The 115,343-nt window shown below is 65.5% G+C and carries 103 protein-coding genes and 1 pseudogene (2 of these 104 cut by a window edge); 30 read left to right on the top strand and 74 right to left on the bottom strand.

From position 1 onward, the window contains the following. The 4 genes in view from era to ACIP90_RS01690 are tightly spaced (each overlapping or abutting the next) and all read right to left on the bottom strand, a layout consistent with a single transcriptional unit that may run on beyond the window. Window positions 1-58 carry the start of a GTPase Era gene (gene era / locus ACIP90_RS01705; protein ID WP_400576194.1) on the bottom strand. It extends 902 nt beyond the left edge of the window, so 58 of the gene's 960 nt are visible here — the first part of the coding sequence; the start codon lies at window positions 56-58; the stop codon falls past the left edge of the window. After that, on the bottom strand, window positions 42-1,385 hold the full coding sequence (locus ACIP90_RS01700; protein WP_400576192.1) for a hemolysin family protein: 1,344 nt from the start codon (window positions 1,383-1,385) through the stop codon (window positions 42-44). Before ACIP90_RS01700 ends, era begins: the two co-directional genes overlap by 17 nt. After that, the gene (ybeY, locus tag ACIP90_RS01695; protein WP_400576190.1) at window positions 1,382-1,855 is read right to left on the bottom strand and encodes an rRNA maturation RNase YbeY; all 474 of its coding nucleotides are present in this window, start codon (window positions 1,853-1,855) and stop codon (window positions 1,382-1,384) included. The genes ACIP90_RS01700 and ybeY overlap by 4 nt, the downstream gene beginning before the upstream one ends. Further along, a complete protein-coding gene (locus ACIP90_RS01690; protein ID WP_400576188.1) occupies window positions 1,852-2,940 on the bottom strand; it encodes a PhoH family protein in 1,089 nt (362 codons plus the stop codon). Before ACIP90_RS01690 ends, ybeY begins: the two co-directional genes overlap by 4 nt. Before the next feature lie 359 nt (window positions 2,941-3,299). Here ACIP90_RS01690 and ACIP90_RS01685 point away from each other — a divergent pair, with 359 nt between their 5' ends. Next, window positions 3,300-4,241 (top strand): GerMN domain-containing protein, encoded by a 942-nt coding sequence (locus tag ACIP90_RS01685; protein WP_400576186.1) that lies wholly within the window; start codon window positions 3,300-3,302, stop codon window positions 4,239-4,241. A gap of 6 nt (window positions 4,242-4,247) precedes the next feature. On the opposite strand, the gene ACIP90_RS01680 is transcribed toward ACIP90_RS01685, so the two are convergent. From ACIP90_RS01680 to hrcA, 3 genes are read right to left on the bottom strand one after another with little or no spacing between them, the layout of a single operon-like run. Further along, window positions 4,248-5,018 carry a 16S rRNA (uracil(1498)-N(3))-methyltransferase gene (locus ACIP90_RS01680; RefSeq protein ID WP_400576184.1) on the bottom strand — a complete coding sequence of 257 codons (771 nt, stop codon included), beginning with the start codon at window positions 5,016-5,018 and terminating at the stop codon, window positions 4,248-4,250. 2 nt (window positions 5,019-5,020) lie between these two features. Then, complete coding sequence (gene dnaJ / locus ACIP90_RS01675) at window positions 5,021-6,148, bottom strand: molecular chaperone DnaJ (protein ID WP_400576182.1); 1,128 nt, start codon at window positions 6,146-6,148, stop codon at window positions 5,021-5,023. Between the two features lie 57 nt (window positions 6,149-6,205). Then, window positions 6,206-7,219 (bottom strand): heat-inducible transcriptional repressor HrcA, encoded by a 1,014-nt coding sequence (gene hrcA / locus ACIP90_RS01670; RefSeq protein WP_400576180.1) that lies wholly within the window; start codon window positions 7,217-7,219, stop codon window positions 6,206-6,208. 213 nt (window positions 7,220-7,432) lie between these two features. Here hrcA and ACIP90_RS01665 point away from each other — a divergent pair, with 213 nt between their 5' ends. From ACIP90_RS01665 to ACIP90_RS01655, 3 genes are all read left to right on the top strand, one after another. After that, a complete protein-coding gene (locus tag ACIP90_RS01665; RefSeq protein ID WP_400576178.1) occupies window positions 7,433-8,296 on the top strand; it encodes a DUF3097 domain-containing protein in 864 nt (287 codons plus the stop codon). A gap of 49 nt (window positions 8,297-8,345) precedes the next feature. Further along, window positions 8,346-8,855, top strand: coding sequence for a DinB family protein (locus ACIP90_RS01660; RefSeq protein ID WP_400576176.1), 510 nt, complete (start codon window positions 8,346-8,348; stop codon window positions 8,853-8,855). Window positions 8,856-9,021: 166 nt separating this feature from the next. Then, a complete protein-coding gene (locus ACIP90_RS01655; protein ID WP_400576174.1) occupies window positions 9,022-9,441 on the top strand; it encodes a DUF4870 domain-containing protein in 420 nt (139 codons plus the stop codon). A 73-nt stretch (window positions 9,442-9,514) separates the two neighbouring features. Here the strand turns inward: ACIP90_RS01655 and hemW are convergent, their stop codons facing one another. Both hemW and lepA read right to left on the bottom strand, forming a co-directional pair. Beyond that, window positions 9,515-10,744, bottom strand: a complete 1,230-nt coding sequence (gene hemW / locus ACIP90_RS01650) for a radical SAM family heme chaperone HemW (protein WP_400576172.1) — start codon at window positions 10,742-10,744, stop codon at window positions 9,515-9,517. A 36-nt stretch (window positions 10,745-10,780) separates the two neighbouring features. Then, on the bottom strand, window positions 10,781-12,634 hold the full coding sequence (gene lepA, locus ACIP90_RS01645) for a translation elongation factor 4 (RefSeq protein WP_400576170.1): 1,854 nt from the start codon (window positions 12,632-12,634) through the stop codon (window positions 10,781-10,783). Window positions 12,635-12,830: 196 nt separating this feature from the next. Between lepA and ACIP90_RS01640 the strand changes: the two genes are divergently transcribed. Both ACIP90_RS01640 and rpsT read left to right on the top strand, forming a co-directional pair. Next, window positions 12,831-13,421, top strand: a complete 591-nt coding sequence (locus ACIP90_RS01640; RefSeq protein ID WP_400576168.1) for a type II toxin-antitoxin system PemK/MazF family toxin — start codon at window positions 12,831-12,833, stop codon at window positions 13,419-13,421. A 188-nt stretch (window positions 13,422-13,609) separates the two neighbouring features. Next, window positions 13,610-13,870: a 30S ribosomal protein S20 gene (gene rpsT / locus ACIP90_RS01635; protein ID WP_215050069.1), complete on the top strand. Its 261-nt coding sequence runs from the start codon at window positions 13,610-13,612 to the stop codon at window positions 13,868-13,870. 146 nt (window positions 13,871-14,016) lie between these two features. On the opposite strand, the gene holA is transcribed toward rpsT, so the two are convergent. Next, the gene (gene holA, locus ACIP90_RS01630; RefSeq protein ID WP_400576166.1) at window positions 14,017-15,033 is read right to left on the bottom strand and encodes a DNA polymerase III subunit delta; all 1,017 of its coding nucleotides are present in this window, start codon (window positions 15,031-15,033) and stop codon (window positions 14,017-14,019) included. A 196-nt stretch (window positions 15,034-15,229) separates the two neighbouring features. On the opposite strand from holA, the gene ACIP90_RS01625 reads away from it, so the two are divergent. Continuing rightward, window positions 15,230-15,427, top strand: coding sequence for a YegP family protein (locus ACIP90_RS01625; protein ID WP_400576164.1), 198 nt, complete (start codon window positions 15,230-15,232; stop codon window positions 15,425-15,427). A gap of 101 nt (window positions 15,428-15,528) precedes the next feature. Then, a complete protein-coding gene (locus ACIP90_RS01620) occupies window positions 15,529-16,095 on the top strand; it encodes a hypothetical protein (protein ID WP_400576162.1) in 567 nt (188 codons plus the stop codon). Between the two features lie 364 nt (window positions 16,096-16,459). Here ACIP90_RS01620 and ACIP90_RS01615 read toward each other — a convergent pair whose 3' ends face one another. Further along, window positions 16,460-17,053, bottom strand: a complete 594-nt coding sequence (locus tag ACIP90_RS01615) for an RNA polymerase sigma factor (RefSeq protein ID WP_400576160.1) — start codon at window positions 17,051-17,053, stop codon at window positions 16,460-16,462. Between the two features lie 562 nt (window positions 17,054-17,615). Between ACIP90_RS01615 and ACIP90_RS01610 the strand changes: the two genes are divergently transcribed. Further along, window positions 17,616-17,849 (top strand): hypothetical protein, encoded by a 234-nt coding sequence (locus ACIP90_RS01610; protein WP_400576158.1) that lies wholly within the window; start codon window positions 17,616-17,618, stop codon window positions 17,847-17,849. Window positions 17,850-18,097: 248 nt separating this feature from the next. Further along, window positions 18,098-19,186 carry an RNA polymerase sigma factor gene (locus ACIP90_RS01605; RefSeq protein ID WP_400576156.1) on the top strand — a complete coding sequence of 363 codons (1,089 nt, stop codon included), beginning with the start codon at window positions 18,098-18,100 and terminating at the stop codon, window positions 19,184-19,186. Window positions 19,187-19,703: 517 nt separating this feature from the next. Here the strand turns inward: ACIP90_RS01605 and ACIP90_RS01600 are convergent. Continuing rightward, window positions 19,704-20,315, bottom strand: coding sequence for a lytic transglycosylase domain-containing protein (locus ACIP90_RS01600; RefSeq protein WP_400576154.1), 612 nt, complete (start codon window positions 20,313-20,315; stop codon window positions 19,704-19,706). Window positions 20,316-20,733: 418 nt separating this feature from the next. Between ACIP90_RS01600 and ACIP90_RS01595 the strand changes: the two genes are divergently transcribed. Then, window positions 20,734-21,216 carry a DapH/DapD/GlmU-related protein gene (locus tag ACIP90_RS01595; RefSeq protein WP_400576152.1) on the top strand — a complete coding sequence of 161 codons (483 nt, stop codon included), beginning with the start codon at window positions 20,734-20,736 and terminating at the stop codon, window positions 21,214-21,216. A gap of 78 nt (window positions 21,217-21,294) precedes the next feature. Here ACIP90_RS01595 and ACIP90_RS01590 read toward each other — a convergent pair whose 3' ends face one another. The 5 genes from ACIP90_RS01590 to leuS form a co-directional block, all read right to left on the bottom strand. Then, entirely contained in the window at window positions 21,295-23,445 is a 2,151-nt protein-coding gene (locus tag ACIP90_RS01590) for a transglycosylase domain-containing protein (protein ID WP_400576151.1), read from the bottom strand. Between the two features lie 231 nt (window positions 23,446-23,676). Beyond that, window positions 23,677-25,500, bottom strand: a complete 1,824-nt coding sequence (locus tag ACIP90_RS01585; RefSeq protein ID WP_400576149.1) for a ComEC/Rec2 family competence protein — start codon at window positions 25,498-25,500, stop codon at window positions 23,677-23,679. Window positions 25,501-25,654: 154 nt separating this feature from the next. Further along, entirely contained in the window at window positions 25,655-26,575 is a 921-nt protein-coding gene (locus ACIP90_RS01580) for a ComEA family DNA-binding protein (protein ID WP_400576147.1), read from the bottom strand. Window positions 26,576-26,866: 291 nt separating this feature from the next. Beyond that, window positions 26,867-27,994 (bottom strand): DegV family protein, encoded by a 1,128-nt coding sequence (locus ACIP90_RS01575; RefSeq protein WP_400576145.1) that lies wholly within the window; start codon window positions 27,992-27,994, stop codon window positions 26,867-26,869. Between the two features lie 72 nt (window positions 27,995-28,066). After that, on the bottom strand, window positions 28,067-30,592 hold the full coding sequence (gene leuS / locus ACIP90_RS01570) for a leucine--tRNA ligase (RefSeq protein WP_400576771.1): 2,526 nt from the start codon (window positions 30,590-30,592) through the stop codon (window positions 28,067-28,069). A gap of 530 nt (window positions 30,593-31,122) precedes the next feature. Between leuS and ACIP90_RS01565 the strand changes: the two genes are divergently transcribed. Continuing rightward, the gene (locus ACIP90_RS01565) at window positions 31,123-32,043 is read left to right on the top strand and encodes a hypothetical protein (protein WP_400576144.1); all 921 of its coding nucleotides are present in this window, start codon (window positions 31,123-31,125) and stop codon (window positions 32,041-32,043) included. 89 nt (window positions 32,044-32,132) lie between these two features. Here ACIP90_RS01565 and glpK read toward each other — a convergent pair whose 3' ends face one another. From glpK to ACIP90_RS01550, 3 genes are all read right to left on the bottom strand, one after another. Beyond that, the gene (gene glpK, locus ACIP90_RS01560) at window positions 32,133-33,647 is read right to left on the bottom strand and encodes a glycerol kinase GlpK (protein WP_400576142.1); all 1,515 of its coding nucleotides are present in this window, start codon (window positions 33,645-33,647) and stop codon (window positions 32,133-32,135) included. Window positions 33,648-33,720: 73 nt separating this feature from the next. Next, a complete protein-coding gene (locus ACIP90_RS01555) occupies window positions 33,721-34,467 on the bottom strand; it encodes an MIP/aquaporin family protein (protein ID WP_400576140.1) in 747 nt (248 codons plus the stop codon). Between the two features lie 60 nt (window positions 34,468-34,527). Then, on the bottom strand, window positions 34,528-36,330 hold the full coding sequence (locus tag ACIP90_RS01550) for a glycerol-3-phosphate dehydrogenase/oxidase (protein ID WP_400576138.1): 1,803 nt from the start codon (window positions 36,328-36,330) through the stop codon (window positions 34,528-34,530). Window positions 36,331-36,458: 128 nt separating this feature from the next. Between ACIP90_RS01550 and ACIP90_RS01545 the strand changes: the two genes are divergently transcribed. Beyond that, the gene (locus ACIP90_RS01545) at window positions 36,459-37,418 is read left to right on the top strand and encodes a sugar-binding transcriptional regulator (protein WP_400576136.1); all 960 of its coding nucleotides are present in this window, start codon (window positions 36,459-36,461) and stop codon (window positions 37,416-37,418) included. A 25-nt stretch (window positions 37,419-37,443) separates the two neighbouring features. On the opposite strand, the gene ACIP90_RS01540 is transcribed toward ACIP90_RS01545, so the two are convergent. Next, window positions 37,444-38,598 carry a M23 family metallopeptidase gene (locus ACIP90_RS01540; protein WP_400576134.1) on the bottom strand — a complete coding sequence of 385 codons (1,155 nt, stop codon included), beginning with the start codon at window positions 38,596-38,598 and terminating at the stop codon, window positions 37,444-37,446. 378 nt (window positions 38,599-38,976) lie between these two features. After that, on the bottom strand, window positions 38,977-40,440 hold the full coding sequence (locus ACIP90_RS01535; protein ID WP_400576132.1) for a YdiU family protein: 1,464 nt from the start codon (window positions 40,438-40,440) through the stop codon (window positions 38,977-38,979). Between the two features lie 87 nt (window positions 40,441-40,527). Between ACIP90_RS01535 and ACIP90_RS01530 the strand changes: the two genes are divergently transcribed. The 3 genes from ACIP90_RS01530 to ACIP90_RS01520 are packed head-to-tail and all read left to right on the top strand — an operon-like array spanning window position 40,528 to window position 43,423. After that, window positions 40,528-41,397 (top strand): aldo/keto reductase, encoded by an 870-nt coding sequence (locus ACIP90_RS01530; RefSeq protein ID WP_400576131.1) that lies wholly within the window; start codon window positions 40,528-40,530, stop codon window positions 41,395-41,397. Between the two features lie 11 nt (window positions 41,398-41,408). Next, a complete protein-coding gene (locus ACIP90_RS01525; protein ID WP_400576129.1) occupies window positions 41,409-42,338 on the top strand; it encodes an alpha/beta fold hydrolase in 930 nt (309 codons plus the stop codon). Beyond that, the gene (locus ACIP90_RS01520; RefSeq protein ID WP_400576127.1) at window positions 42,335-43,423 is read left to right on the top strand and encodes a glycosyltransferase family 4 protein; all 1,089 of its coding nucleotides are present in this window, start codon (window positions 42,335-42,337) and stop codon (window positions 43,421-43,423) included. Before ACIP90_RS01525 ends, ACIP90_RS01520 begins: the two co-directional genes overlap by 4 nt. On the opposite strand, the gene ACIP90_RS01515 is transcribed toward ACIP90_RS01520, so the two are convergent. The 13 genes from ACIP90_RS01515 to pyrR all read right to left on the bottom strand — a co-directional run bounded on the left by ACIP90_RS01515 (window position 43,420) and on the right by pyrR (window position 58,565). Continuing rightward, a complete protein-coding gene (locus ACIP90_RS01515; protein WP_400576126.1) occupies window positions 43,420-45,576 on the bottom strand; it encodes a primosomal protein N' in 2,157 nt (718 codons plus the stop codon). The two genes, ACIP90_RS01520 and ACIP90_RS01515, sit on opposite strands and share 4 nt — an antisense overlap. A gap of 138 nt (window positions 45,577-45,714) precedes the next feature. Next, window positions 45,715-46,950: a methionine adenosyltransferase gene (gene metK, locus ACIP90_RS01510; protein ID WP_400576124.1), complete on the bottom strand. Its 1,236-nt coding sequence runs from the start codon at window positions 46,948-46,950 to the stop codon at window positions 45,715-45,717. A 76-nt stretch (window positions 46,951-47,026) separates the two neighbouring features. Continuing rightward, on the bottom strand, window positions 47,027-48,283 hold the full coding sequence (gene coaBC, locus ACIP90_RS01505; RefSeq protein WP_400576122.1) for a bifunctional phosphopantothenoylcysteine decarboxylase/phosphopantothenate--cysteine ligase CoaBC: 1,257 nt from the start codon (window positions 48,281-48,283) through the stop codon (window positions 47,027-47,029). A gap of 39 nt (window positions 48,284-48,322) precedes the next feature. Beyond that, the gene (rpoZ, locus tag ACIP90_RS01500; protein ID WP_205653913.1) at window positions 48,323-48,583 is read right to left on the bottom strand and encodes a DNA-directed RNA polymerase subunit omega; all 261 of its coding nucleotides are present in this window, start codon (window positions 48,581-48,583) and stop codon (window positions 48,323-48,325) included. Between the two features lie 39 nt (window positions 48,584-48,622). Continuing rightward, entirely contained in the window at window positions 48,623-49,195 is a 573-nt protein-coding gene (gmk, locus tag ACIP90_RS01495; RefSeq protein WP_205653914.1) for a guanylate kinase, read from the bottom strand. 44 nt (window positions 49,196-49,239) lie between these two features. Beyond that, window positions 49,240-49,563, bottom strand: coding sequence for an integration host factor, actinobacterial type (mihF, locus tag ACIP90_RS01490; protein WP_400576119.1), 324 nt, complete (start codon window positions 49,561-49,563; stop codon window positions 49,240-49,242). An 85-nt stretch (window positions 49,564-49,648) separates the two neighbouring features. Then, window positions 49,649-50,533 (bottom strand): orotidine-5'-phosphate decarboxylase, encoded by an 885-nt coding sequence (pyrF, locus tag ACIP90_RS01485; RefSeq protein ID WP_400576118.1) that lies wholly within the window; start codon window positions 50,531-50,533, stop codon window positions 49,649-49,651. Beyond that, on the bottom strand, window positions 50,526-53,825 hold the full coding sequence (gene carB / locus ACIP90_RS01480) for a carbamoyl-phosphate synthase large subunit (protein WP_400576116.1): 3,300 nt from the start codon (window positions 53,823-53,825) through the stop codon (window positions 50,526-50,528). The genes pyrF and carB overlap by 8 nt, the downstream gene beginning before the upstream one ends. After that, entirely contained in the window at window positions 53,825-55,087 is a 1,263-nt protein-coding gene (carA, locus tag ACIP90_RS01475) for a glutamine-hydrolyzing carbamoyl-phosphate synthase small subunit (protein WP_400576114.1), read from the bottom strand. Before carA ends, carB begins: the two co-directional genes overlap by 1 nt. After that, on the bottom strand, window positions 55,068-55,589 hold the full coding sequence (locus ACIP90_RS01470) for a hypothetical protein (protein WP_400576113.1): 522 nt from the start codon (window positions 55,587-55,589) through the stop codon (window positions 55,068-55,070). Before ACIP90_RS01470 ends, carA begins: the two co-directional genes overlap by 20 nt. Then, window positions 55,589-56,989, bottom strand: coding sequence for a dihydroorotase (locus ACIP90_RS01465; RefSeq protein ID WP_400576111.1), 1,401 nt, complete (start codon window positions 56,987-56,989; stop codon window positions 55,589-55,591). The genes ACIP90_RS01470 and ACIP90_RS01465 overlap by 1 nt, the downstream gene beginning before the upstream one ends. Beyond that, a complete protein-coding gene (locus tag ACIP90_RS01460) occupies window positions 56,989-57,984 on the bottom strand; it encodes an aspartate carbamoyltransferase catalytic subunit (RefSeq protein WP_400576109.1) in 996 nt (331 codons plus the stop codon). Before ACIP90_RS01460 ends, ACIP90_RS01465 begins: the two co-directional genes overlap by 1 nt. Continuing rightward, window positions 57,981-58,565: a bifunctional pyr operon transcriptional regulator/uracil phosphoribosyltransferase PyrR gene (pyrR, locus tag ACIP90_RS01455; RefSeq protein WP_400576107.1), complete on the bottom strand. Its 585-nt coding sequence runs from the start codon at window positions 58,563-58,565 to the stop codon at window positions 57,981-57,983. Before pyrR ends, ACIP90_RS01460 begins: the two co-directional genes overlap by 4 nt. 149 nt (window positions 58,566-58,714) lie before the next feature. Between pyrR and ACIP90_RS01450 the strand changes: the two genes are divergently transcribed. Continuing rightward, window positions 58,715-59,983: a PrsW family intramembrane metalloprotease gene (locus ACIP90_RS01450; RefSeq protein ID WP_400576106.1), complete on the top strand. Its 1,269-nt coding sequence runs from the start codon at window positions 58,715-58,717 to the stop codon at window positions 59,981-59,983. Between the two features lie 120 nt (window positions 59,984-60,103). Here ACIP90_RS01450 and nusB read toward each other — a convergent pair whose 3' ends face one another. The 14 genes and pseudogenes from nusB to ACIP90_RS01380 form a co-directional block, all read right to left on the bottom strand. Beyond that, window positions 60,104-60,514 carry a transcription antitermination factor NusB gene (gene nusB / locus ACIP90_RS01445; protein ID WP_400576104.1) on the bottom strand — a complete coding sequence of 137 codons (411 nt, stop codon included), beginning with the start codon at window positions 60,512-60,514 and terminating at the stop codon, window positions 60,104-60,106. Then, window positions 60,514-61,077 carry an elongation factor P gene (gene efp / locus ACIP90_RS01440; protein ID WP_400576102.1) on the bottom strand — a complete coding sequence of 188 codons (564 nt, stop codon included), beginning with the start codon at window positions 61,075-61,077 and terminating at the stop codon, window positions 60,514-60,516. The genes nusB and efp overlap by 1 nt, the downstream gene beginning before the upstream one ends. 158 nt (window positions 61,078-61,235) lie before the next feature. Next, window positions 61,236-61,754, bottom strand: coding sequence for a tetratricopeptide repeat protein (locus ACIP90_RS01435; RefSeq protein ID WP_400576100.1), 519 nt, complete (start codon window positions 61,752-61,754; stop codon window positions 61,236-61,238). Beyond that, entirely contained in the window at window positions 61,754-62,842 is a 1,089-nt protein-coding gene (aroB, locus tag ACIP90_RS01430) for a 3-dehydroquinate synthase (protein WP_400576099.1), read from the bottom strand. Before aroB ends, ACIP90_RS01435 begins: the two co-directional genes overlap by 1 nt. A 179-nt stretch (window positions 62,843-63,021) precedes the next feature. Further along, a pseudogene (locus ACIP90_RS01425) lies at window positions 63,022-63,510 on the bottom strand (shikimate kinase); the annotation flags it as partial. Window positions 63,511-63,566: 56 nt separating this feature from the next. Further along, a complete protein-coding gene (aroC, locus tag ACIP90_RS01420; RefSeq protein WP_400576097.1) occupies window positions 63,567-64,766 on the bottom strand; it encodes a chorismate synthase in 1,200 nt (399 codons plus the stop codon). A 26-nt stretch (window positions 64,767-64,792) separates the two neighbouring features. Continuing rightward, window positions 64,793-65,653 carry a shikimate dehydrogenase gene (locus tag ACIP90_RS01415; protein WP_400576095.1) on the bottom strand — a complete coding sequence of 287 codons (861 nt, stop codon included), beginning with the start codon at window positions 65,651-65,653 and terminating at the stop codon, window positions 64,793-64,795. Next, on the bottom strand, window positions 65,650-67,491 hold the full coding sequence (mltG, locus tag ACIP90_RS01410; RefSeq protein ID WP_400576093.1) for an endolytic transglycosylase MltG: 1,842 nt from the start codon (window positions 67,489-67,491) through the stop codon (window positions 65,650-65,652). Before mltG ends, ACIP90_RS01415 begins: the two co-directional genes overlap by 4 nt. Continuing rightward, complete coding sequence (gene ruvX, locus ACIP90_RS01405) at window positions 67,488-68,087, bottom strand: Holliday junction resolvase RuvX (RefSeq protein ID WP_400576091.1); 600 nt, start codon at window positions 68,085-68,087, stop codon at window positions 67,488-67,490. The genes mltG and ruvX overlap by 4 nt, the downstream gene beginning before the upstream one ends. A gap of 7 nt (window positions 68,088-68,094) precedes the next feature. Continuing rightward, entirely contained in the window at window positions 68,095-70,773 is a 2,679-nt protein-coding gene (alaS, locus tag ACIP90_RS01400) for an alanine--tRNA ligase (protein WP_400576089.1), read from the bottom strand. A gap of 119 nt (window positions 70,774-70,892) precedes the next feature. Beyond that, window positions 70,893-71,123 (bottom strand): DUF6167 family protein, encoded by a 231-nt coding sequence (locus ACIP90_RS01395; protein ID WP_400576087.1) that lies wholly within the window; start codon window positions 71,121-71,123, stop codon window positions 70,893-70,895. A 17-nt stretch (window positions 71,124-71,140) separates the two neighbouring features. Further along, entirely contained in the window at window positions 71,141-71,515 is a 375-nt protein-coding gene (locus ACIP90_RS01390; protein WP_400576085.1) for a DUF948 domain-containing protein, read from the bottom strand. A 144-nt stretch (window positions 71,516-71,659) separates the two neighbouring features. Further along, a complete protein-coding gene (gene rpsD, locus ACIP90_RS01385; RefSeq protein WP_400576083.1) occupies window positions 71,660-72,286 on the bottom strand; it encodes a 30S ribosomal protein S4 in 627 nt (208 codons plus the stop codon). 181 nt (window positions 72,287-72,467) lie between these two features. Continuing rightward, the gene (locus ACIP90_RS01380; protein WP_400576081.1) at window positions 72,468-74,015 is read right to left on the bottom strand and encodes a replication-associated recombination protein A; all 1,548 of its coding nucleotides are present in this window, start codon (window positions 74,013-74,015) and stop codon (window positions 72,468-72,470) included. 90 nt (window positions 74,016-74,105) lie between these two features. Here ACIP90_RS01380 and ACIP90_RS01375 point away from each other — a divergent pair, with 90 nt between their 5' ends. Beyond that, the gene (locus tag ACIP90_RS01375; RefSeq protein WP_400576080.1) at window positions 74,106-74,780 is read left to right on the top strand and encodes an acVLRF1 family peptidyl-tRNA hydrolase; all 675 of its coding nucleotides are present in this window, start codon (window positions 74,106-74,108) and stop codon (window positions 74,778-74,780) included. Window positions 74,781-74,919: 139 nt separating this feature from the next. Here ACIP90_RS01375 and ACIP90_RS01370 read toward each other — a convergent pair whose 3' ends face one another. Both ACIP90_RS01370 and aspS read right to left on the bottom strand, forming a co-directional pair. Then, window positions 74,920-75,720 (bottom strand): GNAT family N-acetyltransferase, encoded by an 801-nt coding sequence (locus ACIP90_RS01370; protein ID WP_400576079.1) that lies wholly within the window; start codon window positions 75,718-75,720, stop codon window positions 74,920-74,922. A 106-nt stretch (window positions 75,721-75,826) separates the two neighbouring features. Further along, entirely contained in the window at window positions 75,827-77,614 is a 1,788-nt protein-coding gene (aspS, locus tag ACIP90_RS01365; protein ID WP_400576078.1) for an aspartate--tRNA ligase, read from the bottom strand. A 95-nt stretch (window positions 77,615-77,709) separates the two neighbouring features. Between aspS and ACIP90_RS01360 the strand changes: the two genes are divergently transcribed. Next, a complete protein-coding gene (locus ACIP90_RS01360) occupies window positions 77,710-78,984 on the top strand; it encodes an APC family permease (RefSeq protein ID WP_400576077.1) in 1,275 nt (424 codons plus the stop codon). Between the two features lie 49 nt (window positions 78,985-79,033). Here the strand turns inward: ACIP90_RS01360 and hisS are convergent, their stop codons facing one another. Beyond that, window positions 79,034-80,398 (bottom strand): histidine--tRNA ligase, encoded by a 1,365-nt coding sequence (hisS, locus tag ACIP90_RS01355; RefSeq protein ID WP_400576075.1) that lies wholly within the window; start codon window positions 80,396-80,398, stop codon window positions 79,034-79,036. Window positions 80,399-80,649: 251 nt separating this feature from the next. Here hisS and ACIP90_RS01350 point away from each other — a divergent pair, with 251 nt between their 5' ends. Further along, entirely contained in the window at window positions 80,650-81,450 is an 801-nt protein-coding gene (locus ACIP90_RS01350; protein ID WP_400576073.1) for a peptidylprolyl isomerase, read from the top strand. Between the two features lie 71 nt (window positions 81,451-81,521). After that, complete coding sequence (locus tag ACIP90_RS01345) at window positions 81,522-83,168, top strand: DUF349 domain-containing protein (RefSeq protein ID WP_400576071.1); 1,647 nt, start codon at window positions 81,522-81,524, stop codon at window positions 83,166-83,168. 710 nt (window positions 83,169-83,878) lie between these two features. On the opposite strand, the gene ACIP90_RS01340 is transcribed toward ACIP90_RS01345, so the two are convergent. From ACIP90_RS01340 to pdxT, 9 genes are all read right to left on the bottom strand, one after another. Next, a complete protein-coding gene (locus ACIP90_RS01340; RefSeq protein ID WP_400576069.1) occupies window positions 83,879-86,272 on the bottom strand; it encodes a RelA/SpoT family protein in 2,394 nt (797 codons plus the stop codon). A gap of 149 nt (window positions 86,273-86,421) precedes the next feature. After that, complete coding sequence (secF, locus tag ACIP90_RS01335) at window positions 86,422-87,438, bottom strand: protein translocase subunit SecF (protein ID WP_400576067.1); 1,017 nt, start codon at window positions 87,436-87,438, stop codon at window positions 86,422-86,424. Then, window positions 87,438-89,195 carry a protein translocase subunit SecD gene (gene secD, locus ACIP90_RS01330; RefSeq protein WP_400576065.1) on the bottom strand — a complete coding sequence of 586 codons (1,758 nt, stop codon included), beginning with the start codon at window positions 89,193-89,195 and terminating at the stop codon, window positions 87,438-87,440. The genes secF and secD overlap by 1 nt, the downstream gene beginning before the upstream one ends. A 110-nt stretch (window positions 89,196-89,305) precedes the next feature. Beyond that, window positions 89,306-89,692, bottom strand: a complete 387-nt coding sequence (gene yajC / locus ACIP90_RS01325) for a preprotein translocase subunit YajC (RefSeq protein ID WP_400576768.1) — start codon at window positions 89,690-89,692, stop codon at window positions 89,306-89,308. 234 nt (window positions 89,693-89,926) lie between these two features. Then, a complete protein-coding gene (gene ruvB, locus ACIP90_RS01320) occupies window positions 89,927-91,015 on the bottom strand; it encodes a Holliday junction branch migration DNA helicase RuvB (protein ID WP_400576063.1) in 1,089 nt (362 codons plus the stop codon). Then, window positions 91,008-91,652, bottom strand: coding sequence for a Holliday junction branch migration protein RuvA (ruvA, locus tag ACIP90_RS01315; protein ID WP_400576062.1), 645 nt, complete (start codon window positions 91,650-91,652; stop codon window positions 91,008-91,010). Before ruvA ends, ruvB begins: the two co-directional genes overlap by 8 nt. A gap of 109 nt (window positions 91,653-91,761) precedes the next feature. Then, on the bottom strand, window positions 91,762-92,340 hold the full coding sequence (gene ruvC, locus ACIP90_RS01310) for a crossover junction endodeoxyribonuclease RuvC (RefSeq protein ID WP_400576061.1): 579 nt from the start codon (window positions 92,338-92,340) through the stop codon (window positions 91,762-91,764). A 34-nt stretch (window positions 92,341-92,374) separates the two neighbouring features. Next, window positions 92,375-93,130 carry a YebC/PmpR family DNA-binding transcriptional regulator gene (locus tag ACIP90_RS01305; protein ID WP_400576059.1) on the bottom strand — a complete coding sequence of 252 codons (756 nt, stop codon included), beginning with the start codon at window positions 93,128-93,130 and terminating at the stop codon, window positions 92,375-92,377. Window positions 93,131-93,133: 3 nt separating this feature from the next. Continuing rightward, on the bottom strand, window positions 93,134-93,856 hold the full coding sequence (gene pdxT / locus ACIP90_RS01300; protein ID WP_400576057.1) for a pyridoxal 5'-phosphate synthase glutaminase subunit PdxT: 723 nt from the start codon (window positions 93,854-93,856) through the stop codon (window positions 93,134-93,136). A gap of 91 nt (window positions 93,857-93,947) precedes the next feature. Here pdxT and ACIP90_RS01295 point away from each other — a divergent pair, with 91 nt between their 5' ends. Together ACIP90_RS01295 and ACIP90_RS01290 are read left to right on the top strand one after the other, a co-directional pair. Then, the gene (locus tag ACIP90_RS01295) at window positions 93,948-95,240 is read left to right on the top strand and encodes a MurT ligase domain-containing protein (protein ID WP_400576056.1); all 1,293 of its coding nucleotides are present in this window, start codon (window positions 93,948-93,950) and stop codon (window positions 95,238-95,240) included. Further along, window positions 95,237-95,977 carry a type 1 glutamine amidotransferase gene (locus ACIP90_RS01290; RefSeq protein ID WP_400576054.1) on the top strand — a complete coding sequence of 247 codons (741 nt, stop codon included), beginning with the start codon at window positions 95,237-95,239 and terminating at the stop codon, window positions 95,975-95,977. Before ACIP90_RS01295 ends, ACIP90_RS01290 begins: the two co-directional genes overlap by 4 nt. An 8-nt stretch (window positions 95,978-95,985) precedes the next feature. Here the strand turns inward: ACIP90_RS01290 and ACIP90_RS01285 are convergent, their stop codons facing one another. Then, entirely contained in the window at window positions 95,986-97,320 is a 1,335-nt protein-coding gene (locus tag ACIP90_RS01285) for a CapA family protein (RefSeq protein ID WP_400576053.1), read from the bottom strand. Window positions 97,321-97,403: 83 nt separating this feature from the next. Between ACIP90_RS01285 and ACIP90_RS01280 the strand changes: the two genes are divergently transcribed. Continuing rightward, on the top strand, window positions 97,404-99,416 hold the full coding sequence (locus ACIP90_RS01280) for a M3 family metallopeptidase (protein WP_400576052.1): 2,013 nt from the start codon (window positions 97,404-97,406) through the stop codon (window positions 99,414-99,416). A gap of 216 nt (window positions 99,417-99,632) precedes the next feature. Here ACIP90_RS01280 and pdxS read toward each other — a convergent pair whose 3' ends face one another. From pdxS to ACIP90_RS01250, 6 genes are all read right to left on the bottom strand, one after another. Continuing rightward, window positions 99,633-100,559, bottom strand: a complete 927-nt coding sequence (gene pdxS, locus ACIP90_RS01275) for a pyridoxal 5'-phosphate synthase lyase subunit PdxS (RefSeq protein ID WP_400576050.1) — start codon at window positions 100,557-100,559, stop codon at window positions 99,633-99,635. A 150-nt stretch (window positions 100,560-100,709) separates the two neighbouring features. Then, a complete protein-coding gene (gene pgsA, locus ACIP90_RS01270; RefSeq protein ID WP_400576048.1) occupies window positions 100,710-101,330 on the bottom strand; it encodes a phosphatidylinositol phosphate synthase in 621 nt (206 codons plus the stop codon). Then, the gene (locus ACIP90_RS01265; RefSeq protein WP_400576046.1) at window positions 101,320-101,907 is read right to left on the bottom strand and encodes an HIT family protein; all 588 of its coding nucleotides are present in this window, start codon (window positions 101,905-101,907) and stop codon (window positions 101,320-101,322) included. Before ACIP90_RS01265 ends, pgsA begins: the two co-directional genes overlap by 11 nt. Window positions 101,908-101,926: 19 nt before the next feature. Continuing rightward, window positions 101,927-103,891 (bottom strand): threonine--tRNA ligase, encoded by a 1,965-nt coding sequence (gene thrS / locus ACIP90_RS01260; protein ID WP_400576766.1) that lies wholly within the window; start codon window positions 103,889-103,891, stop codon window positions 101,927-101,929. Window positions 103,892-104,059: 168 nt separating this feature from the next. Continuing rightward, window positions 104,060-107,599 (bottom strand): DNA polymerase III subunit alpha, encoded by a 3,540-nt coding sequence (locus ACIP90_RS01255; RefSeq protein ID WP_400576044.1) that lies wholly within the window; start codon window positions 107,597-107,599, stop codon window positions 104,060-104,062. Beyond that, the gene (locus tag ACIP90_RS01250) at window positions 107,596-107,937 is read right to left on the bottom strand and encodes a DUF6504 family protein (protein ID WP_400576042.1); all 342 of its coding nucleotides are present in this window, start codon (window positions 107,935-107,937) and stop codon (window positions 107,596-107,598) included. The genes ACIP90_RS01255 and ACIP90_RS01250 overlap by 4 nt, the downstream gene beginning before the upstream one ends. A gap of 143 nt (window positions 107,938-108,080) precedes the next feature. Here ACIP90_RS01250 and ACIP90_RS01245 point away from each other — a divergent pair, with 143 nt between their 5' ends. Further along, window positions 108,081-108,467 (top strand): hypothetical protein, encoded by a 387-nt coding sequence (locus ACIP90_RS01245; RefSeq protein WP_400576040.1) that lies wholly within the window; start codon window positions 108,081-108,083, stop codon window positions 108,465-108,467. Between the two features lie 75 nt (window positions 108,468-108,542). On the opposite strand, the gene ACIP90_RS01240 is transcribed toward ACIP90_RS01245, so the two are convergent. Next, window positions 108,543-108,869 carry a chorismate mutase gene (locus ACIP90_RS01240; RefSeq protein ID WP_400576038.1) on the bottom strand — a complete coding sequence of 109 codons (327 nt, stop codon included), beginning with the start codon at window positions 108,867-108,869 and terminating at the stop codon, window positions 108,543-108,545. A 14-nt stretch (window positions 108,870-108,883) separates the two neighbouring features. On the opposite strand from ACIP90_RS01240, the gene ACIP90_RS01235 reads away from it, so the two are divergent. Then, window positions 108,884-109,303 carry a VOC family protein gene (locus ACIP90_RS01235; RefSeq protein WP_400576036.1) on the top strand — a complete coding sequence of 140 codons (420 nt, stop codon included), beginning with the start codon at window positions 108,884-108,886 and terminating at the stop codon, window positions 109,301-109,303. 9 nt (window positions 109,304-109,312) lie between these two features. On the opposite strand, the gene ACIP90_RS01230 is transcribed toward ACIP90_RS01235, so the two are convergent. Beyond that, window positions 109,313-110,062 (bottom strand): SOS response-associated peptidase, encoded by a 750-nt coding sequence (locus ACIP90_RS01230; protein WP_400576035.1) that lies wholly within the window; start codon window positions 110,060-110,062, stop codon window positions 109,313-109,315. Window positions 110,063-110,166: 104 nt separating this feature from the next. Here ACIP90_RS01230 and ACIP90_RS01225 point away from each other — a divergent pair, with 104 nt between their 5' ends. Continuing rightward, window positions 110,167-110,424: a mycoredoxin gene (locus ACIP90_RS01225; RefSeq protein ID WP_400576033.1), complete on the top strand. Its 258-nt coding sequence runs from the start codon at window positions 110,167-110,169 to the stop codon at window positions 110,422-110,424. Between the two features lie 6 nt (window positions 110,425-110,430). Here the strand turns inward: ACIP90_RS01225 and ACIP90_RS01220 are convergent, their stop codons facing one another. Next, window positions 110,431-111,312, bottom strand: coding sequence for a LysR family transcriptional regulator ArgP (locus tag ACIP90_RS01220; RefSeq protein WP_400576031.1), 882 nt, complete (start codon window positions 111,310-111,312; stop codon window positions 110,431-110,433). A 78-nt stretch (window positions 111,313-111,390) separates the two neighbouring features. Here ACIP90_RS01220 and ACIP90_RS01215 point away from each other — a divergent pair, with 78 nt between their 5' ends. Next, a complete protein-coding gene (locus tag ACIP90_RS01215) occupies window positions 111,391-112,005 on the top strand; it encodes a LysE/ArgO family amino acid transporter (RefSeq protein WP_400576764.1) in 615 nt (204 codons plus the stop codon). A 289-nt stretch (window positions 112,006-112,294) separates the two neighbouring features. Here the strand turns inward: ACIP90_RS01215 and ACIP90_RS01210 are convergent, their stop codons facing one another. After that, complete coding sequence (locus tag ACIP90_RS01210; RefSeq protein ID WP_400576761.1) at window positions 112,295-113,041, bottom strand: biotin/lipoate A/B protein ligase family protein; 747 nt, start codon at window positions 113,039-113,041, stop codon at window positions 112,295-112,297. On the opposite strand from ACIP90_RS01210, the gene ACIP90_RS01205 reads away from it, so the two are divergent. After that, entirely contained in the window at window positions 113,040-113,387 is a 348-nt protein-coding gene (locus ACIP90_RS01205; RefSeq protein WP_400576029.1) for a DUF2177 family protein, read from the top strand. The two genes, ACIP90_RS01210 and ACIP90_RS01205, sit on opposite strands and share 2 nt — an antisense overlap. On the opposite strand, the gene ACIP90_RS01200 is transcribed toward ACIP90_RS01205, so the two are convergent. Next, window positions 113,316-114,119 carry a thioesterase family protein gene (locus ACIP90_RS01200; protein WP_400576027.1) on the bottom strand — a complete coding sequence of 268 codons (804 nt, stop codon included), beginning with the start codon at window positions 114,117-114,119 and terminating at the stop codon, window positions 113,316-113,318. The two genes, ACIP90_RS01205 and ACIP90_RS01200, sit on opposite strands and share 72 nt — an antisense overlap. Window positions 114,120-114,368: 249 nt before the next feature. Here ACIP90_RS01200 and ACIP90_RS01195 point away from each other — a divergent pair, with 249 nt between their 5' ends. Beyond that, complete coding sequence (locus tag ACIP90_RS01195) at window positions 114,369-115,073, top strand: endonuclease/exonuclease/phosphatase family protein (RefSeq protein ID WP_400576026.1); 705 nt, start codon at window positions 114,369-114,371, stop codon at window positions 115,071-115,073. Here the strand turns inward: ACIP90_RS01195 and ACIP90_RS01190 are convergent. Next, on the bottom strand, window positions 115,044-115,343 hold the final stretch of the coding sequence (locus tag ACIP90_RS01190) for a DUF5671 domain-containing protein (RefSeq protein WP_400576024.1). 1,440 nt of this gene lie beyond the right edge of the window; only the last 300 of its 1,740 coding nucleotides appear in the window; its start codon lies beyond the right edge, outside the window; it ends in the stop codon at window positions 115,044-115,046. The two genes, ACIP90_RS01195 and ACIP90_RS01190, sit on opposite strands and share 30 nt — an antisense overlap.

Raw genomic sequence — 115,343 nt, 5'->3', positions numbered from 1 at the left:
ACCCGGCGTGGTAACCGCCAAACGGCTCGCCGCCGTCGGCCTTATTCTGCTTGCTCACGTGGAACTCCCTGTCGCATTTGTTCGGCCTCGTCGAGAAAGTCTTCAAGGTCAGTATCGGCTGGAACGGCGCCTTTTGGAACGGCGGCCGCAATGATGTGGCTGACGCGGTTTCGGCGGCCTTCCAGCCGCTCCGCCCGGAGCGAAACACCCTCGACTTCCACGGTGCTGCCCACGATCGGCACGCGGCCCAGCGCCTTGGCCAGCAGGCCGCCCACGGTGTCCACTTCGTCATCGTCGAGTTCGAGGTCGAAGAGTTCACCGAGGTCATCGATGCTCATGCGCGCGCTGACGCGGTACGTCCCGTCCCCAAGGTCCACCACTTCGGCGCTTTCGGTGTCGTATTCATCCACGATCTCACCGACGAGCTCTTCGATCAGGTCTTCAAGGGTGACGAGCCCGGCCGTTCCGCCGTACTCGTCGATGACTATCGCGACGTGCGTTGACTCTTTTTGCAGCTCCCGCAGCAGGTCGCTGACAGACTTGGAATCGGGGACATACCGCACATCCCGCGCCAACTCTTCCACGAGCGGGGGTTCTTCATCCGGCGCCAGGCCATGGAGGACGGCGGCCACATCCTTGAGGTAGACGATCCCCAGGATCTGGTCCGTGTTTTCCCCGATGACCGGAATCCTTGAGTACCCGGACCGGAGGAAGAGCGACATGGCCCGGTGCAGGCTGGAGCCGGCATCGATGCTCAGGATGTCCGTGCGGGGAACCATGACGGAACGGACCAGTGTATCGCCGAAGTCGAAGACGGACTGGATGAGTTCGGCTTCGTTGTCCTCGATCATGTCCGATTCGGTGGCCCTGTCCACGAGCTCCCGAAATTCTTCCTCGCTGAAGAATGCGTCATCTCCCCCGGGCGAGCCGGGCGTCACGGCGCTGCCGAGCCTGACCAGCCAGCCCGGAATGGGTCCGAGGACCCAGGCAAGGAACCTGATCAGGGACGCCGAGAACAGCACCACGCCGGGCGCATGCGAGCGGCCCAGCTGTCGCGGGGAAACGCCTACGATGACAAAGCCCAGGAAGGCCATGATGCCTGTTGCCGCGAGGCCGGCAAGCCACACATTGTCCAGCAGGCTGTAGAAGAGCACCGCCACGGCAACCGCGGACGCGGTCTCGAACCAGATGCGCCAGAACCTCAGCGCACGCATGTGCGTCATGGGCTGGTCCAGGATCCGGCGGAGCGCAGTCCCGCGGCTCTTCAGGAGCGCCTGCTCGGCATCATGCCGCGGGAGGAAGCTGAATGCCGCCTCGGCGGCCGTCAGCAGCGCTGCGGCACCAAGGAATACCAGCGCCATGCAGACGAGGAGCAGTGATGTCACTGGATGGTCTCGGAGGGGGCTTCTTTGCCGGTGAACTCTGCCAGCAGCTCACGCTGCAGGCCGAACATTTCTGCTTTTTCTTCCGGCTCCGCATGGTCGTAGCCCAGCAGATGCAGAATGCCGTGCGTTGTCAGCAGCAGCATCTCGTCCTGCGTGGAGTGGCCTGCGTTGCGTGCCTGGACCTCCGCCACCTGGGGACAGATGGCGATATCGCCCAGCATCCCCTGCGGCGTCGGCTTGTCCGGAGTGCCCGGCGTGAGCTCGTCCATGGGGACGGAGAGCACGTCAGTGGAGCCGGGTTCATCCATCAGCTCGATGTGGAGTTTTTCCATGGCGGGCTCATCCACGAGCAGGATTGACAGCTCGGCCTGGGGGTGGATGTACAGCTGCTCGAAGATGAACCGGGAAAGCGCCACCAGCTGGGCCTCGTCCACCTGGACGCCCGATTCGTTGTTCACTTCGATGCTCATGCGTGCTCTCCCCGTTTCTCCCGGGGAACGGAATGCCTAACCCGGTTTCGCTGTGCTTCGTCCCAGATGCCGTAGGCGTTGACGATGTCGCCGACCAGCCGGTGGCGCACCACGTCCGCAGCGTCCAGAACGGAGAAATTGACGTCGTCGATGCCCTGGAGGATTTCTTCGACGATCCGCAGGCCCGAGCGTGTTCCGAACGGCAGGTCCACCTGGGTGACGTCGCCGGTGACCACCATCTTCGAGCCAAAGCCCAAACGGGTCAGGAACATCTTCATCTGCTCGGGCGTGGTGTTCTGTGCCTCGTCCAGGATGATGAAGGCGTCATTGAGTGTGCGGCCCCTCATGTAGGCCAGCGGCGCCACCTCGATGGTGCCGGCAGCCATGAGCCGTGGAATGGATTCGGGGTCGATCATGTCATGCAAGGCGTCGTAGAGCGGCCTGAGATAGGGATCGATCTTGTCGCTAAGCGTGCCGGGGAGGAACCCGAGCCGCTCCCCTGCTTCCACGGCGGGACGCGTAAGGATAATCCGGCTGACTTCCTTTTGCTGCAGTGCCTGCACGGCCTTGGCCATCGCGAGGTACGTCTTGCCGGTTCCGGCCGGGCCGATCCCAAAGATCACCGTGTTCGCGTCGATCGCGTCCACGTAATTCTTCTGGTTCAGCGTCTTCGGGCGGATTGTCTTGCCGCGGCTGGAAAGGATGTCGTGGGTCAGGACGTCCACCGGGTTCTGCAGCGACTGGCTGCGCAGCAACAGCACCAGTTGCTGAAGGACGGCGGGGGTAATGACGGTGCCGCGCGCCACCAGGCCCCTCACTTCGTGGAGGAGCCGCATGATTCGGGGGACGTCGGCAGATGGCCCGCTGATGGAGAGCTCATTGCCTCTGACGTGGAAGCTGACGGACGGAAACTGGTCCTCGATGAAGCGGAGGGCTTCGTCATGGCTGCCGAGGGACTGCACCATCTGATCAGAGTTGTCGAAGATGACCACCTCCGTTCGGATACCGGGCAAGGTATGCGGGAATTCTCCCGCGGTGCGGTCCCCGGTGTTGAGGCGGCGCTTTCCGTTTGCTGATTCAGTCATGGTGCCGGCCCGCAGGCCTCTGGTTCCCTCCAGTGTGAAACTACCCTTCAAAGTCCTTCTATCTTACGCCAGCATGCTGCCGCGCTCACCGTGAGGCCGGGCCTTCACGGCCGGCTTTTGATGACGGGTTCCCGCCATTAGATATCAACTTTGTATCGGCCTCATATCGTTCCCGTTGCAGTTCAGGCGCCGGCGCGCGTTGGCGCCCGGCGCCCCGGAGCCTTGTGTAATGCTGGAAATACAGAGAGCGGGCACCGGTTACGCATGCCCGGCGCCGTAGGGAAGACCCGCTGCCTGCCGCTTCGCGGCGGGCGGTCCACCACATTTCCGAAGGGAGCATTGACATCAGGCAGCCAGGATTGTCCGGCCGGAAAGCAGCTGCGCGGATCCGTTCCGCGCTGGCGCTTGGGCTGCTGCCTGCCGCTTTGCTCCTGACCGGTTGCATCGCGGATCCCGATCCCGCGGCCACCACGTCGGATGTTCCGACCCAGGCGCGGCGTTCAGCCGGAGTCGACAGCGCTCCGACCACCAGCGCTCCGCTGGAAACAATGCAGTCCTCCAACAAGGCCCCCGTGTACTGGATCGGGCGGAGCAACACGGACGTCTACCTCTACCGCGAGTTCCGGGACGTGCCGGGCGAGGACAATCCGATCACGAAGGCGCTTCGCGCCATGATGTCCGAGACTCCCCTCGATCCGGACTTCTTCACGCCCTGGCAGAACCCCAAGAACCTTGCCACGTCCATCTCCGGCACGAACGTGATTACCGTGGATGTCTCGGCCGACGCGTTCAACAGCAACCTTGATGCGGAGATGGCGCAGCGCGCCATTCAGCAGCTCGTGTACACGGCGACGGCCGCCGGAGCGAGTTCGGGCCTGATCGACGCCGCCCAGCCGATTGAGGTGACGATCCTGGTGGACGGGCACACCGACTACCAGGCGTTCAAGCACGTCAGGCTGGGCGCACCCATGGCGCGCAGTGCGGGCATGGTCGCCCCGGTATGGATCATTGACCCCCAGGAAGGCATTGAAGTTGCCGACGGACGGGTGAAGATCAACGGCCGCAGCACGGATCCCGGCGGCAAACTGCACTGGCGGATCCTGAAAGTCCAGGAGAACGGCGACAAGGAGAAGTACCTGGACGGCGAGGCCACCGCCTCAGCAGAGGCAGACGCCTCCGGTATCTTCAGCCTGGCCGTGAAGCTGGGCCCGGGAAACTACGAGATCCGCGTCTGGCAGATCGAGCCCGGCAGCACCGAGGACGAACCGAACGTGGACACCCGGGGCTTCTCAGTCCGCTAGCAGCGGCTACCACCGCCCCAGCACATCACTGGCCACGACAACGGCAGCGGGCCCGGCGGTGGAGGACCGCAGCACGTGCGGGCCCAAGAGCGCCGTCACGGCGCCGGCGCTGCACAGTTTGGTGACCTCCCGCGGGCTGATGCCCCCTTCCGGCCCCACAACCAGAAGGATCTCCCGGGGTGCCTCCGCGGACGGGTTTGCCTCGTGCCACGCCTCCAGGACTCCGCGGAGGGGTTTGACGGCGTCTTCGTGGAGGATCACCGCCAGGGCGGCGCCCGCCACCTGTGCCGCGAGTCCCTGCGTATCGACGGCGGGACGCACCTCGGGGATCCACGCCCGCCGGGCCTGCTTCGCCGCTGCGGAGACTGCAGACTGCCATTTGGCATGGGCTTTGGCGGCGCGCTCGCCTTTCCAGCGCACAATTGACCGTTCCGACTGCCAGGGGATGACTGCATCGATGCCGAGCTCGGTGGCCGTCTCAATAGCCAGTTCGTCCCGGTCGCCCTTGGCAAGAGCCTGGACGAGGACCAGGCGCACGCCTGGCCGTTCCTCTACAGTGACGGATGAGCATCTCACGGTCAGTTCGGCGGGAGCTGTCTGCTCCACAGTTCCGGTGATGCGCCGGCCCGCGCCGTCGGCAATATCGACCCGCTCCCCCACAGCCAGCCGCTTGACCGTCACCGCATGGCGCGCCTCGGGCCCGTCCAGCAAAAAAACCGAACCGGGTTGGGTGTTGTCCAGGGATCCGGCGGCGGTGAAAAATACGGCGTTGCTCACCGCTACAGGTTACCGAGGCGGTCCCGGAGCTTCGCAAAGACGCCGCCGCTCGCCGCGAGCTTGCCCTCGGAGAACTGTTCACCGCGGAGCTTCGCGAGCTGGCGCAGCAGGTCTTCCTGCGCCGGATCGAGCTTGGCGGGCGTCTCGACCTGCAGGTGGACCTTGAGGTCGCCGCGGCCATAGCCACGCAGGTGGGTGACGCCGAGCCCGCGGAGGGTGATAACTTCGCCCGACTGCGTGCCCGCCTTGACGTCGATCTCCTGCTTGCCGTCGAAAGTGTCCAGGCTCAGCTCGGTACCCAGGGCCGCGGCGGTCATGGGGATGTTCAGCGTTGCGTGGAGGTCGTCACCGTCGCGGACGTACGTGGGGTCGTTGTTGACGCGGATTTCGACGTAGAGGTCCCCGGACGGGCCGCCGGCCGGGCCGGCCTCGCCCTGCCCGGACAGCTGGATCCGGGTGCCCGTCGCCACACCGGCGGGAACCTTGATGGTCAATGACCGACGGCTGCGGATGCGGCCCTGGCCGCTGCACTCGTTGCAGGGGTCCTTGATGACCGTCCCGAAGCCTTCACAGGATCCGCACGGCGCTGAAGTCATGACCTGGCCAAGGATGGAGCGCACGGCGCGCTGGACTTGGCCGCTGCCGCCGCAGATGTCACAGCGTTCCGGATGCGTGCCTTCGCGGCAGCAGGAACCGTCGCAGGTGGGGCAGACGACGGCGGTATCGACCTCGAGCTTCTTGTTGGCGCCAAAGACGGCGTCGCGCAGGTCGATCCGGACGCTGATGAGGGCGTCCTGTCCGCGACGGACCCGCGAAGCCGGACCTGCGGTTCCGCCGGCCCCGAAGAAGGTGTCGAAAATGTCCTGGAAGGCGAAGCCCTGCCCGGCGTAGCTGCCGCCGCCGAAGCCGTTGTCCGTGCCGTTCTCGTTGCCCGTGGTGTCGTACACCCTGCGCTTCTGCGGATCGGACAGCACCTCGTAGGCATGGGTGACGGCCTTGAACCGATCCGACGCTTCAGGTCCCGGGTTCACGTCCGGGTGCAGGGTGCGGGCCAGCTTGCGGTAGGCCTTTTTGATCTCTTCTCCGGTGGCTTCCGGGGAGACTCCAAGAACGTCGTAGTGGCTGCTCAAAGTTCGTATCTCTTCCTGGTTATGGTGCCTGGGTATCGGATTCGTTGGGCCGTGCGATTACGGGCCGAGAATCCTCGAAAGGTAGCGGGCCACCGCGCGGACGGCGGCCATGGTGGTGGGATAGTCCATGCGGGTGGGCCCAAGAATGCCGATCTTGGCGGTGGCGTCCGGTCCATAGCCGGTGGCCACCACCGACGCCTCGGCTAGTCCGTCGTAAGGGTTCTCCCGGCCTATGCTCACGGCCACGCCGCGGGGATCCTGCGCCATCTCACTGAGGAGCCGCAGCATGACCACCTGCTCCTCCAGGGCCTCGAGGACGGGTCCGATGCTGAGGGGAAAGTCCACGTTGGACCGTGCCAGGTTCGCGGTGCCGGCCATGACCATCCGGTCTTCCCTGCTGCTGTGCGAGAGTGCCTCAAGGGCCTTGCTCAGGGCGGCGGCAGCGGGACGTTCGGCCGGAGCGCAGCCGGCCACCACGGCAGCCAGGTACTGGGGCAGCATGGTCAGCGCGGTGCCTGCGACTCCCGAGAGGAACCTGGTCCGCAAAGCCGTCAGCGTGTCGTCGCTGAGTTCCTGCCCGACGTCGACGACGCGCTGCTCGACCTTGCCCGAGTCAGCGATCAGCACAATAAGGACCTTGCGCGGCGCCAGCTGAACGAATTCAATGTGGCGCACCACGGCGCGGCTGAGGTGCGGGTACTGCACGACGGCCACCTGGTTGGTCAGCTGTGCCAGGAGCCTTACCGTGCGGTCCAGGACGTCGTCGAGATCGTCGGCCCCCTCCAGCAGCGACTGGATGGCGCGGCGCTCAGCCGGGGACAGGGGCTTGACCGCCGAAATCTGGTCCACGAACAGCCGGTACCCCTTGTCGGTGGGTATCCTCCCGGCGCTCGTGTGCGGTGCGGTGATGAGCCCCTCGTCCTCGAGCGCGGCCATGTCGTTGCGGATGGTGGCGCTGGAAACGCCCAAATGGTGGCGCTCGACGAGCGCTTTGGAGCCCACAGGCTCGCGGGAATGGACGTAGTCCTCCACAATGGCGCGCAGCACCTCGAGCTTGCGTGGTTCGCTCACTATCCACCTCCGATCAACCGTTTTCCGGGCAAGGCCATGCAGCGCCCGGCGACGCATGGTTAGCACTCGACATCCCTAAGTGCTAACAAGTCTAATATGAGACGGCCGGTTGTTAGCATTGGTACCGCTCCGGGCGAAATTCCGGACCGTGTCCGCCCGGAGGCTGATTCCCGGCCGGGGCGGCAGCCTCCTAGCGCAAAGCGGTGTTTAACGATGCAGTATCAGACCTGGGGTCCGCAGGAGATCGCAGCGCCCTCCAAGAAAGATTTGCCGGAAGTGCCGGTGGAGCGCGGCATGGTCCTGGAGGACGTGCAGTCCGGCTGGGTCGGCGCCGTGACGCGGGTGGAGAAGTCCGGCGGGATGCATGTGGTCACCCTGGAGGACCGCCGAGGCAAGTCACGTTCCTTCCGGCTCGGTTTCGGGTTCCTGCTGGAAGGCCAGCCCATTCGGCTGATGCCGCCGGCGGCCAAGCGGCCAGCCTCCGCCCCGGCCGGTCGCACGGCGTCGGGTTCCGTCCGGGTTGAGGGCCAGCGCGCCCAGGTGGCCAAGGCCAGCCGGATCTGGGTCGAAGGCAAGCACGACGCTGAACTCGTGGAGAAGGTTTGGGGCGACGACCTCCGGGTGGAGGGAATCGTCGTCGAGCCCCTTCACGGCATTGACGACCTGGCCGGGGCGGTCGCCGCCTTCCGCCCAGGGCCGGGCAGGAGGCTCGGCGTCCTCGTGGACCACCTTGTCCCGGATTCCAAGGAGTCCCGTATTGCCGAGGCGGTCATGGCGTCGCCCGGCGCCGCCGGCAACGTGCTCATCGTCGGCCACCCGTACGTGGATGTCTGGCAGGCCATCCGGCCCTCTGTCCTGGGGATCGCGCAGTGGCCCGTGGTGCCGAGAGGCACTGACTGGAAGACCGGGATCCTCGCCGCCTTCGGCTGGCCGCATGCCACGAAGGAGGACATCGGCCTGGGCTGGCAGAAACTCCTGGGGGCGGTGCGGACCTATGCCGATCTCGAACCTTCCCTGCTGGGACGGGTGGAGGAGGTCATCGACTTCCTCACCGCGCCTGAGAGTACCGTGCCCTAGATATGCCTGTGCCTTAGAAATACCTGGCCCTTAGCGATACAGTGCCGAGATGAAATCCAACGACTTGCTGCTGGATGCCTTCGGCCGAATCCATGAGGCTGTGGCCGCCGTTTTGGAAGGATCCGACGGCGGATCCCTGCTCCACCGGCCGGCAGGCAGCGGAAACTCGATTGCGTGGTTGATCTGGCATCTCAGCCGGATAGAGGACTCGCAGGTCGCCTCCGCCGCGGGACTGGATCAGGTGTGGACCTCGCAGGGGTTTGCCGGCCGCTTCAATCTGAAGCTGCCCGACCGCGACACTGGCTACGGTCATTCGACCGACCAGGTCGACGCGGTGCACGGCACGCCGGAGCTGTTGCTCGCATACTACGATGCCGTTCACCAGCAGACCGTGGAGTTCCTGAAAACCCTCGGCGACGATGACTTCGACCGCATCGTCGACTATCACTGGGACCCGCCCGTCACTCTCGGGGTGCGGCTGGTCAGCACCATTGCTGACTGCCTCCAGCACGTGGGACAGGCCGCGTACGCCAAAGGCTTGAACCCCGGGTCCGCTTAAAGGACGAGCACGGTTAGGGAAGCAGGTGTCTGCGGCGCGTCGTTCATTCTGCGCCTGACCCAGTATTCTTGGAGGGGCGCCTTTCGCGCCGCCGCCATCCGGCGCAACCGGCCGGCGGCGAACCACCTGCGCCAACGCATCAACGCAAGTTTAAGGAAGACAAACCGTGGCAGAAGACGCTCGTGACCGCAGGGACCACCAGTCCGGCCCTGACGTGCCCCAGTACCATGGCGTGCCGGCCAATGCACTTCCGCTGACGGCCAGCGAGGACCGGCAGTGGGCAACGCTGGCACACTTCGGCGGTATCCTCGGCTGCGTGCCGGCACTGCTGATCTACCTCATTTTCCGGGAGCGTGGACCGTTCACAGCCCAGGAATCCAAGGAAGCCCTCAACTTCACCCTGCCGCCCACCATCGCGGCGGTGCTCGCGAACCTTCTGGTGCTCCTCCCGGTGGTGGGAAATATTTTCGCTGTCATCGCCACCCTGATCTGGATTGCGCTGACGTGCTTCGCGGTGTCCGCCGGCATCCACGTCAACCGGGGCCAGCCGCACCGGTACCAGTACAACCTTCGCTGGATCAAGTAACCGCAAAGCGGCCCCAGACCTGTTTTCGGGTCTGGGGCTGCTGTTGTTTAAGCCTCTGCTGTTGCCTGCGGATTCAGTCTGGCAGGATTCTGCGGACAACGGCGTCGGCCAGCAGGCGGCCCTTAAGGGTGAGAACCAACAACCCGCGGAAAGCCTCCGCCGGCGACACGAGGCCGTCGGCAATGAGCCCGGCCACAGCGTGCTTGCCCGCGTCGGACAGCGAGCTGACCTCCACTCCTGATGCCAGGCGGGTCTCAAGCATTATCCGCTCCACGCCGCGGGTCTCGGCGTCGAGTGTTTCGCGGCCGGCAGCGGGCGACACCCCGGAGCCGAGCCTGCCGGCGTAGGCCGTGGGGTGCTTCACGTTCCACCAGCGGACTCCACCGACATGCGAGTGCGCGCCAGGTCCGATGCCCCACCAGTCGTCCCCGCGCCAGTAGGCCAGGTTGTGGCGGCACGCCTGTTCGGCAGTGGCTGACCAGTTGCTGACCTCATACCAGCGGAGTCCGGCGTCGGAAATCATCTGGTCGGCGAGCTCGTATTTGTCGGCATGGTCGTCGTCGTCGATTCCGGGAACTTCGCCACGGCGGATCTGGGCGGCGAGCTTGGTGCCGTCCTCAACGATCAGCGCGTAGGCGCTGATATGGTCCGGCTGGTACGACAGTGCGGTCTCCAGGGAGAAGCGCCAGTCTTCGAGGGACTCCCCCGGCGTTCCGTAGATCAGGTCCAGGCTGACGGCGAGCCCGGCGTCGCGCGCCCACTGCACCACAAGCGGGACACGGCTTGGGGTGTGGGTGCGGTCCAGGACCTTCAGCACGTGGGGCACCGCGGACTGCATACCGAAGGAGACCCGCGTGAAGCCCGCATCTGCGAGCAGTTGCAGGGACTCCGGCGTGACTGAATCGGGGTTAGCCTCCGTGGTCACTTCGGCGTCCGGTTCGATCCCCCATGTGGCGATGGCGCCGCCGAGGATTTTGGCCAGGTCCTCCGCCGGCAGGAGCGTCGGCGTGCCGCCGCCGAAGAACACGGTGCTCAGCTTCCGGGCAGGCAGGCCCGACTGCTCCAGGACCCGGGCGGCAAGGTCCACTTCCGAAATGGCGGTGGAAGCGTATGCGTCCTGGGAGGCGCCGCCCCCGAGTTCCGTGGCCGTGTAGGTGTTGAAGTCGCAATAGCCACAACGCACCGCGCAGAACGGGATGTGCACGTACAGCCCAAAGGCCCGCGCTGCCGCACCGTCCGCCGCCTGTTGGGGCAGCAGACCGTCCGACGGCGCGGGATCGCCCAGGGGAAGAACGCTAGGCATGTGTGCGGCCTCCGGTGGTTCCGGCCACGGTCATCACTACTTCTTGGCCTTGTCCTTGGATTCGTCGGTGGTCAGGGCGGCGATGAAGGCCTCCTGGGGTACTTCCACGCGGCCCACCATCTTCATGCGCTTCTTGCCTTCCTTCTGCTTTTCCAGCAGTTTGCGCTTACGGGAGATGTCACCGCCGTAGCACTTGGCGAGAACGTCCTTGCGGATGGCGCGGATGGATTCACGGGCGATGATCCGGGATCCGATAGCCGCCTGAATCGGCACCTCGAACTGCTGGCGCGGGATCAGCTCGCGCAGCTTGCCGGTCATCATCACGCCGTAGGCGTAGGCCTTGTCCTTGTGGGTGATCGCGCTGAAGGCGTCCACCTGTTCGCCCTGCAGCAGGATGTCCACCTTGACCAGGTCGGCGACCTGTTCGCCGTCGGCCTTCCAGTCCAGCGAGGCGTAGCCGCGCGTCTTGGACTTGAGCAGGTCGAAGAAGTCGAAGACAATTTCCGCCAGCGGCATCCAGTAACGCAGCTCAACACGGTCTTCGGACAGGTAGTCCATACCGCGCATAACGCCGCGGCGGCCTTGGCACAGCTCCATGATGGCGCCGACGAACTCGTTCGGTGCCAGGATAGTGGCAGCCACCATGGGCTCACGGACTTCGTTGATCTTTCCGGAAGGGAACTCGCTGGGGTTGGTGACCGTAACCACGCTCTTGTCCTCGAGCGTTACCTCGTAGACCACGTTCGGGGCGGTGGAGATCAGGTCCAGGTTGAATTCGCGTTCGAGGCGCTCACGGACGATTTCAAGGTGCAGCAGGCCCAGGAATCCGACACGGAAGCCGAAGCCCAGGGCTGCGGAGGTTTCCGGTTCGTAGATCAGGGCTGCATCATTCAGCTTGAGCTTGTCCAACGCGTCGCGCAGCACAGGGTAGTCGGTGCCATCCAGGGGGTAGAGGCCGGAGAACACCATGGGCTTGGGGTCCGCGTAGCCGCTCAGGGATTCCGAGGCCGGCTTGGCCAGGTTGGTGACGGTGTCGCCCACCTTGGACTGGCGGACGTCCTTCACGCCGGTGATCAGGTAGCCCACTTCGCCGACGCCCAGGCCCTTGGACGGGGTGGGCTCGGGTGAGCTGACGCCGATCTCGAGGAGCTCATGGCTGGCCCGGGTGGACATCATCTGGATGCGTTCGCGGGGGTGGAGCATGCCGTCCACGACGCGCACGTAGGTGACCACACCGCGGTAGGTGTCATAGACGGAGTCGAAGATCATGGCACGGGCGGGGGCATTCGGGTCCCCCACGGGAGCAGGAAGGTCCCGGACAATCTTGTCCAGCAGCGCCTCGACGCCGACGCCGGTCTTGCCGGAGACAAGAAGTACGTCTTCAGGATCACCGCCGATCAGGCTGGCAAGTTCCGCGGCGTACTTCTCCGGCTGTGCCGCCGGGAGGTCGATCTTGTTCAGGACCGGGATGATGGTGAGGTCGTTCTCCATCGCCAGGTACAGGTTGGCCAGCGTCTGGGCTTCGATGCCCTGCGCTGCGTCCACCAGGAGCACTGCTCCTTCACAGGCGGCAAGGGAGCGGGACACCTCATACGTGAAGTCCACGTGTCCCGGGGTGTCGATCATGTTCAACGCGTAGTTAACGCCGTCCAGTTCCCAGGGCATGCGCACTGCCTGGGACTTGATGGTGATGCCGCGCTCTCGTTCGATATCCATGCGGTCCAGATACTGGGCCTTCATGTCGCGCGACTGCACGACGCCGGTGAACTGCAGCATGCGGTCGGCCAGGGTGGATTTACCGTGGTCAATGTGCGCGATGATGCAGAAATTCCGAATGATGGCCGGATCTGTCGCGGCGGGCACCGGGGCGGTGCGGGCCATGGGAGACACGCAGGGTCCTTACTGTTGGCATTTCCGCGGCGTCATTCCGGGCCGAACTCGGGCCATCCTGCTCCTGCCGCATATCTGAACCTCTAGTCTCCCACGTTCGGGCGCGCCGCAGTACATTCGGAGCCACTGTGCATTCGAAGCGCAGTACATGTCAGGAGTCCGGCATGCCGGAACGGCCCGGCGGTATGGTTGCCGCATGGACATGAACTTCCGCCGCAGCATCGGCAACGCCGTCCGCGCATCGCTCCGCTTCCTCGCAGGCTCCCCGCACCCCACACGGTCCGGCAGGGGCGGCGCAAAGAACGGTTCGGCCTACGCGTCGCCGGCATCGTCCGGAAAGTCGCCGCGGATTGCCGCGTCCCGCACGGGCACGGCGGTTCTGTCGGGTCCCTATCCCGGCGACTTCCAGGGCACGACGACCCTGCGGTACTCCCCTTCCCCGGACGGCCGGCCCGATCCCGGCGAGGTGGTGTGGACCTGGGTCCCTTATGAAGAGGACCATTCCCGCGGCAAGGACCGCCCAGTGCTGCTTGTCGGGAGTCAAGGGCAGTACCTGTTGGGCCTGATGCTGACCAGCAAGGACCACGATGGACATCCCCGCGGGCAGCGCGACTACGTTGACATCGGCACGGGCCCGTGGGACCGGGAAGGGCGTCCCAGCGAAGCCAAGCTGGACCGGGTCCTCCAGATCCGCCCCGCCGACATCAGGAGGGAAGGGGCCATCCTGGATCGCAGCCAGTTCTCGCTGGTGGCAGATGCGCTGAGGCGGCTGCGAGGGTGGAAATGAGGCGCCGGACGCGCCACACCCACGCACATCGTGTCTACCGGGCGAATTCTGCTATTATTTATAGCTGTGTGTCCGTGCAGGTCGACGGCCACTGATGGTTGGCCGCCATAGGTATCCCCACGCCGCTCAGTCAATGGCCAGCCTGAAAGCCCTCTAGACCATTTCCGCATTAAAAAGAGAGTTCACACGTGGCAAATATCAAGTCCCAGAAGAAGCGCATCCTGACCAACGAAAAGGCTCGCCTGCGCAACAACGCAGTCAAGTCCGAGCTGAAGACTGCCATCCGCGCCGTCAACACCGCCGTTGAGTCCACTGACAAGGAAGCCGCTACTACTGCGCTCGTTACTGCCAGCCGTAAGCTGGACAAGGCTGTCAGCAAGGGTGTTCTTCACAAGAACAACGCTGCAAACCGCAAGTCGGCGATCTCCAAGAAGGTCAACGCACTCTAAGGTTTTCCAGTTCAACTGAACTGATGCTTGTGGCCGGCACCATTGGTGCCGGCCACATCTCTTTAAGCCGGCCCCTCTCCTTCAACCGGCCAGGGCTCCGGGGCATTGTACGAACCCGCAGGGTGATGCGCGCCCGCCAGGCGTCCCTAGCGGCCGCGCGCTGCCGTGGCGATGACCGTGACCGCGTGCTCCACGGCATAGACAGGATCCCGGGACAGTCCTTTCACCTGCGCGTCGGCCTCGGCCGTGACCTGAATGGATCTTGCCAGGCCCTCCGGAGTCCACCGCCGGACATCTCGTTGCGCCTGTTCCACGAGCCACGGCTGCATGCCAAGCTGCCTGGCGATCTGCGCCGATGATCCTTGGGCGCCCGCGACCTTCGCGACTGTCCGCAGCTTCGCGGCCAATGCCGCCACCAGCGGCACGGGGTCGGCTCCTGTGGCGAGGGCGTGACGGAGCGTGGATAGTGCCACGGGAGCGTTGCCGGCCATGGCGGCGTCGGCCACTTTGAATGCCGTGGCCTCGACCCTCCCCCCGTAGTAGCGGTCGACCATGTCTGCGTCCACTGCCGTGGACGCATCGGCGATCAGCTGGCTGCAGGCCGCCGCAAGTTCCGACAGGCTGGCGCCGACGGCGTTCACGAGCGACTGCACGGCATCCGGCTCTATGCGCCGCGACGCTGCCTTGAATTCAGAGACCACGAAGGCGGTCTTTTCGGCGTCCTTCTTCAGCGGCTGGCAATCAACAACCGGCCATCCCCCGGCCTTGACGGCATCCAGGAGCTTCTTGCCCCGGGCGCCGCCTCCATGCCGAAGAACCAAAACCGCATCCTGCTCCGGCTGCTGCAAATAGCCAAGCGCGTCGGCCAGGAAAGCATCGTTCATGGATTCGAGGCCTTCGACCTCGATGAGCTTGCTCTCACCAAACAGGGAGGGACTGACGTTCATCGCCAGCGACCCCGCCTCATAGATCCCGGCGTTGAGCCGGGTGACCTCAACGTCCGGAGCAGCCGCCCGGACCTGCGAGCGTACACGGTCCATTGCCCGGATGCCGAGGTATTCTTCCGGCCCCGTGACGAGCACGACGGCGGCCGGCGTCACGTCCCGCCAGGTGGCAGTGTTCGTCGCCGTCGTCCTGGATCGTTGGGTCTGGGCAGCGGCCACTCTAGGTTCCTCCCGGGATACACATTGCTGCCTCTAAGCCTGCCATGGCGCACCCGCTGCACCAAGCCGCGCACGGCAGTGCGCAGCGGGTCGACCCTGTCCGCTGCGGACGTTTGCGGGAAGGGTGCGTGAGTCGTCACCATCACCTGCTTAAGCAGTTAAGCCCCTTGAACCCCACCACGCGAGGAGAACGACCATGGCCGCAAAGTTCGAACTGTATCTGGACGCGGATGACTGCTTCAGGTTCCGACTCGTCGGATTGGACGGTACCGTCATGCTTACGTCGGAGGCATTCGCACATGAAGATGTCGCAATCGCTGGCATCTGGACCGTGCGAGAAGCCGCCGCCGCTGGGAGAGTCGTGGACCTCACGGGTTCGGACACCACAGTCTGACGCCGCGACGCGGCCCCGCGCCTGTCCGTCACGATCCGGCCGTTTGCTGGTTAGCCCTGCGCGACCATTGTCGGGTTGACGGGCTAAGGAAAGGACAAGAAATGGGTGGGTCGGGACAGGTTCGGGCGACAGCGGAAAATGAACAAACCCTGATTCGGGCACTGCCGTCACGATTGACCCGGACGCCTGCCCGGGATACTGCCGCCCAGGGCCAGGCCAAGGGCAAGGCGCAGGTTGTTGGCGCTGGGATCCTCCATGATCCGGTCGAATTGTCCAGACGTGTCAACAGGGTCTTCTCGGCCGTTGAACCGGAAATGAGCAGGGAAGCGGGGCTGGCAGTCATCACAGGGCTCCTGGCCGGATCGGGGCACGTACCGACCGCTCAGTGGTGGGACAATCTCCTCGACGGCGTCCCCAACTCCGTCAGAAGGCCTGAAGTGCTGGACACACTTGCCAGATGGCTCGACGTCGACGCCAGGTACTTCACGCACACGGACCGTGAACGTGACGACCGCATCGAAGCCGAGCTGGATCTCTACCGTGCCCTCAGAGAAATCCACGCCCGGCTGATGGATGACGGGATCCAGGGCGGCAGGGAAGTCACCGCCCGCCGGATTCAGGAACTTACGGCAATTCTCCACAAGCATTATCCGACCCCACGCAGATAGACGCCATGACAGGGATCAATCGCGGCGGGGGTTTGCCTCCCGCCGTGCAGCCCTGTGAGCAGTGTGGCCGTGCGACGTGGGGCTAGGGGGAGTGCGGCCGTGTTGGACGCGCGGCCATGTGGGACATTCGGGTTGTGGGACGGGGGCCTCCGGCAAGAACTCGAGCCTTCCGGATGCCGCCCGTCCCGTCCGCTCGCGGGTGTCTCATGTCCGCGTCGCGAATGTGCAGTCAGACGTCTTTTGGCTGGGGGGTGGCCGCCGGACGCAGCATGGACAACTGATCGCCTGCACACTCCCCTAACTTCCCAGGCTGTGATTCGTGACGCGGGGACCACCGCGTCCAGACCTTGGCCGAAGTGACAGGTTACGATCCGCCCTGCTGCTCGTACGCGCTGCGCAGCCCGGCCTTGGCACGGACCAGCAACGCCGAGACCGCGTTGGGTTCAATGCCCAAAACCGGTGCTATGTCTCTTGGCTTCTGTCCCATGACCTCGGCGTACCACAGCACTTTCCGCCACCGCTCCGGCAAGGAACGCATCGCACAAGCGACGTGCTCATGCTCGAACACAGACAGAACAGTCTCAAGCCCGTGGTCGTCAACAGGACCCCGATCCAGGGCCTCGTCCGGTGCTGGCTGCTCACGGCCGCGCCTTGTCCAGAACGTCATCGCGACTGAACGGATTGCAGTGTTCAAGTAAGGGCCAAACACGTCTGTCGGTCCGTACCCGTTTCTGATGGCGCCGACAGCCTTCGCGAAGCTGTCATGAAGCACGTCCTCGGACTCCTGGGCGCCGGACATCAGACCCCGGATGAACCGCAGCCCCGGCTCGCGATACCTTTCATATAGCACCGCCATGGATTCCGCATCCCCGGACCGGACGCCGTCAATCAAATCCGATTCAGGGCCGAAAGCCGCCGGCACCGAAGAGGACTCCGTCGCGGCGCTAGCCTCCGACACGTTCTGCTTGGCCCCGGAGGGCTCGCTTGATGCTGCAGGGCATAGTTGCCCATCCCCCGGTGAAGCGTGCTCAAGTGTTTCCATGTGGTTGCCTGCCGTCGACGCTGAAAGGTGAGGCCATGCCCCCTGTGCCTCACTCCATTCACCTCGGATAAGCCCGTTTCATGACGCCGTGGCCGGCGATTCTTTGCGAAAACGTTGGCACGTGCTGACGGATCGGACGTGATCTGGCCGTGCCAGTGATTCTCTTGCCGCCGCCAGGCGTCACCTTTTCGCCTCCGGGCCGTTAATGGGCTAGTAAATCCGTATCGCCGGGCAGTTGCCCGTTCAGCGATGTCACTTGGGGGGGTCCATCATCAGCATTTCCAGCGGAAATTCGACCGGTCAAGATCCCACAAGCACCGCCCAAAGCGTACTTGCCCCCAAACCGCCAGGTGTCCCTTTCTCGGATCCAGCGCCGGCCATGCCCGGGCCGGATCTCGTGTCCTGCAGAAAGACCGGATCAGCCCGGACCGGTAGGATGAAGATCATCAGCATAGGCAGCAATCCGGGGGTGATCGGCATGCCTAAAGAACATGACCCGAGGATGACCGTATCGGTCGGCCAGCGGGAGTTCGAGGAACTGAACCGCGAATGGGCTGACTACGTTGCCGCGACCGGTGGGGGCGCAGGCCCGGTTGACCCGGTTCTCACACTACGACGGACTGGCCGGATCCTGCGGTCCCTGGACCGACTGCTGGCGTCAATGGACCGCGAGGATGGCACGACTGATCATCCCTCGGCGCCACAAGCATGAATGACCAGCGTGAATAGAGGCGGCTTCCGTAACACAGCAACTTGTTCATGTTTTTTATGACCAAAACTTATTGAAAGCTGCACAAGGTGATTTTGTGAAGGCTAACATCTTTCGTATCCGCCAGGAATTCATCGTCCGCCCGGAGTCACCATGTTCACAGTTTCCCCTCTGCCACCTGCCGCATCCACGTGCCAGGGGTGGTTGTGAAGGCCTCCTCCCGGACCATGCTCCCCGGCGGATCTGCGGGAATGAAAGCAGATATGGCCGAGGCGGAGGCAACGGCCGAAGCCGAAGCCGAAGCCAGCCTTGTCAAGGATTGCCGGGAAGGCAGGGCAGGGGCAGTTCTTGAGCTGTACCGGATCCATTGGGAACCTGCCCTGGCGTATGCCCGGAGGCTGAGCAGGTCTATACATGACGCAGAGGACATCGCCGCGACGGCCTTCCTCAAATCACTCTCGGCGATGCGACGCGGGAAAGGGCCAGTTGGGCCGATCCGGCCCTATCTTCTCAGGGCCGTCCGCTCAGCGGCACTGGACCGTCATTCGTCCGCTGAGCATCCATCAGAACGAATAGCCGAGCTGGCTGACGATCGGAACCCCGGTCGCGACCATACTGGCCAGCAGGAGCATGATTTCGTGGCGGAGGCCTTCGCGACACTGCCCATCCGTTGGCAGCGTGCTCTTTGGTATGTGGAAATTGAAGGACTGAAGCCGCGCGAAGCCGCCCCTCTTCTCGACATCACGCCCAACGCGCTCTCGGCCCTCCTCAGGCGTGCGCGGAACGGCCTTCGTGAAGCCTATCTGGTGGTGTATCTGCGCAACGCAGAAGACAGCGGCTGCGAGTCCATGCTTCCGTTTCTGGCCAGCGCTGCACTGGAGCGCGCTACCGCGGCGAACCAGGCCCAGGTGGACAGTCACATCCGCACCTGCCGGAGCTGCCGCCGGGCACTTCACGGATTGGGCGACGTCAGTTCTAAAATGTACGGCGTCCACCCCGGACTTCTTCCAGCGGTGCTCTCGCCTGTAATGGCCGTCCGGATCCTCGAGCTCTTGTCTTCCCCCGCCCATTGCCCCTTGGCCCACATCGCGGAAACCTTCCATGAATCCGCTGACATTGTCCCTACTGTCCTCCAAGGGCTGAAAGCCCTCGGAGCAGCGGCGGCCGTTGTGATGCTCATGCTGCTGCCTGCAGGGCCGAACGCTGCAACGACGGAGCTGGAGTCCGATGGCCGGTTCGGTGATTGCTCCGCTTACGCAACATCCGTCGGTTGTAGGCCACATTCAGCCTTCGGCCCGGTTTACCTCCAGTCACGGGCCGAAACGCGCGGATCCCAGTAGGCAGGACCTACCGGGACGGTTATCCAGGAGATGGTTGCCGAGGGGACAGTTGCCACAGCACAGGTGCGTCAGCCAGGGTAATCCAATGGAGACGGCTCACGCCGCCGGACGTCCGCTTTGCCTCGGCCAGCCCCGCACCCTTCACAGGGAGCTACGGCCAGTTGTTCCAACTGCCTCGCATAGGCCGTGACGTCCTGCAGGGTTTCAACGAGCCAAGGCACGTCAACATGGGCCAGCTGCGACTGTGCCCAAACCCCCGCCACCGGGCCCAGGGGGTCGATGGCCTGACGCCGGAGTCTGCGAATCAGCTCCAGCCGGTCCTCAACGGAATCGAGCGCCTCCTTCTCCCCGTATGACGAACATCTGATATCCGGTGTGGCCTGCCCGTTCATTGATTGTTCCTTCCAAGGAGTTGCCGTGACGCTTGAAGTCACACAGTGCTCTCAGTTCGCTATAGAACAAACGCCGAACCCAGCTCTTCGTGACGCGTGCCATAGCTGAAGGCCAATGAAATGAGTCAGCCGGCAGGGTCTGACCGTGCGGCGTAAGCGTTGGCCTGGTCGCGCACCTGGACCACGTAGGAATCCGACTGGTTATAGGAGAACACGGCGTCGTTCCACCCTCGGGCGGTCGTGAGGTCACGGCCGCCCGAGCACAGATACGAGGCGGCACTGAAGGCGGCGTCGTCGATACTAAGGGGGTCGGCTTCTCCGTCTCCGTTCCCATCCCGCCCGGACAGCTGCCAGGTGGAGGGAATGAACTGCATTGGCCCGACGGCATGATCCCAAAGGGCGTCACCGTCCAGAGCGCCTGCGTCCGTGTCAGGAATGGCGGCGAATCCTTCCCCGTTGAGGCTGGGACCGATAATCGGCCTGCTCGCCTGACCGGCACTCGTCAAAGTTCCGCCGCCGTGACTTCCGTGGGCGGACTCGATGAAGCCGATGGCTGCCACCGTATTCCAGCCGATCCGGCAGGTCGGGGACTCGGCGTTGGCCATACCGGCTGCGGCCGCGTAAGCCAGGATGGCCCGGGCCGGGATGCCGGTCCGGGCCGCAGTCCGGTTGAGCCACTGGGCATCAACTGTGCTCCTGGTGATGTTCACCGCAGGGGTGCTGTCGGTTGAAAGCACCCCGAGTTTCGCCTCCGATTTCGGCGGCGGAGGCTGGACGCCGTGCCTCCCCCCGCCGGACACGTGAAGTGTCCAGAACGAGAACCCCGTAATGACGCAGACTGTGAAAAGGCAGAGGACTGCGAGCCGCTTCAGACGGAGCATGAACTACCACGCATCATCTGCGCCTTTGCGCCTCATCACAGTCGGTTGCCACATGGCTGATTCTCTTTTCATGGTTTTGTTGTCTGACCGGAAAGCAACCTACACCACTGCACGGCATTCCTGTCGAGTTCAGTTCGGCACGCCGCAAACGCGCAATCGGGTGTGCTACCGGCTGGTCCACGCGCACCAGCACGGGAATGCCTGAAGTCCAATGCGCGTTAATTCAGATGTCCGGCCGATCTGGAGTCGCTCGCCGGACGCGGACAGGAAGGGAATGAGCAACACCATCGAATCAGTAGAAGACGAAGCCGGAAACGTCATCACGTACCGCAGGCACGCCAACGGCGGCGGGCTCATCGGACGAGGCGCGAAGGTGGACGACACTTCATTCATTAGGCCGACCACATATGTTGAGGCTCGCGCGTCCGTGGGCTCCGGTTGCCGCATCGGTGCGGGCTGCTGGATCGACCGCAAGGCACGCATCGGTAATGGTGTCTTCATTGGAGACGCTGTCTACGTGGGTGAAGGGGCAGCCGTCGGCAACAATGTTCACATCGGCAGCCACTCACGCATTGGAGCGCGCGCCCAGATTGACGACGGGGTCCGTCTCCATGGCGACAGCACCGTCAGGGAAGGCGGCCACATCTCAGCCGGCAGCACGCCGACGGCCGGATCTTCCGTAACCGCTCTGCCGCACCATAAGCTGCCGCACCACAAGCGGCCGCGCCGTAAGGAGCAGAGCCGGAACGCGGCGTGACGCAGGCGCCCCCGGGACGTGGTCGACCCCAAGGGCACCCCATGCCATGGCTTTCTGCAACTACCCGGCCTCGCGTGCTCAGTTGCCGATCATCGAAGCCGGAGGCTTGGGGAACGCCTTTGTCGGGTAGAGTCCGGCAACCTTGTTCATATATGTCGACCACTGCGGTCCGGCGAGCATGTAGCCGTCGATGCGGTCGTAGCGCTTGCCGTTGATGGTGAGGTTCCTGCCGGGCCGCTTCTGGCCCTCCATCGTGTCGCCAAAGAAGGACGCCGTGGCCAGCCCGGTGGTGTAGCCCACCACCCAGGTGGCGCCGTTGGTGTTGTTCGTGCCCGTCTTGGCCGCAATGGGCATCCCGGTCTTGATCTTGGGCCTGATGTGGACGCCGGACCCCTTCTTCATCACGTCCTGAAGCACCGCATTGACGCCACGGGCCACTTCCCGGTCCACGGTGACCTTGCAGCTTGGCTTCTGAGCGGGAAGGGTCCGCTTTGCGATATCGTTCACCCGCAGAATGGCAAACGGCTCACAGTAGCGGCCGTCAGCGGCGAAGGTGGCGAAGGCATTGGCCATCTGTAGCGGAGCCACTGCCGTCCCTCCGAGGATATTGCCCAGCTGGTGCATGTTGACCTGGGAGCCGTCCAGCCCGCTGTGAACACCCACTGCATCGACCATTTTCTGGATTCCGCAGAAGTCCAGCTGGGCAGCTTCGGCAAAGGTCGCGGTGTTGATGGAGTTGTACAGCCCATAGTCGGCGGGCATCCTCCGGTAGAACTCTCCCGAGTTGTTCTGCAGATCGTCGGAGGCATCGAGTCCCGCCCTGCGCTGCTGGCTACTGTAGGCGCCGAGGACCTTCCCGCAGGAGGAGCGCCACTTAAATCCGAGCGGGTACTCCCGCTGGGACGCGTCCACGACCTGCGTGATCTTCTTGCCCTCATTAAGCCATTGCGCGAAGATGAACGGTTTCATGGTGGAACCCGGCTGGAAGCCGCCGGCGCCATTGAGGTCATTGCCATTGGCGTCCTTGGAATCCACGTTGAAGTTCAGCTGCGTGTCGAACTTCCCCTTCCCCGGCAGGAACACCGTATTCTGCGCCATCGAGAGGATCTTGCCGGTACCGGGTTGGACAGTGACCAGTGATGCGCCCCATTTGGTTGGATTCGCCCCGGCCGTTGCATCGACCTGGGCCTGGGCCGCGGCCTGCAGACGGCTGTCGAGGGTGGTGGTGATGGTCAGCCCCCCGCGGCGCAGCCTCTGCTCGCGCGCTTCAATGTCTGCCCCGTAGGCGGGGTTGTTCAGGATCAACTGAGCGACATAGTCGCAGAAGTAGGGAGCCATCACAGCCCCGGCGCACCCTTGTTTGGAGGGCCGAATTTTCAATCCCACGTCGGCGGCCACGGCGTCGTCGTGCTGTTTTTGCGTGATCTTGCCCTGCTCGAGCATGGCGCCCAGGACCTGATTGCGGCGCTGGAGAGAGTTCTCTGGATTGGCCACCGGGTCATAGACGCTGGGGCTGTTGACGAGCCCGGCCAGGAGTGCGGCCTGTGGCAGATTGAGCTTGCTCGCAGGAATGCTGTAGTAGTACTGGGCGGCCGCTTCAATGCCATAAGCGTTGCGATTGAAGAAGACGATGTTGAGATAGCCTTCCAGGATCCTTTCCTTGGTGAATTTCTTTTCAAGCTCGATCGCCAGCCGCATTTCACGCAGCTTGTCCCCGATGTTCTTTTGCCCGCTGAGGATCACCTGCTCTTCATGTCCGGCGGAGATCCTTGCCTCGTTGGCCACATTGGTTACGTACTGCTGGGTGATGGTGGATGCCCCCTGCCGCTCCCCTTCAGTGAGGTTGGTGGTCAGTGCCCGGAGGACGCCCAGGGGATCGATCCCGCCGTGGTCGTAGAATCGGCTGTCCTCGATCGCCACGACCGCATCCTTGATGAACGGGGACATCTGTCGGAGCGGGATCCGCACACGGTTTTCCGCGTAGAAGGTGGCGATCGTCTTTCCGTCCGCCGTCAGCATCTTCGTGGTCTGCGCCGGCGGCTCGACCGCCAGTTCGCTCGGAAGGCTGTTGAAATAAGTGAGCGACCTGCTGGCCGCGGTGCCGGCGAGGGTGAATTGCGGAACAAGGTAGGCTGCCACGAGGACGCCGCAGATGCTGCTGAGGATGACGAATCCGAACATCCTCACCAGGAGCCTGCGGATTGGCGATGACAGGCGCGTTCTTGCCATGATTCCAGCTCACATCCCGTCCAATGTGACAACAGAATACGCGCCCGGCCAGCTCGGATCCAGACATCTGCAGGGTAAGCGGAACACTCTTTCTCTCCGCTCCCCAAAAGGTGCAAGCCTTGACCGTCCTGTGGCTGTTGTCGCTGCCTTCGCCCACCTTGGTCCCGACAGAAAACCCTCTGATGGCGCGATATGCGGGCCACCGGCTTCCGGGACTATTACTGGCCGGCGTCACGTCCCGCCAGGTGGAATTGTTCGTCGCCGTCGTCCTGGATCGCTGGGCCCAGGCAGCGGCCAGTCCAGGTTCCTCCCGGGATACATATTGCTGCCTCTGAGCCTGCCATGGTGCACCTGCTGCACCAAGCCGCGCATGGCGGTGCGGGCGGTCCGGGTCGACCCGGTCCGCTGGCACATCCGCACGATCCGCTCCAGTGTTTCGGCGATGGCGCCATGCGCGACGAAGACAAACCCCACCGTCCGGGCCGGACCCGCCGCCAACCAGACGAGCAGCACGTTCAGAACAGAGAACAGCACCATGGTGAACAGTCCGAAGGGGCCCTCTGGCCACGGCGGGGCCGCACCCGGCAGCCCAGCCATGAACCTGGCCACGCCGGCCACTCCAGCCGCGAAAAGCCCGGCGGCCCCGATCAATGGCGCTGCAAGCCACGGAAGCAGCGGAACAAGCGGCACCGCAGCGGTGCCCAAGATCGTGACCGGGGCAATCAGCGGTGCTGCCAGTACGTTGGCAAGCAGGGAATACGTGGCGAACTGGGGCTGCAGCATCACGATCACGGGACCACACAACAGCTGGGCGGACAACGGCACGGCTGCCCCGGCTGCCATCCAGCGCGGGATGACAGCTGGGATCCAGGACACTATCTGCCGGCCCAACACGATGATGCCAAGGGTGGCCAGGACCGACAGCAGGAATCCGAAGCTTGTGCCGAGTCCGGGGTCGATGAGCAGAAGCCCGATGACCGCCAAGCACAGGAAACTCAGTCCGCGCCCTCCTCGTCCGCCGGCAAGGGACGCCACGGCGATCGCACCCATCAGCGAGGCCCGCAGGACGCTGGCATCCGGCCCAACCATCAGCACAAAGAGCCCCAGGCCTGCCAGGGCCAAGGCAGCCGCGGGAAGCCGTCGGAGCCGCAGGCTGCGCGCCGCCAGCAACAGGGCTCCAAGGATGAGGCTGCAGTTGGCCCCGCTGACGGCAGTCAGGTGGGTGAGCCCCACCGTCTGCATTGAGAGCTCCAGTTGTTCGTCCAGACCGCTCGTGTCACCCATGACCATGCCGGGCAGGAGCCCTCTGGCATCAGTGTCCAGCCAGCCCGCGGCGGCCGAGAACTGCCTTCCCAGCGACGCCGGCCCTGATGTCCACGCATCGGCGGGTTCAAGCGCATTGGGAGCCGCGGATGCAGCCAGGATGCCAGCCTCCGCCTGGCCGGAGTCCGGAGGGCGGAGCTTCCCGGCAGCGCGAACCCGCTGGCCAGGAGCCACATGTTGCCAGTCAGCACCGCCTAGAATCACCACCCGGGCCTCAGCCCGGAGCAGCTGGCCCCCTGTGCTCAGCGACGTGACGGTTGCGTCCACCGACCAGCGTGATGACAGGTCGGATCCGCCTTGCGATTTCAAGGCGCGTGGAGCGCCCGCGATTTCAACCTCGGCCAGGCATGATGCACGGGCCGCAACGGCCTCTGCCACAGGCCCATCATGCTTCTGTGCCGAAGATACCGCCGAGTGCGCCGCGGCGGCGACGGACAGCAGCATCGCGGCTGCCATTGTCAGCAGGAAGCTCCGGCCGGGATACCCTCCAGTCCTGTGCCGCCGCATGACCGTTACCGCCAGCAGGACCGAGACCGCGGCCACGGCGCAGGACAGCCCGAGGAGCCATGTGGCGTGCAACCAGGGCCCGGCGCCGGCGGCAGCCCACACGAAAAGGGCAGGCGGGATCAAACGAAGGTCCACACGGCGCCGCCTCTCCCCGGCCGGACTGGCGGCCCGCTCCTCGGGAACCAGCCTGGACAAGATCCGCTCGCGGAGGATTTGCAGGGGCACCGATGGAGGCTGTCTTACAGCTGCGGTTCCGGCCGGAGCCGGAGCCGCCGCCGGAGGAGCCCCTCCGGGCCCGCCCTGCTCAGCCGTGCCGCGCACAGCAGCCTGCACATAGCGGTGCCATCTGCTGGTTCGCGCTGACTGGCCGCTGTCCATCTCAGACAGTCACCAGCGGAAGCAGCGTTTCCAACATTTTGGGTCCCACGCCGTCCACGGCGTCGAGCTCCTCGGCCGTTTTGAACGGGCCCTGCTCTGTGCGCCAGTCAATGATGCGCTGGGCCAGCACGGGCCCGACCCGCGGCAGGCTGCCAAGCTCTTCAAGGGAAGCCGTATTCAGATTTATCTTGTCCGTCGCCGGGGATTCGCCGCCGCCCCCTGCGCCTGGGGTCCCGGATTTGGCCGCAGCGTCCGGAGCATCTGCCGGCGCTTCACCGGGTGCCCCCTGCTGCAGGGCGTCCGGCTGCCCCGGTTCACCGTGGCGCGGGATGTATATTTTCTGGCCGTCCTCCAGCACAGTGGCGAGATTGAGCCGGTTCAGATCCGCTGACGCCGTTCCCCCGCCGGCTGCTGCAATGGCGTCATGGACGCGGCTTCCCTTGGGGACTCTTACCACCCCTGCCTTCTTCACCGCTCCGGCGACGTGTACGACAAAGGGTCCCGTGGACGCGTTGTGGCCGGAGCCTGGGCCGGCAGTAGCCGCACTACCGGCGGTTTCTTCCGTTCCATCAGCGCCGCCGTCATCCTCCCGTCTCCCGCTTTCGGCGGGGAACGCGCCTGGCTCGGAAGCCCTGGCCGTTTGACTGACCGCGGTCAAAGGCACGACTTCCTGGGCTGTGGCCGCTACCCGCCACCAAAGCCACCCGCCTGCTGCCAGCGAGATGACGCCGAGCAGCACGGTAGCCCGAAGCCCCAGACGCCACCTGACGCGGGAAACCGCCGGGCCCGGGGAAGCTACGTGACCGGCACCGGCCCCGTTGGCGTTGCCGTAGGCGAATCCCCTGCCGCTGCCCAGTTCCAGCAGACCCGCAGGCTCTTCACCACCGCCCTTCGTGTCGGCCGCCGCCGCACGATCTGGCACAGTATCGGCCGCCGTCGTGTCACCGGCCGTCGTATCAGCGGCCCGGGCACCGGAACTGCTCCCCTGCGGCGGGCCCAGACGAGCGGCCAGGCGGGCGGCAGGTTCGCCAGCGCCAGGATCCGCAGGCTGAAGGCCGGGAGCCGTAACCCTGCTTGCGCGTGAACGCCTGCCTGTGTCCGGGCGCGGCGCAGCGCTGGCTGCAGGTCCAGCGGTCCGGCGTGACATACGCACCACCGTAGGAGACGACGGTTCCTTCCCGACAGGTGTGGACCGCTGTATGTGGATAGACCGTCAGCGGGCCTTCCCAGGATCCGCCTGAACCGACTGACCTGGCTGGATTGGTTGCCCTGACAGCCCTGACTGAACGGGATGCCCCGACTGTCCGGCATGCGGAGCCGGCGCTTCCGCTGTGCCCTGTGCCTGGCTGAGGACGGCGGCACCACAGACGGTGCTCTCGCTGACAATGACGGCGAGGACACCGAGCCCGGCGTGCGCCGCGAGCACCGCCGGCAGGGAGCTGATCTGTGCCGGCGGGCTGTCCGGCAGAGCGACGGCGAGCCGGGAGGCGAGGAGTTCGGCTTCCGGCTGGTTCCCGAAGTGGTGGATGGCCAGCCTGGCCTCCTTTGGCGGTCTGGCCGCGGCATCCGCCACCACGAGTTCCTCCAGGCGGGCGATGGCTTTGGCGGCGGAACGGATCTTTTCGAGCGGAACGATCTTGCCGCCGTCGACCGCGAGGATCGGCTTGATGGCGAGCATGGTTCCCAACAGGGAGGCGGCGGCCCCGATCCGTCCGCCCCTCCGCAGCTGTTCCAGACTCGGGACGTAGAAGTAGACCTTGGTCTTGGAGAGACGTTCCTCGGCGAACCGCCGCACTTCCGCGGCGGTTCGCCCATCAGCCGCGGCCACTACAGCGCTTTGCACCGCCAGTCCCTGGGCCATGCCGACGGTCCGGGTGTCCAGCACCTCGACGGGAATGCCGACGCGTGCGGATGCGATCCGGGCGGAATCGGCGGTGCCGGAGAGATCGCCGGAGATATGGATGGACACGACCGCCTCGTAGCCGTGGCGGGCGGCCGCCAGATATGCCTGCTCAAACTGGCCGGGGGATGGCCTGGAGGTCTTGACGGGCGTGGCCGCGGCAAGGGCAACCGCGATGGTCTCGGTGATGTCGTCCTCGCCCTCACCGTAGATTTCATCGCCCACCATGACCGGCATGGGCACCACCGCAAGGCGCCTGTCGCGGGAGAAGCCCCTCACCCACTCAGCGGGCAGCGCGGCAGCGGAGTCCGTCACCACGGCGGTCCGCACGACGACGGCGGGCTCCGCCGCGGACGGTACCCGCCCGGGTACGGTTGCCTGGCGGAGGCGGGCCAGGTGGTCCTTCAACCACAGCCAGGCGCCCGGCTCACGATCGATCACGGCACCTCCTGCGGTTCGGGCCGGCCGCCGGTGAAAACCGGCGGCCGGTGCCCGGCTGGCGAGTTGGCCCGGCTAGGCCGGGACGATGTTGACCAGTTTAGGGGCCCGCACGATGATCGTACGGATCCCGCGGCCATCAAGTGCCCGCTGGACATTTTCCGAGGCCAGCGCCAGTTCGCGCAGTTCATCCTCGGTGATGCCGGGCGAAACCTCGAGCCGGTCCCTGACCTTGCCCTGGACCTGCACGACGGCGGTGATCGTTTCCTGCACCAGCAGGGCGTCGTCGTGGGCCGGCCATCCGGCGTTCGCCACGGAGGCAGGGTGCCCCAGGACGTTCCACAGGTCTTCCGCAGTGTACGGAGCGAACAGGCTAAGGATGATAGCCACCGCTTCGGCTGCTTCGCGGACCGCGGGGTCCCCGCTGCCGGCGCCGGTGTCGATCGTCTTGCGCGTGGCATTGACCAGCTCCATCAGCTTGGCCACCACAACGTTGAACTTGTTGTTGTCCAGCAGTTCCGCGGCGTCGGCGATGGTGCGGTGCGTTACTGACCGCAGGGCACGGTCGCCGGTGGTGACGTCCACGCCGGGCTTGCTGGTCACGTCCTGTCCCAACCGCCAGGCGCGGGCCAGGAACTTCGCGGATCCCGACGGCGAGACGTCCGCCCAGTCGACGTCGTCCTCCGGCGGGGAAGCGAAGATCATGGTGAGGCGGACGGCGTCCACGCCGAATTTGTCCAGCTGCTCGCCCAGGTCCACGCCGTTCCCCAGCGACTTGCTCATGGCCTTGCCGCCGTTCAGGACCTGCCCTTGGTTCAGGAGGGCGCTGAAGGGCTCATCAGCTTCGAGGAGGCCCATGTCATGAATGACCTTGGTAAAGAAGCGTGCATAGAGCAGGTGCAGGATGGCGTGCTCGACGCCGCCGACGTACTGTCCGACCGGCATCCAGTCGTTGATCTTCGCGGGATCGAACGGACCGTCGGTGAAGTGCGGCGAGACGAAGCGCAGGAAGTACCACGACGAGTCAACGAACGTGTCCATGGTGTCCGTGTCCCGCTGGGCTGCGCGCCCGCAGTTCGGGCACTCGACGTTGACCCATTCGGCGGCCGCGGCCAGCGGCGAGGTACCCCGCGGGGACAGCGCCTCCCCCCGCAGGTCCTCGGGAAGCGTCACCGGCAGTTGTTCGTCGGGTACCGGCACCTCGCCGCACTCGGCACAGTGGATGATGGGAATCGGTGTGCCCCAGAAGCGCTGGCGGCTCAAGAGCCAGTCACGCAGTCGGAAATTCACAAACTTCTCTCCGGTGCCCTGCTGTTCAAGGATTTCGATGGCCGCCGGGATGGCCTCTGCCTTGGGCATGCCGTCCAGCGGCCCGGAGTTGATGAGCGTGCCCTCCCCGGCCGTCGCCTTGCCGGAAGTGGCGGGGTCCTCCTCGCCCGTGTCCAGCACAGCGCGTACCGGCAGGCCGAACTCCTTGGCGAAGTCGAGGTCGCGCTGATCGTGCGCGGGGACGGCCATGATGGCGCCCGTGCCATAGTCGGCCAGGACGTAGTCAGCGGCCCAGACGGGCAGCTTTTCACCGTTAAGCGGGTTGATGGCGTAGCGGCCCGTGAACACGCCCGTCTTTTCGCGCTCCGTGGACTGGCGTTCGATGTCCGAGAGGGCCTTGACCTTTTCACGGTAAGCCATGAGTGCGTCGTGCTGTTCGGGGGTGACCAGATCCAGGGCCAGGTGCGCGTCCGCGGCCACGACGAAGAAGGTGGCACCGTACAGGGTGTCCGGACGCGTGGTGAAGACTGTGACTTCCCGCTCGGCACGTCCGTCCGCGGCCTCGATCACGAAGCGGACATGGGCGCCTTCAGAACGGCCGATCCAGTTCCGCTGCATCGCCAGTACCCGCTCGGGCCAGTGCCCCTGAAGCTCGGACATGTCATCCAGCAGCCGGTCGGCGTAGTCGGTGATCTTGAAGTACCACTGGTTCAGCGACTTCTTGGTCACGGCCGTGCCGCAGCGCTCGCAGGCCCCATTGACCACCTGCTCGTTGGCCAGCACGGTCAGGTCCTTCGGGCACCAGTTCACGGGCGAGTCCTTGCGGTACGCGAGGCCGCGCTCGTAGAAACGCTTGAACAGCCACTGGGTCCAGCGGTAGTACTCCGGGTCGGACGTATGCAGGCGGCGTGACCAGTCAGCAGAGATGGCGTAGCGCTTGAACGACGCTGCCTGGGTCTCAATGTTGGCGTAGGTCCACTCGCTGGGGTGGGCGTTGCGCTTGATGGCGGCGTTCTCCGCGGGAAGGCCAAAGGAGTCCCAGCCGATCGGGTGCAGCACGTCGTAGCCCTGCTGGCGGAGGTAGCGCGCCACGACGTCGCCCATGGCGAAAGCCTCGGCGTGCCCCATGTGGAGGTCGCCCGATGGATAAGGGAACATGTCCAGGACATAGCGGCGCTCGCGCGAACCGTCATCGACGGGCGTGAAGACCTTCAGGTCCTCCCACACTTGCGGCCACCGGGCCTCCATGGCCGCGAAGCTGTAAGCACCCTCCTCGGGGGCTTCGGCTCCACCTGCTGTTGTTCCGGTCTCGGTCTCCGGCTGAACGCTCACTGCTGCCCTCTTCTGTTCTGTCATGACGTCTGTCTGTCACAACGGTCTGATCCACTGCCGCCTGCCGGGAACGAGTCCCGGACACACAAAAGCCCCTCGACATGGAGGGGCGGCCGCTCGGTAGTCCGTAGTTCGGGGATACCGGGCGGCTAGCTAAGCAGGAGGATCGCACGCATAAACCTACTCTAGCCTCTCCGCGGGATTCATGCTGAAAAGAGTCACTCCAGAACGCATGGCCCGGGGCGGCATGGTGGGAACCGAAAAGCCATTGCCAAACCGCCGTAGCAGGTCCACGATTTCAACAAAGTGTATGGGGGTATGGCAAAGGTCTCGGCTTGAGGAGCCTGCAGTGGACCCGTTTGCCTGTTTCCGGACGAATAGTCCCGCACATCCGCCGCATAATGATGCCGCGTTCCCCGGGCCCGCCCCGAATCTTCGATTACGTCGTCTTTGACGCTTCCTGGTCTCCACTCAGCCGGACTTCCCTACCGTCAACCGGACCATAAATCCCCTGGAGAAAGGCAATCGAGATGTTCCAGCACAAGAGACGCCTGACCGCACTGGGTTCAGTGCTCATGCTGTTTCTGGCCACGTTCACGTCAGCGTCCGGGGCCGCCGCGGGCGGCAAGGCCGCGTCCCCCGAGCTCTGCGGACCCGGATCCGCCATCAAGTTCGACCGCTCGGCTTTCCCCAAGAAACCGAAAATCGACAACGAATGGTTCCCGCTCAAGCCGGGCATGCAGTACACGACCACGGGCACCGTTAAGACCGCCACCGAGACTACGGTGCGGACGGTCGTCCACACCGTTACAGGCCTCACCAAAGTGGTGGGCGGCGTAAAGACACTCGTGATGTGGGACAGGGACTACAGCGACGGCGAGCTTGTGGAGTCCGAACTTGCCTTCTTCGCCCAGACCAGGAGGGGCGACGTGTGGCTGTTCGGGGAGTATCCGGAGGAGTTCGAAAACGGCAAATTCGTCGGCGCTCCCAGCACGTTCATCCACGGGATCGACAAGGCACAGGCGGGCATTGCGATGAAGGCCAAGCCCCGGATCAACGACCCCCACTATGTCCAGGCCTACGCCCCGGAAGTGGATTTCCTGGATTGCGGTGACGTCCTGAAGAAGCATCAGCAGGTCCGGGTCCCCACCGGCCACTACAAGGATGTCCTCGTGATCGACGAATACAACCCACTCGAGCCGGCCAGCGCTGGCCATCAGCGGAAGTTCTACTCGGAAGGCACGGGCCTGGTTAAGGTGACGGCCGTGGGCGGCGTGGAACGGGAAACCATGGACCTCGTGAAGATCAAGAAGCTGAGCGACGACAAGTTGCGGGAGATCAACCGCCAGGCGCTCAAGCTCGACAGGCGTGGATACACGGTCAGCAAGGATGTGTACGCCAAAACACCGCGTGCGCAGGTCGCCACCCCCGGTGACGATGACGACGACTGAGTGATTCCTAAGAAAGGCAGCGGCCCCGGATCCGTGGCTTCCACGGATCCGGGGCCGCTAGTGGGCCACTGCTGGACCCGTCCCGGCGATTACCTCACGTCGTCGTCGACCCAGTCCATGGACTTGGTTACAGCCTTCCTCCACAACCGCATCTGGCGGTCCTGCTCGGCCTTGTCCAGCGTGGGCTCCCAGCGCTTGTCCTCGGACCAGTTGGCGGACAGCTCACCGAGGTCCTTCCAGAACCCGACGGCGAGACCGGCGGCGTACGCTGCGCCGAGCGCCGTGGTCTCCACCACCTTCGGACGGATGACGGGGACGCCCAGGATGTCTGCCTGGAACTGCATGAGGGCATCGTTGGCGACCATGCCGCCGTCGACCTTCAATTCGGTGAGCGGAACGCCAGAGTCCGCATTGACCGCATCCAGCACCTCGCGGGTCTGGAAGGCGGTGGCCTCCAAGGCAGCCCTGGCGATGTGGTTCTTGTTGACGAACCGAGTGAGGCCCACGATGGCGCCCCGTGCATCCGAGCGCCAGTACGGAGCGAACAGGCCCGAGAAGGCCGGAACGATGTAGACGCCACCGTTGTCCTTCACGGATGCCGCCAAGGTCTCCACTTCCGGCGCGCTGCTGATCATGCCGAGGTTGTCGCGCAGCCACTGAATGAGTGACCCGGTGACGGCGATCGAGCCTTCCAGGGCGTAGTGCGGCGCGGCGTCCCCCAGCTTGTACCCCACCGTCGTCAGGAGGCCGTTCTTGGAGTGGACGATCTCCTCGCCGGTGTTGAAGATGAGGAAGCAGCCGGTGCCGTACGTGTTCTTGGCCTCGCCTGTCTGGAACGCCGCCTGGCCGAAGGTGGCCGCCTGCTGGTCCCCGAGGATGCCCGCGACCGGAACCTCGCGCAGCAGCTGGGATGTATGGACGGTGCCGTAGACCTCCGAGGAGGACTTGATGGCCGGCATCATGGTGGCGGGGACACCGAAGATGCCCAGGATCTCCTCGTCCCACTGCAGTGTGTCCAGGTCCATGAACAGAGTCCGGGACGCGTTGGTGACGTCGGTGACGTGTACCCCGCCATCTACACCGCCGGTCAGATTCCAGAGCACCCAGGCGTCCGTGTTGCCGAAGATCAGGTCGCCGGCCTCAGCCTTCGCCCGGGCACCGTCTACGTTGTCCAGAATCCATTTGATCTTCGTGCCGGAGAAATAGGTTGCCAGCGGCAGGCCGACCTTCTGCTTGAAGCGGTCCGCCCCGCCGTCCTTGGCCAGTTCATTCACGATCGGCTGGGTGCGCGTGTCCTGCCAGACGATCGCGTTGTAGACAGCCTGGCCTGTGGTCTTGTCCCACACCACTGCGGTCTCCCGCTGGTTGGTGATGCCGACACCGGCGATGTCGTGCCTGGTCAGGTTCGCCTTGGACAATGCGGAGGCGATGACCTCACGGGTGTTGTTCCAGATCTCTGCGGGGTTGTGTTCCACCCAGCCGGCCTGCGGGAAGATCTGCTCGTGCTCCATTTGCCCGGAGGAGACGATGTTGCCGGTCTGGTCGAAGACGATGGCCCGGGTGCTGGTGGTGCCCTGGTCGATGGCGATTACGTACTGGCTCATGATGACGTCCTTGTCCTAATGGTGTAGCTGAAGGAATGTGTGCTGCGGATCAGGGAAATGCTGTGCTTCAGGGTTAAGTAGCAGCGGTGAACACGATGGGAAGCCACCCGACCACGCCTGCCAGTGCGCCGCCGATCAGGGGGCCGACCACGGGGATCCACGAGTAGCTCCAGTCGCTGGAGCCCTTCCCCTTGATGGGCAGGACAGCATGGGCGATGCGCGGTCCGAGGTCCCGGGCGGGGTTGATGGCGTAACCGGTGGGTCCGCCGAGGGATACGCCGATGCCAACCACCAGGAGCGCCACCGCCAGCGGGCCAAGCCCCGAGGGGGTGCCGCCGAAGGTGAGGATCACGAAGACCAGCACGAACGTGCCGATGATTTCGGTGACCAGGTTCCACGGCGCGGAGCGGATGGCCGGGGCGGTGGAGAATACACCCAGCTTGCTGGCCGGTTCGGGTTCAGCGTCGAAATGCTGCTTGTGTGCCAGCCATGCCAGAACGGCGCCGAGGAAGGCACCCAGCAGCTCCGCCCCGAAGTAGGTCAGCGTGGACAGGGCGTCCACAGGAACCCCGGGGGCGTACTCGGGCTTGCGGTTGACGAGAAGGCCCAGGGTCACGGCGGGGTTCAGGTGTGCACCGGACTGCGCGGCAACATAAACGCCCGCAAACACGGCGATGCCCCACCCCCAGGTGACCATCAGGAACCCGCCGTTGTTGCCCTTTGTGCCCCTGAGCGCCACGTTGGCTACGACGCCGCAACCCAGCAGGGTCAGCATCGCGGTTCCGAAGACTTCGGAAAGAAAAACCAGTCCAAGAGACATCGTTGACTCCTTGTTTAGTGTTGTCAGCCCTTCGCGGGTTTGAAGGACTGTGGTGCCGCCCTAGGCGACGAGGCTATGGATCTCGATGCCGTGGTACCGCCTAAGCACCTCCTCTGCATGGTGGATCTCGGCGGCGCGCTCTGACGCGTCCCAGCCCAGCGGCCCCGCCAGGATCTCCGCGACCTCGTTCAGCAACTCGCCGGTGACCAGCCCGCGGAACGCCAGAGAGGTCCGTCGAACCAGGACATCGACGAGATGGCCGACCTGCTCATGTGCCGCCATGAATTCCAACTCCCGGACACTCAGTTCCCGGGTCGAACGGAGCAGGCTGTCCGGGCCGCCGTCTAGATACTCGATGACGGCCGCCGCCCGGGTGCCGTATCTCGTCAGCAGGCCGGCGGCCCTGTCGGCGTCGCGGGCTCCGTTCATATTCGCCTTGATCCATTGCTGGATCCCGGCGTCAGAGTCCGGGAAGCCGGCTCCGCCCCCGATGGCGAGTTTCGCCGTCGAGACCTTCCGTTCCATCCCCAATTCGGCGAGGACATCATTGCTCAGGTGTTCCGCGAGTGCCCGGAACGTCGTCCACTTGCCTCCCACCAGGCTGAGTACGACGGCGCCGCTGCCGCCGGCTTCCGGGGCGCGCCGCTCGATGCGGTAGTCACGGGAGACGAACCCCGGCTGGGTGGCGTCGTGCCGGGGCAGGGGGCGGACGCCGGAGAACGTGTAGACGATCTGTTCCCGGTTTACGGAGATCGCGGGGAAGACGTGGCTGATGAGGTCGAAGAAATAGTCAATCTCACCTTCCGTGCACACGGCATCTTCAGACATGTCGGCTTCGACGTCTGTGGTGCCCACCAGGACGCGGTCGCCCATGGGGTAGATCAGGACGATCCGGCCGTCGGTGTGCTCGAAGAAAATTTCGCGGCCGTTGCAGGCGGCCAACAGGCCGGGATGGTCGAGGACGATGTGGGAGCCCTTGGTGCCGCCCATGAACGAAGACGCGGCGCCCATCGCCTGGTTGGTGAGATCGACCCAGGCGCCGGTCGTGTTGATAATGACGTCGGCGGTGAAGTCGAAGACCTCGCCTGTCAGTTCATCACGCAGTTCCACGGTGCTGGAGCCGTCTGACTGTTCCTTGGCCGAGGTTAGGGACAGGTAGTTGCTGGCACGGGCGCTGCCTGTCGCATTCGCGGCGCCGGCCTTCTCGCCGTCTTGGAGGACGTCAAGCGTGAGGCGCTCCGGGTTGTGGACGGAGGCGTCGAAGTACGTGGCGGTGTATTTGACCCCGGGGTGCAAGAGCGGCAATTCCGCCAGTGCTTTCTTGCGGCCGCGGAACTGGTGGCGGGGGACGCTGCCGCCGTCGCGGGAGAAGGAGTCGTACAGGCTGAGCCCGAGCTTGATAAGGAAGGCGCCGCGTTCCTTGGGCTTGCCCTGTTGCTTATGCGTCAGGAAACGCAGGGGTGCCGAGAGGACACCCGAGAAGGTGCTGAATATCGGAATGGTGGTTTGCAGCGGCTTAACGTAGTGGGGCGCGATCCGTAGGAGGCGGTTGCGTTCCACCACGGATTCGCGGACGAGGCGGAACTCGCCGTTTTCGAGGTAGCGGATGCCGCCGTGGATCATGTGCGAGGAGGCGCCGCTGGCGCCCTGGCAGTAGTCACCGCGCTCCACGAGCGCCACGTCGACGCCCTGCAGGGCCAGATCACGGAAGGTGCCGACCCCGTTGATGCCGCCTCCGACGACCAGCACGCGGGCATGGGGCCGCTGCCGAAGGCTGGCCACGGATGCACGCGCTGAGGTGTGCGCTGCGGTGTGCGCTGCGCCGGAGGTGAACGGATGGCCGGATAAATCCTTGAATCCCAAAACTGCTCCTTTGGGTTGGGTTGTTGTCGGCGGCACGCTGTGGAACGGACTGCCTTGCATCCCCTATTCTTCGAAGTATTGGAAAATATCGTCAAGCACTATGCACAAACGTGCAGAACGGAGCCGAGGTGCCCCGCCCACGCCATTCCGAAGCCCTTCGGGCTGCCCAGCTCTACTACCTGCAGGACCTCACCATGGACGCAATAGCCCGGGAGCTGCGCACCTCCCGCTCCACGGTTTCCCGGCTCCTTTCGACGGCCCGCGAAACGGGCCTGGTGCAGATCCAGATCCGCAGTCCGTTGGACACGGGCCCCGAATTGGAGCGGCTGATCCGGTCGGAATACGGCGTGGACGTGCACGTGGTACCGGTCCTGGACACGCTCAATGAGGCGGAAACCCTCGACCGCGTGGCCATGCAGGCCGCCCGGACCATTGGCCCTCTCGTGGATTCCAACGCCATCATCGGCGTGGCCTGGGGGGCCACACTCAGCGCCGTCAGCCGGCATCTCACGCGGAAAATCATCCACGACACCATCGTGGTGCAACTGAACGGGGCGGGCAATATGCAGACCACAGGCATCACGTACGCGAGCGACATCATGCGCCGCTTCGGCAGCGCATACGGGGCGCGGGTAGAGCAGTTTCCCGTACCGGCCTTCTTCGACCACGCGGCAACAAAAACGGCCATGTGGAATGAGCGGAGCGTTCAGCGCATCCTGGATCTGCAGGCCCGGATGAGCATTGCGATCTTCGGTGTCGGCTCCGTGGACGCGGACTATCCCAGCCACGTGTATGCCGGCGGCTACCTCGACGAGGACGACCTGAACGTCCTGGCCAGCTCCGACGTGGTGGGGGACGTGGCCACAGTGTTCTTCCGGGCCGATGGCTCCTCCGACGGCATCACGCTCAACGAACGCTCCACCGGACCTTCCCTTGACCAATTACGCCAGGTCCGCCGGCGGATCTGCGTGGTGTCCGGTGCATCCAAGATCAACGGGCTGCGTGGAGCATTGGCGGCCGGCCTCGCCACCGACCTGATCCTGGACGAGGCGTCGGCCCGCCGGCTGGTCAGTCTCGACGGGAAGTGAACAGGGCCGCCTGCGCTCCCGGCTTTCACGGCCGAGTGGACGTGGCGCCGCCCTCCGTCGCCGGCGCCGTGGCCGGCAGCTCCGCCACGGCCAGTGATCCGGCAGCAGACGGCACGGCTGTTGGTTCAGAGTCCGGCAGCGGCTGGTTTGCAGGTTCCTTCGTGACGTCTTGGGCAGGAACGGGCTTTGGAGCCGGTGCGGAGCTTGGTGCCGCACTTGGCGAAGGGGCCGGCGAAGGAGCAGCGGGGGCAGGTGCGACTTTAGGAGCCGCCTTAGTCGGCGCAGGGACCGGAGTCCTGGCCGGCGCAGGGGCAGGCGTCCTGGCCGGCGCAGGGGCGGGCGTCCTGGCCGGCGCTGGGGCGGGCGTCCTGGCCGGCGCAGGGGCGGGAACAGCTTTGGCTGGAGTAGAGGACTTCTTCGCCTTTGAAGCAGTGCGCTTCGGCGCTTCATGCTCGTGGTCCGCCGCGTCATGGTGGTGGCCTTTAGTGACCGGGACCGCCCACGCGGGCTCGTCCGGCGTACGGCCGGCCTTCCGGTAGTCCGTCATAGCGACGTCGGCAAAGGGAGGCGATGGGCGCAGCGGCAGCAGCGTCCATTTCGCAGGATCCGTGTGGCTGCCGTTCAGAACCGTTTCGAAATGGAGGTGGCATCCTGTTGATGCACCGGTGGTCCCGACCTTGGCAATTACTTCCCCGGCCTCTACCGACTGGCCCTTCTTGACGCCAATGCCTTCAAGGTGGTTGTAAGTGGTGATGAGGCCGTTGCCGTGATCGACTTCCACTCTGTTGCCGCCACCCCACCGATGCCATCCCACTGCCCGCACTACGCCGGCATCCGCGGAGTACACGCGCGTTCCGCAGGCGGCGGCAAAGTCCAGACCCCAGTGGAACTCCCCCGCCGAGCCGGTGATCGGACTTTTTCGCAACCCGAAGTGTGAGCTGCGGTTAAGGACCTCCAGTGGCGCCATCAGGGTTCCGGTTGAGGGACGCCGCTGTTGGGCTTGCGCCGCATCGAGTTTCCGGACCACTTCCTTCGGCCTGGTTAGGACTTCGGTTCGGCTGTAGGAAAGAACTGCCCCGGCCGGTGCCGAAATGGCGCCGTCGCCCCGAGCGGAATCCCGCGCAGCCAGCGCAACGGCGGCGGAGCCGAGCGGCCTTTTCACTGAGACGTTACCAGTCATCTGGGCTGCCACCTCCCCGGACGAAAGGACTGCGCCGCTGCCCTGGAAACCAACGGCATTTGCCGCAAGGAAAGCGGTGCCCGCTACGGCCAGCCGAACGGCGTGACGACGATGCTGGGCCGCGCGCCGGACAGCGGCCTGTGCCAGATGTTTTGCCAACGGATTCTCCCCCATGAAGGCCGCCTGGATGCTTCTGCGTGGCGGTCGTTTCTACCATGGGAACATGACGGGCAGGCCGGAGGAATCGAGATAGCCGCTTATGTGGATAAGCTAGGAAAATCCTTGCCCCCGCTTGATCCAACTGCGCAAATCTTCACAGGAAGCTGAGCAACCCCTGCGGGGACTGGAAGCCGAGCAACAGGAAGCCGCGCTGGGGCCTCAGGTGCCGCAGAAGGTCCGGTAGGTGCCGAAATCTTCCGGGGCGGCAGCCGCGTAGCGCTCCAGGCCGGGCCGCTCCGCAAAGGGCGTGGTTACCGCGTCCAGGAGCCGCTCGAATGGAGCCAGGTCATCTGCGGTGGCGGCGTCGAGGGCTTCCTCCACCAGATGGTTGCGGGGAATGTACGCAGGATTGACCCGGTCCATCGCGTCGGCGTCCGGGTCCAGGGCGCGCCAGCGCTGAACCCAGCCGTCGAACCCGGAGGGTTCCGGGAACATGCTCCGCGCAGGCTCGATCTGGCCCCGGGCGGCCCTCCCGAGGCGCCGGAAGAACGATGTGTAGTCGACGTGCCCCGCCTGAAGGAGGGCCAGGATCTCGTCGACGAGACCCGACGCCACGTCGTCGTCGGAACCATCCTGCAGTCCCAGCTTCGCCGACATGCCCGCCGACCAGGCGGCACTGTACTGCCGGCGGAACCCGCCGAGTGATTCCACCGCGAATTCCACAGCCTTCTCCTCGTCGTCGTGGAGAAGGGGCAGGAGCGACTCGGCCAGCCGGGCAAGGTTCCACTCCGCCACCAGAGGCTGGTTGCGGTAGGCGTACCGTCCGCCCTCGTCGATGGAACTGTAGACCGCGGCCGGGTCGAATGCCTCCATGAAGGCACACGGGCCGTAGTCAATGGTCTCCCCCGAGATGGCCATGTTGTCTGTATTCATGACCCCGTGCACGAACCCGACCAGCATCCACCGGGCCACCAGGGACGCCTGGGCGGCCACCACCGCCTGAAACAGGACAGCATAGGGGTTCTCGCCCTCCGCCGCGGCCGGGTAGTGACGCGTGATTGCGTGGTCGGCCAGGCGGCGCAGCAGAGCCACGTTGCCGGTGGCCCGTGCGTACTGGAAGCTGCCGATGCGCAGGTGGCTGCTCGCGACCCGGGTGAGCACGGCCCCTGGGAGCAGGGTCTCTCGCTGCACCTGGCGCCCCGTCGCCACCACGGCTAGGGAGCGTGTGGTGGGGATGCCCAACGCATGCATCGCTTCGCTCACGAGGTATTCGCGCAGCATCGGCCCGACCACGGCCCAGCCGTCCCCGCCCCGGGCGAAGGGAGTGCGCCCCGAGCCTTTGAGGTGGATGTCGCGAAGCTGGCCGTCCGCGTGCGCAATCTCTCCGAGCAGAAGGGCACGCCCGTCGCCGAGGCGGGGGGCGTACCAGCCGAACTGGTGGCCGGCGTAGGCCTGAGCCACCGGAGTGGCCTCCGCGGGGACCGCGTTGCCGATCAGCAGAAGCAACCCTTCATGACTCCGCAGGAAGGCGGGGTCGAGACCAAGATCGGCGGCGAGTGGTTCGTTGAGCACCAGCAGTTGCGGGTCGGGGGCATCTTCCGCCCGCCACGGAATCGCCAGCTCCGCAAACTCCCTGGCGAAGCGGCCATCAAAGGTGACTGCGGACTTGGCTGTGTCACTCATCTATCAAGGATATCGCCGGTGCCACGGTCACCGGCACCGTTGACCGACTTCGCGCGGCAGGCCAGCCATATCGGTAGAGTCATAGCCATGACTACCTCACCCCGGCTCAGCCTGAACAACGGCGTGCTGATCGACCAGTTGGGATTCGGGCTCTACAAGGTCCCCCGGGACGAGACAGCAAAGCTGGTAACCATGGCCCTCGAAGCCGGATACCGCCACTTCGACACCGCGGCGATGTACGGCAACGAATCCGGCGTGGCCCGCGGCATCGTTTCACTGTACGGCGTGGAGGCGACACGCGGGGGCTCGGGCGAATCCGCACCACCCACCTCCCGGGAAGACCTGTTCATCACCACCAAGGTCTGGAACGACGACCACGGCTATGACGCCACGCTGCGGGCCTTCGACCGATCAATGATCAATTTGGGCCTGGAATACGTGGACATGTACCTGATCCACTGGCCGTGCCCCAAGCGCGGACTGTTCCAGGAAACCTACCGTGCGCTCGAGACGCTCTACCGGGAGGGCAAGGTGCGGGCCATCGGCGTATCCAACTTCCAGGCCCAGCACCTGGACCGGCTCCTGGAGACCGCCGAAGTTGTGCCTGCCGTCAACCAGATCGAGCTCCATCCCTGGCTGCAGCAGACGGAACTGAGGGAAAAGCACCGGGAGCTGGGCATCGTCACCGCAGCGTGGAGCCCGCTGGGCCGCGGACAGGTCCTGGGGGATCCGGACATCCTGGCGCTCGCCGCCGAGCACAAGATCACGGCGGCCCAGGTCATTCTGCGGTGGCACCTGCAGCTGGGACACGTCGCCATCCCCAAGGCAAGCTCCTGGGACCGGATCCGCCAGAACCTCGACATTTTCGGCTTTGAACTGTCCGCCTTGGACATGGCTGACGTCGCAGGCCTGGACCGCGGCCACCGCACCGGCTCCCACCCTGACAACGTCAACTAGGACCACACCGCATGAAAACAGCAGACTCCGAGCCGTCCACCGGCGCGTCCCTCTTCAGCGGAAACCTTGCCGCCCGGACCCGGGCGTCCGAGGTCAACCTCCGGGGCAGCACTGTGGCGTACTGGACATACGAGCCCGTCCGGACAACCCCGGAAACGCGGACCATCCTGGTCATCCACGGCTTCCGCGGCGACCACCACGGCCTGCTTCGGGTGGCGGACCAACTGCCCGAAATGCGCCTCATCATGCCCGACCTTCCCGGTTTCGGCAGCTCTGAAGCGGTTGTCGACGGAGAACACAGCGTCCGCCGGTACGGGGAGTTCATCAGTGACTTCATGGAGGCACTGGGCCTCGGGACGGACACAGTCCTTCTGGGGCACTCGTTCGGTTCCATTATCGCCGCCCACTTCGTGGCCGATAATCCGCACGCTGTGCGGCCGCTGATCCTCATCAACCCCATAGCCGCGCCCGCCCTGGAGGGCCCCAAAGGACTCATGACCCGGCTCGCGGTTCTGTACTACCGGCTCTCCGCACGGCTCCCCCGCCCCATGGGCCTGCTTCTGCTCCGCAGCCGGCTCATTGTGCGCGTGATGAGCGTTGCCATGGCGAAAACCAAAGACAAAGAGCTCCTGCGGTTCATCCACGGGCAGCACGAAGCCTACTTCAGCGCCTTCGCCAACCGCGAGAGCCTGCTGGAATCATTCACGGCATCCGTCAGCAGCAACGTCACCGAGGTGGCCGAAAAGCTCACACTGCCTGTCCTGTTGGTGGCCGGTGAAAAGGACGAAATCGCGCTTCTCAGCGACCAGCACAAACTCGCAGGCACCCTTCCGGACGCCACACTGGAGGTGATTCCCGGCGTAGGGCATCTGATCCACTACGAAACTCCGGAACCTGCCGCGGGTTTCATCCGCCGCTTCCTGAAGGACCACGCTGCGTGAAAATTGTCATCGACGCCCGCTTCACCCGGACGGACCACCACGACGGCATCAGCCGCTACGGGGCAAGCCTCATCGCCGCAACCTCGAAAATCGCGGACGTGTCCATGCTGATCAGCGACCTCCGGCAGCTCGCCCTGCTGCCCGACGTGCCGTACACGCTGATCAACAGCCCGCTGTCCCCCACGGAACTGTTCGTCGCAAGGACAGTGAACCAGCTGGGCGCCGACGTCGTGGTCTGCCCCATGCAGACCATGGGCACGTGGGGCCGCAGGTACGGGCTCGTGCTGACGCTGCATGACCTGATTTACTACGAGCACCCGGCGCCGCCGGGTTTCCTGCCGGCCCCGGTGCGCGTCCTGTGGCGGCTGTACCACAAAGCGTTTTGGCCCCAGCGGCTGCTGCTCAACCGGGCAGACATTGTGGCTACCATCAGCCGCACCACCGAGGCACTGATGGCCAAGTACCGGCTGACGAACCGTCCGGTCCGGATCGTCAGCAACGCCCCGCAGCCCGCCCAGCTCCCCCGCGACCCGGAGACGGGCGCCGAGAAGACCCTCCTCTACATGGGTTCGTTCATGCCGTACAAGAACGTCGAGACCATGCTTGCCGGGATGGCGGACCTGCCCGGACACACCCTCCACTTGCTGAGCCGGATCACTCCGCAGCGGCAGGCCGAACTGGAATCCCGGATGCCGGCCGGCGCGAAGGTGGTCTTCCACAACGGCGTGACCGACGAGGAGTACACCGCCCTGCTCAAGCGCACCACCGCCCTTGTCAGCCTGTCGAAGGCCGAGGGCTACGGCCTGCCTCTCGTTGAGGCAATGGCGCTCGGCACCCCCGTCATCGCCAGCGATATTCCGATTTTCCGCGAAGTGGGCGCCGACGCTGCCACCTACGTGGATCCGGATTCTCCGGCGGCCTTCAGCGCGGCGGTGCACAGCCTGGACGACGTCCGGCATTGGCAGGACGTGTCGCGGCGCTCGGCGCAACGGGCGCGCGACTTCAGCTGGGACGCCTCCGCGCAGCAGCTGGTGGACGTGGCTGCGGAAGTCGTGGCCCTCCGCAGCAAAAAGCAACTCCGCTAGAGAATGTCCACCCCGTCCAGCCTCAGCTGGACGGGGTCGTCGGTGCGCTTCGCCGCGCTGGCGGATTTCACCGCCCGCAGAATCCGGGTCACCGTGGCCGCCTGGCCATAGGGAATGAAGAGCAGCGTCCGGACATCCTCGCTTGCGGCGTTCGCCGTATTCGCTCCCGCTTTACCTGCGGAAGCTGAGTGTCCCGTCAGCAGCGGCGCGGGGCCGGCAACGCGCAGCTCCACTCCTTCCGCCTTCAGCCGCCCCGTCACGGATCCCGTGAAATGCCCGACGGCGGTGCGGCCGCCGGTCACGGAGGCCACCCGCACAGCGGGCGGAAGCTGCAGTTCCGTGCGGAGGCCCAGTTCCCGCTGCGCATAGCCCGCCGGGTCCCACCGCAGCAACGCGCCCACAGCGGCGGTATCGTCGGCCGTGATCACCACGATTCCGCCCTCCGTTGCGGGCCTCACCAGAGCAGCAGCGTTGAACCAGCGCCGTACGGCGTCCTCCCCCGCCCGCAGGTTCTCGCGCCGCAGCAGGGAGTCACCGTCAAGGAGCAGGGCCGCTGCGTAACCGCCGTCAGCCACGGGCTCGGCGCCCACGGTGGCCACCACGAGCGATGCGACACCTGGCACGGCCGCTTTGACGTGGTCTCCTGAGGACGTCACCACGGCTTTTCCGGGGAAGGCCCTGCCGAGTTCTTCCGCGGTGCGCAATGCCCCTGTGGCACCGCGGCGCAGATGGGTGTTGTTGCAGTGGCTGCACCGCCACGCAGGCGCCGGGACCGAACACCACCGGCACTGCGGCACGGCGGAACTGCCGGAGGCTCCGGCAATTGCCAAGGGGCCCTGACACGACTGGCAGCGGGCCGGTTCACGGCACGCATCGCAGACAAGGGAGGGCGCGTAGCCCGCGCGGGCCACCTGGACCAGGACGGGGCCGCGTTCCAGACCCTCCTTGGCGGTCCGCCAGGCCGCGCCTGGCAGCCGGGCGATTCGGGCAAGGGGATCACGCTCCTGTTCAAAGCTATCGGCGGTGTTGAGGAGGCGGGGTACGCTCCTGCGGACAACAGCGCGTTCGGCATCCACGGGCATGGCCCAGCCCGCGTCCACGAGGCGCTGCGCCTCGGTGCTGCGCGTATGCCCGGCAAGCAGGCAGGCCGCGCTGTCCTGCTCTGCCCGGAGAAGCAGCACTTCCCGTGTGTGAGCGTAGGGAGAGCGCTGCTCGATGTGGAGGTCGTCGCCGTCATCCCAGCACACCACGAGACCGAGATTCCGAACGGGGGCATAGGCCGCCGAGCGCGTCCCCACGGCCACGCCGGCGGTGCCGTTGAGGACCTGGAGGTAACTGCGGTAGCGCGGCGTCTGGCCGTCGTCCGACGTTAGCCTGGCGACGTCGGAGGCCGGGAGCAGCTCCTCCAACACTGCCTGGATGCGGTCCAGGTCGCGATAATCGGGTACCACCACAACAGCGCCGCGTCCGGATTGCCGAACCGCGGCCACGGCCTCGGCGATCAGCCGAGGCCAGCTGCGGGGACCGAAACCCTGCAGTGCGCTGAGCACGGCCCGCGGCGATCCGCCGGCGCTGAGGTGGCGCAGGAAGGCAGTTCCGTTCCGGTAATCCGTCCAGGCCGGGCCGGCGCCGGATGGTTCTGAGGGCAGTGGGGCCATCCCCGCCTCGATGGGAGGGTGCCCGCCCGTATCGCCCGCCACAAGCTCCTTCTCCACTTTGGCAACCCGCGGGGGGATGGCGACGCGCAGGACATCGCTGACAGTGCCGGCGTAGCGGGCCGCAACACGGTTGGCGAGCTCCCTGAGCCCGGGTGTCAGGACGGCGACAGGGGAAATGACCTTGTGGAGCGGCACCAGCGCCTGGCCGGCGTCGGACTCGGCGATCCGTTCAAGAACGTAGCCGCTGAGTTCCTGTCCACTGAACTTGACCCTGACACGTACGCCCGGCTGAGCGGCGTCGGCCATCTCCGCTGGGACGCTGTAGTCGAACGGCCGGTCCAGGTGCGGCAGCGGTGACTCGATGAGCACACGGGCCACCGGAAGGCGGGCCGCCAGGGGCGGCCCCGGCGCAGTTTTGGGATTGGCGGGAAAGCCCTGGAGCAGGGATAGCTGCTGCGGCTCGTTCGTCATTGCCTGCCCTGCATTCGGTGCCATGTCGCCTGCCTCTGTCCCGGATCAACCACCAGCCAATCACCTGGGGAGGACATTTTTGGCGGACGGTCCCCGGGCATCGGCTTCCGGTCCCGGCGTCTTCCGTGCACGGATTCCGGTCCCGGCGTCTTCCGCCGCAGCTCAGGCGTTAAAGTACGCCTTCAGGTCGTCCACGCGGTCCAGGCGCTCCCAGGTGAAGTCCGGGTCGTCGCGGCCGAAGTGGCCGTGAGCGGCGGTCTTGGCGTAGATGGGACGCTTCAGGTCGAGGGCGTCGATGATGGCACGGGGCCGGAGATCGAAAATCTCGGCGATCGCCGCGCTGATCTTTGCGGGGTCGACCGTTTCTGTGCCGAAGGTCTCCACGTAGGTGCCCACCGGGCGGGCCTGGCCGATCGCATAGGCGATCTGGATCTCGGCACGCTTGGCGAGTCCCGCCGCCACAACGTTCTTGGCCACCCAGCGCATCGCGTAGGCAGCTGAACGGTCCACCTTTGACGGGTCCTTGCCCGAGAACGCTCCGCCGCCGTGGCGGGCCATGCCACCGTACGTGTCAACGATGATCTTGCGACCGGTGAGGCCGGCATCTCCCACCGGGCCGCCGATGACGAACGCGCCGGCGGGATTCAGGATGTTGGCGGTGCGTGAGATGTCCAGGTCCGCGAGGGCCAGTACGGGGTCGATCACGTGCGCGGCCAAGTCTGCGCGGAGCTGGTCGAGGCTGAAACCCTCGGCGTGCTGGCTGGAAATCACGATGGTCTCGACCGACACCGGACGGTCGCCTTCGTAGCCGATGGTTGCCTGGGTCTTGCCATCGGGGCGCAGGTAGGAGAGTTCGCCGCTCTTGCGTACTTCGGTGAGCCGCTCAGAGAGGCGGTGGGCGACCCAGATCGGGGTCGGCATGTAGGACGGCGTCTCGTCGCTGGCGTAGCCGAACATGAGGCCCTGATCCCCGGCGCCCTGAAGGTCGTAGTCATCCTCCTGGCGGCCTTCCCGGGCTTCCAGGGAGTTGAAGACCCCACCCGCGATGTCGTTGGACTGCTGGCCGATAGACACTGACACACCGCAGCGGGCACCGTCGAAACCGTTGGCCGACGAGTCGTAGCCAATGCCCAGGATGGTCTCGCGGACAATCTGCGGAATCTCAACGTAGGCATCCGTGGTCACCTCACCGGCAACATGGACCAGGCCTGTGGTGGCCATGGTTTCCACGGCGACCCGCGATTCCGGATCCTTGGCCAGCAGGGCGTCGAGAATGGCGTCGCTGATCTGGTCACAGATCTTGTCCGGGTGGCCTTCAGTCACCGACTCGGAGGTGAAGAGCCGGAGCGCGGAGGGTACGGACCCGTGGGATTCAGGAATGTGCAGCGGTAAAGTCACTCAACTACCTTACTGGTTGGCAATCGGCCGGGCCGCAGCGTGTGTCCCCATGCTAAGGAGACGTTGCTTACGCCCCTCAGGTTCGGGGGAAGACCCTGCTCAGCTCGGCGCTGATGCGGTCAATGACGACGGCGGCGACGTCGTGCTTGGAGCCCGACGCCGACTGGGGTTCGGCACCGGCGCGGGAAAGAATGATCACGGAATTGTGGTCCTGGCCAAAGACCCTGTCCGAGCCCACATGGTTGACCACCAGGAGATCGCAGCCCTTGCGCTTAAGCTTCGCTTCGGCGTATTCAAGGACGTCACCCTGGGCATCACCGGTTTCGGCAGCAAAGCCCACCACAAGCTGGCTGTTTCCGCCGGCGTCGCGTACCGCTACGAGTTCATGCAGGATGTCCGGGTTGCGGACGAGCGAGATGACGGGGTCGGCGTGGTCATCCCGTTTTTTGATTTTGGTGCCGGAAACGTCCGCCGGGCGGAAATCCGCCACGGCCGCGGCCATAATGACGACGTCGGAACCGGCTGCCGCCGTCAGCATGGCTTCCCGGAGTTGCAGGGCAGTTTCGACCTCCACCAACTCGACACCCGCCGGAACGGGGACCTCCATGTGGGCGGCCACGAGGCGCACATTGGCTCCGGCATCCCTGGCTGCCTCGGCGAGGGCAACGCCCTGCTTTCCGGAGGAACGGTTGCCTAGGAACCGCACCGGGTCCAGCGGCTCGCGTGTTCCTCCCGCGCTGATGGTCACGGTCCGTCCGGCGAGGGGGAAGAGCGGAGCCTCCGGAGAGCCGGGGACGGCGTCACGGAGTCCGTGGACCAGGGCCATGGCCGCTTCGTAGATTGCCTCGGGTTCGGGAAGCCTTCCGGGCCCGGAATCAGAACCGGTCAATCTGCCGCTGGCAGGTTCGAGGACAGTGACGCCCCGGCTGCGCAGCGCTTCGACGTTGGCCTGGGTGGCGGCGTGCAGCCACATCTCGGTGTGCATGGCGGGGGCAAAAAGAACGGGGCCGCCGGCCATCAGCAGGGTATTTGTCAGGAGATCGTTAGCCTGCCCTGTGGCCGCGCGGGCCAGCAGGTCGGCCGTGGCAGGGGCCACGACGATCAGGTCTGCCTCGTGGCCCAGGCGCACGTGGTTCACGAGGTGGACGTCGTCGAAGACGCTGTTGCTGACCGTATTTCCGGAGAGCGCCTCCCAGGTTGCCACGCCGACGAAGCGGGTTGCCGCTTCGGTGGGGATGACGGTTACGTCGTGGCCGGCTTCAGTAAAAAGCCGGAGGAGCGATGCCACCTTGTAGGCGGCAATCCCTCCCCCGACTCCGAGGACTATGCGCACGTGATCTCCGTCAACAGGCGGTCTTTTACTCTGCGGATGTTACTCGGACGCCTCGATGGGCGTAGAGACGAGCTTGCCTTCGTTGATCTCGCGCAGGGCGATGGACAGCGACTTCTCGTTCAGCTTCGTGTCGACCAGCGGGCCGACGTACTCGAACAGGCCCTCGTGGAGCTGGGCGTAGTAAGCGTTGATCTGACGTGCTCGCTTGGCACCGAAGATCACCAGGCCGTACTTGGAATCGGCTGCCTTGAGCAGCGAGTCGATCGGCGGGTTGATGATGCCTTCAAGGTTCGTGGACACGAATTCTCCAAATTTCTAACGGGCTGATCGCTTCTGCGGTTAGCGCGGGTGCGGGGTCAGCCCCATGAGTGAAACAAGCTCGTCCGCTGCCCGGCGAACGTCGTCATTGATGACGGTGTGATCGAACTCCGGTTCAGCAGCAAGCTCTACTTTACCGGTTTCCAGCCGTCGCTGCTGTTCCTCGGCCGATTCCGTGCCGCGGCCCACCAGACGGCGCACTAATTCTTCCCAGCTGGGCGGTGCCAGGAACACGAACTGCGCGTCCGGAAGGGCCTGCTTGACCTGGCGCGCCCCCTGCAGGTCGATCTCCAGCAGCACAGAGCGGCCCTCGGCGATGGCCTGCTTTACCGTGCTCTTCAGCGTGCCGTAGGTGTTCTGCCCATGCACCACGGCCCATTCCAGGAATTCTCCCGCGGCCACGAGGGACTCGAACTCCTCCTTGGACTTGAAGTAGTAGTGCACGCCATCGATCTCACCGGGCCGCGGAGCACGGGTGGTGGCTGAAACGGACAGCCAGACCTCCGGGTAGTTGTCCCTGATATAGGTGGACACGGTGCCTTTGCCAACAGCCGTAGGACCAGCGAGGACTGTCAGTCCGGGTTTCTTGCTCACGTATTCCTTTGGGCAGTCTTCAGATGAATCTGTTTCGGATGAATCTATTTCTCGTTCATAAAATCTACCAGCGCCCGGCGCTGGTGCACTCCCAGCCCCCGCACCCGCCTCGACGCTGCGATGCCCACGGTCTCCATGATGGCGGCCGCCCGCACCTTCCCGATGCCGGGCAGGGCCTCCAGCAGCTCGGACACCCGCATCCGGGCGATGGCGTCCTCGCTGCCTCCCGAGTCCAGCACCTCCGCGATGGACAGGTCTCCGGTTTTGAGCCTCTCCTTGGCGGCGGCCCTGGCGGCCCTGGCAGCGGCGGCTTTCTTGAGCGCATCAGCACGTTCCTGGGCTGACAAGGGTCGCAATGTCACGGTCATCCCCCGGGGGTCGCCTATGGATCCACGGCCTGGGCCGTTGGACTTGTCCTGAACCTACTCCTCGGCGGCGGCAGAAATCAATGGACTATTCGGCGCGGAGCCCGTCCAGTGTGCTTGTGGCGGCGTCCTGCAGGTTGCGGACGCCAGGCCCGGCCTTGAGGATGTCCCTGCTGGACGTCCCCAGCACTTGCGGGTACGCGGCTCCGAAGGTCTGTCGCAGGTCTGCAGGCGTGGCGCCCTGGGCACCCAGCCCGGGGGCCAGGATGGGTCCGCGGACGGCGCCGAGGTCCAGGCCCAGGTCCGACAGTGCCGTGCCCACGGTGGCCCCCACCACGAGTCCAACGGAGCCGAGCGTCCCGCCGTACCGTTTGTTTTCTCCGGCCGCAGCCTCGACAATCCGCCGCGCAACAGAATCGCTGCCGCCGACGTGCTGTACCGAGGCACCCTCCGGGTTTGACGTCAGGGCCAGGACAAAGACGCCGCGGCCGTAGTCGGCCGCCAGGTCCAGCGCCGGGCGCAGTGACTCGAAGCCGAGGTACGGGCTCAGGGTCACCGCGTCGGCCGCCAGGGCTGAGCCGTCGCGCAGCCAGGCGTCGGCGTACGCCGCCATCGTGGATCCGATGTCCCCGCGCTTCGCGTCGGCGATGCTCAGCACGCCGGCGTCAGCCGCGGCGGCCAGCGTCCGCTCCAGGGCGGCCATGCCCTTGGAGCCGTGGCGCTCGTAGAGCGCCACCTGCGGCTTGACGGCGGCAGCGAGGGAACCCACGGCCTCCAGGACCGTCAGGGAAAAGCGCTCCAGGCCGGCGGCGTCGTCGTTCAGTCCCCACGCGCTGAGCAGCGCCGGGTGCGGATCGGTGCCGACACACAGCGGGCCGCGCTCAGCCATGGCCCGGTCGAGCCGGGAGCCGAAGGACTCCCGGCCGGCCGTTTCTGCAGCTTCCGGACTGCGGGTTCCTGCACCCTCAGGCATGCCAGGACGCCTTGAGATTGGCGGCGTGCTCCTGCAGGCTCGTGACGGACCACTCGTACGTACGCAGTGCCTCGATGGCCTGGACGGCAGCGTTGAACTCGGCCACCGTGGTGATGCAGGGGATGCCAATGGAGGTGGCTGCTGCCCGGAGCTCGTAGCCGTCGCTGCGGGCTTCGCCGCCGGACGGCGTGTTGAACACCATGTCGATTTCGCCTGCGATCACGAGGTCGGCGATGGTGCCTTCGCCTTCGGCGCTGCTGCCCTCGGCTACCTTCCGGACCGGCGTGGCCTGGATGCCGTTGCGGCGCAGGACGTCGGCCGTGCCGCCGGTCGAGACGATCTCGAAACCGAGATCGGAGAGCCGCTTGACGCCCATGATCACCGAACGCTTGTCCCGGTTGGCCACGGAGACGAAGATCTTGCCCTCCGTGGGCAGGGCATTGTTCGCTCCGGCCTGGCTCTTGGCGAAGGCGGTGTCGAAGTGCTTGTCGATGCCCATGACTTCACCGGTGGAGCGCATTTCCGGCCCGAGGAGCGAGTCCACCACAGTGCCCTCCGGAGTGCGGAAGCGGCTGAACGGCAGGACAGCTTCCTTGACCGAAACGGGCGCATCCAGCGGCAGTGTGGAGCCGTCGCCGGATTCCGGGAGAATCTTGTAGGCGCTGCGGAGCTGGTTGATGGTGACGCCGGTGCCGATCAGGGCAGCCGCCTTCGCCATTTGCACGCCGGTCGCCTTGGAGACGAACGGCACGGTCCGCGAGGCACGCGGGTTGGCTTCCAGCACGTACAGCACGTCGGAGGCCAGGGCGAACTGGATGTTGATCAGGCCCCGGACGCCCACGCCCTCGGCGATCGCACGGGTGGCGGTCCGGACGCGCTCCAGCACGTTGCTGCCCAGGGTGATGGGAGGCAGGACGCAGGCGGAGTCGCCGGAGTGAATGCCCGCTTCCTCGATGTGCTCCATGATGCCGCCGAGGTACATGTCCTTGCCGTCGAACAGCGCGTCGACGTCAATCTCAACCGCGTCCTCCAGGAACCGGTCGATCAGCACCGGGTGGTCCGGGGTGATTTCCGTGGCGTTGGCGATGTAGCGGGACAGGTTGGGCTCGTCGTAGACGATTTCCATGCCGCGGCCGCCCAGCACGTAGGACGGACGCACCAGCACGGGGTAGCCGATCTCGTCGGCGATCTTCTTGGCGTCCTCAAAGGACACCGCCGTGCCGTTCTTCGGGGAAATAAGCCCGGCTTCGTCCAAGACGCGGGCGAAGGCTCCGCGGTGCTCGGCGAGGTCGATCGCTTCCGGCGAGGTGCCCAGGATGGGCACGCCGGCGTCGGCCAGCTGCTGGGCGAGCTTCAGCGGGGTCTGGCCGCCGAGCTGCACGAACACGCCCATGACGCCGCCGGTGCGTTCTTCGGCGGCGATGACCTCAAGGACGTCCTCGAGGGTCAGCGGCTCGAAGTACAGGCGGGTGGAGACGTCATAGTCGGTGGAGACGGTTTCCGGGTTGCAGTTGACCATCACGGTCTCGTAGCCGGCCTTGCGCAGCGCCATGGAGGCGTGGACGCAGGAGTAGTCGAACTCGATGCCCTGGCCAATGCGGTTGGGGCCGGAGCCGAGGATCAGGATGGACGGCTTGGAGTGCAGCGCAACCTCGTCCTCTTCGTCGTACGACGAGTAGTGGTACGGGGTGTACGCCGCGAATTCGGCAGCACAGGTGTCCACGGTCTTGTACACGGGACGGATCCCCAGGGCCTGCCGGACTCCGCGGACCACGGCCTCCGGGTTGTGCGTCAGGGCACCGATCTGCTCATCGGAGAAGCCGTGGCGCTTCGCGCGCTGCAGCATCTCCTGCGTGAGCGCGCCTGACTGGCGGATCTCGCGGGAGATCTCGTTCAGCAACTGGAGCTGGTCAAGGAACCAGGGATCGATCTTTGTGGCCTCGTAGAGTTCCTCCACACTGGCGCCGCCGAGCAGGGCGCGCTGCACCTGGTGCAGGCGTTCCGTCGTCGGGCGCTTGGCCTTTTCGATGAGCTCCGGCACTTCCCATTCGGGTACGGAGCTGAAGTCCAGCTGCGAGCCCTTCTGCTCCAGCGACCGCAGGGCCTTCTGCAGGGCCTCGGTGAAGTTGCGCCCCATGGCCATGGCTTCGCCGACGGACTTCATCGTAGTGGTGAGTGTGGGGTCGGCTGCGGGGAACTTCTCGAAGGCGAACCGCGGGACCTTGACCACCACGTAGTCGAGCGTGGGCTCGAAGGACGCGGGGGTCTTCTGGGTGATGTCGTTGGGGATCTCGTCCAGGGTGTAGCCGAGCGAGAGCTTGGTGGCGATCTTGGCGATGGCGAAGCCGGTGGCCTTGGAGGCCAGGGCCGAGGAGCGGGAAACGCGCGGGTTCATCTCGATGACCACCACACGGCCGGTCTGCGGATCAATGGCGAACTGGATGTTGCAGCCGCCGGTGTCCACGCCGACTTCACGGATGACGGCGATGGAGATGTCGCGCAGCCGCTGGTATTCGCGGTCCGTGAGGGTCAGCGCGGGGGCCACGGTGATGGAGTCGCCGGTGTGCACGCCCACGGGATCGAAGTTCTCGATGGAACAGACAACAACGACGTTGTCGTTCTTGTCCCGCATCATTTCGAGTTCGTATTCCTTCCAGCCAAGGATGCTCTCTTCCAGGAGCACCTCGCTGGTGGGGCTGTACTGCAGGCCCTGGCCGACGATCCGACGGAGGTCGTCTTCGCTGTAGGCGAGCCCGGAGCCCAGGCCGCCCATGGTGAAGGACGGGCGGACCACCATGGGGTAGCCGAGGTCGTCGGCTGCCTTCAGGGCCTCGTCCATGGTGTGGATGATGTGGCTGCGCGCAGATTCCGCGCCGCACCGCTCCACCACGCCCTTGAACTTCTCCCGGTCCTCGCCAAGTTCGATCGCCGCGATGTTGGCACCGATCAGTTCCACGTTGTACTTCTCCAGCACGCCGTTCTTGTCCAGCGCGATGGCAGTGTTGAGGGCCGTCTGGCCGCCCAGGGTGGGCAGCACGGCGTCCGGGCGCTCCTTGGCGATGATCTTCTCGACCACCTCGGGAGTGATCGGCTCGATGTAGGTGGCGTCCGCGAACTCGGGGTCCGTCATGATGGTTGCCGGATTGGAGTTGACGAGGATGACCCGCAGGCCCTCATCCTTGAGGACGCGAAGGGCCTGGGTGCCGGAGTAGTCGAATTCGGCGGCCTGGCCGATCACGATCGGGCCGGAACCGATGACCAGGACGCTCTTAAGGTCAGTTCTCTTGGGCATTACTTCTTGTCCTCAGTCTTGGAATCGGTGGTGTTCTGATCGTCTGCCGGCTTCTCCGACAGATTGGCGGTGCGGCCGTTGCGCGTGCCCTCCATCAGCTCGATGAAGCGGTCGAAAAGGTACGCGGCGTCGTGCGGCCCGGCCGCTGCCTCGGGGTGGTACTGGACCGAAAAGGCCGGGATGTCCAGGCACGCGAGCCCTTCTACGACGTCGTCGTTGAGGCTGATGTGGCTCACTTCGACCCGGCCGTAGCGCTCTTCGGGCGCTGTGGTGGGGCCGTCCAGCGGGGCGTCGACGGCGAAGCCGTGATTTTGTGAGGTGATTTCCACTTTGCCGGTGCGGCGGTCCATGACGGGCTGGTTGATCCCGCGGTGGCCGTACTTGAGCTTGTACGTCCCGAAGCCCAGGGCACGGCCCAGGATCTGGTTGCCGAAGCAGATGCCGAAGTACGGCAGCTTCTCATCCAGCACGGTACGGAGCAGCTTGACTTGGTTGTCGGCCGTGGCAGGGTCGCCGGGACCGTTGGACATGAAGAACCCGTCCGGGTTGACGGCCTTGACGTCCTCGATGGTGGCGGTGGCGGGCAGCACGTGGACGCGGACGCCGCGCTCGGCGAACCGGACCGGCGTCATGGCCTTGATGCCGAGGTCGATGGCGGCGATGCTGAACCGCGCGTCGCCTTCCCAGCCGTGGTCCTTGGGCTCCACGACGTAGGCCTCGTCGATGCTGACTTCCTCGGCCAGCCGGGCGCCTTCCATCGGGGCGCTGGCCAGGACCGCGTCAAGGAGCTCCTTTTCCGTGGCCTCTGCCGCCTTGCCGGAGAAGATGCCGGCGCGCATGGTCTTGTGCTCGCGCAGGTGCCGGGTGATGGCCCGCGTGTCCACACCCTGGATGCCCACGATGCCCTGCTCCACGAGTTCGTCGTCGAGACTGCGCTCTGAGCGCCAGTTGGAGGGGCGGCGGGCGGCGTCGCGGACGATGTAGCCGGCCACCCAGATGCGGCGGGACTCGGCGTCTTCGCTGTTCACGCCGGTGTTGCCGATGTGCGGCGCCGTCTGCACCACCAGCTGGCGGGCGTAGGACGGGTCGGTGATGGTCTCCTGGTAGCCGGTCATGCCGGTGGCGAAGACAGCCTCACCGAGCGCGGTGCCCTGGGCGCCGTAGCTGCTGCCGCGGAAGATGCGGCCGTCTTCGAGGACCAGGGCGGCCGGGGAGCTTGCTGTGTTGTTGTCCGTCACTGTATTACTTTCCACTCTGGGCATCGGCCTGCGGGCCTGCGGAGATTAGTTCTTGAAGTTTTTGGAAGAGGGCCTGTTTGTCCGCGGCCCGGCGGGTTCGGAAGCCGGTGTCCAGCTGGTGGGTGCCGAGCGCCCAGGTGAGGACGAGCAGTCCGTCCTTTTCGACGAACTTGCCGGCCATGCCGCTGTCCTGCCGGACGCCGTTCAGCCCGGCTGCCGGGATGAACAGCGGCGCGGCACCGGAGCGGTCCAGGAGCACGCCCTGGGAATGCACGCTGAGCTGTGCGTTCGTGCGGATGCCGAGGCCGTGCACGGCAATCCTGTCCAGCCAGTCGCCGGCCGTGGTGGACGCGACGTACTGGCCCTCGGCCGTCAGCAGCGGCTCGCCCAGTTCGGCGGGAACGGGAGGAAGCGGCTCGATGTCCGATTGGCGCCGGAGCCGGTTGCGCCACCCCATCCAGATCAGGCCAAGGGCGACGGCGATGAGGACCGCCGTGATCAGCCCGGCAAGGAGTTCCTTCTCCATCAGTTCGCGCCCGCCATGCCGGATACCGGAGCTTCCGCGGGATAACGGTAGGGGGTGTTGAGTTTGCCCTCAAGGACGGTGGGGTGCCCCTTGAAGAACGTGGCCACCACCTTGCCGGGGAGTTCCATGCCGCGGAAGGGCGAGTTGCGCCCCATCGTGGCCATGGCGGCGGGGTCAACGGTCCAGCGGGCTGCGGGGTCCACCAGGATGATGTTGGCGGGCTCCCCCTCTTCGAGGGGACGGCCCTGGTCTGCGAGACGGCCGATTCCGGCAGGCGCCACGGAGGTCGCCCGGGCGAAATCCGCCCAGGTCATGAGGCCGGTCTCGATCATGGCGTGCTGCACGACGGACAGGGCGGTTTCCAGCCCGGTCATGCCCATGGCCGCCTGTGCCCACTCGCATTCCTTGTGTTCGCTCGGGTGCGGAGCGTGGTCGGTGCCCACGACGTCGATGGTGCCGTCGGCCAAGGCAGCCCGGAGGGCCTCCACGTCGGCGTTGGTGCGCAGCGGCGGGTTGACCTTGTACACGGGATCATAGCTGCGGACCAGCTCGTCGGTGAGCAGAAGGTGGTGGGGCGTCACTTCAGCGGTGACGTTGATCCCGCGGGCCTTGGCCCAGCGGATGATCTCCACCGATCCGGCCGTGGACACGTGGCAGACGTGGAGCCGGGATCCGACGTGCTGGGCGAGCAGGACGTCGCGGGCAATGATGCTTTCCTCGGCAACTGCCGGCCAGCCGGTCAGCCCCAGGACCGCGGACACTTCACCCTCGTTCATCTGCGCACCGGCGGTGAGGCGGGGTTCCTGCGCGTGCTGGGCCACCACGCCGTCGAAGGCCTTGACGTATTCGAGGGCGCGGCGCATCAGGACCGGATCGTGGACGCAGATGCCGTCATCGGAGAACATCCGGACCTGCGCCCGGGAGTCGGCCATGGCGCCGAGCTCGGCCAACTGCTCCCCCGCCAGGCCGACGGTGACAGCACCCACCGGGCGGACGTCCACCCAGCCTGCGGCGCGGCCCAGGCTGTGGACCTGCTCCACGACCCCGGCCGTGTCGGCAACCGGGGTGCTGTTGGCCATGGCGTGCACGGCGGTGAAGCCACCCAGCGCCGCCGCCCGGGTTCCGGTTTCGACGGTCTCGGCGTCTTCGCGGCCCGGCTCGCGGAGGTGCGTGTGCACGTCCACCATGCCCGGCAGCGCGATGAGGCCGTCGGCGTCGATGACCGTGGCGTTGGCCGCGTCTGCCTCCGACAGGTCCTTGCCCCGCCCGGCGATGACGCCGTCGCGGATGAGCAGGTCCTCCGCACCTTCGCCGAGGATCGACGCGCCGCGGATGAGGTAGGTTCCGCTGGAGTTCGTGCCGTTGCTCTTCGTGCCATTGCTGGCGGTCTGATCAGCCATTACTTGCTCTCTTTCAGGGTAGCGGCTGGTTCGCGGGTATCCCCGGAGAGCAGCAGGTACAGGGCGGCCATGCGGATGGACACGCCGTTCCGGACCTGTGCGAGCACGGTGGAACGGGGCGAGTCGGCGGCGGCGGCGGAAATTTCCAGCCCACGGTTCATGGGCCCGGGGTGCATGATGATGGTGTCTTTGAGTCCGAGGGTGTCCAGCGCCCGGAGCCTGGCGTCGTCAAAGCCCCAGCGGCGCGAGTACTCGCGGGTGGAGGGGAAGTACGAGGCATTCATCCGCTCGCCCTGGACCCGGAGCATCATCACGGCGTCCACGCCCTTTTCGAGCGTTTGGTCCATGTTGTAGCTGACCTTGCAGGGCCAGGTTTCGACGCCGATGGGCAGCAGAGTGGGCGGCGCCACGAGGGTGACTTCGGCTCCCAGCGTGCGCAGCAGCCATACGTTGGACCGCGCAACCCGTGAGTGCAGGACGTCGCCGGCTATCGCTACGCGCATGCCCTTCAGGTCAGCGCCGGTGGATGGCAGGCCCGCGAGTTTCGCCCAATGCCGGCGCATGGTGAAGGCGTCCAGCAGGGCCTGCGTGGGGTGTTCGTGCGTGCCGTCGCCGGCGTTGATGACGGCGGCGTCAATCCAGTCGGTCGCGGCGAGCCTGTGCGGGGCACCGGAGGCCCAGTGGCGGATCACGACGGCGTCTGCACCCATCGCGGACAGCGTCTGGGCGGTGTCCTTGAGGGACTCCCCCTTGGAGACCGATGACCCCTTGGCGGCAAAGTTGATGACGTCCGCGGAAAGCCGTTTGGCGGCGGCCTCGAACGAGATCCGGGTGCGGGTGGAATCCTCGAAGAAGAGGTTCACCACCGTGCGGCCGCGCAGCGCGGGAAGTTTCTTGACCTCGCGGTCACCGACGGCCGCCATTTCCTCGGCCGTGTCGAGGATCCGCACGGCGTTGGCAAGGCTCAGGTTTTCGGTGGACAGCAGGTGCTTCATGCGCCGCCCTCGATGACGACCTCGTTGACAGTCTGGCCGTCAATGACGTCGGTTTCCTCGAGGCGTACGCGGACCTTTTCGGAGGAGGAAGTCGGAAGGTTCTTGCCCACGTGGTCTGCCCGGATGGGAAGCTCACGGTGCCCGCGGTCGACGAGGACGGCAAGGCGCACGATGCGGGGCCGTCCGAGGTCAACGAGGGCATCCAGGGCGGCGCGGATGGTGCGGCCGGAGTACAGCACGTCGTCAATCAGGACAACAACCTTGTTGTCGATGCCGGTGAGCGGCAACTGGGTGCGGTGGGGCGGCCTGGTGGGCTGGTGGGACAGATCGTCACGGAACATCGTGACGTCAAGCTGGCCTACGATGGCGGCGGCGTTCACGGCGGGGTCTGCGGCGGCGATTTTCTGGGCGAGCCGGACGGCCAGCGGGTAGCCGCGGCGTGGAATGCCCAGCAGCACCAGGTCCTGGGAGCCTTTGTTGGCCTCGAGGATCTCATGGGCGATACGAGTGAGTGCACGGTCAATATCAGCCTGGTTGAGTACAACCCTGGCCGGCACCGGTGCCTGTGTGACAGGAGTCAACGCTCGTCTCCCCTTTCCCCGCCTCACGGGACGGAATTAAAAAAGGAACATTGCTTTCCCAAATTACCACACGGACATTTGCCAATCGGCCCGCGGGAAGGCGTCATCCGTCACATCCGGGTCGCCCGTCTGCCGATAGGCTCATGACTATGTCGATGAACCCGCAGCAGCCTGCACCCGGACCGTCCGGCAACCGCCCCGGAGACACCCAGTGGCAGTTCCATGAGCAGACGAACCCCAGCTGGATGGGCCATGTCCGCCAGCAGGATTACCGTCCCGCGCCAGGACACCGCGGCGGCTCGGTGGCCCAAGTCATTCCTGAGTTGGCAACGACCGTTGCGGCCCGCCCGTCCTCCGGGGTGCTGTCCCTGGTGGTGGGAGGAATCGTCCTCGCTTTCGTCAGCCTGTTCCTGGTGGTCCCCTTCCTGCTGGCCAACACCGGCGTCACCGGCTTCGCCATCGGATTTGTCGCCTCACTGATTCCGCTGGGGGCCGTGCTCTTTGCCGTGCACATCATTGACCGCTGGGAGCCTGAGCCGAAACGGCTGCTCCTGTTCGCGTTTACCTGGGGCGCGGCGGTGTCCATCGCCGTAACGCTGCTCATCCAGCCGGTCTTCGCACTCGCGGCGCCCACGTCCGACGAGGCGTCCTTCCGGGACTTCATGACCACCGTCCAGGCCCCCGTTGTCGAGGAGTTCGCGAAATCCCTGGGGCTGCTCCTCCTGCTGCTGCTCGCCCGCCGGCATTTCGACGGCCCCGTGGACGGTGTGGTGTTCGCCTTCACCATCGCCGGGGGCTTTGCCTTCACGGAGAACATCCTCTACTTCGGCCGGGCCATCGCCGAGTCCGGCACTCCCGGCAGCGACCTCGCCCAGATCTTCTTCCTCCGCGGCGTCATGTCACCCTTCGCGCACGCGATCTTCACCGGAACCACTGGCCTGATCATGGGTTTCGCTGCACGCCGCTGGCACTCGGGTGTTTCCGTTGCGGGGTTCGCCGTGGGGCTCATCCCCGCCATGGTCCTGCACAACCGCTGGAACAGCATGGGGCAGGACTTCCTGGCCCAGTATGTTCTGGTCCAGGTCCCCATTTTCCTGCTGGCCGTGGGTTGCATTGTGGCCCTGCGGGTCGCCGAGTCACGCCTTACCCGCCAGCGGCTGCATGAATACGCCGCAGCGGGCTGGTTCACACCCGCCGAGGTCGGCATGCTCGCCACCGCCGGCGGCAGGCGGCAGGCGGTCCGATGGGCCAGCGCATACAACCGCGGTCCCCAGATGAAGGCCTTCGTGAAGGCTGCAACCCAGCTGGCCTTCATACGCCAGCGGATCCTGAGTGGCCGGGACGTGCAGTCCCACCAGCAGGAAGAGCTGCAGCAGCTGCACCACCTGATGGCGCTGCGCGCCGCCGTCGGGCATTAGGCAAGGCCAACAAAAGGGCAGGCCGCCACTCACAGCAGCCCGGTACAGAACCCCGTTCAAACGCCCGGTACAGAGCAGCGAAAAGCCCCGGCCAATGGCCGGGGCTTTTCGTTGCAGACGTCAGGCCAGCAGCGAGGGCTTCAGCTGCTGGAGGCGGCCGAGCAGGCCGTTAATGAACGACGGCGATTCATCCGTTGAGAGCGTCTTGGCCAGGGCCACGGCTTCGCTGACGGCGACGCCGTCAGGTACGTCGTCGTTGTACAGGAGCTCCCAGGTGCCGATGCGCAGGATGATGCGGTCAACGGAGGGCATGCGCTCGAGAGTCCAGCCCTGCGAGTACGTTTCGAGGAACTCATCGATTGCCGGCTGCAGCGACACGACACCCTCGATGATTTCCACCGTGTAGGGGTTGACGATCTGGTCAGTCTTCTCACGCCGGGCGCGCAGCACGTCAAACGCGGAAACCGAGCGCTGCTCAGCCTCAAAGAGGACGTCCAAGGCCCTGTTACGGGCTTTACCGCGGGCACTCACTACTCGCTGACCCTGCCCAGGTAGCTGCCGTCACGGGTGTCGACCTTGACCTTGGTGTTGTTCTCGACGAACAGCGGCACCTGGATCTCGTACCCGGTCTCCAGGGTGGCCGGCTTGGTTCCGGCGGACGAGCGGTCGCCCTGCAGGCCCGGCTCCGTGTAGGTGATTTCGAGGACAACGCTCGGCGGCAGTTCGATGTAGAGCGGGGTGCCTTCGTGGATGGCGATGTTGACCATCTGGTTTTCGAGCATGAAGTTGGTGGCGTCGCCCACCGTGGCGCCGGAGACGGTGATCTGGTCGTAGTCCTGGGTGTCCATGAACACGAAGTCCGCGCCATCCTGGTACAGGTACTGGTAGTCGCGGCGGTCCACAGTGGCGGTCTCGATCTTGAGGCCGGCGTTGAATGTCTTGTCGACCACCTTGCCGGACATGACGTTGCGCATCTTGGTGCGCACGAACGCTCCACCCTTGCCAGGCTTGACGTGCTGGAACTCGATGACGTTCCAGAGCTGGCCCTCGAGCTTCAGGACGGTCCCGTTCTTGATGTCGTTTGTGGTTGCCACTGGTTTCCTCTGGTTTCTATCTGACTGCCTCTGGCTGCCAGCCGTATATGCCAAGCCGGCCTGCCGAACGGCGCCGCCAGCGTGTGTTTATCAAAAATCCAAGAACCATTCTAACGGAAATGTGGACCGGCTCCGTCAGCCCGGCCCACCGCCGCCGGTCAGGAAGCCAGTTCGAGCACGTCCCGGGCACGCTGCAGCGCCACCGTGGACGAGTAGATCAGCGCAGCATCGGCCGACTGTTCAACCCTCAGGTCCAGCGCCCGGGCGAACGACTCCACGGCGGCGCCGATGTTTCCCGCGGCGAAGTGGGTCCTGCCGAGATACTGGTACACGAGCGCCTCGTTGGGGGTTCCCGCCGCCTCTGCCAGGAGTTGCCTGTAGAGCTCAACGGCAAGGTCGTAGCGGTGGGAGACGCGCAGCACTTCAGCCTCGAAAGTCCTCAGCCGGAACGACTCGGGGTCCTTGTAGCGCGCCTCCGCCAGCAGTTCAGCGGCATCGCACGCGTGCCCCTCCACCAGCAGCACGAACACGCGGTCTGCCGGATCCGTGGACGCCTCCAGCGCTGCGGCACAAGCCTCGGGGCCGGTGATCTCCGGAATCAGTTCCTCCGGGTTGATCCTGATGCCGGGGAAGCCTCCGTCGGGCCACTCAATGGTTTCACCTGTGATGTCGCTCATCAGGACGCGATCTCCTGGTAGGCGGCAAAGAGCAGGGAGGTGTCGGGGACCTCCAGGATCCCGGGCTTTCCGACGCCGTCGAGCACCACGAAGCGGAGCAGGTCGCCGCGGGACTTCTTGTCGCGACGCATGCCGTCCAGCAGGCCCTGCCAGCGGTCGCGGCGGTAGGTGACGGGAAGTCCCAGGGATTCCAGGATGCTCCGGTGGCGGTCGGCGTCGGCGTCTCCGAGCCTGCCCACGCTGCGGGACAGTTCTGCGGCGAACATCATGCCTACCGATACCGCGGCGCCGTGCCGCCAGGAATAGCGCTCCACGAGTTCGATCGCGTGGCCCAGGGTGTGGCCGTAGTTCAGGATTTCGCGCAGCCCGGATTCCTTGAGGTCCTCGGACACGACGCGGGCCTTGACCGCGATGGCGCGTTCAATGAGTTCGCGGAGGACCTCCGACTGCGGGTCGGTGACGGCATCCGGGTTTTGTTCAACGAGGTCCAGGATGGCGGGATCGGCAATGAAGCCGCACTTGATAACCTCGGCCATGCCGGAGATCAGCTCGTTCTTGGGCAGGGTGTTCAGCGTGTCCAGGTCCGCCAGCACGGCGGCGGGCGGATGGAAGGCACCCACGAGGTTCTTGCCTTCGGCCGTGTTGATGCCGGTCTTGCCACCCACGGAGGCATCCACCATACCGAGCAGGCTGGTGGGCATATGGATGATTTTGACTCCCCTGAGCCATGTGGCGGCGACGAATCCGGCGAGGTCGGTGACGGCCCCGCCGCCGACCGATACGACGGCGTCCGACCGCGTGAAGTCGTTTTGTCCCAGCACCTGCCAGCAGAAGGCGGCCACCTGGATGTGCTTGCCTTCTTCGGCATCGGGGATTTCCGCGGTGAGGGCGGTGAAGCCGGCGGCCTCCAGCTCGTCCCTGACGGTGTCGCCCGTGAGGCGGAGGGCCCGGGGATGGATCACCAGGACGCGACGGACCCGCTCACCGAGCAGTTCCGGCAAGGTGCCGAGCAGGCCTCGTCCGACTACGACGTCGTAGTTGTCCCCAGTCGATTCGCCGGTGACCTTGATGACAGTTGATTCGCTCACTTTTCAACTTCCTGTTTTGCGGCCGGGATGGCGCTGGCCGCAGTATTCGCGGCGGTGTTTGCCGCGCGTGTTTTCTCCGTGGCGGAGGCCGCCGCGGTGGTGTTCCCGATGGCGCCGTCGGCTGTGCCGCCCGTGCCTGTGCCGCCCGTCGCTGCCCCGCCGGCACCTGTATCGCCGGTCGCTCCAGCGTAGGCGTGCAGCGCTTCCTCGAGCCGGCGTCCCAGTTCCGGTACCGAACCGCGCCGGACGTCCAGGACAATGTCCGCCAAGCGCTCGTAAACCGGCTTCCTGGCGGCGAGCAGCGTCTTCCAGCGGCGGATTCCGTCACCGGCCAGCAGCGGACGTCCGGAATTCCTGGCGATCCTGGCGGCGACGGTATCCGCATCGCATTCGAGGTACACCACGGTACAGCGCTCCAACAGCTGCTGTGTTCCGGAATCCAGGACAGAGCCCCCGCCGAGGGAGATGACCGTTAACGTGCCGGTGGCTTCTTCGACGACGCGCGCCACGGTCCGCGCTTCGATCTCGCGGAACGCGTGCTCGCCGCGTCCCGCGAAGATGTCGGCAATGGAGCCGTGGTTCTCCACGATGACGGCGTCGGTGTCCACGAAGGGGGCACCGAGCTGCTGTGCCAGCTGGTGCCCGATCGCCGACTTGCCCACGGCCATGGGGCCAATGAGCACGACTGGCCGGTTGCCCGTGCGGGGTGTATTGCTGAAGGGCACTACTGTCCGATCGAGTCCAGGGACGCGGGAATGTTCTCGATGTAGCCCCTGATGTTCCGGGCCGTCTCCGCCACGGAGTCCCCGCCGAACTTCTCGGTGACGGCTTCCGCGAGGACGAGGGCAACCATGGCCTCCGCCACGACACCGGCGGCCGGGACGGCACAGACGTCGGAGCGCTGGTGGTGGGCTTTGGCGGGCTCGCCGGTGCTGATATCGATGGTTTTCAGGGCGCGGGGAACCGTGGCGATCGGCTTCATGGCAGCCCGCACACGCAGGACGTCACCAATGCTCATGCCGCCTTCGATGCCGCCGGCGCGGTTGGTGGTGCGGATAATCCTGCCGTCGGCGTCCTTGACGATTTCGTCGTGCGCGGCAGAACCGCGGCGGGCCGCGGTCAGGAACCCGTCCCCCACCTCCACGCCCTTGATGGCCTGGATACCCATGAGGGCGGCGGCCAGGCGTGAATCAAGCCGGCGGTCCCAGTGGACGTAGCTGCCGAGTCCCGGCGGGAGCCCATAGGCGAGCACCTCCACCACTCCACCGAGGGTTTCGCCTTCCTTGTGGGCGGCGTCCACCTCGGCCACCATGGCGTCCGAGGTTTCGCGGTCAAAGCACCGCAGCGGGTCGGCGTCGAGCGCGATGACGTTGTCCGGGACGGGACGGGGCCGGCCCTCGGGAACCGTGACGCTGGCGATGGACACGGTGTGGCTTACGAGTTCGATGCCGAGGTGCTTCAGGAACTGCGCCGCGACCGTCCCCATGGCAACACGCGTGGCAGTCTCGCGCGCGCTGGCACGTTCGAGGACGGGCCGTGCTTCGTCGAAGCCGTATTTCTGCATCCCGGTGAAGTCTGCGTGCCCCGGCCGCGGACGGGTCAGCGGAGCGTTGCGGGCCTGGTCTGCAAGTGACTCGGGGTCAACGGGATCGGCAGACATGATCTGCTCCCACTTGGGCCATTCCGTGTTGCCGACCTGGACGGCGATGGGCCCGCCCTGAGTCAGTCCGTGGCGGACGCCGCCGAGGATGGTAACCACATCCTGCTCGAACTTCATCCTGGCACCGCGGCCGTAACCGAGGCGGCGGCGCGCCAGGGCATCGGCGATCTGCCCGCTGGTGAGTTCAACACCGGCGGGAACGCCTTCGATAATTCCGACGAGGGCCGGGCCATGGGATTCACCGGCAGTCAACCAACGCAACATAGCATCCATCCTGCCATGTGGGGCGGTCAGAAGACGCGTCGGGGTGCCCCGACTGAGTCGCACATCACATCTATGACTTCGGTGCTGACGGCATCCTCGCGACCCGTGAAGTAGCGGACCTGCTCGACGGCCTGGTAGAGCAGCATCTCTAGGCCGGGCACCACTTTCCCCCCGCCTTTCTGCCACGCGGCGGCGATGCGGCTGGGCCAGGGGTCGTAGGCGACGTCCAGCAGGACACCCTCCGTTGTCACGCCAAGCCCCTCCAGTTCGCCCGCCATTCCGTCGGCGGCGCGCGGCGGCAGGGTGGATATGACGACGTCGGCGGCCAGCATGCCGCTGACGGCTTCAGTCATGGGGCGCACGGCGATGTCCATCGCCAGGCCCCGGGCGGCAGCCCTGGCTTCCGCGGCCCGGCCAGTGTCCCGGACATAGACGTCCACGGACGCGGCGCCGAGCTCCTGCAGCGCAGCCACAGCGGCTGCCGCAGTCCCCCCGCCGCCAAGCACCGCCGCGGCGGGCGCTTCGGCGGCACCGGCATTGCGAAGCGCGTTGACGATGCCGGCAACGTCCGTGTTGTACCCGATCCGCCGGCGGGATGCGCCTTCGCCGTCGAACACCACGGTGTTGATGACGCCGAGTACACGGGCCACGCCGCGGATTTCATCGACCTCCCGGACCATGGCCTTCTTGAGGGGCATGGTGACGGACAGCCCGCACCAGCGCTGGTCGCCTCGTACGGAAGCCATGAAGGCCGGCAGGGATTCCTCGGTCACATCAATGGCGCTGTAATCGATCTCGTCCCCCAGCTCCGCGTAAGCGGCCAGATGGAGGGCGGGAGACTTGGAGTGGCCGATCGGATGACCGAGGACGGCCGCCCGGCGGCTCATACGCAACGGCCGGGGTTGGCCTCACACCAGGCGTTGTACTGATCAACGTAACGCTGGTGCTCCGCCAGTGTCTTGGAGAACTTTGTCTCCTTGGTGTCCAGGTTGATGGTCACCCAGTACATGTATTCATTCTTGTTCGGCTTGGCCGAAGCATCGATGGCAGTCTTGCCCGGTGAACCGATGGGGCCCACGGGCAGTCCCTGGATCGCGTACGTGTTGTACGGATTGGACTTGTCCGCCTTTTCCTCTTCGGTAATGTGGAAGCTTTTCCGGCCCAGGCCGTAGGTGACCGTGGCGTCGGACTGGATCAGCCCGGCCGTCTCTGTGTTGTTTGGCTTGAGCCGGTTATAGATGGCTCCGGCAACATCCTTGTACTCTGCCTGGCCGCCTTCCGCCTGCACGATGCTCGCCACCGTCACGACCTCATACTGCTTGGCCGGGTCGGTGACGCCCTGGGCCTTCAGCTCGTCCTGGGTGATCTTGACAAGCTGCGTGAGGATGTCCTTGGGCGTGGATCCCACCGGGAACCGGTGCTCGCCCGGGGCAAGGTAGCCCTCAAGGTTCTTTGCCTTGGCCGGGAGTCCGAACTGCTGGGGAGAATCGCTCAACGACTTAAGCTGCCCCACGGGGATGCCGGAGCCCTCAGAGATCGCCTCCAGAGACTCGTTGATCCTGAGCCCGGCGCTCAGTGCAAAGTACATGACCTTGGCCTGCCCCTCGTTCAGCAGGACAGCAACGGCGTCCGAATTCTTCATTTCCTGTTTGAAGTCGTACTCGCCGGGAGACAGTGTGCCCCCCGAGGCGCTAAGCGCAGAAATGAACGTGTCTGCATTTGCCACCACTCTGGCTTCTTCGAGCTTGGCGGCCACCGACACCGGCCCTTCGCCAGGCTGGACTGACAGCTTGACCTGTCCCGTGCCGGGTCCCGGGTAATCGCTGGGCTTGTCGGTACCAAGCAGCGGCTTCAGGAACTGGGCACCGACGACGGTGGCAGTGACGAAAAGGGCCAAGGTGAGCAGCAGCGCCACGAGGCGGCGCCGCCTGCGGACCTTCTTGGAGGGGCGGGGAACCGGTGTCGCGCCCTGCCGGCTGGCGAGCAGCTGATGGCCCATAGCCTCATCTTCGTACGGCACATGGTCCTCGTAGCTCTCGTGGTGGACGTCGTGGTGGTACGCCGCGTAGTCCACGTCTGCAGGCGCTGCATGGTGGTAGGCCTCGTCGGCGTGGATCGCCGGGGCGCCGAAACCGTCATCGGCGTAACCGGCGCCTGCGTGATGGACGGCATCGTGGCCGGTCTGTGCAGGGTCAGCCTGCCCGTGGTCTGAGTGTGTGTGGTCTGAGTGTGTGTAATCGGCGGCGTCGCCGGCAGCGGCCCGGTGGGCTGCTGCGCGGTGCGCGGCGGCATGGTGGTCAGCATGGTGGCCGGGGTCAGCGTGCACGCCATGTGCGCCCTCACTCGGCGCGTCGGAGGCGGGCGCCTGGCTGGCCGGTTCCTGAATGCTCGGTTCCTGAATGGTCGGCGGAACGGGCGGAACCAGTGGAACGCCGAGCGTGGGGGCCACCGAGTCAGGGGACGGGACTGGCGAAGCCGCGGCCCCGGGCAGCACGCCGGAGACGGTTGGCTCGAGCCGCGGCTGTGCCGGCACTGACGGGCTGCGTTCCGGGACGTCCGGAGCGTCCGGGGCATCGTTTCCGGACTCGTAGGCCTGTTCAGGCACAAGGTCCGCGGCGTCCGCGGTGCGGGACTTCTCACGGGCACGGATTTCCTTGCGCGTCAGCGGCCGTCCGGTACCCCTGAGGTTCCTGCCGGAGGAGTCGTCGCTATTGACCGGGCTCACTGTAGCCTTCCATCTTCTGAAGATTGCGTGTCTTTTCCCGGGACGGCCTGCGCACCATTCTGCGTTGCGGCGTCACCGGTCAGCCCCGGCTGCGGAAGCGCGCGTACGCGGCTCCCCACATCCGTTCCCCTGGCTTTTTGCATATCGATGGCGTGCTGCAGAATCCCCGCAGCAGCAACCTGATCCACCACTTTACGGTGATTTTTGCTGCTCATGCCAGCTTGGTGCAGGTGTCGGTGTGCCGTTACCGTGCTCAGGCGCTCATCCACAAGGTGCACGGGGACGTCCAATCCGGCGCGCTCGAGTGCCTGCACCAGCAGCTGGGCATACTCCGTGGCCATGCGGGCTGAGGCGTGTTCTTCGCCCTTCATGGTCCTCGGGAGGCCGACGAAAATCTGCACAGCGCCCCGGTCCGCCGCAAGGGCGGCAATGACCCGCACGTCCGAGTTCTTTTTCGGATTGCGGTCAAGGGTTTTCAGGGGCGTGGCCAGGATGGCATCGCTGTCGCAAATGGCGACGCCGACCCGGACGGTACCCACGTCTACCCCCAGTTTGATGCCCTGGGGGTAGACGCCGGATTCAGCAGGTGAGGTCACGGATCCGCTAGCGCCGCGTTACGGCATCGACGACTGCAGACAGCGCAGCGCCGACCTTGGACGCGTCGGTGCCGCCACCCTGGGCGACGTCGTCCTTGCCGCCTCCGCCGCCGCCGAGGATGCCGGCCGCGAGCCGTACAAGCGCGCCAGCCTTGACGCCCGCAGCACGGGCAGCCTCGTTGGTTGCAATGAGAATCACCGGACGGTCGTTGCTGACGCCGGCGACCGCCACCGTGGACGCCTCTGACCCGAGACGGTTCCGCAGGTCGAGGGCCAGGCCCCGGAGGTCATCGGCTCCGCCGACCTGCCCTGCATCATGGGCAATGACGCGGACGCCGGCAGCGTCCTGGGCGGTCCCGACCAGCTGGGCGGCCGCCGCTGCGAGCTGTTCCTTGCGGAGCCGCTCGAGCTCCTTTTCCGCCGTCTTGAGCTTAGTCAGCGTGGTGGCGATGCGGTCGGCCAGCTGGCCGGACGGCACCTTCAGCATTTCTGTCAGCTCCGTGACGAGGGCGCGTTCCGCGGCAAGGTGCCGGAATGCATCCATGCCCACGAAGGCCTCCACACGGCGGTTTCCCGAGCCTACGGACTGCTCGCCGAGCAGCGACAGGCTGCCGATAAGTGAAGTGTTCGAGACATGCGTTCCGCCGCACAGCTCGCGCGACCACGCGCCGTCGATCTCCACGACGCGCACTTCGCTGCCGTAGTTCTCGCCGAACAGCGCCATCGCGCCGAGGGCCTTGGCCTCGGCGAGGGGCATCACCTTGGTGTCCACCCGGAAGTTGTTCCGGATGGCGAGGTTGGAGACCTCTTCGATCTCGGACCGGGTGGCGGCGCTAAGGCCCTCGCCCCAGGCGAAGTCGAAGCGCAGGTAGCCGGCCTTGTTGTACGAGCCGCGCTGGGTGGCCTGCGGGCCCAGAATCTGGTGCAGGGCAGCATGCACGATGTGCGTGCCGGTGTGCGCCTGTTCGGCTGCATGGCGCCGTTCGCGGTCCACGGCGGCCCTGACCAGGGCGTCGGCGGCGATTTCGCCCTCGCGGACAACGGCCTTGTGGACGCTCAGGCCCCTCACCGGACGCTGCACGTCCAGGACTTCGACGACGAAGCCGTCGCCCGTGATCAGGCCGGTGTCGGCAGCCTGACCGCCGGCTTCCGCGTAGAACGGGGTTTCGGCGAGGACCAGTTCGATCTCATCGCCCGTGGCGGCCTGGGAGACCTTGCGGCCGGCGTTGAGGATTCCGCGGACCCGGGATTCGCCCTCGAGCTCGGTGTAACCCGTGAAAACCGTTTCGCCCTCGGACAGCAGTTCCTGGAAGGCGCTGACGTCGGCGTGGGCGCCCTTCTTGCCCTTGGCGTCCGCCTGGGCGCGCTTGCGCTGTTCGAGCATGAGCTTGCGGAACTCGGGCTCGTCCACCTTCAGGCCGGCTTCCTCAGCCATTTCCAGGGTCAGGTCGATCGGGAACCCGTACGTGTCGTGGAGGGTGAAGGCGTCGGCTCCGGACAGCGGCCGCCCGGCGGCCTTGGATTCGTTGACGGCGTCTTCGAGGCGCGCAGTGCCGGAGGCGATGGTCCGCAGGAAGGCCTTTTCTTCTGCGTAGGCAATGCGGCTGATGCGGTCGAAGTCCGTCTCCACCACCGGGTAGACACCCTTCATGGCGTCTCGGGATGCGGGCAGGAGGTCCGGCAGGCAGGCCTTTTCGACGCCGAGCAGGCGCATCGAACGCACAGCCCGGCGGATCAGCCGGCGCAGCACGTAGCCGCGGCCTTCGTTGGATGGCGTCACACCGTCGGCGATGAGCATCAGGGCTGAACGGATGTGGTCGCCGACGACGCGCATGCGGACGTCGTCCGTGTGGTGGGGGTCGTCCACGGTTTCGGCGGAGGTGTATTCCTTGCCGGAGAGCTCGGCGGCCTTGTCGATCACGGGCCGGACCTGGTCGGTCTCGTACATGTTCTCGACGCCCTGCAGGATCATGGCGAGACGCTCCATGCCGAGGCCGGTGTCGATGTTCTTCTTGGGCAGTTCACCCACGATGTCGAAATCGTCCTTCGAGCGGACGTTGTCGATCTGGTACTGCATGAACACCAGGTTCCAGATTTCGACGTAGCGGTTCTCGTCGGCGATGGGGCCGCCTTCGACGCCGTATTCGGGGCCGCGGTCGTAGTAGATCTCCGAGCAGGGACCGGCCGGGCCGGGCTGGCCGGTGTGCCAGTAGTTGTCAGCCTTGCCCATGCGCTGGATCCGGCTGGCCGGGACGCCGGTGTTCTTCAGCCAGAGGTCCTTGGCTTCGTCGTCTTCTTCGTAGACGGTCACCCAGAGCAGTTCCGGCGGAAGTCCGTAGCCGCCGTCGTCCACGCTCGTGGTGAGCAGTTCCCAGGCGAACTTGATGGCGTCTTCCTTGAAGTAGTCGCCGAAGGAAAAGTTGCCGCACATCTGGAAGAACGTGCCGTGGCGGGCGGTCTTGCCCACTTCCTCGATGTCACCGGTGCGGATGCACTTCTGCACGCTGGTGGCACGGGAGTAGGGGGCTTCCTCACGGGCGGTCAGGTAAGGGATGAACGGGACCATGCCCGCAACCGTGAACAGCAGGGACGGGTCGCTGGAGACCAGCGACGCCGAGGGAACCGCGGTGTGGCCTTTGCTGACAAAAAAGTCCACCCAGCGCTTTGTGATCTCCTGCGACTTCATGAGCTGATTTCATACCCTTCTTGGTTCACGCGGTGCGCGTGACAGTTTTGTTTCAGATGCAGGCCCGCGTAGCCGACCCGCTGGTTTAATTCTCGCGCGTTTCCGCCGCGCGGCCGTGCCTAGCGGCGGGCAAGGTCCTGGGACTCGACGCCGAGCGCGCTGCGCAGATCGGTTTCCCGCTCCCGCATTCCGGCGCGGACGGCATCCGCGAAATCGTAAACGCCGTCAGCCAGCCGCCCTACCGCCCGGTTCAGGCCTTCCGGCCCCAGGTTTGCCTGCGCCTCTGTGACTTTGCGGAACGCGATGACACCGATGGCCACGCCGATTCCCATCCAGACAAGTCTCTTCATATCAATTCTCCGGATGGTTAGCGGCTGCGACGGCCGGTGGCGGGCTTTTTGCGGGCGGCCAGGGCGGAGCGCACGCCATAGCTGAAGGCGGCCACCTTGATCAGCGGGGAGCCCACCGTGGCGGCAACGAGGGAGGACAGCGCCGAGATGTTCGCCGAGGCGTCCGAAACGTTGGACGCGATGCCGTCCACCTTCTTCAGCTGCTGGTTCGTCGTGGAGACGGTCGCCGTGACTTCGTCCATAAGGGGCGTCGCTCCGTCGCTGATGGAACGGATCGAGGTCCGCACCTCATCGAAGACCCGCCCCAGCTTGAGGATGGGAACAGCAAGCAACAGGACCAGGAGCGCAAATACCCCGGCCGCGATCAGGCCGGCAATATCGCCACCAGACATAGACGTTCATCTCCTTGAAACTCCGTGGAACGGAACATCGTGCTCGGCGGCAGCGTGCTGCAACCGCGGATGTCCCCCAAGTACCTTACATACAAAGAAGCCCGCGGCGCTTGCCACGGGCTTCTTTGGAACGCTGCCGAAGATTTAGCGTGCGTAGAATTCGACGACGAGCTGCTCTTCGCAGGTCACGGGGACCTCGGAGCGCTTCGGGCGGCGAACCAGGCGTGCCTGCAGGGCGTCAAGCTTGACGTCCAGGTAGGCCGGAACGGCGGGCAGGACGTCGCGGTGTGCGCCGGCTGCTGCAACCTGGAACGGAGGCATGGTTTCGCTGCGGCTGTGAACGTGGACCAGCTGGCCCTCGCCGACGCGGAAGGACGGGCGGTCAACGCGGATGCCGTCAACCAGGATGTGGCGGTGAACAACCAGCTGGCGGGCCTGGGCGATCGTGCGGGCGAAGCCGGCACGGAGCACGAGGGCGTCAAGGCGCATTTCGAGCAGTTCGATCAGGTTTTCACCGGTCAGGCCCTTGGTGCGGCGTGCTTCTTCGAAGGCACGGGTCATCTGGGCTTCGCGGATGCCGTACTGGGCGCGCAGGCGCTGCTTTTCGCGCAGACGAACGGCGTAGTCGGAGTCCTGCTTCTTGCGGGCACGGCCATGCTCACCGGGGCCGTACGGGCGGCGCTCCATGTACTTGGCGGCCTTGGGGGTCAGAGCGATGCCGAGGGACCGCGAGAGGCGGGCCTGACGGCGAGCACGAGTGTTGTTAGCCACTTGTGTCCTTCCAATATCTGCGGTGTGTCAGTGTTACTGGCCTCCACGATGGAGAGCATCGGCCAACCGCTGCCTTTTGCTACTGGGCACAGGCATAACCTCACCAACAGCATGAAATGCTGAAATACAGTGGATTTTGCGTCCGTGCCTTGCCAGACAAACATCCATCCTACCACGGGGCTCACTTGCCCCGGATGATCTTCCTCAGCCGCTCCAACCGCACCGCGATGTCACGCTCCGCTCCGTTGCCGGTGGGCTCATAGTAGTCGCGCCCCACGAGGTCGTCCGGCGGATACTGCTGGCTGGCCACGGAATGCGGGGCATCGTGAGCGTACTTGTAGCCCACCCCGTGGCCCAGCTGCTTGGAACCGGGGTAGTGCGCATCGCGCAGATGCGGGGGGATGCCGACGCCCAGCCCGGCGCGTACATCGGCAATTGCCTTGTTGATGCCCATATACGCGGCGTTTGATTTTGGCGCGGTGGCCAGGTGGACCACGGCCTCGGCAAGGACTATCCGGCCCTCCGGCATGCCGATCAGCTGGACCGCCTGGGCCGCAGCCACGGCGGTCTGCAGGGCTGTGGGGTCCGCCATGCCGACGTCCTCTGCGGCGGAGATCACAATGCGGCGGGCCACAAAGCGCGGGTCCTCCCCCGCCTCCAGCATCCTGGCGAGGTAGTGCAGGGACGCGTCCACGTCGGAGCCCCGGATGGATTTGATGAAGGCGCTGGCCACGTCATAGTGCTGGTCTCCGGCGCGATCGTAGCGGACAGCCGCGGCATCCAGCGCGCGTTCGGTGTGACGCAGCTCAACTGTCACCGGCTCACCGGCAGCCGCCATGGCCGTGTCCTCACCCGCACCCGCACCGCTTGTGTCCTCACCGTCCGCTTCGTCGGGTTTGGTAAGGCCGACGTCGTCAGCGTCGCCGTACGCAACCCCGGCCGCCGCTTCGAGTGCTGTCAGGGCCCGCCGTGCGTCCCCGCCGGACAGCCGCACGAGGTGGTCAAGAGCCTCCGGAGTCAGCCGGACTTTCCCGTTCAGCCCCCTTGGATCCTCGACGGCCCGCACCAGCAGGCCTTCTATGTCGGCGTCGGTCAACGGCTTGAGGGTGAGAAGCAGGGAGCGGGAGAGCAGCGGCGAGACCACGGAGAAGGACGGGTTCTCGGTCGTAGCCGCCACCAGCACCACCCAGCGGTTCTCGACGCCCGGCAGCAGCGCGTCCTGCTGGGCCTTGTTGAACCGGTGGATCTCGTCCAGGAACAGCACAGTGGTGGTCTTGTACAGGTCCCGGGCCGTCAGCGCCTCATCCATCACCCTGCGGACATCCTTGATTCCGGCGGTGATGGCCGAGAGTTCCACGAACTTCCGCCCTGGTCCCCTGGCAATCACGTGCGCCAGGGTTGTCTTTCCGGTGCCCGGCGGCCCCCAGAGGATGAGGGAGCTGGGGCCGGCCGGACCCCCGGCGTCTGCGCCGGCCGCGAGCTGGCGCAGCGGTGAACCCGGTCCCAGCAGGTGCTGCTGACCCACGACGTCGTCGATGGTGCGCGGCCGCATCCGGACGGCAAGCGGGCTGCGCGGCGAGGCGGTCCGGAACCCGCCCGGTGTCCCCGACGGCAAGCGTCCGCCGCCACTGGCGGCAGTGCCCGCGCTGACGGCGTCACTGCCGCCGTCGTCGCCGTCGTCGCCGTCGTCGTCGTCGTTGCCCCGCCCGGAGCCGAAGAGATCATCCACATAGATAGGCTACTCATAGATTCAGCGGGCAAGATCCGGTGACCGAGCCCGGTCACGCAAGTCCGGGCACGAAAAGCAGAGGATGCGGCAATGCCAAACAGCGGTACACCAGCAGGACGTCCCGCTCCGCCGACCCGGACAGCGTTTGTGCCAGGCCCGCGGCTGGCCGGCTGGGTGGAGCGGTTCGGCGCCAGCCACGGCGCGCTTGAGATTGAGGACCACGACGACGGCGTGCGGCTGCTAGCCGCTGACGGCGCCAGCGCCCTGCTGCAGGCGCCCTGGCCGGATGACGGCCGGCCGGGTCGCGGGGCCGGACTCGTGGAGCGGCTGGCCTCGCTGGCCTCCCAGCCCCGCACCATTGGCCTGCTGCTGGTGCGCCGCGGCGGATACGGTGCGGCCGTCGCCAGCGGCGGTGTCATCCTTGCATCCAAAACAGGCTCCAAGTACGTGCAGTCCCGGACGGCCGCCGGGGGCCAGTCCCAGCAAAGGTTCGCGCGGCGGCGCTCCAACCAGGCGGATGCGATGGTGGAGGCCGTCGCTGAACAGGCGAGGCATGTCTATAACGGACACGCCTTTGAGTATCTCGTGCCTGGCGGCGACCGTTCGCTGGCGGACCAGGTGCTCAGCCAGCCTGCCCTCAAGGCCTACGCCCGCGTATCCCGCCTGGCCTACCTGGATGTCCCCGATCCGCGCGCCGCCGTGCTGAGGAAGGCCGCGGCGGACGCCTGCGCAGTGCGGGTCACGGTGAACGATCCTCCGGCCTAGCGGGCGTCCACACCCGCCGCCACCTGCAGCCTTCGCCCCCCGCCTTCGATCCTGCCATTTCGACGGTTCCCTGCCGGTTCGATGCTTCGCGGCGTCGAGTGGGCAGGGAACCGTCGAAACGGCGGCCCGGCGCCCACGCCTAGCAGCCGGTCAGGTGCCGCTTGGGCCGCTCCTGCCGGTAGAAGTAGCGGCCTGTCTCCCGGAATCCTGACCGGGCATACAGTTCCCTGGCGCCCGGGTTGGCTGCGGTAACCAGGAGCCAGTAGCCATCCAGCTTCCGTGCCCCGCCGGCCACCAGCAATGACTGCAGAATGCGCGTCGCGTGACCGCGGCGCCGGGCATCGGGCCGGGTGGCCATGCAGTACAAGCCACCGTATTTGCCTGCGCCACCTGGCTTGTCGGTCCCATCTGGCGGAAGAGCGAGCCGTCCGACGGCGGCGGGCCTGCCGCCGTCGTCCCTCACCAAGGCATACACCGACGGGCATCCGGTGAGGATCCCTTGGGCGGTCTCGAGCGCGGCGGCACCCCCGCGGCCATCGACGGACCACCACAGCTCGAGCCATTCCGCGGAAGGTTGCTCGGAGATTTCGACGGCGGCATCCGCGGCGACCGTGACCGCCTCCGCCGGCCCCAGGGCCATGATGAGCGTTTCGGACTGTTTGGTGAAGCCCTGCCGGTCGAGCAGGCAGTTCAGCGGGGCCGCGGAAGGGTTGTCGAAGACCTGGTAGATCACCGGCAGCCGGCGCTTCCGGTACCAGGCAACTGCCTGCCGTGCGGCGGCCGCCGGATCCGCAGCGGGCACGCGCGGCCAGACGGAGTTCGCCCGCTGCGTGACGCCCTCCGCTGCCCGGAGCACCCACTCCCCTGTGTCGAGGCGGTCAGGAGCGGGCCACGCGGCATCCATCAGCACTTCCAGGCCGGGCATTGATTCGGCCGTCATCGAGGTCCTCCGTCCGCGGCTGCCGGGTGCGTTAGCCAAAGAAGGGGCTCCCCGTTTCCGGGGAGCCCCTGAGGCTCATTTGTTGAAGCCACTGAGCCTGTTGAAGCTACTCTCCCTGTTTCCCCTCAAGCTTCTTGACCTCGGGCCTGAAGTCGACGCCGGCTTCCTTGCGCTGCTGCGGGGTGATGGGCGCCGGAGCGTCCGTGAGGGGGTCGTGGCCTCCGCCGGACTTCGGGAACGCGATGACGTCGCGGATGGAGTCCACGCCTGCCATCAGAGCCACAACGCGGTCCCAGCCGAAGGCGATGCCGCCGTGCGGCGGGGCGCCGTACTTGAAACCCTCGAGCAGGAAGCCGAACTTGGTCTGCGCATCCGCCCGGTCGAGTCCCATGAGTTCAAAGACGCGCTCCTGGACATCGCGCTCATGGATACGGATGGAACCGCCGCCGATTTCGTTGCCGTTGCAGACGATGTCGTAAGCGTAGGACAGCGCCGATTCCGGATCCTTGTCGAAGGTGTCCAGGAACTCCGGCTTGGGCGAGGTGAAGGCGTGGTGGACAGCTGTCCACTGGCCGCCGCCGACGGCGACATCTCCGGACGCTACTGCAGCGGCGGCCGGTTCGAACATCGGCGCGTCCACCACCCAGCAGAAGGCCCAGTCGTTGGGGTTGATCAGGCCTGTGCGGTGCCCGATCTCAACGCGGGCCGCGCCGAGCAGCGCACGGGACGGCGTCTTCTCACCGGCGGCGAAGAAGATGCAGTCGCCGGGCTTGGCGCCCACCGCGTCGGCCAGGCCGGCACGTTCGGTATCGGTGAGGTTCTTCGCCACGGGGCCGGCCAGCTCGCCGTCTTCCTTGTACAGCACGTACGCCAGGCCCTTGGCCCCGCGCTGCTTGGCCCACTCCTGCCACGCGTCCAGGGCACGCCGCGCCTGCGACGCGCCGCCGGGCATGACGACGGCGCCGACGTAGGGTGCCTTAAAGACGCCGAAGTTGGTGTCCTTGAAGAATTCCGTCAGCTCGGTCAGTTCCTGGCCGAAGCGGAGGTCCGGCTTGTCGGAACCGTAGCGGGCCATGGCGTCCGCATAGGTGATGCGCTGGATCGGCGTCGGGATCTCGACGTCGATCAGCCTCCAGAGCGCCTGCACGATGTTCTCGCCGAGGGAGATGATGTCGTCCTGCTCCACGAAGCTGGCTTCAATGTCCAGCTGCGTGAACTCCGGCTGACGGTCGGCGCGGAAATCCTCGTCGCGGTAGCAGCGGGCGATCTGGTAATACTTCTCGAAGCCGCCCACCTGCAGCAGCTGCTTGAAAAGCTGCGGCGACTGCGGCAGCGCATACCAGGAACCCGGGGCCAGGCGCGCGGGGACCACAAAGTCGCGGGCGCCTTCCGGCGTCGAACGCGTCAGGGTCGGGGTTTCGATTTCCACGTAGCCCTCGCGGTGCAGGAGCTCGCGTGCGACGCGGTTGGCCTCTGAACGGAGGCGGAGGTTGCGGCTGGGGCCGGGACGGCGAAGATCCAGGTAGCGGTGCTTGAGCCGCGCCTCCTCGCCGACTTCCACGTGCTCGTCGATCTGGAAGGGCAGCGGTTCTGCGGTGTTGAGGATGATCACCTTGTCTGCCATGACCTCGATCTCGCCGGTGGCGAGTGCCGGGTTCTCGTTGCCCTCGGGGCGCTTGGACACCGTGCCGGTCACCTGCAGGACGTACTCGTTGCGCAGGCCGTGGAACACCTCTTCCTCACGGACCACGACCTGGGCGACTCCCGAAGCGTCACGCAGATCGACGAATGCGACACCACCGTGATCACGACGGCGACCTACCCAGCCGGCCAGGGTTACGGTTTGTCCAATATGCTCGGAGCGAAGCGACCCGAGGTCATGTGTGCGCAGCACAACATTCCTTTCAGAAGGAAGACAGATGTTTTATTAGGATCGTTGCGGGAACGATCCCGTCCGAGTTTACCCGCTGGAAAGGTCCCTGCCCCGCCATGCCGAAGCATCAGCACCTGCAACGGAGGCTCGGTGTGTTCGATGCCACGTCGATCGGCCTCGGATCCATGCTGGGTGCCGGCGTCTTTGTGGTGTTCGCCCCGGCCGCCGGGCTGGCGGGAACGCTGCTCGTCGTTTCCATCGTCGTCGCAGGTGCCGTGGCCTACTGCAACGCCATGGCGTCCGCCCAGCTCGCAGCCAAATACCCGGAAAGCGGCGGCACGTATGTCTATGGCCGCAAGCAGCTCGGAGAATGGCCCGGCTTCATCGCCGGCTGGGGGTTTGTGACCGGCAAGACGGCGTCCTGCGCAGCAATGGCGCTGACATTCGGGCAGTATGTCTCGCCGGATTTTGCCGTCCCTGTGGCCATCGCGGCCGTGGCCGTACTGACAGTGGTCAATCTTCTGGGCATCACCCGGACGGCGTTCCTGACGCGCATCCTGCTGGGCATCGTTCTGGCCACCCTCGTCTTTGTGGCTGTGGCCAGCATCCTTGGGCCTCATCCCGCGGATGCCGGCCCGTCGCCCTCCACTACCGTCCCGGACGGCTCGGGCAGCGCCTGGGGTGTCCTTCCCGCCGCGGGCCTGATGTTCTTCGCATTCGCCGGGTATGCGCGCATCGCCACGCTCGGCGAAGAGGTGAAAGACCCTGCCAGGGTCATCCCGCGGTCCATCCTGGGCGCCCTCGCGGCAGCGTTTGGCATTTACCTGGCCTTGGCGCTGCTGCTGCTGGGGCACCTTCCCCTGCCCCAGCTCGCCGCCTCGCCCGCCCCGCTGCTGGAGGCGGTGACGAACTCGGATTTGGCTGCCGGCGCGGCCTTCGTGCAGGGCGGAGCCGCTGCGGCATCCCTTGGCGCGCTGCTGGCACTTATCACGGGAGTGGGACGCACGGCGATGGCCATGGCGCGGGAAGGGGATCTGCCGGGCCCGCTCGCCCGGGTCGGGGGACGCCACACGGTGCCATTCATCGCTGAACTGGCCGTTGCCGCCGTCGTGATTGTGCTGTTGCTGACCAGCAACGTACTGACCGTGGTGGGCTTTTCCAGCTTCGGCGTCCTCGTGTACTACGCGGTGGCAAACGCGGCGGCATACAGCCTTGCGGACCGGCCATGGCACGCTCCGCGCTGGCTCAATGCAGCGGGGCTTGTGGGCTGTCTGGTCCTGGCCTTCACGCTGCCGCCGTCATCAGTCCTGACCATGGCGGCGGTGCTGGCAGCCGGGGTGGCGGGCCGGGCGCTGGTGCTGCAGCGGCGGGGCCGCCGCAGCACCAGCTGAGCAGTGCCTGAGCTACACGAGCTGAGCGTCACGACCGGCTGGAACGGGTCTACTCCGGGGAGCCACCTGTGACCCGGACGTACAGGTCTTCGTCCGACGGCGTCCACGTCGCCGGATCGGCGTCGACCTGCTCGCCCGAACGGATGTCCTTCACCTGGTGCTTGCCGTCGTCATCGGTAAACCAGACGAACGGAATGCCGCGGCGGTCCGCGAACTTGATCTGCTTTCCGAACTTCTCCGCCTTCGCGGCGACTTCGGTGGCGATGCCGCGGCTGCGCAGCTGCGTGGCGACGTCCTGGGCCTCGCCCCAGGTGTCGTCCGCATTGAGGGCGACCAAAACGGCGGTGGGGACGGAGCGGGACGCCTTTGCCAGGTCCTGGCTGAGGATGCGGGACACCAGCCGGGTCACGCCGATTGAGAGCCCGACGCCGGGGAACTTCCGGTTGCCCTTGCTGGCGAGGGCATCGTAGCGGCCGCCCGAGCAGATGGATCCGAGCTGCTCGTGGCCGACGAGCACGGTTTCCACGACTGTTCCCGTGTAGTAGTCAAGCCCGCGGGCGATGCTCAAATCGGCAATGACCTTGCCCGGTGCCCTCTTCACGGCGGCCTCGATGACCTGCTCGAGCTCGTCCAGGCCCTCCTCGAGGAGCTCGTTGCTCACCCCGAGGGAACGGACCTGGGCCACGAAGGACGTGTCCTCGGTGCGGATGCCGGCCAGCTTGAGCGCCGCCTGCGCCTGGTCATCGGTGGCACCGAGCTCGGTCTTGAGCAGCTCCGCAACCTTGGCCGGACCGATCTTTTCCAGCTTGTCGATGCTGCGCAGCACGCCGGCAGTGTCGTCCAGCCCGATGCCCCGGTAGAAACCCTCGGCCAGCTTCCTGTTGTTGATGCGCAGACGGAAATCCGGAATCGGTAGTGCGCCAAGCGCTTCGGCGATGACCAGCGCGATCTCGACGTCGTAGCGGAAGGGCAGGTCACCGTCCCCCACCACGTCAATGTCAGCCTGGGTGAACTCGCGGGCCCGGCCCTCCTGCGGACGCTCGCCGCGCCACACCTTCTGGATCTGGTAACGGCGGAACGGGAACGCGAGGTAACCGGCGTTCTCCACGACGTACCGGGCGAACGGAACCGTCAGATCGAAGTGGAGGGCAAGCGCGTGAGGGTCGTGCTTCCCTTTGCCTGCGCCAGTTGCGGCTTCATCTTCGTCGTCCTGAAGCCGGCTGAGACCATACACCTCTTTGTCGATCTCGCCCTTGCGCAGCAGCTGGCCCACCGTCTCCACTGCGCGGGTCTCGATGGAGGAGAAACCGTGCAGTTCAAAGGTTCGCCGCAGGCTGTCCAGGACATGCTGCTCCACCAGCCGCTCCTCGGGAAGCCACTCGGGGAATCCGGACAGGGAGGCTGTGCGTGCCATGGTGGAATTTCTCCTCAGGTAACCGACCGCCGGAGTCCGCTGCCCAGCATTCCGAAATCGCCATTGATCAAAAACGGCGGGCAAGGGCGGGAGTCCAGGCTGTCATGCATAAACTATGTGCGGCAGTCAGTTTATGCTTTTGGCGCCTGCATCTCTAATGCAGGCGCCGGAACAGGCTGCCGCCGTGCAGCTGCAGCCGGGGATGCCTTCAGCGGGCGACCCCGGGGCAGCCCGATAAACGAGGAGGACCTGTGGCGGCATCTCCACGCGATATGCGTGAAGCCAAGCGGCGTATCCAGCAGATGGAAGCCAAGCGCGAGCTTCGCCGCGACCAGGAGAAGCGGCGCAGGCGGGACAACCTGGTTGCAGGCGGCGCGGGAACGGCGGCGGTGATACTCGCCGTCGTGCTTCAGCTCGCGGTCTACTCCGGAAACCCGACCGAAGAGGAATTCGCGGCTGCCGAGGCGGGGCTGCAGTCCCCTTCCGCGACGCCGTCAGCGCCGGCCACCAACGCCGCCAACATTCCCAAGCCCGAAACAGCAGCGGGCAAGGTCTTCACCGGTGAACTCAAACTGAATCGCGGGGCCGTGGGAGTGCAGCTGGATGGCACTAAAGCACCGCAGGCCGCAGCTGTGTTTAAGTCCCTCGCCGATCAGGGCTATTACAAGGGCGTGAGTTGCCACCGGCTCACCACCGCCGAGAATTTCGGCGTGCTGCAATGCGGCTCCAAAAGCGGTGACGGGCAGGGCGACCCCAATTACACCTGGGGTCCGCTGGAAAACACGCCCGCGGACAACAAGTATGCGGCCGGCAGCATCGCGGTGGCCCGGACCGGCGGAAACGCCTATGGCAACGGGACACAGTTCTTCATTGTGTACAAGGACACTGTGATTCCGTCTGACGCCGCCGGCGGCTACACGGTCGTAGGCAAAGTGACTTCCGGACTGGACGTGGTCACAAAGATTGCGGCGGCAGGTCTTAAGCAGGGCGAAAATGCCACCGACGGCACGCCTGTGGAACCAGTCACGATAGACTCGTTTTCTCTGAAGTAAGAAGCCCGGGTCCCCAGGCGGCCCCAGGTGAATTACGAGAGTATTTTCCTCCAAGCGAAAGACTTTTAGCGGTGACAGACAGTCAGAAATCCGACGAAACAGCGGCAGCAGACCTGATTGAGGCTCCGGCTCCTCCGGCCGGGCCCGGGGAGGCAGCTGCCGAAGGTACCCAGGCCGACGAAACGCAGCCGGCAGAAGCTCCGGAGGAGGCTGCGCCGGCAGACGCTGCTCCTGCGGAAGCTGCTTCGGTAGAACAGGCACCGGCGGACGCTGGAGAAGAAGCTGCGGTTGAGGCACCCGCGCAGGACGCTGGAGAAGAACCTGCGGAAGAGGCACGCGCGGAGTCGCCCGCCGCCCACCCGGCCCCGTCGCCGCGGCCCGCCCCGTCACCGGCAGCTTTTGCTGCGCGCCCGAAGGCAGGCCCCGCGGCCACTGTCGCGCCGGTGACCGCGCCGTCGGCTACGTCGCTCGCTGAAGCGGCCCGCTGGGGCCGTGTTGAAGGAGACGGCCACGTTTTCCTGACCATCGACGGCGAGGAACACCCGGTCGGACAGTACCCGGACGTCAGCGATGACGAGGCCCTGGCCTACTTTGCCCGGAAGTACGACGACGTCGTGGCCCAGATCCTTCTGCTGGAGCAGCGGGTTGCGTCCAAGGCCCCCACCACGGACATGCAGAAGACCGTCACGCACCTGCGCGAGCAGCTGGCTGAGCGGAACATGGTGGGCGACATCCGTTCGGCTGAAGGCCGCCTGGACACGCTGGCCACACAGATCACCGAGCTCGAAAAGGCAGAGAAGGCACAGCACGACGCCGTCCGCGCAGCCGAACTGGCCGCGCGTGAAGCCATCGTCGCCGAAGCCGAAGCCATCTCGGGAACAGATCCGGCCCATATCCAGTGGAAGACCTCCAGCGCCAGGATGAACGAACTGTTCGAGAGCTGGAAGGCCGCGCAAAAGAGCGGAGTCCGCCTCGGCCGCAGCAATGAGGACGCCCTCTGGAAGCGGTTCCGTGCCGCCCGCACCGTGTTTGACCGCCACCGCCGCGCCTACTTCTCCCAGCTGGACAGCAACAACTCGGCAGCCAAGGCCGCGAAGGAAAAGCTGATCGCCGAGGCTGAGGCCCTGTCCTCCTCGACGGACTGGGGATTCGCTGCAGGTGAATACCGCCGCCTGATGGACGAGTGGAAGGCCTCCCCCCGCGCCAGCCGCAAGGACGATGACGCGCTGTGGGCACGGTTCCGTGCCGCCCAGGACGTCTTCTTCACGAACCGGCAGGCCGCGAACGACGAGATCGACCAGGAATACGCCGCCAACCTCAAAGTGAAGGAAGCCCTGCTCGAGGAGGCCAACACCATCCTTCCCGTCAAGGACCTCAGTGCCGCCAAGAAGGCACTGCAGTCCATCCGTGACCGCTGGGAGGACGCCGGAAAGGTGCCCCGCGCGGACATGGGACGTGTCGAGGCAGGACTGCGCAGGATAGAGGACGCCGTCCGGCAGGCCGAGGAGGAAAACTGGCAGCGTTCCAACCCTGAGACCAAAGCCCGCACCAACAGCGCCTTGAGCCAGCTCGAGTCCGCCATCGCCGGACTCAGGGACGACCTGGAGAAGGCCGAGAAGGCCGGGGACCAGCGCAAGATCAAGGCCGCCCGCGAAGCCCTTGACGCCCGCCAGGCCTGGCTGGACCAGATCCAGCGATCCGCCAGCGAGCTCTCCTAGTCAGAGTTCTGCAGGCCCCGCCCCGGTTATCCACATGACCGGGGCGGGGCCTGTACGCGTTCCGGCCCGTCAGGCACGATGGCTGGATGGAAGCGTCTACAACGCCCGGCAGGGCGTCTCCGCGCACGTCGGTCCCACTCGCATCGGGCGCCGCTGACTCCCCCGGCCAGTTCCTGGACCTCTACGCGCCCGGGCAGCTGTTTTCGTCGCCCGAGCTGCAGTCCATGGCGGCCGACGGCGTGCTGACGCAGCTCCACCAGCACGGCTACACCGTGCCGGGCGTTGAGGCTTCGCCCCAGCTGCGGGCACGCGCGGCAGCGAATGCGGTGCCGCCTGCCATCCGGCAACGTGTGGTGGCGGGACGGATGACGGCTGCCTGGATCTACGGGTGCGCCCGTGAACCGGACCGGATGGCCCTCCTGGTGGATGCCAAGCGCCGTATTTCCAGCCTGCGCGCAACCCGCGGCTGCACGCTCCATGAGGTACGGCTCGGTCCCTTTGATGTCGTCAGCCTCGGCGGCCTGATGGTTTCCAGCCCGCTGCGCACCGCACTGGACATCGCCCTGCACGTGGACGCCGAGCGTGCCGTCCCGGCATTGCGCCAGCTGTTGGAAAGGCCCGAACTTGATGTCCGTATCCGGTTGCTGGTGCTGGCAGTGGAGGCATCGCCCAGGCTGCCCCACAAGAAGGCGGCCCTGGACAAACTGGCCCTAGCTTCGCCGGCGGTTCCCCGTGGTCCGGTAGACATCAAAGACACCGTCGATCCGCCGGACGGCGCTAAGCACGTGGCTCAGGTACTTGGGATCACCCATCTCGAAGGCAAACTTGGAGATGGCCACACGGTCCGTTGACGTGTGCACACTCGCGGCGAGGATATTCACGTGGTTCTCCGAAAGCACGCGGGTGACGTCCGAGAGCAGCGACTTCCTGTCCAGGGCCTCCACCTGAATCTCCACGAGGAACACGCTGGACTGCGTCGGTGCCCAGTCAACATCCACGATCCTGTCCGGCTGGTCCTTCAGGTCGGAGATGTTCGTGCAGTCCGTCCGGTGCACGGAAACGCCCGAGCCCCGCGTGACGAACCCCAGGATGGGATCTGGCGGCACCGGAGTGCAACAGCGCGCCAGCTTGACCCAGACGTCGCCTACGCCCCGGACCACCACGCCGGAGTCGGAGAAACGCGCCTTGCTGACCTGGGTGGGGATGCTGACCTCGGTGAGGTCGTCTTCCGGCGTCTCGTTCCCGCCGAGCATGTCGACGAGCTTTTCCATGACGTGCTGCGCCGAGGTGTGTCCGTCGCCCACGCCGGCGTACAGCCCGGAGATGTCCACATATTTGAATTCCTCGGCCACTGCCGCCAGCGCATCGTGGGTCATCAGGCGCTGCAGCGGCAGGTTCTGCTTCCGCATGGCGCGGGTCAGCAGCTCCTTGCCACGGTCAATGGCCTCCTCGCGGCGTTCCTTGCTGAACCACTGGCGGATCTTGTTCCGAGCCCGGGCGCTCTTGACGAAGTGCTGCCAGTCCTGGCTCGGTCCGGCCCCTTCGGCCTTCGACGTGAAGATTTCCACCCAGTCGCCGTGGTTCAGTTCGCTGTTGAGCGGCACGAGCTTCCCGTTGACCCGGGCACCGATGGTGCGGTGGCCCACCTCGGTATGCACCGCATAGGCAAAGTCCACGGGTGTGGAGCCGGCCGGCAGCGCCATGACTTCGCCCTTGGGCGTGAACACGAAGACTTCCCTGGCATTGATCTCAAAACGCAGCGAGTCCAGGAATTCACCCGGGTCAGAGGTCTCCTGCTGCCAGTCCACCAGTGACCGCAGCCAGCCCATGTCCCCGTCGCGGGGGCTGCCTGGCGCCGCTGCCGTGCGGTTGGGCTGGTCCTTGTATTTCCAGTGGGCGGCAACGCCGTACTCGGCCCGCCGGTGCATCTCGTGGGTGCGGATCTGGATCTCCACAGGCTTGCCGCCCGGGCCGATCACGGTGGTGTGCAACGACTGGTACATGTTGAACTTGGGCATCGCGATGTAGTCCTTGAACCGCCCGGGAAGGGGGTTCCAGCGCGAATGCAGGGTGCCCAGCGCGGCGTAACAGTCGCGCACCGAGTCCACCAGCACGCGCACGCCCATGAGGTCGTTGATGTCGTCGAAGTCCTTGTCCCGGACGATCATCTTCTGGTAGATCGAGTAATAGTGCTTCGGCCGCCCGGTGATGGTGGCCTTGATTTTGGCCACGCGAAGGTCCTCGGCGATCTGGTTCCGGATCACGCTCAGGCTCTTTTCGCGCTCAGGTGTCCGGTCACCCACCATACGGACTATTTCCTCATAGACCTTGGGATACAGTGCGGCAAAGGAGAGATCCTCGAGTTCCCACTTGATCGTGTTCATGCCAAGGCGGTGCGCGAGGGGGGCAAAGATCTCGAGCGTCTCGCGTGCCTTGCGCGCCGATGACTCGGCGGACACGAAGCGCCACGTCCGGGCGTTGTGCAGGCGGTCGGCCAGTTTGATCATCAGCACGCGGATGTCCTTGGCCATCGCCACGACCATCTTGCGGACAGTTTCGGACTGCGCGGCCTCGCCGAAGCTGACCTTGTCCAGCTTGGTGACACCGTCCACCAGCATGGCCACTTCCGGTCCGAAGTCGGCCTTCAGGTCCTCGAGGGTATAGGGAGTGTCTTCGACGGTGTCGTGCAGCAGCGCAGCGGCCAGCGTGGTCCCGCTGAGCCCGAGTTCGGCGAGGATCGTAGCCACCGCCACGGGGTGCGTGATGTATGGATCGCCGCTCTTGCGCTTCTGTCCGCGGTGGCTCTGCTCGGCCACCACGAAAGCGCGCTGGATGAGGTCGAAGTCCTCTTTGGGATTGTTCGCGCGGACGGTCCGGAGCAGGGGCTCCAGGATGGGCGAATATGTCGCGGTGCCGCGGCCGGTCAGCCTCGCGAGCCGGGACCGGGTACGCTCGCGCCGGCCGGGAAACGTGGGACGCACGCCGGAGTTGTCCACCGGCACACCCGGGCCGGGACGTCCGGCAGCCACGAGACCAGTCTGCGGGCCCTGGCCCCGACTGTCATGACCGGCAGCCTCTGGCGCCGACGTCGAACGTTCTTCCAATGAAGCACCCCTCACGACCCGTTTAATTATTCCAGTCTATTCCCGCCGCGGGCCTGCCTGATAACCGGAACGTCGCCGAACGACAGCACACCGACGCAAAAGGCCGGATACCGTCGAATCGACGGCGTCCGGCCTTCAGCTTGAGACTGTCAGGCCTTGGCTGGTTCGGCGGAAGCCCTGGCAGCTGCGTCTGCACGGCGGTGCTCCACACGCTTTGCCTGCTTGACCAGTTCGGGCTCGTTCTGACGCAGCCACGCATACATCGGCGCTGCGATGAAAATCGTTGCTGCCGTGCCGATCAGGATCCCGACGAACAGCGCCAGCGAAAGGTCCCGCAGGGTTCCGGCACCCAGCAGGCCTGCACCGATGAACAGGATCGCAGCCACCGGGAGAATGGCCACCATCATGGTGTTGATCGAACGGACGAGGGTCTGGTTGACGGCCAGGTTGACTTCCTCGCCGAACGTCCGCCGGGTGGAAATGTCGATGTCGGCCGTGTTTTCGCGGATCTTGTCGAACACCACCACGGTGTCATACAGGGAATAGCTGAGCACCGTCAGGAAGCCAATGATGGCCGACGGCGTCACTTCGAAGTCGCTGAGGGCGTACACGCCGGCCGTGATGAACATCGTCACCACCATGCCCGCGATGGCCGACAGGGACATCTTCCAGGTCCGGAAGTACAGCGCCATGAGGACGGTCGCCAACCCCACGAAGATCACCAGGCCGATGAGCGCCTGCTTGGTGACATCGGCACCCCAGGTGGGCCCGACGAACGTCGAGGTCACCTCGTTGTCGGTGACGCCGTAGGCAGTGGTCAGGCCTTCCTTGATTTTCAGGGTTTCGTCGTCGGAGAGCTTGTCCGTCTGGATGCGCATCGTGGTCCCGGCGACGTTGGCGACGCGCGGAACACTGCCCGGGACGACGTCTTCCACGGCCTTTTCGCCGAGTCCCGCGTCCGTGCTCTTGACGTTGGAAACGGTGAATTCCGAGCCGCCCCGGAACTCGATGCCCAGGTTGAACCCGCCCTTGACCACCGGGATAAGGATCGACAGTGCCACCGCGGCAAGCGCGATCAGGAACCACAGTTTCTTCCGCTCGACAAAGTCGTAGGAGCGTTTTCCTGTGTAGAGCTCGTTACCGAATGTCGCAAAGCTTCTAGCCATTACTTGCCCTCCTTGTTGGCGCCCTTGGAGGAACCCGCAAGCTGCTGCTGCTTTTCCGCGAGGCGTCGTTCTGCGATCGTCATCCGGCGCTCCGCCTCGGCTGACGCTCCCGTATTCTTGGCGCGCACGACGGCGGGCCTTTCCTCCGGGGTCCGGATCCTGCCGGCGCCCCTGTAGAGCGGGACGGCGCCCAGGCGTTCGGGGTCGAGGCCCGAGAACCGGTGGCCTTCGCCGAAGAAGCGGGTCCGGGCCAGGAGCTGGAGGGTCGGGTGCGTGAACATGAAGACGACAATCAGGTCGGCGATGGCGGTCAGGCCGAGAGTGAAGGCGAAGCCGCGCACGTTGCCGACGGCCACGAAATAGAGCACCAGTGCCGCCAGGAGGTTGACCGCCTTGGAGGCCAGGACCGTGCGCTTGGCCCGCTTCCATCCGTTCTCGACGGCCGAAACCAGGCCGCGGCCCTCACGGAGCTCGTCACGGATGCGTTCGAAGTAAACAATGAACGAGTCGGCGGTCTGGCCGATGGCGACGATGATACCGGCGACGCCGGCCAGGGACAGACGGTAGTTTTCCGTCCACCCAAGAACGGCGATCGCCAAGTAAGTCAGTGCACCGGCCACAACCAGCGAGGCGATGGTGACGAAGCCGAGGGCCCGGTACTGGAACAGGGAGTAGACAACCACGAGCAACAGCCCGATAAGGCCTGCCAGCAGCCCCATCCGGAGCTGCTCACCACCCAGGGTCGCCGAAATCTGCTGCTCACTCTGGATGTCGAAGCTGATGGGCAGCGCGCCGAAGCGCAGCTGGTCGGACAGCGCTTTGGCGGACTGTTCGGTGAACCCGCCGGTGATCTGCGGCCGGCCGTCGGTGATCACGGCCTGGGCCCGCGGAGCGGAAATGACCTGGTCATCGAGGACGATGGCGAACTGCGACTTGGGATCGGTACCGGTCTCTCCGCCGGCCGCCACGTAGAACTGGTTAAGCCGTTCGGTGACCGTCTTGAACTTGGCCGTGCCCTCGGCGTTGAACTGGATGTTGACTGCCCACTCGTTGGTGACAGCACCCTGGGCGCCCTGCTGGAGCTGGAACGTAGAACCCTGGATCTCGACGCCCTTGACCTCAACCGGGCCCAGGATGTACTTGATCGCCGGGGTCTCGTCGGTGGCCGGCTCGCAGGTGACCAGCGGCTTGGCGGGATCCGAGCGCTCCTGCTTGTCCTGTGCAGGATTGGCACAGTCCAGTGCCTCAAACTGCTTCATGATGTCCGCTGTGATCCAGTTCGAATCGCTGCCGTTCTCCGGCTTGGCGGTGGGCTTGGGCAGTTTCGCCTCCGGGGTGCGCTCTGCCGCAGGAACCGGCGTTCCGGGCCCGTTCAACAGCACAGGACGGAAGTTCATATCGGCCGACGCCTGGATCAGCGCCCGGGTCTCCGAGGAGGGCGTGCCCGGAAGGCTTACCACGACGTTGCGGCCGGACTGGGTGCTGATTTCAGCCTCAGCGACACCCGAACCGTCGACGCGCTGGCGGATGATCGCGACCGCCTGGTTGAGCTGCTCTTCGTTGATGTCCGAACCGCCCTCCACCTTGGGCGCCAGGATCATCTGGGTGCCGCCCTCAAGGTCAAGGGCCAGCTTGGGGGTCCAGCTGGCTTGTCCGGCCATGGTGCCGCCCGCGAGGACGGCCGTCATGACAGCCAGAATTACGCCAAGCCAGACCAGCACCCTGATGGCTGATTTCTTGTGGCCAGTTCGTGCCATTGTCGATCTTTCTGTTATTACGGAGCAGCCGCCGGTGCGGGCTGCTTGCCCGTCCCGACGGCGGGCCGCGGCCGAAGAGATAATAAGCGGCGCGCTAACGCGCCGGTGGACTAGATGTCCTTCTTGCCTTCGTCGTTGCTGCGCTTCGCGGCGTCGTCCTGGGCTTCGGCCGTTGTCGGCGCGCTGCCCTCGGTGTCGACGGTAAGGGAGGAAGCGTCGTCCGGCACGGGGGTGGTGTCAGCCGCCGCGGGTTCCAGGATCTTGGTGACGGCCTGGCGGTGGACGGTGGCCAGGTTGCCGGGAGACAGTTCCAGTACAACCTTGTTCTCCTCGTTATCGATCGAGACGATGCGGCCGAAAAGGCCGAAGCTCGTCATGACCTCAACGCCGGGAGCGAACTGCGACTGCAGCGCGGCCTGCTGCTGCTGAGTCTTCTTGTTGCGGCGGAACATCATGAAGATAAAGATGCCGAGCATGACGAACAGCAGGATGGTCATGATGTCGATGCCGCCACCGGCCTGAGGCTGGGCCTGGGCAGTTATATTTCCGAACACGTGGAAGTTCCATTCTGTACTTGCGTAGCTGGTTGACAGCAGCGTCCGTTTCGCGCCGCACTCCCGGGCAGAATACATGCCCGGGTCGGCCGTCCCCCGGAGGGCGGGCCGCGGAAACGAAGACACGGACGTGCCGAGCGTCATTCCAGTCTAGAGGGAAAAGCTGAAAGGCCGCTGTTATTGGGCGTTCGAGATCCAGTCCGCAGTGGATTGTTCATCTTCAGGGTCCGATCCGAACAGGTCCAGAGCCTCCTGCCCGAAGACGCCGTCGGGAACGGCGAATCCCAAGTGTGTCCATGCCGGGGCCATGGCAATGCGTCCCCGGGGCGTCCGGCCAAGGAGCCCCTCCCGGACCAGGTACGGCTCGGCAACGGTCTCGACCGTTTCGGGTTCCTCGCCGACGGCGATCGCCAGCGTGGAGAGGCCTACCGGCCCTCCGCCGAATTTGGTGATGAGCGCCTCGAGCACGGACCGGTCCAACCGGTCCAGGCCGCGCTTGTCCACTTCGTACATGTCCAGCGCGGCCGAGGCGGATCTGGCGTCGATCTGCTCAATGCCGTGCACCAGGGCCCAGTCCCTCACCCTTCGCAGCAGCCGGTTGGCGATTCGCGGCGTCCCGCGGGACCGTCCGGCGATTTCGCTGAACCCTGCCGAGTTCACCTTCAGGTCCAGGAGACCGGCGGACCTGCGCAGGACCAACTCCAGCTCCTCCACGGAGTAGAACTCCAGGTGACCGGTGAAACCGAACCGGTCACGCAGGGGTCCAGGCAGCAGCCCGGCGCGGGTGGTGGCGCCGACCAGGGTGAATGCCGGCAGTTCCAGCGGGATGGCCGTGGCTCCGGCGCCCTTGCCCACCACAATGTCCACCCGGAAGTCCTCCATCGCCATGTAGAGCATTTCCTCCGCGGGGCGGGACATCCGGTGGATTTCATCAAGGAATAGGACCTCGCCCTCAGACAGCGAGGAAAGGATAGCGGCTAGATCCCCCGCATGCTGGATCGCCGGACCGCTGCTGATCCGGAGGGGTGCGTTCATCTCGGCTGCGACAATCATAGCCAGCGTGGTTTTGCCCAGGCCCGGCGGACCGGAGAAAAGCACGTGGTCGGCGCTGCGGCCACGCATCCGGGACGCCTGCAGCACGAGGGACAACTGTTTGCGGACACGGTGCTGGCCCACGAAATCGTGCAGGTTCTTGGGCCGCAGGGCGGCCTCGATCGCCTTTTCCTCGGGTTCTTCCCCACCGGCGACAAGGGACGGCTCAGCCACGGCTGCCTACCCTGTTGCCGGCACGGGCGCCGTCCTGGCCTAGCCACCGCAGCGTGGTCCGGAGTATTTCGGCGACATTGCCCTGGTCGGCAAGGTCGGGCGCGTCGGCCAGGGCTTTGTCGATGCTGCCGGTGGCATCCTTTTCCGACCAGCCGAGGCTGGTCATGGCGGCCACCACCTGCGGCTTCCAGACCGCTTCCCCGGAAGGGGCAGGGGCTGCACTCGGCGCAGTGCCATGGGGAACCAGCTTGCCGGCCAGTTCCAGCACGATGCGTCCGGCGACCTTAGGGCCGATTCCGGGAACTTTCGTGAACGTTTTGCTGTCGCCGGTGTGCGCAGCGACGCGGATGGCTTCCGGATCATGGACCGCCAGGACCGCGAGGGCAAGCCGCGGCCCCACGCCGCTGACGCTGAGCAGGACATCGAAGACCTCGCGCTCGTCGTCGCTCGCAAATCCGAAAAGTGTCAGGGAATCCTCCCTGACGATCAGTGAGGTGAAGAGTTGACCCTCCTCGCCAACCCGGAGTCGGCTGAGGGTCCGCGGAGTGGCGTTCACGCTCATCCCGGCGCCGTTAAGGTCGATCACGGCGGTGGACAGGCCCACGTGCGCTACCGTTCCGCGAAGAAAACTTATCAAGGCCGGGCTCCTGAACTACCGCCGGAGGGACCAATGTGAGGTTTCCGACCGACTATCCGAACATATCTACGAATACCCTAACAAGTTCCCCGGCCATATACCCGGACACTTACCGGGCGCGCCGCGCCTTTGCTTCCGCTTCTGCCCACGCCCGCTGGGCCGGAGTCAGCGAACTGCTGCCCGGTCCGGTGGTGGCAACCGCAGCCCCGCTGCCGGCCCGCCAAGCGTGGGTAATGGCCAGGGCGAGGGCATCGGCGGCGTCTGCCGGCCGCGGCGGGGCGTCCAGCCGCAGGATCTTGGTCACGAGCTTCGTGACGGCGTCCTTGTTGGAGTTTCCGCTGCCCGTCACCGCCGCTTTGACTTCCGACGGCGTGTGGAGCGCCACCGGGATGCCCCGCCGGGCGGCTGCTGCTATCACAACGCCCGAAGCCTGCGCGACGCCCATGACGGTACTGACGTTGAGCTGGGAGAAGACCCGTTCCACGGCCAGCACGTGCGGCTCATACCGGTCGAGCCACTCGTCGATGGCGAGGGCAATGACCAGCAGACGCTGATCGAGGGTCTCCTCGGCAGAGGTCCCCACCACGCCCACCGCCACCATGGTGGCGCGACGGTTCTTTTCCACGTCCACCACGCCGATGCCACAGCGGGTGAGGCCGGGATCGACGCCCAGGACACGCAGCGTCAAGGCCGGGCCACGAAATCACAGCAGGGCTTCAGGATCACTCGGCTTCCAGCGCGGCCTGCACTTCGTCGCTGAGGTCGGCGTTGCTGTAGACATTCTGGACGTCGTCCAGGTCTTCCAGGGCGTCAACGAGTTTCATGAACTTCTTGGCGGCATCCAGGTCGAGGGGCACCTCCATGGACGGCACGAACTCAGCTTCGTCGGTGTCGTATTCGATCCCGGCATCTTTGAGTGCGTCGCGGACGGCCTGGAGGTCCTTCGGATCCGAGTGGATTTCGAAGGTGTCACCGTTGTCCTTGACTTCCTCGGCGCCGGCGTCGAGGACTGCCATGAGGACGTCGTCCTCGCTCAGGCCGTTCTTCGGCAAGGTGACAACGCCTTTGCGGGTGAACAGGTAGCTGACCGATCCGGGGTCGGCGATGGTGCCGCCGTTGCGGGAAATGGCGAGACGCACCTCAGAGGCGGCGCGGTTCTTGTTGTCGGTGAGGCACTCGATGAGGAGCGCGGAGCCCTGGGGACCGCGGGCTTCATACATGATCTCCGTGTAGTCAACGACTTCGCCGGTGAGCCCGGCACCGCGTTTGATGGCGCGGTCAATGTTGTCGTTGGGCACCGAAGTTTTCTTGGCCTTGGTCACGGCCAGATCCAGCCCCGGGTTGCCGGCAAGGTCCGGGCCGCCCATGCGCGCCGCGACTTCGATGTTCTTGATCAGCTTGGCGAACGACTTTGCCCTGCGGCTATCAATGATGGCCTTCTTGTGCTTGGTCGTTGCCCATTTGGAGTGGCCTGACATGCTTTACGCTTCTCCTCTGATCATGCGGATAAAAAGTTCATGCACGCGCTTCTCCCCTGTCACTTCCGGGTGGAAGGAGGTGGCCAGCAGTTGGCCGGAACGCACTGCAACAATTCTAGCTGTCCCCTGCAGATCGGCTGCGTGGGAGGCATGGGCCGGGTCTGCCGGCTCCACCTGGGCAAGGACCTCGACGTCCGGCCCCACCCGTTCCACCCACGGGCCGCGGATGAAAACGGCGTGCACGGGAGCGACACCCTGTTCGGTGGCGCTGAAGTCCAGGCCCTTGAACTCAAGGTCGGTCTCGAAAGATTCCCGCTGGCGCCCGAAGGCATTGCGCCGCACGGTGATATCCAGGCCGCCAAAGGTCTGCTGCGGATTGCCGGCAAGATCGGTGGCGGGGTCCGCAATGTCATGGGCGAGGAGGATCATCCCGGCGCAGGACCCGTAGACGGGCAACCCTTCGGCGATGTGCTTCCGCAGCGGTTCAGCGAGCTCAAAGGCCCGCGCCAGCTTGTCAATGGCAGTGGATTCTCCCCCGGGAATAATGAGCCCGTCCAGGCCGTCAAGTTCCGCCGGACGGCGGACCCCGACGCCGGTAGCGCCGGATGCCTCCACGGAACGGAGGTGCTCGCGAAAGTCGCCTTGGAGCGCCAGGACGCCGATGCGCAATCCTGAACCGATACCTGGACGAACGCGCGGCTGCGCGGCAGAAAGGGGATTGGTCATCCAATAATCATAGTGTCCCGGAAGCTGGATCCGGCCCCCGCCAGCAGGGCGGCCGCCCGTTCCATGCCTCAACTGGGATATATTACAGAGCATGTTTTCCTTCAGCGTTCCGCTCGGCAAGCTCGTCCGCCGGGTCACCCGGCTCAGGGGCGGAGGCTCCGCTTTTCCAGGTCTGGTGGTCGAAAAAATCGATCCCGGCTTCATGCAGCGGACACTGTCCACCCTCCCCCACGGGGTGGCGGTGGTCAGCGGAACCAACGGCAAAACCACCACCACGAAGATGGTGGTGGAGCTCCTGGAAAGCCAGGGCCTGAAGGTCTTCACCAACCGCACCGGCAGCAACTTCACGCGCGGCGTTGCCGCTGCCCTGCTGGGCGACGTCGACTGGCGGGGACGCCTAGATGCCGACATTGCGGTGCTTGAGCTTGATGAAGCCCATGCAGTGCACTTCGTCAACCGGGTCCCGCCCCGCTACAGCCTCCTGCTGAACGTGCTGCGCGACCAGCTGGACCGCTTCGGGGAAATCGACAAGACGGCCCAGCTCCTGCAGCACATTGCCGAAAAGACCACCGGGACGGTGGTTTTGAACCGCGAGGATCCGCGGGTGGCGCGGATCGCCGAGACACTGCACGGACCTGACGTCCGCTACTTCGGCCTCGACGATTCCCTGCTGGGCACCTTTCCCAGCGACGACGAGCTGCGCGCCGGGCCCGGCAGCCCCACTCCGGCGGCTGTCCCCCAAAGGCCGGCTGCCGACGTCGTGCTTCGCAAGGTGGGTGCCGACAGCGCCGACTTCGAGTACGACGGCGCCACTGTCACCACCTCAATGAAGCTCCGCGGCGTCTACAACATCTTCAACGCCGCTGCGGCCCTGGTGCTGGCCCGCAGCATCTGCGGCAGCGGTGCTGCGACGGCGGACCACGCTGCCCTGCTCGACGCGCTGTCCAAGGTGGCTCCCGCCTTCGGCCGCGGCGAAAGCCTGGTGGTGGACGGGCTGCCTTTGGACCTCGTGCTCGTGAAGAACCCCAGCGGGTTCCGACTGGGCCTGAAGTCCTTTCCCTCGGGCGGGTACGCCACCATGATCGCAATCAACGACAACTATGCGGACGGGCGGGACATGTCCTGGCTGTGGGACGTCGATTTCGAATCACTGCGGGAAGACGGCGTGGACCAGGTCAGCGGCTCCCGCGCCTATGACATGGCCCTGCGCCTGCAGTACGACGAAGTGGCCGTGCGCTCTGTCGACACGGAGATTGCCCCTGCGCTGGCCGCCTTTATCGCCGGTGCGAAGGACAAGCCGAAGCGCGTATTCTGCACATATACGGCCATGCTCGCCATCCGCCGTGAGCTCTCCAAAATCACCACAGTGGAGGTGGTCTCATGACCCCCGGGACATCAGGCAGCAAGGGGACCATCCGGGTCCTTCAGCTTTATCCGCGCGACATGAACATCTACGGTGACTGGGGCAACGCCCTGGTGCTGCAGCAGCGGCTTAAATGGCACGGCTACACGCCGGAACTGCTTGAATACAACCCGGGCGACGATTTCCCCGACGAGGTGGATGTGATCGTCGCCGGCGGCGGGCAGGACAGCGGCCAGTTGGTGATCCAGGACGATCTGCAGATGAGGGCGGACACCCTTCGGGGCCTTGCGGAGGACGACGCACCCATGCTGGTGATCTGCGGCCTCTACCAGTTGTTCGGGCACTTCTTCAAGACCCGCTCAGGCACCGTTATTCCGGGCATCGGAATCCTGGATGTGGAGACCCATGGAACGGACGAACGCCTGATCGGCAACGTGAAGGTGACCACCCCCGAGTTCGGCGAGGTCCTTGGCTACGAAAACCACAGCGGCCAGACGACCCTCGGCCCGGGCGTTAAGCCCCTGGGCACCGTTGACAAAGGAACCGGCAACAACAGCAGGGACGGCCATGAGGGCGCCCGCTACCGCAACATCGTGGCGAGCTACCTTCACGGGTCGCTGCTCCCCAAGAACCCGGCCATCGCGGACTTCCTGATCCGGAACGCCGCCGAACGCAAGTACGGGTCCTTCACGCCAGGCGAACCGGACGACCACTTCGCCGTGCTTGCCAGGGAACACGCGGCCCGCCGGCCGCGCTGAACAGGGGCCTACTTCTCCTTGCTGATCAGGAGTTCGTGGGCCCCCGCCTTCGCGGCCCCCATCGATTCCACGACGGCCTTGGTCCGCTGCCGGGTTTCGGCGTCAGCCGCTGGGCTTGCACAGACGCCCTGCGGTGCGTCAGAAGCAACGGAACACCAGCGGTAGGGCGCGTTGACAATGACTGACGGCGCCCAGCCGAGGTCGGCCGCCGTCCATTTGCCCGCTGCATCCTGGCTGAACTGCGCACGGACCAGCAGACCCTCGTTGTTGACCGCATAGACCGGCGAGAGTTCCGTCACGCCGTTGCCCAGGCCGTAGACAATCCATGTTCCCTTGTACTTTTCAATCGGCAGCACTGAATGCGTGTGGTGCCCGTAGATCATGGTGAACTGTCCGCTGTCCACCAGCGCGTGGGCCACCTCCTGCTGCTGCGCATTCGGGACACTGGCGTATTCGTCCCCGGCGTGCATGACCCCGAGCACAATGTCCGCGCCGAGCTGCCGCGCCTTCTTCGCCTTGGCGATCATCGTCGGGGCATCGAGCATGTCCACCTGCCAGTCCTGTTCCGGAATCTGGCCGTTCAGGCCGTACGTGCCCTGGATCACCGCGATGTCGGCGGCGGCCGTCGGCATGATCAGGATGCCGTTCGACTCCGCCTCGGTCCGGTACGAGCCGGTGTGCTGCAGCCCGGAAGCGTCCAGCGCGTCCAGCGTCCGGACCAGTCCTGCCGTGCCCTGGTCGATGGTGTGGTTGCTTGCCGTGGTGCACGCCTGGTATCCCACGGCCTTGGCGGCCGCGATGATCTGCGGCGGCACGTTGAACGACGGGTACGCCGAGAACGGGCCCGCCGGGGCCGCCACGGGAGTCTCCTGGTGGCAGATGGCGAGGTCGCTCTGCTCGATATACCGCCGCTGGCCTTCCAGCAGCGGTTCGAAGTCCAAGCCCTTGGAACCCGCCGCCAAGGCATCCTGGCGGGCCTGCTCCCACAGCTGTGTGTGCACCAGCATGTCGCCGGTGACCACCACAGACGCACAGCGGACAGCCGGGCATTCGGGTCCGGCCCCCGGCGTCGGCGCCTGGCTGGGAACCGGGTTCTGGCTGGAAGCCGGGGTACCTGACGGTGCTGTGGCCGGCGGAACTGACGCGCTGGGCGATGTATCCGGTGATCCCTCCGGAGCAGCAGGTGTTGCGCTGGTGCTCCCCTGCCCGGCGCCGCCGTCGGATCTGCCCTGGCCGTTGTCCTGCCCTGCGATGACGCCGCAGGAGGCCAGCGCTGCAATGAGCGCCGCCGCCGCAGAGGCCCGGGCGGTGCGGCTGATCAGCATGGTGTATGTGTTCCCCATATCCGCCATCCTACGGTGGCACACCACCCAAAAACGCGCACGCTGTCATTGTGAACGCCGCGCCTGCATGAAAGGGTTGCTTCATGACTAATCCCCTGCTGAGCCCGAGCGGATTGCCGTTCGGCCTGCCTCCCTTTGAGGCCATCGAGGACACCCACTACGCCGAGGCCGTGGACGCCGGCCTGGCCGAACACCTGGCCGAGATCCAGGCCATCGCAGGCAACCCCGACCCGGCGACCTTCGAGAACACCGCGCTGGCCATGGAACGCTCCGGCCGCCTGCTGCAGCGGGCTGCTTCGGCATTCTTCACGGTGGTATCTGCGGATGCTTCGGAGGCGATCCAGAATCTCGAAACGGAACTCGCGCCGCGATTCGCTGCCCATCAGGATGCCGTCTACCTCAACCGCGGCCTGTACGAACGCTTCGCCGCCATCGACATGACAGACCTCGATGCCGAGTCCGTCCGGCTCGTCGAGGAGTACCTCAAGGAGTTCCGGCAGTCCGGGATTCAACTCGGTGACGAAGGCCAGGAAAAGCTCAAGGAGCTGAATGCGGAATTGTCGCGCCTCGGCACAGAGTTCGGACAGCGCGTCAAGGATGCGATGAAGAGCGCCGCCCTGCTCTTGGACGACGCCGCGGATCTGGCGGGCCTGCCGGCCGACGACGTCGCCAGTGCAGCGGAAGCGGCCCGTGTGGCGGGCCACGAGGGAAAGTTCCTGCTCACGCTCATCCAGCCCAGCAACCAGCCCGCCATGGCCGCGCTGGAGAACCGCGCCGTCCGCCGTCGCCTTTACGAGGCATCTATTGCCCGCGGCAGCAGCGGCGGGAGCCTTGACGTGCAGGACCTGGTCAAGTCCATGGTGCGGCTGCGCGCCGAGAAGGCCGCCCTGCTGGGCTTCGCCAACTTCGCCGAACTCGTGGTGGACCGGCAGACAGCCCCTGATTTCGAGGCGGTCCGGTCCATGCTCAACCGGCTGGCCCCGCCCGCTGTCCGGAACGCTGACACCGAGGCTGCGGCCCTGGCCGAGAGTGCCGGGCACCCGCTCGAGGCATGGGACTGGGCCTACTATTCCGCGAAGGTGCGCCGCGAACGTTATGCGGTGGACGAGCAGGCCATCAGGCCCTACTTTGAACTGGACCGGGTCCTGGTGGACGGAGTGTTCTTCGCTGCCACCTCGCTGTATGGCATTACGTTCCACGAGCGTCCGGAGCTCTCCGGCTATCATGCCGATGTCCGCGTCTGGGAAGTGCGCGACGCCGACGGCTCCGGGCTGGGACTGTTCCTGGGGGACTACTACACGCGGGAATCCAAGCGGGGCGGAGCCTGGATGGATTCCCTGGTCGACCAGTCGGCCCTCCTGGGCACACAGCCCGTGGTGATCAACAACCTCAACATCTCCAAGCCACCGGCCGGTGAGCCCACGCTCCTGACCCTGGATGAGGTCCGCACCCTTTTCCACGAGTTCGGGCACGCCCTGCACGGGCTCTTTTCCAAGGTCACCTATCCGCGGTTTTCGGGCACCAACGTGCCCCGGGACTTCGTGGAGTATCCGTCCCAGGTCAACGAAATGTGGCTCATGTGGCCGGAGGTCCTCGCAAACTATGCCCGCCACCATGCCACAGGCGAACCGCTCCCCCAGAATGTTGTGGACCGGCTGAACGAGTCACGGCTCTGGGGCGAGGGTTTCGCGACCACCGAATACCTCGGCGCAGCGCTGCTTGACCTGGCGTGGCACGTGCTGGACGCCGGCAGCGTTCCTCAGGACGCCGTGGAGTTCGAGGCGAAGGCCCTGGCCGCGGCGGGGGTGGCGCACACGCTCATCCCGCCGCGGTACCGCACCGGCTACTTCCAGCACATCTTCGCGGGCGACTACTACGCCGCCGGCTACTACTCCTACATCTGGAGTGAAGTCCTTGACGCGGAAACCGTGGACTGGTTTGTCGAGAACGGAGGACTCAACCGGACCAACGGGGACCGATTCCGCGCGGAGCTCCTCTCACGCGGCAACAGCCGGGATCCGCTCGAATCCTTCCGCACCTTCCGCGGCCGTGATGCCGCCCTTGAGCCGCTGCTGAAGCGCCGCGGCCTCGAGTAAACCCCCTCCCTCCCCAACAAACAACGACGCCGGCCGGTCACCCCGCAGGGTGACCGGCCGGCGTCGTAAAGTGGCCGCTAGCGCGACGGGCGGTGTGACCCGGCGGCGTGCGTAAAAGGGGCCCTGCGACCCAGCTCGCCGCAAAGCGGCTTTAGCTGGGCGCGGGGAATAGCACGCAGAGGATCATCACCGTTCGTTGCGGACCAGAGCCGAGTTTTACCAGCCGCGCTCGGCGAGGCGGTGCGGCTGCGGGATCTCGTCCACGTTGATGCCGACCATGGCTTCGCCCAGGCCGCGGGAGGCCTTGGCGATGACGTCCGGGTCATCGAAGAAGGTGGTGGCCTTCACGACGGCGGCCGCGCGCTGGGCCGGGTTGCCGGACTTGAAGATGCCTGAGCCGACGAATACGCCGTCGGCGCCGAGCTGCATCATCATTGCGGCGTCGGCCGGGGTGGCGATGCCGCCGGCGGTGAAGAGCACGACGGGGAGCTTGCCGGTGGAGGCAACCTCCTTGACCAGTTCGTACGGTGCCTGCAGTTCCTTGGCCGCGACGTACAGCTCGTCCTCGGGCAGGGCCGCGAGCTTGAGGAGCTCGGCGCGGATCTGGCGCATGTGCGTGGTCGCGTTGGAGACGTCGCCAGTGCCGGCCTCGCCCTTGGAGCGGATCATCGCCGCGCCCTCGTTGATGCGGCGCAGCGCCTCACCGAGGTTGGTGGCACCGCAGACGAAGGGAACGGTGAAGTTCCACTTGTCGATGTGGTTGGTGTAATCGGCCGGGGTCAGGACCTCGGACTCGTCGATGTAGTCCACGCCGAGGGACTGCAGGACCTGCGCCTCGACGAAGTGGCCGATCCGGGCCTTGGCCATGACCGGCACGGAGACGGCGTCGATGATCTTGTCGATCATGTCCGGATCGGACATGCGAGACACGCCGCCCTGGGCGCGGATGTCGGCCGGGACGCGCTCGAGCGCCATCACGGCAACGGCACCGGCGTCTTCGGCGATGCGGGCCTGTTCGACGTTGACGACGTCCATGATGACGCCGCCCTTGAGCATCTCTGCCATGCCGCGCTTGACGCGGTTGCTGCCCGTGACGCTGTTGGCGGACGAGCCGGCTTCGCTGCTTACATCAGGTGTAGACACAAAAACCCCTATGGGTAGATAGATGTTGCTGGATCCGGTCTCTCGACCCGGTGCAGACGGCACACAATGCCCCAATTCGCACACACCGGATTCCCGGATCCATGGACCAGGTAGTCCTAATACTAGTCCCACCGTGGCGGCGGGGCTTAATCAGGGTTGCGCTGTGTCCTGGGTGGCTTGGCGGCGGACCGCCAGCACGCGCTGCACCACGGTGACGAGGCTGGCACCGGCAAGCAGCACCAGGGTCACGAACAGCACGATGCTCGGCAGTCCCAGCCCGGTGAAGCCGGTAACGACGAGCAGCGAAACAAGGCGTTCGGCGCGTTCGGCGATGCCCACATTCGCCTGAAAGCCCAGGGACTCCGCCTTGGCCCTGACGTAGGACACCACCATGCCCAGGACCAGGCAGACGACGGCGGCGACTGCAATCGCGGTATCCCCTCCGCCGGTAAAAAACCAGATGGCCACGCCTGCAAACAATGCGCCGTCGGCCAGCCGGTCCAGGGTGGAGTCCAGGAAGTTTCCCCAGGCGCCTTCACGGTCCTGCATCCGCGCCATGATGCCGTCGATGACATCGGAGAAGATGAAGGCGGTGATGAAAAGGGTCCCCCACCAGAGCTGCCCGAGCGGGTAGAACACGAGCGAGCCGATCACCACGCCGGCAGTGCCGACAATGGTGATGGCGTCCGGAGAGACCCCCATTCTGAGCAGCCAGCGGGCAAGCGGGGAGAACAGCGCGGTGAAGAACCCGCGGGCATGCCTATTCAGCATGCGTCTCCCCCGGCCACGCGTCGGCCACCTGCTGCCGCACTTCGTCGAGTGTCTGCGTGATCGCCTTGGTCTGGGCGATGATGGGGAAAAAGTTTCCATCCCCGCCCCACCGCGGAACGATGTGCTGGTGCAGGTGCCCGGCAATCCCTGCCCCGCCCACCACGCCCTGGTTCATGCCCAGGTTGAATCCGCCAGGATTTGCCACCTTCCGCAGCACACGCATGGCCGTCTGCGTGAGGTCGGCGAATTCGGCGGTCTCCTCGACGGTCAGGTCCGTGTAGTCAGGAACGTGGCGGTACGGGCACACGAGCAGGTGGCCGGGGTTGTAGGGAAACAGGTTCAGCACCACATAGCTGGTGCGGCCGCGGTACACGATCAGGGATTCCTCATCGGTGCGGGCCGGAGCAACGCAGAATGGGCAGTCGTCCTGGTTCTTGTACTGGTGCTGCCCGCCCTTGATGTATGCCATGCGGTGCGGAGTCCAGAGGCGCTGGAAAGCGTCCGGAACGCCGGCGAGGCCAAAGTCGTCCGTCACCTCGGCGTCGCCCGAATAGCCTGCGCCTGTGTTCTCCTGCACGTGTGCCTCTCGTCTGCGGCTAGCTGGTCCGGTTGCGGACGGCGTCCACGATCCGCTGGACCGCCTCTGCCACCGGCACACCGTTGTCCTGGCTGCCGTCGCGGAAACGGAAAGACACCGCGCCCGCTTCGGCGTCCTCGCCGCCGGCAATCAGGACGAACGGGATCTTGTCCTTGCTGGCGGTGCGGATCTTCTTGGGGAAACGGTCCGAGGAGATGTCAACCTCGGCGCGGATCCCGGCGGCCTTCAGCTGGTCCACGACGTCGAACATGTAGTCGTTGAAGGTTTCCGCCACGGGGATGCCGACCACCTGGACGGGAGCCAGCCAGGCGGGGAAGGCTCCTGCATAGTGCTCGGTAAGCACGCCCATGAACCGTTCCACCGAGCCAAACAGCGCACGGTGAATCATGACCGGGCGCTGGCGTGTGCCGTCTGCAGCCTGGTACTCGAGTTCGAAGCGTTCCGGCAGGTTGAAGTCGAGCTGAATCGTGGACATCTGCCAGGTGCGGCCCAGCGCGTCCTTGGCCTGGACGGAGATCTTCGGGCCGTAGAATGCGGCTCCCCCGGGATCCGGGACCAGCTCCAGTCCTGACGCTTCAGCCACTTCGGCCAAGGTGCGGGTGGCTTCCTCCCAGGCGGTGTCGTCACCCACGAACTTGTCTTCGTTCTTGGTGGAAAGCTCCAGATAGAAATCGTCAAGGCCGTAATCCTTGAGGAGGCCCAGGACGAAATTCAGCGTTCCGGTGAGTTCGTCCTTCATCTGTTCACGGGTGCAGTAGATGTGGGCGTCGTCCTGTGTCATGCCGCGGACGCGGGTCAGGCCATGCACCACACCGGACTTTTCATATCGGTAGACGGAACCGAATTCGAACAGGCGCAGGGGCAGCTCGCGGTACGAGCGGCCTCGGGAACGGAAGATGAGGTTGTGCATGGGGCAGTTCATCGGCTTCAGGTAGTAATCCTGGCCGGGCTTGCGCACGGTGCCGTCTTCGTTCAGTTCCGCGTCGATGTGCATCGCCGGGAACATGCCTTCCCTGTACCAGTCCAGGTGGCCGGAGACTTCGTAGAGGTGCCCCTTGGTGATGTGCGGGGTATAGACGAACTCATAGCCGGCATCGACGTGCCGCTGTCGCGAGTAGTCCTCCATGGCCTTGCGGATGATGCCGCCCTTCGGGTGGAACACCGGCAGGCCCGAGCCCAGCTCATCCGGGAAGGAGAAAAGGTCCAGCTCGGCGCCGAGCTTGCGGTGGTCGCGCCGCTCGGCCTCGGCAATGCGCTCCTGGTAAGCCTTCAGTGCGTCCTTGGTGGGCCAGGCCGTGCCGTAGATGCGCTGCAGCTGCTGGTTGTTCTGGTTGCCCAGCCAGTAGGCGGCGGAGGAACGGGTCAGGGCGAAGGCATTGGAGATCAGCTTGGTATTGGGCAGGTGAGGGCCGCGGCACAGGTCGCACCAGACGCTGTCACCACTCTTGCGGTCAACATTGTCGTAGATGGTGATGTCTCCGGCGCCCACCTCAACGTTGACGCCTTCCCCGGCGTCGACGGCGTCATTCTTCTTGCCCAGCAGTTCCAGCTTGTAGGGCTCATTCTTCATCGCCTCGCGAGCTTCATCCTCGGAAACGACGCGCCGCACGAACTTCTGGTTCTGGTTGACGATTTTGAGCATCATCTTTTCCAGCTGCCGGAGGTCTTCGGGGGTGAAGGGCTCCGCGACATCGAAGTCGAAGTAGAAGCCATCGGTGATGTACGGGCCGATGCCAAGCTTGGCGTCGGGGCGCAACTGCTGCACGGCCTGAGCCATGACGTGGGCTGTGGAGTGGCGGAGGACGTTGAGGCCGTCCGGGGAGTCGATGGTGACGCCTTGGACCTCGGCACCTTCGGGAAGCGGCTGTTCAAGGTCCTTCAACTCGCCGTCAACGCGGGCCACAACGACGTCGCGGCGCTCAAAGAAGACTTCCGCGCCGGTGGTCCCTGTAGTCACCTTCATCTCTTCGCCATCGACGATGAGGGTGATCTGCTGGGCTTCTGACACGGGTGTCTCCTATTCAAAGTTAAGGCTTCGTAGCTTGTGGCATACGGGGACCACAGCCAGCCTCGTCAATCGTATCGGTTACGGCTGAGGCCAGCCAAAGCGGCACACGGGCAGGGCTGCGGTTCAGCCGCCCAGGCCGGTGATGGCCAGGTTCCTGCCGATCCCGCTCAACGGGCCGGGTGCCCGGAACTCGGCCGGGATGAGGGCGCCGGTGTTGGGTTCGGCGCTCCCCGGTCCGCGCCCGGAGGGGGAATCCTTCGCCGGGAAGGGCAGGGTCTCAATCCTGCTCAGGTCCCAGGCCATGCTGGCGCTGAGGCTGATCCCCCGCGGGCCCGTCCGCCGGGTGGTTCCCCTGATAAGCAGCAGGCGGGTACCGAACAGCAGAGGTCCCGACTTCTCCTGGGCCTCATGGAAGAAGACAGAGTCCACGCAGCCGGTGCCGTCATCGATGCTGATGAACACCACCCTTTTGCCTCCCCGCATGGGCGGGGTCTGGGTGGCGATGCGGACCCCGGCCACCAGAACTTCAGTGCCGTTCCTCAGTCCGAGGAGCTTGTCGGCAGTGGTGACGCCCAGTTTGTCCAGCAGCGGACGGTGGCTGGACATCAGGTGCTCGCTGACGTCAACGGCCATGAGGTCAAGTTCTGCCCTGACATTCTCCACGACGGTGGGTGGCGGAAGTTCGGCCTTGACGTTCCTCAGTTCAATGTCTCCGAGGGGCAGAGCCAGCTGGCCTTCAACGACGTCGGGCGCTTTCCGGTGCTGGCTGTTCTGCAGGGTCTGCAGATGCTGGACCAGGTCCGCCCGGTTGGCCGCTCCGCCGGATTCCCGGTGCAAGGAATCGAAGGCTCCCAGCTGGGCCAGCCTCTTGATGCTCGGTTTCGTCAGCCTGGACCGCGCCCTCAGGTCAGCCAGGGAGTCGAAGGGCTGTCCGGCCACTATCCGCTTCAGTTCGGCCCCGGAGAGCCCAAAGATGCCTTTCAGGCTCAGCCTGATGCCGAGTTTGCCTTGGTCCGGCCCCGAAACGACGCGCTCCACCCGGTACTCCGCGCCGCTGCGGTTGATGTCCAGCGGCAGGATGGGGATTCCCAGGCGGCGGGCTTCGGCGACAAGCAGGCGCTTGGGGTACATGCCCGGATCGTGCTCCCACAGTCCGGCGAGGAAGGCCTCCGGATGATGCGCTTTCAGCCAGGCCGACTGGTAGGTGGGCACGGCAAAGGCAGCGCCGTGGGCCTTGCAGAAGCCAAAGCTGGCAAAGGACTTCAAGGTCCCCCAGACCTTGTCAACGACGTCCGGCGAATACCCTTTGGCCTTTGCCCTGCGGCGGAAAAACTCCTCCACCTGGGATTCCATGACCTCGCTGCTCAACGCCCTGCGGAACTCGTCGGCTTTGGCCAGCCCGCAGCCAGTCATCACGTCAAAGGTCCTCAGGATCTGCTCGTGGAACACGGTGACACCGTGGGTTTCCTGCAGCACGGGTTTGAGATCCGGATGGGGATAGACCTCCGGCGCGAATCCGTGTCGGTGCTCGAGGAACGGGCGCACCATGTCGGATTTCATGGGCCCGGGACGGAACAGGGAAATGTCGATAATGAGATCGTTGAATTCCCTTGGCGCCATCTTTCCCACCAGTTCGCGCTGGCCCGGCGATTCAATCTGGAAACATCCCAGGGTGTGGGTGCTCCGGATGAGCTCGTAGGTGGGCTCATCATCCAGCGGCACCGCGTTGAGGTCGATGAAGCCGTCCTCCCTGATGTAGTCCGGGCCCTTACCGTCCGGACCCGCGGGGTGGGCGCCCGCAGCCACCACATCGGCTTTGGTGGGATGGATGCGGATGATCTCCCGGACGGCGAACGCCATGGCGCTTTGCATCCGGACTCCCAGCACGTCCAGTTTGAGCATTCCCATAGGATCCATGTCGTGCTTGTCGAACTGGCTCATGGGCAGCCCCAGCCCGCTGGGCTGCACAGGAGTTCTGTCCAGCAGGGTCGCGTCGCCAAGGATAACTCCGCAAGGATGCATGGAGATGTGGCGGGGAAGCCTGTCCAGGCGTTCGGTGAGGTCCACGAGCAGGTCCAGTTGCTGGTTGCCTGAAGCATCCCGCTGCTCCACCCGGTCAGCAAATTCACGGAGCTCGGGTTTTTCTTCCAGGGCTTCCCTGAACCTGCGGGCGGAAAAGCGCCACAGCTGCTTGGCAATCTCTCCAATGTCGCCGTCGTCCATGCCCAAGGCCATCCCGGCGTCCCGCACGGCCCCCCGGGCACGGTAGCCGTTCTGCATACTCATGAGCGTCACGCGCTGGGCGCCAAAACGGTCAAAGATCTTCCGGTAAACGTTGTGCCGCTCCGCGCTTTCGACGTCGATGTCGATATCCGGAAGGGTGGACCTGTCCTGCGACAGGAAGCGTTCGAAAATAAGGTCATGCTGCAGCGGGTTCACCTGGCTGATATCGAGCAGGTAGTTCACCAGGCTGGACGCTCCCGAGCCCCTGGCAGCGGCCCGCACGCCCATGTCCAGGATCATCCGCGATACCTCGGCCACCGTCAGAAAATAGGAGGCGAAGCCGAGGTTGGCTATGATCTTCAGTTCGTGATCCAGCCTGCTGCGCATTTCAGCCTCGGCCTTCCCGGAAATACCCGGAAAGCGGCGGGCCACGCCGGCCTCGCACCTCAAGGCCAGTTCCGCCAGGGGGTCACCTTCGATGCCGATCACCGAGCCCTCCGGAACGACGGGCTGCTTCCAGCCCATGTCCGTGGCGGGATCCATCCTGCAGCGGTCGGCGAGCGCCTCCGTTTGCGCGAGCAGGACCTGAAGATCCGCCGCCCCATACCCGGCGGCGTGAATAATTTCCTTGCCCAGCCGCAGCATCTGATCAGGGGACTTCAGCCAGCCCTGCCCATTGGGCTGGAGCAGTGGCGCGGCTGAGAGTTCGGGGAGGGACTTCAGGGTCCGGGCGGAGTCGAGGACATCGGCCGTGGCGGCACCGTCCTCGGCACAATAACGGACTGCATTGGTGAGGACCGCCGGAACACTGTACTCCTGTGCGAGCTTGAGCATGCGGACGGCATGGGCGGTGCTGAGGGGCTCTCCCGGGGCGCTGAGATGCGAGACGACCTCCGCGACGACGCTTCCGGGCGGCAGGGAATCCAGCCAGCTCTTGAAGAGCGTGCGGGGCCGGAGGTAACGCCGTCCGCCCATGGCCCTTCCGACGTCGGAATCCGGCCCGATCAGCACGCTGAGCACGGGCTTCAGGGTGTGCGGGTCAAGAATCCTTGATGCCAGTTCCGCCCGGGTGACTGCAGCCGGCACCGCTCCCCCGGCCTTGCCCGTGGTGCGGGCATGGGCATCGGAAATCAACCGGCAGAGCGCCTTGTAGCCGGCCCCGTTGTTGTGGCCGTGCGCAAGCACCACTACGCGGCCGGAAAGCTGGGTGCGAAGATCTCCCTCGTCGTCGAAAACGGCGAGGTCCACCCCGACCACCGGGTCCAGGCCGGCAGCCATGCAGGCTTTCAGATGCTTGACCGTTCCGTACAGGCCGTCCCTGTCCGTGCAGGCAAGGGCGGTTGCACCCTGGGCCGCCGCCGACTGGGCGAGTTCATCGGGCCAGGAAACGCCGTAGTGGGCGCTGAAGGCGGTGGAAACGTGCAGGTGGGTAAAGCTCATGCTGTCTTATGCCGGAGTGCGTCGTGGATCCGGAGCAGCCGCCAGCGTCCGCTGCCGGTATGCCGGACCAGATCGAGTGTCAGGTGTTCAGGGGCAGCAGGGGCCTCTTCGGACAAGGGGGGTTCCACGCGCGCTACCTGAACTCTCCAGATCTCGTGATCCACAAGTCCGGGCCCACTGCCCAGTGGAGCCCGCTGTTCCTCGGCCCACCACTGGCGGCGTTCATACCAGTGAACCGGTTCGGCGCAGACCGTGTACCTCCGGCCGCCCCACTGCAATTCCACGGGCTGGCCTTCCGGTCCGCAGGCAACGTCCACGGACTCGCTGAACATGCCCATAGGTGCCTCCGGAAACCAAGATGAAGGTGCTGCAGATGAAGGGTGGTTCGAATATGTATTCGAATAACTACAGTCTACGCCTGGCCTCCGGCAAAACCTAGATGGGTGTGGACTGACAGCGGCTCAAGGGGCAGGATGGAGCCATGAGTTCCAATGACGCACTCCTGAAGCACGTAAGCATCGCCGCCAAAGACACCATCTTGGAGGCCAAATTTGATATTGACGGCAATATTCCAGGATCGGGCGCCTTCGTAGTGGGGCTCGTGGCAGCAACTCCGGACTATTCACATCAGCGAAGGCTCGGAATTGAGTTCATGAACGGCGAGGCCGTGTCGATGTACTCGTTCAGCCATGACGGCACCGAGGAAAACTTTGACGTCAAGAGCGTCGAGCATTCGGGCAGCACCATAACGGGTAACTTCCCCATGAGCACGGTGCTTGGACTGGAGAAGGGCCACCTCATGTCAGCCTTCAGCGAGGCCGACGGACGGGAATTCCAGTCCGGCGTTCCGGTGGAAGAAGCCCTCTAGGCAACTAAGGCAGCAAAATATCGGGGCCATTCCCGCCGTCGCCCCGAAGTCCCGCCGGCAGCTCCTGCTGCCCGGTCAGTTGTTCTCGTTATGGATCTTCATCTCGAGCTCGATGAACTTCGAAATCATGGCCCGGTAGGTGGTTTCCACGATGTCCGGGTCGATTTCCTTTTTCTCGGCAGCGGCGCGGACATGTTCAATCACACGTTCCACGCGGCCGGGAGCCCGGACCTCGGCGTCATCGCCCTTCAGTGTTCCCGCGATCCTGATCAGACGTTCGCGGCGCGCAATCAGCGTGACGATCTGGTCATCAACCTCGTCCACGGCGATCCGGACAGCAGCGAGCTGTTCCCTGTCAGCCTGGGCGCTTTTATCGTCTCCGTGATTTGTGGGCATGTCCATGACAGTATCGAACCATGCAGCCCCGAGTCGATTTTATTTCCCTGGGAGTGCGAAGCGTGGCCGCCTCCCGCAGCTTCTACGTTGGGGGCCTCGGCTGGCCCGTCCACCGGGAATTCCCCGAAGTGGTCTTTATCCAGGCCAACCATGGCCTCATGTTCTCCCTCTGGGACGCCAGGCAGATGCAGGCCGAAGCCGCCGTGGATGCCCCCGCGTCCGTCCCATGCATCACGCTCAGCCACAACGTGAAAAGCGCTGCCGAAGTCGAGGAGGTGATGGCCCAGGCGGAATCTGCCGGCGCAACTGTCGTGGCAAGCCCCAAGACCCAGCCGTGGGGAGGGTACACGGGCTACTTCGCCGATCCGGACGGTTTCAGGTGGGAGATCGCCTTCAACCCCACGTGGACCGTTGACGACGGCGGACGGGTCAGCCTGTGACGCGACCCGCTAGAAGAGTGCTTCCACCGGCTCGATGAGTTCCGGCGAATTGTTCCTGACGTTGCCCACGGCCGGCCCTACCGAATCAACCCGCCAGCCTGCGGCCTCGTCCTTAACCCCGGAGCGGACCAGGTCCAGCAGCCCGGCTGCGTCGTCGACCTGCGGGTCGAGCCATGCTGCCATGGTGTCCCGGCTCATGGGCAGCGGGACACGGTCATGAAGCGAGGTGAGCTCACCGAATACTGTGGATTCGGCACCCTCCGGTGGTGAATCCGCCGTCAGGATCGACATGGAAAGCATCCACCGGCCCGGGTCATCCTGCCCTTTGGAGGGGTCCTTCCACCACTCATAGAGGCCCGCGAAGGCCATTCCCGGCCCCTCCTTGGGATGCACGTAGTACGGCTGTTTGCGTCGCCCTTCGCCCTGCTTCCACTCGTAATAGCCGTCAGCCGGCACTGCGCAGCGCCGGGACTGCACGGCCTTGCGGAATGCAGGCTTCTCGAGCACCGTTTCGCTCCTGGCATTGATCATCTTCGGCCCGACGCCGGGGTCTTTGGCCCAGGACGGCACGAGTCCCCACCGCGCTACATGGAGCTGGCGGACTGTGGCGCCGTCGATCAGCCGTTCCAGGACGATGGGCGCACCATCCGTGGGCGCAAGATTCCACGACGGCGGGATCTCCATTTCGTTCTCAAGCCCGGCGTCGAATTCGGCCAGCAGATCCCCGACTGCCCTGGCCATTACGTAACGTCCACACATGGCACCAGCATGCCATCGCAACACAAACGGGGGAATACCGGCTCACGGGTTACCGTTGACTGAACGAAACTGACAGGCACGAACCTATACCTGAGGAGCTCTCCGTGGACTTCACCCCCGAAGACGGCAGCATCACCATGTTTTCCACCACCTGGTGCGGTTACTGCAACCGGCTCAAGAAGCAGCTGGATGCCCAGGGAATCGGCTATACCGAGATCAACATCGAAGAGGTTGACGGCACGGCCGAACTTGTTGAGCAGATCAACGGCGGCAACCGCACCGTTCCCACCGTGCTGTTCCCGGATGGCAGCGCCGCAACGAACCCTTCAGCCGCCGAGGTCAAGAGCCGGCTCGCGGCATAGCGCCCCTCATCGCAGCCCGGCCGCCGCTGCCTGCTGCAGGGCAGCGGCGATCCGGGCGAGCGTGGCCGACTCTATGGACCATTGCTGCCAGTACAGCGGAACGTCCACATGCCCGCGTTTATCCAGCACCGTTAGGGTGCCTGCATCCAGAAGGCCCTTGGACTGAAGATCCGGCAACATTCCCCACCCGAGCCCCAGTTCGATCGCCCGCATGAAGTCCGACGACGCCGGGACGTAGTGACGGGGCGGGTAGCTGGCCCCGGGCTTCAGCCGGCCCTCGAGGTAACGGTCCTGGAGGGCATCCTTGCGGTTGAACACCACCAGGGGTGCCCGCGACAACGCCGCATCGGTAAAACCATCTGACAGCCATTGCGCGGCAAACGAAGGGCTCGCCACAGCGCGGTAGCGCATGACGCCCAGCGGCCGGACCGTGCAGCCCTGCACGGGCTCGCGGTTTGAGGTGATGGCGGCCATTGCCGTCCCCTCCCGGAGGCGCTCGATGGAATAGTCCTGGTCATCGATGCTGATCTCGAAACTGGCCCGCTCCACACCCGCCAAGGCCGGCAGCACCCAGGTGGCGAGGGAGTCCGCGTTGATTACCAGCGGAATGCGCGGGCGGGACCCTGCACCCTCGAGGCCCAGTTCTTCCATGGCCTCGCTTTCCAGCAATGCCACCTGCCGCGCCAGGCGCACCACCACGCTTCCGGACTTCGTTGGCCGGACCGGCTTGGTGCGGAGCAGCAGGACCCTCCCGGTCTGCTGCTCCAACGCCTTGACCCTCTGGCTGATGGCCGACGACGTCACATGCAGCGCCGCGGCGGCGCGGTCAAACGTCCCGTGATCGATCACAGCAGCCAACGTCCTGAGCTGCTCTGTAGTGGCATCCATCTTAAGTTTTCCTTAATTGACGTAAGAAACTTTAGCTGTACTCATGATTCCCGGGGACCTAGAGTCAGGCAAGTGGAAATTACTTCGACCCTCGGCGCCCTGGTCACCGGCTTCGGCGCGGGCCTGTCCCTCATCGTCGCCATTGGCGCGCAAAACGCTTTCGTCCTGCGTCAAGGACTGCGCCGCGAACACCTGGCGCCAATTGTGGCGGTGTGCATCGCGAGCGATGCCGTCTTGATTGCGGCGGGCGTCGCCGGCGTCGGCGCGCTCATCCAGGCGGCGCCGCTGGCCCTGGTCATCGTGCGCTGGGCAGGCGCAGCTTTTCTGCTTGCCTACGCCCTTTTCGCAGCCCGGCGCGCCTTGAAGCCAAGCGGCTTGAGCGCAGCCGCCACGTCTTCCCGGAACACGCTGGCCGCAGCGGTTGGAACCGCCGTCGCACTGACCTGGCTGAACCCGCACGTGTACCTGGACACCGTAGTGCTCCTGGGATCGCTCGCAGCCGACCACGGCCCTGAAGGCCGCTGGCCGTTTGCCTGGGGAGCGATCGCGGGAAGCACGCTCTGGTTCGCCCTTCTCGGCTTCGGGGCACGGTTCCTGGCCCCGGTGTTCGCGCGCCCCGGAGCCTGGCGGGTCCTCGATGGCGCCATCGCCCTCCTGATGCTGGCACTGGCCGCGTTCCTGGTTATTCCGTAGGCCCGTCGACCATCAGGTTCGGGGCGCGTTGCTCTGGCAGTATTTTCCGCTCCGCACTACAGTTCAAACCCGGAGTCAAAAACCGCAGGTCCAGGCACAGTCGCAACCCACGTCACGCCGCGCACGAATTCATGAAGGACCGTGGCGTGGAACTTACAGAGGTCAAGGAGGACCAGTGGTTTAACTTCCGGGACCCCGACGGCAACGTCCTGATGGTCTGCCAGATACCGGCAGCGACGGAATAGTCCCGGCCGCAGAGTCCTGACAACCACTGCAGGCTGCTGAACTGTTACTGGAGGCTGCTGAACTCGTCGTACGCCAGGGGTGCGTAGCCACTGTACGTGCTGATCACGGCGTCCTCGATGGACTGCACGTCCAGGTGGGGCACAAGGTCGTCAATGGCACCGGCTGTGGCGGGGTCCCAGTCCAGGCCGAGTGCGCCGTAACTGGCCGTGAGGACACTGCGGAGAGGCGCGGAGTTTTCCACTACGATGACGGAGCTGAACAGCCACCCTCCTGAGACCACGCGCTGGGCGGTGCCCACGAGCTTGACCCGGTGCGCGGAGTCGTCCGGGTGGGTTCCATGGACGCTGAACTCGCCCGGGCAGTATTCCCCCGGGATCTCGCCGACTGCAGCCGGCACTCCGGTGCTTCGCAGGGCTTCCGCCAGCATCTCGCCAAAGAACGCAAACCTGCCCTTGGCTCCGGCGATCGCATCAGCGTGCGGCTCCACGTGGTCGACGATCAGGGTCCCCTGGTGGTAGGCGGCCGCCCGACCGCCGGCCTTGCGGATCAGGGGCTCGAAGCCCTGCTCCCGGCACGCCTGCGCCGCGGCTTCGAACCCGGGAAGATGCGTGTCGCGCTGGCCGAAGGCAACCGTCGGGGTCGGACGGTACAGCCTGAGCGTGGGGCCGACCCTCCCCGTCTTCGCCAGGCCCAGCAGTTCGATTCCGAAGTCGAGGTCCCGGGCGGCGCCCAGCGAATCGTGCTGGCGAACGACGGTCAGCGTCGGTGCTCCGGCCCCGGCCTGGTGCATGTTGCTAAGCTCCCTTGTGGTCATACTGCAGTTCCTGGTCGTGGCAGCCGCCTTCGCCGTGATCGACGCCGTATGGCTCAAGCTCTTGAACCCGTTTTACCGCGGCCACATCGGCGACCTGCTGGCCCAACGGCCCAATCTAGGGTACGCCGTCGCTTTCTACGTGATTTACATCGCCGGGATCGTCTTCTTCGTGGCGCCCGGCGCTCGACGGCGGCAGCTGGCTGAGCGCCGTCGGCTACGGTGCCCGCCGCGGGATCCGACTTCCGGGGCGTCAGCTTTTCCGCAGCGTCAGGATCTGCTCCGCGCGGCCGAAGGGCCCTGCCATGTCGTGCAGCACGGTTGAGGTGAGCCCGATGCCATCGGCTCCGAAAGAGACCGCGTTGTCGAGCCCCAGCCATTCGCCCTCCGGCCGGCGATACATGTGGATCTGCAGGTCCAGGTTGGGAAAGGAATAGCTGTCCTTGCCCGGCGGCACCCGGGCGGCGATGCCGTTCGCAGTATCCACCAGGCCAATCAGCCGGGCCATGTCGGTGCTGTCCAAGGCATCTGTCAGCGGATGGTCGGTGCGCAGCCACACCTTGCCGGCGCCGGGACGGTGTCCGTCGGCCACCCTCATCTCCAGTGAGCGGATGTATCCGCCGGGCCAGACGCTGGCGCCATCGTAGGGTTTGCAGTCGTGGGGTGACGGAATGTCAGCGTCCTCGATTGCGGCCACCGCGGAGGTGTCGCTGGTGATCATCCGCCAGGCCGTGGCCCGGATGATGACGCGTCCGGCGGCCACCAGTTCTGCCTGCAGGAGTTCGATGGTCCTGCCGGGGCGCAGTGTCGTGGTGACGACCTGGAACTCGCCGCCGGGAATCAAGCCCAGGATTTCGTAGCTGAGGCGTGCCATCCGCATGTCGCCGCGCGGCTCATGTCGTTCCAACCGGTCGGCGAGCAGCCCGGAGGCCGGCGCCATGTGCTGTTCATGCTCGTTCCAGGCACCCTGCGCGTGAATCGTGGAGCGGAAGTGCCCCCCACCCAGGTCCTGGTAATAGAAATCGCCGTCCGCGAGTTCCGGCAGTGCAGCAGTCAACGTTGACCCTTTCGACACAGTAAACGAATCTGCGATCACCCTACCGCGAGCTCCCCCAATGCCACCGTCAGGGATGCCTCGTTCACCTCCGACGCACCAATATTGGGGTCCCCGAGGTCTCCACCGAACATCCAGAGGCATGCCCGCGGCGGGCAGCCGGCGGGCGGTAACCTACCGATCCCCCGGTGATTTTCTGGGTAGACTCGGAGCCAGGTCCTTCTAGCAGCCCTCGGAAGAGGTGTTCCACTGATGCGAGTAATTAGCTACAACCTCCGCAAGCACAAGGCCAGCGGAGAGCTGGTCAACCTGGCCCGCAATTTCGGAGTCGATGCCCTCTGCCTCCAGGAATGCGATTCCGCGGACCTGCCGGAAACCCTCGGTCCCCTGCACTTGGCCGACTTCACCAAAGGCAACAGGCTCGGACTGGCGATCTACTACCGCACCGAGCGGTTCACGGCGCTGGAAACCAAAACCTTTGCCCTGAAGAAGTCCATGCACGACCACGTCATGGCACCCGCCCACGAGCGCCTCATCGGCACCCGGGTTGTGGACAACGAGACGGACCACGAACTGGTGATTGGCTCCTTTCACGCGGCGCCGCTGACCGCTTCCAATTCACTTCGCCGGAAGCAGATCCATGCCGCGCACGCGGAGCTCCTGAGCATGGGCAGCGGACTCATGACGCTGATGGTTGGAGACTTCAACTACCCGTTCTTCACCAAGAGCCTGCATGCGCACATGAAGGATGCGGGCTATGCCCTGTCGCTCAGTAACCGCAGGACGTACACGCGCTACAAGGTCTTCAAGGGGCACTTCGACTTCGCCACGTCCCTGGGGCTGGATATTTCGAGCGTGGAGACCCTGCCGCGCGGCAAGTCGGACCACTTGCCGATCCTGGTCACCGCGGAATATGGCCAGGACCGCTCACCGATCAAAAGGCAGCCCGTCTCCTGACGCGGCACCGTCCGCCAAAGGAATAACGTCGATCCGGCCATCCCGGCCGACGACAACCAGCGCGCGGGCGCAGCTGATGCCGTTCAGCGCCGCCGTCAGGTTGGCGGGATCCGGCTCCGTGCCGGAGCCTGCGGCTGCAGCGCCGCCGTCGGCCCTTTGCCACACCGTAACTTCGGCGCCGCTGGCGTCGCGTATGGCGCGGGATAACGGAACGGGATCGGAGGCGGTCACGAGGATGACGTGGCCGATGCCACCCCTGGGGGCCTGCTC

This window comes from Arthrobacter sp. NPDC093139 (genome assembly GCF_044754165.1).
GTDB lineage: Bacteria > Actinomycetota > Actinomycetes > Actinomycetales > Micrococcaceae > Arthrobacter.
Note: the sequence above shows the minus strand (reverse complement) of the source record. Positions and strands in the feature narration are given on the sequence as shown.

Excerpts from the sequence above, each read along its gene's own strand:
- ybeY (WP_400576190.1), bottom strand. The coding sequence starts at position 1,855 with ATGAGCATCGAAGTGAACAACGAATCGGGCGTCCAGGTGGACGAGGCC.
- ACIP90_RS01690 (WP_400576188.1), bottom strand. The coding sequence starts at position 2,940 with ATGACTGAATCAGCAAACGGAAAGCGCCGCCTCAACACCGGGGACCGC.
- ACIP90_RS01665 (WP_400576178.1), top strand. The coding sequence starts at position 7,433 with ATGCAGTATCAGACCTGGGGTCCGCAGGAGATCGCAGCGCCCTCCAAG.
- ACIP90_RS01660 (WP_400576176.1), top strand. The coding sequence starts at position 8,346 with ATGAAATCCAACGACTTGCTGCTGGATGCCTTCGGCCGAATCCATGAG.
- hemW (WP_400576172.1), bottom strand. The coding sequence starts at position 10,744 with ATGCCTAGCGTTCTTCCCCTGGGCGATCCCGCGCCGTCGGACGGTCTG.
- ACIP90_RS01640 (WP_400576168.1), top strand. The coding sequence starts at position 12,831 with ATGGACATGAACTTCCGCCGCAGCATCGGCAACGCCGTCCGCGCATCG.
- ACIP90_RS01625 (WP_400576164.1), top strand. The coding sequence starts at position 15,230 with ATGGCCGCAAAGTTCGAACTGTATCTGGACGCGGATGACTGCTTCAGG.
- ACIP90_RS01620 (WP_400576162.1), top strand. The coding sequence starts at position 15,529 with ATGGGTGGGTCGGGACAGGTTCGGGCGACAGCGGAAAATGAACAAACC.
- ACIP90_RS01610 (WP_400576158.1), top strand. The coding sequence starts at position 17,616 with ATGCCTAAAGAACATGACCCGAGGATGACCGTATCGGTCGGCCAGCGG.
- ACIP90_RS01605 (WP_400576156.1), top strand. The coding sequence starts at position 18,098 with ATGAAAGCAGATATGGCCGAGGCGGAGGCAACGGCCGAAGCCGAAGCC.
- ACIP90_RS01595 (WP_400576152.1), top strand. The coding sequence starts at position 20,734 with ATGAGCAACACCATCGAATCAGTAGAAGACGAAGCCGGAAACGTCATC.
- ACIP90_RS01590 (WP_400576151.1), bottom strand. The coding sequence starts at position 23,445 with ATGGCAAGAACGCGCCTGTCATCGCCAATCCGCAGGCTCCTGGTGAGG.
- ACIP90_RS01565 (WP_400576144.1), top strand. The coding sequence starts at position 31,123 with ATGTTCCAGCACAAGAGACGCCTGACCGCACTGGGTTCAGTGCTCATG.
- glpK (WP_400576142.1), bottom strand. The coding sequence starts at position 33,647 with ATGAGCCAGTACGTAATCGCCATCGACCAGGGCACCACCAGCACCCGG.
- ACIP90_RS01555 (WP_400576140.1), bottom strand. The coding sequence starts at position 34,467 with ATGTCTCTTGGACTGGTTTTTCTTTCCGAAGTCTTCGGAACCGCGATG.
- ACIP90_RS01540 (WP_400576134.1), bottom strand. The coding sequence starts at position 38,598 with ATGACTGGTAACGTCTCAGTGAAAAGGCCGCTCGGCTCCGCCGCCGTT.
- ACIP90_RS01535 (WP_400576132.1), bottom strand. The coding sequence starts at position 40,440 with ATGAGTGACACAGCCAAGTCCGCAGTCACCTTTGATGGCCGCTTCGCC.
- ACIP90_RS01530 (WP_400576131.1), top strand. The coding sequence starts at position 40,528 with ATGACTACCTCACCCCGGCTCAGCCTGAACAACGGCGTGCTGATCGAC.
- ACIP90_RS01525 (WP_400576129.1), top strand. The coding sequence starts at position 41,409 with ATGAAAACAGCAGACTCCGAGCCGTCCACCGGCGCGTCCCTCTTCAGC.
- ACIP90_RS01515 (WP_400576126.1), bottom strand. The coding sequence starts at position 45,576 with ATGGCACCGAATGCAGGGCAGGCAATGACGAACGAGCCGCAGCAGCTA.
- mihF (WP_400576119.1), bottom strand. The coding sequence starts at position 49,563 with ATGACCGTGACATTGCGACCCTTGTCAGCCCAGGAACGTGCTGATGCG.
- pyrF (WP_400576118.1), bottom strand. The coding sequence starts at position 50,533 with ATGCCTGAGGGTGCAGGAACCCGCAGTCCGGAAGCTGCAGAAACGGCC.
- carB (WP_400576116.1), bottom strand. The coding sequence starts at position 53,825 with ATGCCCAAGAGAACTGACCTTAAGAGCGTCCTGGTCATCGGTTCCGGC.
- carA (WP_400576114.1), bottom strand. The coding sequence starts at position 55,087 with ATGCCCAGAGTGGAAAGTAATACAGTGACGGACAACAACACAGCAAGC.
- ACIP90_RS01470 (WP_400576113.1), bottom strand. The coding sequence starts at position 55,589 with ATGGAGAAGGAACTCCTTGCCGGGCTGATCACGGCGGTCCTCATCGCC.
- ACIP90_RS01465 (WP_400576111.1), bottom strand. The coding sequence starts at position 56,989 with ATGGCTGATCAGACCGCCAGCAATGGCACGAAGAGCAACGGCACGAAC.
- ACIP90_RS01460 (WP_400576109.1), bottom strand. The coding sequence starts at position 57,984 with ATGAAGCACCTGCTGTCCACCGAAAACCTGAGCCTTGCCAACGCCGTG.
- ACIP90_RS01450 (WP_400576106.1), top strand. The coding sequence starts at position 58,715 with ATGTCGATGAACCCGCAGCAGCCTGCACCCGGACCGTCCGGCAACCGC.
- ACIP90_RS01435 (WP_400576100.1), bottom strand. The coding sequence starts at position 61,754 with ATGAGCGACATCACAGGTGAAACCATTGAGTGGCCCGACGGAGGCTTC.
- aroC (WP_400576097.1), bottom strand. The coding sequence starts at position 64,766 with ATGTTGCGTTGGTTGACTGCCGGTGAATCCCATGGCCCGGCCCTCGTC.
- ACIP90_RS01415 (WP_400576095.1), bottom strand. The coding sequence starts at position 65,653 with ATGAGCCGCCGGGCGGCCGTCCTCGGTCATCCGATCGGCCACTCCAAG.
- alaS (WP_400576089.1), bottom strand. The coding sequence starts at position 70,773 with ATGAAGTCGCAGGAGATCACAAAGCGCTGGGTGGACTTTTTTGTCAGC.
- ACIP90_RS01395 (WP_400576087.1), bottom strand. The coding sequence starts at position 71,123 with ATGAAGAGACTTGTCTGGATGGGAATCGGCGTGGCCATCGGTGTCATC.
- ACIP90_RS01390 (WP_400576085.1), bottom strand. The coding sequence starts at position 71,515 with ATGTCTGGTGGCGATATTGCCGGCCTGATCGCGGCCGGGGTATTTGCG.
- ACIP90_RS01375 (WP_400576080.1), top strand. The coding sequence starts at position 74,106 with ATGCCAAACAGCGGTACACCAGCAGGACGTCCCGCTCCGCCGACCCGG.
- ACIP90_RS01370 (WP_400576079.1), bottom strand. The coding sequence starts at position 75,720 with ATGACGGCCGAATCAATGCCCGGCCTGGAAGTGCTGATGGATGCCGCG.
- ACIP90_RS01360 (WP_400576077.1), top strand. The coding sequence starts at position 77,710 with ATGCCGAAGCATCAGCACCTGCAACGGAGGCTCGGTGTGTTCGATGCC.
- hisS (WP_400576075.1), bottom strand. The coding sequence starts at position 80,398 with ATGGCACGCACAGCCTCCCTGTCCGGATTCCCCGAGTGGCTTCCCGAG.
- secF (WP_400576067.1), bottom strand. The coding sequence starts at position 87,438 with ATGGCTAGAAGCTTTGCGACATTCGGTAACGAGCTCTACACAGGAAAA.
- secD (WP_400576065.1), bottom strand. The coding sequence starts at position 89,195 with ATGGCACGAACTGGCCACAAGAAATCAGCCATCAGGGTGCTGGTCTGG.
- yajC (WP_400576768.1), bottom strand. The coding sequence starts at position 89,692 with ATGACCATCCTGCTGTTCGTCATGCTCGGCATCTTTATCTTCATGATG.
- ACIP90_RS01305 (WP_400576059.1), bottom strand. The coding sequence starts at position 93,130 with ATGTCAGGCCACTCCAAATGGGCAACGACCAAGCACAAGAAGGCCATC.
- pdxT (WP_400576057.1), bottom strand. The coding sequence starts at position 93,856 with ATGACCAATCCCCTTTCTGCCGCGCAGCCGCGCGTTCGTCCAGGTATC.
- ACIP90_RS01295 (WP_400576056.1), top strand. The coding sequence starts at position 93,948 with ATGTTTTCCTTCAGCGTTCCGCTCGGCAAGCTCGTCCGCCGGGTCACC.
- ACIP90_RS01290 (WP_400576054.1), top strand. The coding sequence starts at position 95,237 with ATGACCCCCGGGACATCAGGCAGCAAGGGGACCATCCGGGTCCTTCAG.
- ACIP90_RS01285 (WP_400576053.1), bottom strand. The coding sequence starts at position 97,320 with ATGGGGAACACATACACCATGCTGATCAGCCGCACCGCCCGGGCCTCT.
- ACIP90_RS01280 (WP_400576052.1), top strand. The coding sequence starts at position 97,404 with ATGACTAATCCCCTGCTGAGCCCGAGCGGATTGCCGTTCGGCCTGCCT.
- pgsA (WP_400576048.1), bottom strand. The coding sequence starts at position 101,330 with ATGCTGAATAGGCATGCCCGCGGGTTCTTCACCGCGCTGTTCTCCCCG.
- thrS (WP_400576766.1), bottom strand. The coding sequence starts at position 103,891 with ATGAAGGTGACTACAGGGACCACCGGCGCGGAAGTCTTCTTTGAGCGC.
- ACIP90_RS01255 (WP_400576044.1), bottom strand. The coding sequence starts at position 107,599 with ATGAGCTTTACCCACCTGCACGTTTCCACCGCCTTCAGCGCCCACTAC.
- ACIP90_RS01250 (WP_400576042.1), bottom strand. The coding sequence starts at position 107,937 with ATGGGCATGTTCAGCGAGTCCGTGGACGTTGCCTGCGGACCGGAAGGC.
- ACIP90_RS01245 (WP_400576040.1), top strand. The coding sequence starts at position 108,081 with ATGAGTTCCAATGACGCACTCCTGAAGCACGTAAGCATCGCCGCCAAA.
- ACIP90_RS01240 (WP_400576038.1), bottom strand. The coding sequence starts at position 108,869 with ATGGACATGCCCACAAATCACGGAGACGATAAAAGCGCCCAGGCTGAC.
- ACIP90_RS01235 (WP_400576036.1), top strand. The coding sequence starts at position 108,884 with ATGCAGCCCCGAGTCGATTTTATTTCCCTGGGAGTGCGAAGCGTGGCC.
- ACIP90_RS01230 (WP_400576035.1), bottom strand. The coding sequence starts at position 110,062 with ATGTGTGGACGTTACGTAATGGCCAGGGCAGTCGGGGATCTGCTGGCC.
- ACIP90_RS01220 (WP_400576031.1), bottom strand. The coding sequence starts at position 111,312 with ATGGATGCCACTACAGAGCAGCTCAGGACGTTGGCTGCTGTGATCGAT.
- ACIP90_RS01205 (WP_400576029.1), top strand. The coding sequence starts at position 113,040 with ATGTTGCTAAGCTCCCTTGTGGTCATACTGCAGTTCCTGGTCGTGGCA.
- ACIP90_RS01210 (WP_400576761.1), bottom strand. The coding sequence starts at position 113,041 with ATGCACCAGGCCGGGGCCGGAGCACCGACGCTGACCGTCGTTCGCCAG.
- ACIP90_RS01195 (WP_400576026.1), top strand. The coding sequence starts at position 114,369 with ATGCGAGTAATTAGCTACAACCTCCGCAAGCACAAGGCCAGCGGAGAG.